Source organism: Clavibacter michiganensis (assembly GCF_002151125.1).
Classification (GTDB): domain Bacteria; phylum Actinomycetota; class Actinomycetes; order Actinomycetales; family Microbacteriaceae; genus Clavibacter; species Clavibacter michiganensis_C.
The window spans coordinates 331058-443666 of sequence record NZ_MDJZ01000017.1 but is presented as its reverse complement, the minus strand read 5'-3'; the positions used below and the strand labels follow the sequence as shown (position 1 = coordinate 443666).

The following is a 112609-nucleotide window of genomic DNA, read 5'->3' as shown; positions in this document are numbered from 1 at the left end:
GACACCGTCCTCGTCGCCAACCGCGGTGAGATCGCGTGCCGCGTGATCCGCACCGCGAAGGCCATGGGGATGCGCACGGTCGCGGTCTTCTCGGACGCCGACCGGGCCGCGCCGCACGTGCGCGAGGCCGACGAGGCCGTGCGGCTCGGGCCGGCGGCGCCGCGCGAGTCGTACCTGCGCATCGAGGCGATCATCGCGGCCGCGCGCGCGACGGGCGCCGGCCTCATCCACCCCGGCTACGGGTTCCTCAGCGAGAACCTCGAGTTCGCGTCGGCGTGCGAGGAGGCGGGGATCCGGTTCGTGGGGCCGACCGCCGACCAGATCCTCGCGTTCGGCGCCAAGCACACCGCGCGCGAGCTGGCCGAGGCCGCCGGCGTACCCCTGCTCGCCGGGACCGGGCTCCTGACGGACGCCGACGACGCCGTCGCGCAGGCCGAGCGCATCGGCCTGCCCGTGATGCTCAAGGCCACGGGCGGCGGGGGTGGCATCGGCATGCAGGCCTGCGCGACCCCGGACGAGGTGCGGGAGGCGTTCGGGCGGGTGACGCGGCTCGCGGAGTCGGCGTTCGGATCCACCGGCATCTTCCTCGAGCGGCTCGTGCGCCCGGCGCGGCACGTGGAGGTGCAGCTCGTGGGCGACGGCGAGGGGCGCGTGGCCGTGATCGGCGACCGCGACTGCTCGCTGCAGCGCCGCAACCAGAAGGTCATCGAGGAGGCGCCCGCGCCCGCGCTGCCCGACCGGGTGCGCGCGCAGCTGCACGACTCGGCTCGCGCCCTCGCGGAGTCGGTCTCGTACCGCAGCGCCGGCACGGTCGAGTTCGTCTACGACCCGGTGCGCGAGGAGGCCGCGTTCCTCGAGGTGAACACGCGCCTGCAGGTCGAGCACCCCGTGACCGAGGAGGTGCACGGCGTCGACCTCGTGGAGCTCATGCTGCGGCTCGCGCGCGACGGCGCCGCGGGCCTCCCCGACGACCTCTTCACGCGCGAGTGGACGCCGTCGGGCCACGCCGTCGAGGCCCGCGTCTACGCGGAGGACCCGGCCAAGGGATCCCTCCCGTCGAGCGGCCTCGTGACGCAGGCCGTGCTGGCGGAGGGCCCGGGGATCCGCGTCGACGGCTGGATCGAGACCGGCCTCGAGGTCTCCGCCTCCTACGACCCGCTGCTCGCGAAGGTCATCGCCACGGGCGAGACCCGCGACGACGCGCTCGACCTCCTCGGTGAGGCGCTCGACGGCTCGCGGATCGACGGGATCGTCACGAACATCGGCCTGCTGCGGGCGCTCACCGACGACCTCGAGCTGCGCACGGCCACGCACTCCACGTCGACGCTCGACGAGACGGACGACCCGGCGCCGCGCATCGACGTGATCTCCCCCGGCACCATGACCACCGTGCAGGACCTGCCGGGCCGGCTCGGGTACTGGCAGGTCGGCGTGCCGCCGAGCGGCCCGTTCGACCCGGTGTCGCTCGCGGAGGCGAACCTCGCGGTCGGGAACCCGGAGGGCGCGCCGGGCCTCGAGATCACGGCGGACGGGCCCGTGCTGCGCTTCTCGACCGCGTCCGTGGTCGCGGTGACGGGCGCGCCCGCGCCGGTCACGATCGACGGGTCGCCTGCGGCGATGTGGGAGCCGCTCGAGGTCGCGGCCGGGCAGACGCTCGCGATCGGCCGCGCCGACGGACCCGGCCTCCGCCTGTTCCTCGCCGTGCGCGGCGGGATCGACGTGCCCGCGTACCTGGGATCCGCGTCCACCTTCACGCTCGGCCGCTTCGGCGGGCACGCGGGCCGGGCGCTCCTCGCGGGCGACGTGCTGCGGCCCGGATCCCCCGACTCCGACGCCGACCACCCCGCGTTCCCCGCGGGCGCGCGCCTCGGGATCATCGGCGGCCCGACCCCCGCGCACCGCCGGCCCGCGCTCACGTCCACGTGGGAGGTCGGCGTCACCGAGGGCCCGCACGCGGCGCCCGACTTCTTCACGCGCGCCGACATCGACGTGCTCTACGCCACCGACTACGGCGTGCACCACAACTCGGCGCGCACCGGGATCCGGCTCATCGGCCCGCGGCCCGGCTGGGCGCGCGAGGACGGCGGCGAGGCGGGCCTGCACCCGTCGAACATCCACGACACCCCGTACGCGGTCGGCGCGATCGACTTCACGGGCGACACCCCGATCATCCTCGGGCCCGACGGCCCGTCCCTCGGCGGGTTCGTGTGCCCGGCGGTCGTGGCGAGCGGCGAGCTGTGGAAGCTCGGGCAGCTGCGCCCCGGCGACACCGTGCGGTTCGTGCCCGTGACGGAGGCGGCCGCCGCGTCGCTCGTGGACGCGCGCTCCTCGCTCCAGGTGATCCGCGCGGGCGGCGACGGCGACGACGGCGTGATCGGCAGGCTCGAGCCCACCGACGCGCGGCCGGGCGTCGCGTACCGCCGCGACGGCGACGACAACGTGCTCGTCGAGTACGGCGACATGACCCTCGACATCGCGCTGCGCATGCGGGTGCACGCGCTGATGACCCGGCTGCAGGAGCACATGCCGCCCGGCGTGCTCGAGGTGACGCCGGGGATCCGCTCGCTGCAGGTCCGCACCGACGCGCGCGTGCTCAAGGCCACGGCCGTCACGCGGCTGCTGCAGGAGCTGGAGGACGGGATCCCGCCCACCGGGCAGCTCGTCGTGCCGTCGCGGAAGGTGCGGCTGCCGCTCTCCTGGGACGACCCGGCGACGCGCCTCGCCATCGAGCGCTACATGGCCGGCGTCCGCGACGACGCGCCCTGGACGCCCTGGAACATCGAGTTCATCCGCCGGATCAACGGCCTCGACTCGGTCGACGACGTGTTCCGCACGGTGTTCGACGCGAGCTACCTCGTGCTCGGCCTCGGCGACGTGTACCTCGGCGCGCCCGTGGCCACGCCGCTGGATCCGCGCCACCGCCTGGTGACCACGAAGTACAACCCGGCGCGCACCTGGACGGCCGAGAACTCCGTCGGCATCGGCGGCGCGTACCTCTGCATCTACGGGATGGAGGGCCCGGGCGGGTACCAGTTCGTGGGCCGCACCGTGCAGATCTGGAACCGGTTCCGCCGCGGCGGCCTCTTCCAGGAGGATCCGTGGGCGCTGCGGTTCTTCGACCGCATCGAGTGGTACCCGGTCGGCGCCGAGGAGCTGCTGGAGCTGCGCGCCGAGACCGACGCCGGCCGCGGGCACTACGAGACGGAGGACGGCGAGTTCTCCATCGCCGACCACCACGCGTTCCTGGCCGCGAACGACGCGTCGATCCGCGACTTCCGCGCGACGCAGACGCGCGCGTTCGAGGAGGAGAAGGCGCGCTGGCGCCTGTCGGGCGAGTTCGACGTGCGCGACGAGCCGCCCGTCGTCGAGGCCGCGACCGTCGCCATCCCGCCGGGTGCCACGGCCGTCACGGCGCCGTTCACCTCCACCGTGTGGCGCGTGGACGTGCGCCCGGGCGACGACGTGTCCGCGGGTGACGCCGTGCTCGCGGTGGAGGCCATGAAGATGGAGTCCGTCGTGGGCGCGCCGGTCGCCGGCCGCGTGCTCGACGTCCACATCCGCCCCGGGGAGCAGGTCGCGCCCGGGCAGGTCCTCGCCGTGATCGGAGCCGCATCGTGATCCCCGTCCCCGCCCTCTCCCCCGCCGCCCGCGTGCGCGACGCCTACGCCCGCATCGCCGAGGTCGACCGGCCGGAGGTGTGGATCGCGCTGCGGCCCGAGGCGGAGGTGCTCGCCGAGGCCGAGGCGCAGGATCCGGCGCTGCCGCTCGCCGGCGTGCTCGTCGCCGTGAAGGACAACATCGACGTCGCCGGGCTCGACACCACCGCGGGCGCGCGCTCCTACGCGTACCGGCCGGAGCGCGACGCCACCGCGGTCGCTCGGCTGCGCGCGGCGGGCGCGATCGTGATCGGCAAGGCGAACCTGGACCAGTTCGCGACGGGCCTCGTCGGCACCCGCTCGCCGTTCGGCGCGGTGCGGAACGCGTGGGACCCGACGCGCATCTCGGGCGGCTCGTCGAGCGGATCCGCCACGGCGGTGGCCCTCGGCATCGTCGACATCGCGCTCGGCACCGACACCGCGGGATCCGGGCGCGTGCCGGCCGCGCTCGGCGGCATCGTCGGCGTGAAGCCCACGCGCGGCATCGTGCCGGCCACGGGCGTCGTGCCCGCCTGCCGCTCGCTCGACTGCGTGACCGTCTTCGGGCGGTCGCTGGAGCTGTCGCGCGCGGCGGTGGAGGTCATGTCGGGGCCCGACGGCGAGGATCCGCTCGCCCGCGACGACCTCGCCATCGCGGACCTGCCGACCCGCCCGCGCGTCGCCGTGCCGCTGCCCGCGCAGCTCGCCGGGCTCGACGAGGGCTGGGACGGGGCGTTCGCCGCCGCCGTCGACCGGTTCCGCCAGCTCGGCTGCGAGGTCGTGGAGGTGGACATCGCGCCGCTGCTGGAGGCCGCGACCCTGCTCTACGACGGCGCGTTCGTCGCCGAGCGGTACGCGGCGGTGGGCGCGCACATCGAGGCGCACCCGGATCTCGTGGGCGACGACCTCGATCCCACGGTCGCGGGCATCGTGCTCGCGGGCGCCCGGCCGAGCGCAGCCGACCTGTTCGCCGACCGGGAGCGCCTCGACCTGCTCGCGGCGGCCAGCCGGCGCGTGCTCGGCGACGCCGTCGCGCTGCTGACGCCGACGACCACCGGGCACCCGACGCTCGCGGAGGTCGCCCAGGATCCGGTCGGCGCCAACAGCCGCCTCGGCCGCTACACGAACTGCGCGAACCTGCTCGACCTCGCCTCGCTCGCGATCCCCGCGGGTGCCGTCGCCGGGCTGCCGTTCGGGGTGATGCTCACGGGCCCCGCGTTCACGGACCGCCGCCTGGCCGCGCTCGCGACCGCGTTCCTCGCGCCGACCGTCGACCTGCTCGTGGTGGGCGCGCACCTCCGCGGTGAGCCGCTCAACGGGCAGCTCGTGGCGGCGGGCGGATCCTTCCTCCGCGACGCCGCGACCGCACCCGCGTACCGGCTGTACGCGCTCGACACCGTGCCGCCGAAGCCGGGGCTCGTGCGCGTGGCGCCGGGCACGGAGGCGCCGGGCACGGACGGGCGGGGCGCGAGCATCGCCGGCGAGCTCTGGCGCCTCCCGACCGCGGGCTTCGCCACGTTCACCGCCGCGCTGCCCGCGCCCATGGCCATCGGCCGCGTGACGCTCGACGACGGATCCGAGGTCCGCGGCTTCCTCGTCGAGGGCTTCGCGGTGGAGGGCGCGACGGAGATCACCGGGCACGGCGGGTGGCGGGCCTACCGGAGCGCCGTGTGACGCGGGCCCCCGCCTGCGAGGATGGCCGGATGGCGAAGGACGACAAGCCCGGCCGCGTCGGGCGCCCCCGGGCCGTGCCCGACGCCGGGTCGACGCTGAGCCCGCGCGAGCAGATCCTCGACGCCGCCGCCGCGCTCTTCGCGGAGCACGGCCTGAGCGGCACGTCGACGCGCGCGATCGCCGAGCGGGTCGGGATCCGCCAGGCGTCCCTCTACTACCACTTCGCCGGCAAGGACGACCTGCTCGTCGAGCTGCTCACGCGCTCCGTGCGCCCCAGCCTCGACGTGGTCCGCGGGATCGAGGAGCTCGTGCCCGAGCGCGCGTCCGCGGCCGCCGCGCTGCACGCGCTCGTGATGGTCGACTTCCGCACGCTCGCCGACACCCCGCACAACATCGGCACGCTCTACCTGCTGCCCGAGGTGCAGGGCGAGCGGTACGACGGCTTCCGCCAGCAGCGGCGCGAGCTGCAGGAGGCCTACGGGCGCATCGGCACGGCCGCGGCGAGCGCCGAGGTGCGCGCGACGATCGGGCCGGAGGCGCTGGGGGCCGTGCTGATCCAGCTGGCCGAGCTCGTGATCCAGCTCCGCCGCCGCGGCGAGCCCGACGACGCCGACCGCGACGCCATCGCCGCCACGTGCCTGCGCGCGTGCGGGCTCGGGACCGCGGAGATCGCCGAGGCGCGTCGCGAGGCGGAGGAGCTGCGGGCCGTCACCGCCTGAGGCCGGGCGCGCGCTGCCGCCTGGCCGCGTCAGCCGATCCGCGCCAGCAGCTCGAGCGACCGCTCCAGCACGAGGGCCGTGGCGACCGGATCCGACGACGGCAGCGACGCGTCCGTGAAGAGGTGCGCGTCGCCGTCGTAGACGAACACCTCGGCGAGGTCCGGTCCGACGACCGCCGCCAGCTCGCGCGCGGCCTCGAGGTCGCCCTCGCTCGCGAAGAACGGATCCCGCGCCATGCCGTGCACCTGCACCGGCACGCCCGCGGGCCACGGGCCGTACGCCCAGTCGGCGGACAGCGACACGAACGACTCGTAGAGGAGCGCGCCGCGGGCACCCGGGCGGGTCTGCGCGAGGCGCTGCGCGATGGATCCGCCCCAGGAGGAGCCCGCGTACACGAGCTCGGCAGGCAGCCCGGCGAGCGCGCGGTCGGTGCGCTCGGCGACGACGTGGTCGGCGAGGCCCGCCATGAGCGCGAGGCCCGCCTCGATCGACTCGGGGAGCGCCCCGTCGAACAGGTCGGGCACGTGCACGACGTGCCCGCCGTCGCGGAGCGCGTCGGCGAACGCGTGCACGCCGGGGGTCGCGCCCTGCACGTGGTGGAACAGCACGATCTCGGCCATGGGCGCGCCTCTCGTCGTCCGCGCCGGGCGCGGGTCCGAGCGCTCCGTCGCGGGGCGCCCTGCGGCCACCCTAGGCAGGCGGGTCAGCGCGCGGAAGGGCGATCGTCGTCGCGGCCGGGCGCGAGGTGCGCCCCGAAGGACGCGCGCCGGGCCTCGTCGACGGCGTCGTCGAAGCGGAGGTCGGGGTCGCCGAGCTGGGCGATCACGGCGAGCGCGTGGATCCGCACCCGGGCGTCCGCCGCGCGCCGCGACCGATCGAGCACCGGCAGCGCGGCCCGGCCCACGCTCGCGAAGGCCCGCGCGAGGCTGGCCTGCGTGTCCCGGCCGCCGCGGCCGAGCTGCGACGCGAGCTGCTGGGAGAGCCAGCGGGCGCCGGCCGGGTCGCGGTCGCCGTCGACGAGGCCCGACGCCGTGCGCCAGGCCGTGCGCGCGACGTGGTCGTCCGGATCCCGCAGCAGCGCCGGCGTGATCGCGGGCAGCGCGCGCCGGTCGCCGATCTTGGAGAGCGTGTGCAGCGCCTGGCTGCGGGCCTGCGGGATGGGCGAGGCGAGCTCCGCGATGAGCGGCGGGATCGTGGCCTCCGGGTCGTGCCGGATGAGCGCCCACGTGAGCATCTCGCGCACGTTGAGGTCGGGCTCGACGCGGCAGCGGTGGATCAGCCCCTCGACGAGCGCGGGATCCGGCCGGGTGCCCGCGGTGAGCGCGGCCTGCAGCCGGGCCGACGCGTCGGGCGCGCGGAGGGCGGCGGCCAGGCGCGCGGCGATCTCGGCGTCGGCGGGGCGGCCGGGGCGCTCCGGCTCGGGCGTCCCGCCGTCGCGCGCGGCGTCCGTCACAGCACGTCCTCGACGCCGGCGAGCACCCGGTCCGGGTCCTCGAGCTGCATGTCGTGGTGGATCCCCGGCAGCCGCCGCACGTCCCACCCGGCGCCCTCCAGCTCGGCCGCGTACGCGTCCGGCAGCACGGCGGGCGCATCGTCGGAGAGGACGATCGTCGACGGCACGGCGGGCGCGCTCACCGCGAGCGGGTGGAAGGCGACGTCGCGGAACACGCCGACCGCCATGCCGCGGTCGAAGCGCCCCTGCGCGGCGGCGAGCGATGCGCGGACGGCGGCGGGGTAGGCCGCGCGCACGCGGGCGGCGGCGCGGGCCCGCGGGATCTGCGCGGCGGCGAGCCCCACGAGCGGCGCCGCCCAGAACAGGCGGCCGCGGATCCCCGTGGTCGGCAGCGCGAGCCGGAACCCGGGGTCGAGGTAGATCGCCCGGGCGGGCTCGAGGCGGGCGACGGCGCGCACCAGCACGGATCCGCCGAGCGAGTGCCCGACGACCGCGTCGAGCCCGCGCGGCAGGGACGCGGCGACGTCGTCGGCCATGTCCTCGACGCCGTAGCCGGACGCCCGGTCGCTCTCCCCGTGCCCCCGCAGGTCGACGGTCGTGACGGTGAACCGGCCGGTGGCGACGAGCCGGTCGACGACGGGCGCCCAGGTCGCGCCGTCCGCGCCGAGGCCGTGGACGAGGCCGACGTGGCGCGCGCCGGAACCGGTGGTGACGCGGTGCAGCTGCATGGGTCCAGTGTCCTCCGGAGGGAGGCCCGCCGCCGAGCGCGGGACGGCCCCGCATCCGTCACGGATGCGGGGCCGTCGGTCGAGCCTCCGAGCGGATGCGGCGCTACAGCGTCGCCGCCGCCGGGTCCCAGTCCTCGGCCAGCGGCGTCGGCTTCTCGACGGTCGACGCCACCATCACGACCTCGCGGCTCTCGGCCGCGTCGGAGATCGCGAGCAGCACGTCGAGCACGTGCGCCGCGACCTCGCCGGATGCGCGCACCGGGTCGCCGCCGCGGATGCTGCGCGCGAGGTCCAGCACGCCGGATCCCCGGCCGTACGTGGATCCCACCGCCGTCAGCGTCTCGGGCTCCTGCTGCCCGAAGCGCCACAGCTGGCTGTCGCCCTCGAAGGTGTTCGGATCGGGGAGCACGATGGTGCCCTCGCTGCCCGAGATCTCGACGAAGCCCATGCGCGGCAGCGCGTTCTGGAAGCTGAAGGTCGACTGCGCCGACTGCCCGCCCGCGAACGAGATGAGCGCCGCGTGGTGCGTCGGCACCTCCACCGGGAACTCGGTGCCCTGGCGGGGTCCGCTGCCGATGGTGCGCGTGGTGCGCGAGGTCGAGGAGACCGCGCTCACCGTCTCGGCCGCGCCGAACGCGTGCACGAGCGTGGTGACGTAGTACGGGCCCATGTCGAACAGGGGTCCGGCGCCGCGCGCGAACAGGAACTCGGGGTTCGGGTGCCAGGCGTCGGGGCCGGGAACGTGGAAGAGCGTCGTCGCCGTGAGCGGCTCGCCGATGTCGCCGCGGGCGATGGCGCGCATGGCCGACTGGATCCCCGCGCCGAGCACGGTGTCGGGCGCGCACGCGACCTGCACGCCGGCCGCGCGTGCCGCCTCGAGCAGGTCCTGGCCGGACGCGTGGTCGAGCGCCAGGGGCTTCTCGCTCCACACGTGCTTGCCGGCCGCGACGATCCGCCGGCCGACCTCCGCGTGGGTGGCGGGCAGCGTGAGGTTCACGACGATCTCGATCTCGTCCATGCGCAAGAGCTCGTCGACCGTGCCGTGGTGCGGCACGCCGTGCTCCTCGGCGCGTGCGCGGGCGCGGTCGAGGTCGATGTCGGCGACGAACAGGACCTCGAGGTCCGGCATCGCCGTCATGTTCTCCAGGTAGGTGCCCGAGATGACGCCCGCGCCGATGACGCCGACGCCGACGCGGCCGGTGCCGCCGGTCACTTGTCGTTCTCCGCGAGCCAGGCGAAGGACGCCGCGATGCCGTCGAAGACGTCCCCGGCGTAGTCGTCGAACTCGACGACGCGCAGCGCGTGCGGTGCGGCCGCGAGCACGGCGGCGACGTCGACGTCGCCCTGGCCGGCGGGCTCCTGCATCTTGAAGGCCTGCGCGAGCTCCGGGGGCACGACGAGCGCGGACTCGGCGCTCGGCAGCACCTTGGCGATGGCGTCGGAGATCTTGCCGTCCTTCACGTGCAGGAATTGCACGCGGTCGCCGAGCCGGCGGAGGAGGGCGGGGGTGTCCATGCCGCCGACGGTCGACCAGAAGGTGTCGAGCTCGAGGACGACGTCGGCGTTGAGGCGCTCCACGAAGAGCTCGTAGACGGGGCGTCCGTCGACCGTGTTCGCGAACTCCCACTGGTGGTTGTGGTAGCCGAAGGCGAGCCCGCGCGCGGCGGCCTGCACCTGCAGCTCGTTGACGCGGTCGGCGATCCGGTGCGCGTCGTCGGCGGTCTGCCAGCGCTCGGAGGGGATGAACGGGTCGATGACCGTCTGGATCCCGAGCTTCGCGGCGGCGTCGAAGGTGCGGGCGGCCTGGTCGTCGTCGCCGTCGATGACGGGCGCGTGGCCGGAGGGCGCGGTGACGCCGGACGCGGCGAACGCGGCGGCGAACTCGTCGGCGCGCTCGACGAACGCGTACGGCTCGACCAGCGTGTAGCCGATCTCGGCGACGCGGGCGACGGCGCCCTGCAGGTCGGCGGAGACGGCGTCGCGGACCGTGTAGAGCTGGACGGAGGGGGCGGACATGGTCGCTCCTTTCAGGAGGGTGACTGGTGGCCCACGGCCGCCGCACGCTCCCGCCGTCGCGTACGACGGCTGAGCCACGATGCCCGCAGGGTTCGACCGGCGCGAGACGCGCCGTGCCGTCAAACCTACCGTCGGTCGGGGTCCGGATCCCAGGGGGGCGGGCGACGGATCGTGGTCGATGTCGGACGCCGGTGCCAGGCTGGCGGCACCCGCTCGACGACGAGAGAAGGAGCACGCCATGAGGATCCGGCAGACGATCGTGGTGCTCGACGCACCGGACCTGGCCGCGGAGAGCGCCTTCTGGGCCGGCCTCCTCGACGGCGAGGTGCGCGTGGGCGGCGACTGGCACTACGTGTCCTTCGACGCCGACTGGCAGATCGGGATCCAGCCCGCGCCCGACTTCGTGCCGCCCGTCTGGCCGGGCGAGGGGCCGCGCCAGCAGCAGCAGATCCACCTCGACTTCTACGTCGACGACCTCGACGTGGAGCGCGAGCGCGTGCTCGCCCTCGGCGGCCGCCTGCTCCAGCCCGCCGAAGACCCGACGGCGCCCGACCGCTTCGACGTGTACGCGGATCCGGCGGGGCACCTGTTCTGCCTGTGCATCTCGAGCGAGGGCGCGGGGGCCTGAGGCGGAGCGCATCGGACTGGGCGGCCTGTCCGGCAGGCGTCACCCCGATGACGACCTCGACGGATCCGCAGCACCGGTGCCCTAGCGTGGATGCCTCGTGGATCGCGCCCGACGACCCGCTCATCGGCCGAGGAGGCACCGGATGGTGACGCCCTTCCGGCCCGGATCCCGCGCCGATCCCCGCCCCGCCACCACGGTCCGCGTCACCCGCCTCGTGCACCGGGGCCTCACCGTGCGGATCAGCACGCTCGGCAGCCCCGGCGACCGCGCCTTCGTGCTCGTCCCCGGCATCGGCGTGAGCTCCGACTACTTCGAGCGCCTCGCCCCGCGCCTCGACGCGCGGGGCACCGTGCACGCGCTCGACCTGCCGGGCTTCGCGGGCGTGCGGCACCCGGGCCGGGCGATCGGCATCCGCGAGTACGCCGACCTCGTCGGCGCCGCGATCGACGGGCTCGGCCTCGACGACCCCGTGCTCGTCGGCCACTCGATGGGCACGCAGGTGGTGGCGGACCTCGCGGCGCGGCGCCCGGGGATCAGCACGGTGGTGCTCATCAGCCCCGTCGTCGACCCGGCCGCGCGCCGGGTGCCCCGCGCGGCCCTCCGCTTCCTGCGCTCCTCGGTGCGCGAGCCGAGCCGGATCAAGGTGCTCGCCGTCCGCGCCTACCTCGTGTGCGGCGTGCGCTGGTTCCTCCGCGTGCTGCCGCGCATGATGCGGTACCCGATCGAGGCCCGCCTGCCGGACATCCGCGCGAGCACGCTCGTGATCCGCGGCGAGCACGACGCCGTCGCCCCGCGCGCGTGGGTGGAGGACATGGGACGCCTGCTCCCCCGGGCCCGGCTATGGGAGATCCCGGGCGCCGCGCACTCGGTGATGCACGCGCACGCCGACGAGGTCGCCCGCCTCTGCCTCGCGCACCTCGAGCGGCGGCCGGGCGACGGCTCCTCCACGGCGGACGCGTCGGCCGAGCTCCGCCGGTACCCGGAGGGCGAGGAGCACGACGACGACGAGCAGGCGGACTTCGCGCCCACGCTCGGCGACTCGATCCGCGGCCTCCGCGCGCAGCTCGCCGAGGGCATCGCGATCCGTCGCGACGACGACGCCGTGATCGGCCGCGCCAAGACCGCGCACGCCGAGGCCATGGCGGATGCGGCGGAGCGGGCTCGACGCCGCCGCGCTCGGGGGCGCAGCCGCTCCTCCCGTTAGCGCGGGGTCCGGCCCGCCTCCTCGCGGGCGCCGGTCGTGGTCGACCCTCCGCGCGTCGCCTGCTCCAGGGCCGCGAGCCGCGCCTCGATCCGCTCGGTCGCCCGCCGGGTCCGCACCGCGGAGACCGCGATCACGATGGCGAGCACGAGGCACGCGAGGGGGACCAGCAGGGACACGAGGCTGCCGAGCAGGAGCCCGGCCATCGGTCCTCCCGGCACGTCCGGCGCCCGGAAGCCCTCCAGCGTGGGGGCGTCGAAGGCCGTGAGGGCGATGAGGGCGAGTGCGGTGATGGGGTCCTCCAGGGCTGGGCGGGCGCGTCCGGGCGACGCTACCCGGGGCCGCGGGCGGGCGGAAGGGGTCGACGGGCGAGGCGCGTCCGTGCGAGTCGCGTCCGTGCGACGAGGCGCGCCCGACCGGGCGGCGGATCCGTCAGCCGCGCCCCCGCACGGCGCCGAACGCGTGCAGCCCCAGCTCGTCCGCGAGCCGCTGCGCGAGCCGCGCGCCGCGGACGCTCGTGCCCTGGTCGTCGAGGGGCGGGCTGAAGACGGTGGCGCCCATCCGGCCGGGAGCGGCGAGCACGATGGCGCCGGAGACGCTCGACTTCGCGGGCACGCCGACCCGCCGCATCCACCGGCCGGAGCCGTCGTAGACGCCGCACGTGGCCATGACCGAGACCGTGTCACGCGCGACCTGCCGGGGGACACGCGAGACCCCGTGAGCGGGTTACGCCCTCCGCACGCGAGCGTCGCACCCATCGCCGCCAGGATCTCCGCGCTCACCCGCACCGCGCACGCCCGGGCGTAGGCGGCGACGGCGTCGTCGGCCGAGACGTGCAGCGTGCCCTCCGAGCGCATCAGGTGGGCGAGCGCGTGGTTGCGGTCGCCGAGGAGCTGCTCGCACTCGGCGACCTCCTCGTCGACCTCGAGCTCCCGACCGGCGAAGGCGCTGAGGCCCGCGAGGATCCGCGCGGTGCGCTCCTCGAGGGAGGATCCGCGGACGAGGCTCGCCGTGAGGATCGCGCCCGCGTTCACCATCGGGTTCGGCGGCCGGCCGGTGCCGCTCTCCAGCTTGATCGCGTCGAACGCCTCGCCCGTCGGCTCGATGCCGACCTCGTCGAGCGCGTCGCCGTCGGTGTCGGCGAGCGCCAGCGCGAAGAGGAACGGCTTGACCGCCGACTGGATGGAGAAGGGGTGCGCGCTGTCGCCCGCGGCGTGCGTGCGGCCGTCGGGCGTGACGAGCGCGATGCCGGAGAGCGACGGATCCGCGTCCGCGAGCTGCGGGATGCTGTCGTCGACCCGGCCGCCGTCCTCGTCGGCGACTCCGGCGAGCAGCGCATCGAGGTCGAGCGCGTGGGCGGCGTCGTGGGCGGGATCGTGCGGGACGGATCCGGGAGCGGGCATGCCCCCACCCTGCCAGCGGGCGCGACGGGCGGTCGTGTCGCGGATCGCGTCGGCCGGCCGTACCGGCGTCATCACCGCGATGGAGGAGGAAGGCCCGGCCTCCGTGCACGGAGGGCCGGGCGAGTGCGGGCATCTCCCCCCGGAGACGCCCACTCCATGCGTGGACCGCCCACCCGAAGGGCTGATCCCGCTGGTTGACAACGTAGGCCAAACGCCGGATGCATGCATCTGCATCGACGTTCTGCGGCTAGTCCAGTCGGTCAGCCGATGGTGTCGCGCGGATCGCGGAGGAGCTGCGAGCGGCGGGCGGGGTGCCGACAGGGCCGGTCTCCCGGGGCGCCGCAGCCGGCGGGCGACATCGCGCAGGAGCCCGCGGGGCCCGTCAGTCCAGGGCCCACACCCACAGCTCGTCGCCCCAGAAGACGAGGAGGACGACCAGCGCGACCACGGCCAGCACGGCGCCGGCCGCGGAGACGTCCACCGATGCGCGGCGTCTCCCCGAGATCCACAGCAGCCGGGCCGCGACGACGGCCACCGGCACCATGACGAGGGGACCGAAGATGACCGCCATGACCGTCGTGCCTCCGACGACATGCGAGAGCCCCGGCGGCAGGAACGTGGAGACGTCGCCGCCCCGGACGCCGTAGGCCGCCTCCCCGTCGGTCGACGTCACGCCCGAGGCGGCCAGTCCGACCACGTGGAAGACGTTGCTCCCGAGCACGAGGACGGCCGCGGCGAGCAGGGCCGGACCCAGCCAGCGCGGCGCACCCGACGGCGCGGTCGACGGCTGCTCCGGACCTCGGCCGGCGGGAACGGATCGATCTGCCACACGCCGAGCGTCCCGCTGACGCGACGACGACGGAAGCCGTGCGCGAGCTGTCCGTCGGACGTTCATCGCGCCGACCCCTGGCGGGACCGGAGGCCGCCGGCGATGGGGCCGGGGCGGCTACCCGCCGCCACGGGCGCGCGCGCCGCTCTGCGCGGCGCAGCGGGACGGATCAGCGGAAGTCGCCCACCTGTCGCTCGACCGGGACCGTCCCCGGCACGATGACGTCGCCCGTGTGGGCGGTGGTGACCGTCTCGATCAGGACGATCTCCACCTCCTCGTCCGCGACCGGGTTGTGCTGCACGCCGCGGGGCACGACATGGAACTGGCCGGGACCCAGCACGACCTCCTGGTCGTCGGGCAGCTGGATGCGCAGGCGACCCGAGACGACGAGGAACATCTCGTCCTCGGCGTCGTGCGCGTGCCACGTCAGCTCACCGAGCAGCTTCGCGACCTTCACGTACTGGTCGTTCACCCGCCCGACGACCCGCGGGGTCCAGTGCGCGGTCACCTCGCGGAGCTCGGCGGCGATGTCGGTCACGGGAGGATGCGTCATGCCCCCATCCTCGGTGATGGACCGTCCGCGCGACGGCACCCGACCGGGACACCCGACCGCCCCGCCCGGCAGGTGATCCGCCGCCGTCCGCGGATCACCCGCCGTCCGCGGGCCGGAGCGACGACCAGACCTCGACGACGCCCTCGCCGTACTCGGCGTCCGCCTCGGCCTGCCGCGTGCCGTCGTCGTGGATGACCTGCACCGACGCGCGGCCCCGGTACTCGCCGAGCGAGAGCGGCCCGTCGGGGGTGCCCATCTGGCGCGCGTAGTCCTCGATGGCGCGGGCGACCGCCTCGGCGTTCCCGGGATCGCCCGGTGTCGGCTCGGGGAGGGGGGCCTCGGTGGACGGGGCCCGTGGATCGTAGGACTCGGGCGTGCGCGTGAGGGTGAACGTCGTCCCGTCCCACGTGCCGAAGACCTCGTAGTCGCCCCAGGTGCTGCCCGACTGGCTCTCCTCGTCGTCGACGTCCGCCCAGTCCCACCCCTCGATGGGCGGGCCGCCGCACGTGGGCGGGAGGGACTGGCCGACGCCGCCCAGGCACAGCTCCGCGCCCTGCCCGCTGTCGAGGACGAAGGTCCGCGCGGTCAACTCATCGGCCGGGCGCTCCGGGGCGGTGGGGGCGGAGATGGGAGCGGTGTCGGCGGATCCCGCGGCGCATCCGCCGAGCAGGGCGACGGCGACGATCAGCGGCGCGACCGCGGCGGGGGACCTCATGGGGTCAGCCTGCGGTCGGCCGAGGCCGGCCCGTACTCCCCACTTCGGGGCCCGGCGACGGATCACCCGGACGAGGCGCGAGCCGCCGCCGCGACCGCCGCCGCGACGAGCTCCCCGTCGGTCGCGTCGTGCGCGGCCTCGCCGCCGCCCGGGCCCACGCGCGTCGCGACCACGCGCCGCCGGGCCGAGAGGTGGATCGCGTCGACGCCCGCGCGCACGAGCCCGGGGATCGCGTCGACCGTCACGCCCCCGCCGGCCTGGATCTCGAGCCGCCCGTCCGCGCGCGCCACCAGCTCCGCGAGCGCCGGCACCCCGTCGCCCGCCCGCTCCGCGCCGCCGGACGTGAGCACGCGGCCGACCCCCGCGGCGAGGAGCGCGTCGAGGGCTTCGAGCCGGTCGTCGACGGCGTCGATCGCCCGGTGGAACGTGAGGACCGCGTCGCCGGTCGCATCGACGAGCCGCGCGAGGAGGTCCCAGTCGACCCGCCCGTCGTCGGTGAGCCCGCCCGAGACGATGCCCGCGGCCCCCGCGGCGAGCGCCGCCCGCACGTCGCGCAGCATGACCGCGCGCTCGTCGGCGTCGTGCACGAACCCGCCGGACCGCGGCCGCACGAGGACGTGGACGGGCACCCCGGTCGCCACCGCGCTCTCGACGAGCCCGATGCTCGGGGTCACGCCGCCCGTCGCGGCGAGCGCGGAGCACAGCTCGACGCGGTCGGCGCCCGCTGCCGCCGCGATGCGCGCGGAGGCGGCGTCCTGCACGGCGATCTCCACCGCGACGCGTCGGGCACGGGACGGGTCGAGGGGGCGCGGCATGGGCCCATGCAAGCACGGGCGCCCGGATCCGGCCGCGCCGCAGATGAAGAACATGTTTATGCAAGCGCGATTTAACACGGCGCGTGCCTGCGCGGGCCCCGGCGCTCGGAGCATGGGTGCCACCCGCCGCCCGCATCGCGACCCCCAGGAGACACCGTCATGGCCGACATCACCCGCCGCACCGCCATCGGGCTGGGAGGGGCCTTCGGCCTCACCGCGCTCCTCGCCGCCTGCGCCTCCGGATCCAGCGGCGGTGGCGGCCCCGCCACCGCCGACCTCCGCGTCTGGATGATGACCGACTCGGTCTCCCAGGACGCGCGCGACTGGCTGAAGAGGACGTTCGAGGAGCAGCACCCCGGATCCACGCTCACCATCGAGCTGCAGGTCTGGGACGGCATCGTCTCGAAGCTCCAGACCTCGCTCGCGAGCGCCGACTCCACCCCCGACATCATCGAGCTCGGCAACACGCAGGCCCCCACCTTCTGCGCGGTCGGGGCCCTCACCAGCCTCGAGGACATGAAGGAGGAGCTCGGCGGATCCAGCCTCACGCAGTCGCTCGTGGAGCTCGGCTCGCACGACGGGCAGATGTACGCGGCGCCCTTCTACGCGGGCAGCCGCCTGTTCTTCTACCGCAAGGACATGTTCCAGGAGGCGGGCGTCGCGATCCCCACGACCGTCGACGAGCTCACCGCCGCCGCCGCGACCCTCCAGGCCGCGCACGCGGACGACCCGTCGTTCTCGGGCCTGTACCTCCCCGGCATCTCGTGGCAGTCGGCGCTCGCGTGGCAGTTCACCGAGGGCGGCCGCCTCGCCGAGCAGGACGGCGACACCTGGAAGGGCTCGCTCTCCAGCCCCGAGAGCCAGAAGGCGTTCCAGGCGCTGCAGACGATCTGGGAGACGGGATCCACCGCGGGCGGCGTCACCGACAGCGAGGTCGCCGAGAAGCCGTGGGTGCCGTTCAACGCGGGCGAGACCGCGATGTTCTTCGGCTTCAACTGGCACCTGGCGAACATCGACCAGGCGCTCGTCGACGCCGGGAACGTCGGCTACTTCGGCTTCCCGTCGGCCGCGGGCGGCGACGCCGGGCACCCGTTCGCGGGCGGATCCAACGTCGCCATCTCCGGCCGCTCCAAGAACCAGGACCTCGCCAAGGAGGTCATGCGGCTGATCTTCTCCCAGCCGTTCCAGGAGTACTTCGCCACCCAGGGCGGCTGGGTCCCCGGCAACCTCGACTACGCCGCCGCGCTCGGCAGCGACGAGCTCGCCACCCTCACCACGGAGGCCGTGCGCAACTCGGTGGGCACGCCCGCCGCGCAGAACTGGGCGCTCGTCGAGGGCGCGCGCGTGATCGACGACTTCTACGTCGCGGTCGCGGCCGGCGGCGACACCGTCGCGCTCGCCTCCGCGGCGGACGCCAAGCTCACGAGCCTCCTCGGCCCGGCGTGATCCGCCCGTGAGCGCCGTCCTCAGCACGTCCACCTCCACGCCGTCGCCCGCGCCGGCGCTCGAGGCGCCGCGCAGCCCCCGGACCGAGCGCCGGCTCGCGTGGGTGCTCGTCCTGCCCGCCATGGCGATCGTCGCGGTCGGCCTCGGCTACCCGCTGGCGCGGCAGGTGATCATGTCGTTCCAGCGCTTCGGCCTCGCGCAGCAGTTCGGGCAGGCGCCCGAGCTGGTGTGGCTCGACAACTACGCGCAGGTGCTCGGGGATCCGGCCTTCTGGGCCTCGCTCGGCCGGTCGGTGGGCTTCTGCCTCGCGTGCGCGGCCGCCACGGTGGTGGTCGGCACGGCGGGCGCGATGCTCTTGACGCAGGTGCGCCGGTCGATCGCGGTGAGCGTGCAGATCGTCATGCTCGTGGCCTGGGCCATGCCCGTGCTCAGCTCGCTGCAGGTGTTCCAGCTGCTGTTCGACCCGCGCAGCGGCGTCGTCGGCTACGTGCTCGGCCGGCTCGGCGCCGAGGGGATGGTGGGCTACAACTGGCTCTCGGACCCCGTGACGTTCTTCGTCGTGGCGGGCCTCCTCATCACGTGGATGAGCGTGCCGCTCGTGGTCTTCATGGTCTACGCGTCGGTGACGCAGCTCGACGAGTCGATGATGGAGGCCGCGCAGCTCGACGGCGCCGACGGCCGCCAGCGCTTCGTGCACATCGTGGCGCCGTCCGTGGCCCCCGTGCTCCTGCTCGTGAGCCTGCTGCAGGTGATCTGGGACCTGCGGGTGTTCACGCAGATCCACATCCTGCAGCAGAGCAGCGGCATCACCGACCAGACGAACGTGCTCGGCACGTTCGTCTACCAGATCGGGCTCTCCGGCGGGAACTACGGCGTCGCCTCGGCCGCCGCCATGGTCATGCTCGCCGTCAGCCTGCTGCTCACCTGGCGCTACATCCGAGCGCTCCTGACCGAGGGGGACGGCCGATGACCGCGACCATCGCACGCACGACGACCGCCGCCGACGCCGCCACCGCGCCTCCCGCCGCGTCGGCCGCCGGGGCGCCGCCCGCCTCCCGCGCCCCCCGCGCGCGCCGCCGCCGCTCCCCCGGCCGCGTCGCGCTCGACATCGTGGCGATCGCGTTCGGCCTGGTCTGGCTGTTCCCCGTCTACTGGATGGTGGACGCGGCCTTCCTCACCTCCGAGCAGCTGTCGTCGCGCACGCCCACGTGGATCCCCCTCGGCGGCACGGTCGAGCACTTCGCGCGCGTGCTGGGCGACGGCCGCTTCTGGTCGGCGCTGCGGATGAGCACGCTCATCGCGCTCGTCGTCGTGGCCGGCTCGCTCGCGTTCGGCGTGGTCGCGGCGTTCGCGCTCAGCCGGTTCCGCTTCCGGGGGCGCACCTCGATGATCGTCGCCGTGCTCGTGATCCAGATGATCCCCGCGGAGGCGCTCTTCATCTCGCAGTACCGCATGCTCGACGGCTGGGGCCTGCTCAACTCGGTGCTCGGCCTGAGCATCCTGTACCTCGCCGCCAACGTGCCGTTCACGATCTGGGTGCTCAAGGGCTTCGTCGACGGGATCCCCGTGGAGCTCGAGGAGGCCGCCATGCTCGACGGCTGCAGCCGCGTCGGCGCGTTCCGCCGGGTGACGCTGCCGCTGCTCGGATCCGGCCTCGTCGCCTCCAGCATCTTCAGCTTCCTGGCCGCCTGGAACGAGTACACGCTCGCGCTCGTGACGCTCTCCGCCGACGACAGCCGCACGCTGCCGCTCTGGTTGCAGGGCTTCCGGGGCCAGATGCAGGAGACCGACTGGGGCGGCATCATGGCAGGATCGACGCTCATGGCGCTCCCCGTGGTGATCCTCTTCCTCATCGTGCAGAAGCGCATGGCGACGGGCCTCACCGCGGGCGCGGTCAAGTGACGGACCTCCCGCGGCTCGAGCTGCGGGTCGCCCGGCCGGTCATCGCGTTCGACATCGGCGGCACGGACGTCAAGATCGCCGTCGTCGACGCGCGCGGCGAGGTCGTCGAGACCCGCTCGATCCGCACGCCCACCCATGACGCCGACGCGCTGGTCGCCGCGCTCGCCTCGGCCGTCGCGGACGCCGCGCGCGACCACCCGCGGGCCGCGCCCGCCGCGATCGGCGTGCACGTGGCCGGCGTCGTCGACGACGACCGCGGCGTGGTCGTGCTCGCCGAGCACGTGGGACTCCGCGAGGTGCCCATGCGCGACCTGCTGGCCGACGCCACCGGGCTGCCGGTCGCGTTCGGCAACGACGCGCGCGGCGCCGGGGTCGCCGAGTTCGAGATGGGCGCGGCCCGCGGCGCCCGCGACGCCGTCGTGGTGTCGATCGGCACGGGGATCGGCGCGGCCGTCTTCGTCGACGGCCGGCTCTACACGGCGGGCGGCCGCGGCGCCGAGCTCGGGCACATGCGCACGACGCCCGTGGGATCCGACGCGGGCGTCCGCTGCGCGTGCGGCGGATCCGGCTGCCTCGAGACCGTCGCCTCGGCCCAGGGCGTGGCCCGCGCGTACGCCCGCGCGACCGGGAGCGCGAGCGCCGAGGGCGGGTCGGCGCGCGTGTTCCGGGCCGCGGCCGACGGGGATCCCGTCGCGCAGCGGGTCGTCGACGCGTGCATCGACGCGCTGGCGCTCGCCTTCGCGCAGCTGACGGCGATCCTCTCCCCCGAGGTCGTCGTGGTCGCCGGCGGGCTGTCCCGCGCGGGCGAGCAGCTCCTCGGGCCGCTGCGCGAGCGGCTCGACTCCCTCCTCACGTTCCAGCGCCGCCCGCTCGTGGTGGCCGCGCGCTTCGGCGGGCAGGCCGGCGTCATCGCGTCGGCGCTCATCGCCGGGCGCCTTCCGGAGGCGGCCGACGGCGACGCCGCCGTGCCCGCGTCCCTCGCGAGCGCGGCCGCCGCGCCGGTCGTCGGCGGATGACCGTCCCGCCGCCGACGGGTCCGCCGGGTCCGCCCGGACCACCCGCCGCGCGCCCGCCCGAGCGCCTGCTCGGCGGAGGCCGCCTGCCCCCGCCGCCGCCGCGGATCCGCCGCCAGGTCCCCGACAGCGAGATCGCCGGGGAGACCGCGTCGGCGCTGCTCTACATGATCGCCACGGGCTCGGCCACGAACCGCGCCGACCTCGCCCGCACCCTCGGGCTGCCCCCGTCGACGATCACGGGGAAGATCACGCAGCTGCTGCGCTCCGGCCTCGTCGAGGAGCGCGGATCCGGCGACCCGACGGGCGGCCGCCGCCCGCGCGTGCTGCACCTGCGCGACGACGCGGGCGTGATGCTCGCCGCCGACCTCGGACGCAGCCACGCCCGGCTCGCGCTCCTCAGCATGTCCGGCACCATCGTCGACGCGCGCACCATCCCCATCGACATCGGCGCCGGCCCGCTCGGCGTGCTCGCGCTGGTCGCCACGGCGCTGCGGGCGCTCGTCGCGGAGTCCGGGGACCCCGTCGTCCGCGGCGTCGGCATGTGCCTGCCGGGCCCGGTCGACACCGCGCGCGGCATGGTCGAGTCGCCCGCCTCGATGCCCGGCTGGCACCGCTTCGACGTCGTCGGCTGGCTCGCGGACGAGTTCGACGCCGTCGCCGTGGTCGACAACGACGCCAACATGATGGGCCTCGGCGAGCACGCCACCCTCGACCGCCGGGCCGCCGGATCCCGCGTGCGGGTGGGCAGCATGCTGTTCCTCAAGGCGGGCGCGTCCGTCGGCTGCGGCATCGTCATCAACGGCCACGTGTACCGCGGCGCCACCGCGCTGGCGGGCGACATCGCGCACGTGCGTGTCGCGGCGGCGGCGGGGATCCCGTGCAACTGCGGCAACAGCGGGTGCCTGGAGACGGTGGTCGGCGCCGCGGGCGTCGTCGCGGGGCTGCGCGCGGCGGGAGCCCCCGTGCGTGACCTGCCCGACGCCGTGCGGCTCGCCCACGACGGCGACGCGCGCGCGACCACGCAGCTGCGCCAGGCGGGGCGCACGGTCGGCGACACCCTCGCCGCGGTCGTCAACTTCTTCAACCCGGAGGTGGTGGTCATCGGCGGGATGCTGTCGACCGTCGAGCCGTTCGTCGCCGCCATCCGCTCGCAGCTCTACGAGAGCTGCCACCCGCTCGCGACGACGACGCTGCGGATCCAGCAGAGCGAGGCCGGCGTGGACGCGGGCGTGCTCGGCATCGGGCAGCTGTGCCTGCGGCGGGCGCTGGCGCGGCTGTACTGAGCCCCGCGTCCCGCGCCGTCAGATCGGGCGCGTCATCATGCGGGCGGAGAGATCGGGCGTCCCCGTCACCTCGTCGAACGGCACCATCGGCCGGACGATGCGGTGGTGGGGCAGCCGCGCGAGGTCCTGGTCGACGCCGCCGGGCGTGAGCGCCATCATCCAGTCGGCCGCCATCGCGTGCAGCTCGGGCTCGAGGTAGCCGATCTTCACGACCACGAGGTCGGCGGCCCTCGCGTCGATGCCGTTCCGCGTGAAGTCCGCCTCCAGGTGGTACGGCTTCCGCCGGGCCGTGAGGATCACGCGCAGGCCGCCCACGCGCACCACCGCCTCCACGTCGGCCGCGGGATCCCCCTCGGCGATGTGCTCGACCGTGCCGCGGATCTCGGCGGGCGGCGCCACCGTGTCGTCGACGAGCGCGCCCGCCCGCACGTCGACGCGCCCCCCGACGCCGGCCGCGACGCACGCGGCGACGGCACCCGGATCCGGGATCGACGCGTAGACCGCCTCGACCGCGCCCGACGCGATCTCCGGCCGCGCGAGCAGCGCGCGCAGGGTGCCCGTGGCGTCGCCCGCGCCGCCGGCCGTGGGGTTGTCGCCCGAGTCGCTCACGAAGAACGGCCGCGCGGCGCTCGCGACGGCCCGGTCGAGGCACTCGTCGAGCGTGCCGACGGGCGCCACGAAGGCGAAGTCGTCGCGCACGCGCCAGAGCTCGGCGGCCAGATCCTCGGCGGACGCCGCGACGACCTCCGCGTCGTCGCCGGTTACGACCACGGCCGCGTGGTTGCGCGGCTCGTCGGCCCACGCGTAGCCGATCCAGATCCCCGCGTCGATCACGCCGTCGCGCGCCGTGATCCCCGGGATCCGCCCGTACAGCCCCTTCGCCGGCTCGTCGCGCGTGCTGGTCTTCTCGCCCGGCAGCAGGATCGGCACGGGCACCCACGCGGTCGCCACCGGTTCCCGACGCCTCGGCCCCGTCAGCCGGTCGACGAGGTTCCGCACCGCGCGCTCCACGGTCTCGAGCGCGTCCTCGTGCGGCGCGAGGCGGTAGCAGGTGATGAGGTCGACCGAGCTCGCGAGCAGCGGCGTGACGTTCCCGTGCAGGTCCATGGTCGCCGAGACGATCGCGTCGGGGCCGACGAGCGTGCGGATCCGGCCGGCCAGCACGCCCTCGGGGTCGTCCGTGCCGATCACGCTCATCGCGCCGTGCACGTCGTAGAGCACGCCGTCGACCGGGCCGTCCTCGCGCAGCGTCCGCTCGAGCGCGCCGAGGAGGTCGTCGACGATCGCGCGGTGGTCGTCGGCCGGGACGGGGCCGCCGGGGATCGCGCGGAAGTGCGGCAGCGCCGTCCAGTCGGTGCGCTCACGGAGCGGGGATCCGGGCGCGAGGAACGGGTAGCGGGCGAGGTACGCGTCGCCCTCGGTGCGCACGAACTGGTCGACGCGGGTCACGGCGGGCGAGTACACGCTCGCCTCCAGCGACATGCCGAGCGAGACGATCCGGGGGCGGTGCGGCATGGGATCCCTTCCGTCCGGCGCGGGTCGGCGAGCGCCGCCCTCCTGCCGGGTCCTCCCACCATATGGACGGGGTCCCCGCGCCCCGGCGGCCGGCGGTTACGTCTCCGTTAAACCGGCGGCGAAGGAACGGCCGGCCCGGGGCGACGGCCCGCGCCGCACCTAGCGTGAGGGCACGGCCGACCGCCCGGCCGCCGGAACCGGAAGGCCGCCCATGCGCATCGGCGTCAGCTCCTACACGTTCGCCCCGGCCCTCGAGGCCGGCACCCTGACCGTCCCCGACGTGGTCGACCTCGTGGCCGACTCGGACGCCAGCCACCTGGAGATCTCGATCGCGGGCCTCGGCAGCGAGCTCGTCGACGATCCGGAGCTGGTCGCCGCGATCCGCGCCCGCGCCGACGAGCGCGGCGTCGAGCTCGCGAACTACGCGGTCGGCGCCGACTTCCTCGACCCCGACCTCGACGGGCAGGTCGCCCGGCTGCACGAGCACCTCCGGGTCGCGCACGAGCTCGGGATCCCGCTGCTCCGCCACGACGTGTTCGCGTGGTCCTGGCGCGAGGCCGACGACGACGCGTTCGAGCGCGCGTTCGCGACGATCGTGCCCGTCTGCCGCGACCTCGCCGACCACGCGGCGACGCTCGGCATCGCCACCACGGTCGAGAACCACGGCATGAGCATGAACGCGAGCGACCGGATCCTGCGCCTCGTCGAGGCCGTCGACCGTCCCGCCTTCCGCGTCACGCTCGACGTCGGCAACTCCCTGTGCGTCGACGAGGACCCGCTCACCGCCGTGCCGCGCCTCCTCCCCCACGCCGCCGTCGTCCACCTCAAGGACTTCGACGTGCGCGACGTGCCGCCGGACGACACGTGGATGACGACGCTCGGCGGGCGCGGGATCCGCGGCGCGGTCGTCGGATCCGGCGACCTCCCCATCGGCCCGCTCCTGGCGCTCGTCGCGGGCTCGGGCTTCGACGGCCCGGTCTCCATCGAGTTCGAGGGGCTCGAGGATCCGATGACCGGCTTCACGCAGGGCCTCGCCGCCGCGCAGCGCCTCGCCGCGGAGGTCTCCCGATGAGCGCGCCCGCCGCGGACGCGACGCCCGCCGCCCCCGTCCGCATCGGCGTCGTCGGCGCCGGCACCATCGCCGGCCTCCACCTCGCCGCGTATGCGCGGAACCCCGGCGTCGTCGTCGCGGGGATCTGCGACATCGACGGCGACCGCGCCGCGGCCCGCGCCGTCGAGCACGGCGCGACGCTCGTCGCCACCGACTTCCGCGCCTTCGTCGCCGACCCCGAGATCGACGCCGTGAGCGTCTGCACGCGCAACGACACCCACGCGGAGGTGGCGATCGCCGCGCTCGAGGCCGGGAAGAGCGTGCTGCTCGAGAAGCCCATGGCCGTCACGGTCGCGCAGGCCGAGGCCATCGTCGCGGCCGAGGCGGCGAGCGCCGGATCCGTGCAGGTCGGCTACGTGCGCCGCCACTCCTCGAACGCCGTCACCCTCAAGCGCTTCGTGGACGCGGGCGACCTCGGCCCGCTGTACTACGCGAAGGCCGTGTTCCTCCGCCAGGCGGGCGACCCCGGCGGCTGGTTCTCGAACCGCTCCGTCTCCGGCGGCGGCCCGCTCATCGACCTCGGCGTGCACTTCCTCGACATGGCCCTCTGGCTCATGGACTTCCCCGAGCCCGTCGCGGTGACGGGCTACACGTTCTCGCGGCTCGGCAGCCGCACGAACCTCCGCGGCCTCACGCGCTACCTCAGCGCGGACCAGACGCCGTCCGACGATCCCGTCGAGGACCTCGCGGGCGCCGTGGTGCGCTTCGCCTCCGGTGCGGTGCTCGCGATCGAGACCTCGTACTCGCTGCACGGCCGCGACAGCCAGTCGTTCGAGGTGTTCGGCGAGAAGGGCGGCGCGACGCTCGAGCCGGAGCTGCGGATCACGACGGAGCTGCACGACACGGCCGTGGAGATCACGCCGAACATCGACGCGCTGTCGTTCGACCTCGACGAGGGCTTCCAGGTCGAGATCGACACGTTCGTGCGGATGGTGCGCGGCGAGATCGCCCCCGTCGCGCCCGCCGCGCACGGGCTGCACCTCGCGCGGATCCTCGAGGCCGTCTACGCGTCAGCCGCGAGCGGCCGGGAGGTGCGGCTGGACTGACGGGGCGGGCGGCCGCGGTGCGGCACCGCGCCCGCGCCCCGCGCCCCGCGCCTCACGCCGGCTGCAGCAGCTCGCCCTCCTCGACGATCCGCCGCGACAGCACGCGGTACCCCTCCTTCTCGAAGAAGACGGTGATCCGGTCGTCCTCCGCGCTCATCACCGTGCCCGGGCCCCACTCGGCGTGGGTGACGGCGGACTGCGGCGAGTACGGGTCATCGGCGGAGGCCGTGGGAACCTCGGCGTCCGCGGCCGCCTCGCCCATCGCCGCGTCGTGCGCGTCGCCCGCCTCGAGCCGGTCGCACGCGTCGCAGTTCCCGCAGCGCTCCGGGGAGTCCTCGCCGAAGTAGCCGAGCAGGAACTGGCGGCGGCACTGCTGCGTCTCGGCGTAGCCGCGCATCATGTCGAGCCGTGACACCTCGATGCGCTCGCGCTCCTGCGCGACCCCCTTCGCGCGGGCGGCGGCCTCGCGGGGGTCCAGCTCCTCGCGCACGAACGCGCCGTCGCGGTCGGATCCGAGCACGCCCGCGTCCACGAGCAGGTTGAGGACGCCGCCGACCGTGCGCGCCGACATCCCGGCCCGCTCGGCGACCGCGGCCGGTCGCACGGGCCCGTCGACACCCGCCACCGCGACCGCCGCGTACACGTCGCGGAGGCTCGCCGGCCGGGGCGTGCGCGCCGCGAAGAAGCGGCGGAGGCCGAGGTCCTCGGCGCGGTAGTGCAGGATCCCCACGGCCGGCTCCCCGTCGCGACCCGCGCGCCCGACCTCCTGGTAGTACGCGTCGACCGACTCGGGCGGCGCCGCGTGGATCACGTACCGCACGGTCGGCTTGTCGATGCCCATGCCGAACGCGCTCGTCGCGACGACCACGTCCACGGCGTCCTCGTGGAACGCGGTCTGCACGCGCTCGCGCTCGGCCGCGGGCAGGCCCGCGTGGTACGCGTCGACGCGGAGGCCGGCCTCGCGGATCTCGTCCGCGTAGTCCTCGGCGTCCTTGCGCGTGGCCACGTAGACGAGGCCGGGCTGCGTCTGCTCGACCACGTGCGCGACGATCGCGCGCCGCTTCTCCGACTCCTCCGTGTGCCGCCGCACCTCGAGCCGGATGTTCGGCCGGTCGAACCCGCTGGACAGCACGAACGGGTCGCGCAGCCCGAGGCGCTCCTCGACCTCGGTGCGCACGGGCGTGGATCCGGTCGCCGTCATCGCGACGGTCGGCGGGTGCCCGAGCGCGTCGATCACGCCGCCGAGCCCCAGGTAGTCGGGCCGGAAGTCGTGGCCCCACGCCGCGACGCAGTGCGCCTCGTCGATCACCACGAGCGACACCCCGCGCGCCACCAGTCGCTCGACGACCTCGTCGCGCGCCAGCTGCTCGGGCGTGAGGAACACGATCCGCGCGCCCGGCTCCTCCACGGTCGCCCACGCCTCCTCGAGCGCCGCCCCGCGGATGGTGCTGTTGATCACGCGGGCCGGCGGCGCGGCGGGCGCGTCCTCGAGGTTCTGCACCTGGTCGGCCTGCAGCGCGATGAGCGGCGAGACGACGACGGTCAGGCCGTCCAGCAGCACGGTCGCCACCTGGTAGATCGCGGACTTGCCGTAGCCCGTGGGCATCACGACGAGCGCGTCGCGTCCGCGGACGAGCGGGCCGATCGTGCGCACCTGGCCGTCGTGCAGCTCGTCCCACCCGAACGACTCGCGGGCGACGCGCAGGGCGTCCTCGGGTTCGGGGCCGGGCGCGGGCTCGGGGACGATGGCCGGATCCTCGGCGGCGGGCCGCTCGTCGGCGGTGCGGTCGTGCGCGGTGCGGGTGCTCGTGCTCGTACGGGTCGCGCGGGTCGGGCCCGCCGCGGTGCGGTTCTGCTTCACCTCCCCACTGAACGCCGCGACCCGAGCAGTGACCAGCCGCGCGCATCCGCTCTCGGCGGACCGTCACGATCGCCGGCGGCCGGGCGCGCCGCGCGTGCGGGGTGGGCGCGCCCGGTGCCTGCGCCCCGCAGGCGCCGGGTCGCGGCCGGCTCAGTCCGCGTCGACCCGGGGGAACGGATCCGCGTACCCGGCCCACGCATCCGGCCCCGCGGCGAGCTCCTCCCCCGTCAGCACGGCCCGCCCGATCGCCCGCCGCAGCACGGCCGGCCGCAGCCCCACGCCGAAGAACGCGATCTCCGTGCCGTGCGGCGCCCCCTCCTGCCACGGGTCGATCCCGGTCGGCTGCAGCGTCAGCATGGATCCCACGCTCGACCATCCGCCCACCTCGCCCGGCCGCGACGCCAGCGACACGAAGCCCTTCGAGCGCAGCACGAGGCCCGCGCGGTCGGGCCGCAGCTCCTCCTCCACGGCCCGCGCGAGCCGCTCGGGGTGCAGCGGCCGCGGATCGCCCACGACGACGGATCCCACGGGTCCGTCCAGCCGGTCGATCTCCGCGGGCCGCGACGCGACGCCCGCGGCGGTGAGCTCCCGCATCCACCCCGCCGACGCCGCGAGGCCCGCCACGTCGCCCCAACGCGGCAAGCGGTCGAGGGCGAGCGGCCGGCGGGCGTCGAGCACGGCGGCGCGCGGGGCGAGCCGGCGCACGAGCGCGAGCAGGGAGCCGCGCGACTCGAGCGGCACGCGCGCCATGCCGGTCAGCACCACCACGGTGGCGTACTCCACGAGGTCGACGAGCGTCTCGGCCTCGTCGAACGCGTCGTCGATCCGGCCGAAGGCGATCGCCTGCAGCCGGTCGGCGGGCACGACCGAGACGACATGGCGGAGCCCGAAGCCGGATCCCGCCCCGCCGCACGCGCGCTGCAGCTCGTGCTCGCGGCGCAGCAGCAGGTCGAGCTGCATCCCGGTCGCGCGCGCGTCCGCGATCGCGGGGATCCCCACCACGGCCTCGACGCCCGGCCCGCGCCCGGCGAGGTCGTCGAGGAACCGCGCGATGGGCTCGACCGGATCCGCCTCCTCCGGCGGCAGCACGAGCAGCGTCGCCGCGACGTCCTCGACGGCGTCCCGCAGCACCTGGCGCAGGCCGGATCCCTCGCCCACCACGAGGACGACGCCCGACGGCGGCCGGGGGTACGCGGGCAGGGGCAGGTGGTCGCGAGCGGGCATGGCTGTAGTCTATTGAGAACTGTTCTCACGAAAGGACCACCGCCATGAAGGTGCGCAACTCGATCAAGGCCCTGAAGAAGCTCCCCGGCGCGCAGGTCGTGCGCCGCCGCGGCCGCGTCTTCGTCATCAACAAGCTGAACCCGCGGAACAAGGCGCGACAGGGCTGACCCACGGGACCGGCCGGCCCGTCCGCCGCCCCTCATCTGGGGCGCGGGCTCCGGCCGGCCCGTCGATGCGGTGGAGACCAGCCGAGCGCCGAGGGGGCCCGCCGCATGATCGTCGCCGTCATCATCGCCTGCGAGATCGGCTTCTGGGCCGTGCTCGCCGCCGGCCTCGCCGTCCGCTACGCGCTCCGCCGCCCGCGCCTCGGCGCCGTGCTGCTCGCGTGCGTGCCCCTCGTGGATCTCGTGCTCCTCGTCGCCGTCACCATCGACCTCCGCGGCGGAGCCACCGCCGACTGGACCCACGGCCTCGCCGCCGCCTACCTCGGCGGATCCGTCGCGTTCGGCCACTCGATGCTCCGCTGGCTCGACGTGCGCTTCGCCCACCGGTTCGCCGGGGGCCCCGCGCCCGTGCGCCCGCCCGCGTCGGGCCGCGCCAAGGTGCGCCACGAGTGGCGGCTCTGGATCCTCACGGTCCTCGCCTACGCGATCGCCTGCGCCCTGCTGCTCGCCGCCATCGCGTCCGTCGGCGACGCCGCGCGCACCGAGGCGCTCGGGGACTGGATCGGCCGGCTCACCGTCCTCCTCGGCATCTGCACGATCTGGGCGGTCGCGTGGACCATCTGGCCCGGCCCCGAGCCCGCGACCGACGCCGAGCCGGCCGCGGTCCCCTCCTCCTCGACGGCCGGCCGCTGAGTCGCGCGGGCGCCGACCGGCCCACCTGGCTCAGAGCGGGAAGCGCAGCCGCAGCAGGTGGGATCCGTCGGCGCGCTGCTCGGCCGTCAGGCTCCCGCCGAGCAGCTGCGCGCGCTCGCGCAGGCCGGTGAGCCCGTGGCGCCCGCTCGGCAGCTCGAGCAGCGGGAGGGTCGCCCGCCCGGCGTCGACCTCCACCACCACGTCGCCCGCGTCCAGGCGCCCGGTGATCCGCACGGCCGCGCCGGTCGCGTGCTTCCGCGCGTTGGTGAGCCCCTCCTGCACCGTGCGGTAGACGGCGCGCTGGGCGGCGGCGGGCAGGTCGGCGGGGAGGTCGAGGTCGGTCGTCGCGCGGATCCCGCTGGCCGCCACGAGCGCCGGCACGTCCTGGAGCGTCGGCTGCGGCGCGAGCTCCCGCCGCTCGCCGCCGGCCGCCCGGAGCACCTCGACCATGCCGCGCAGCTCCTCGAGCGTCACGGTGCTGAGCCCGCGGATGGTTCGCGCGGCCTCCCGGGAGCGCTCGTCGGCCGCGCCCACCTGCATCGCGCCGGCCTGCACGGCGATGAGGCTCACCTGGTGCGACACGACGTCGTGCATCTCCCGCGCCAGCACCGCGCGCTCCCGCGCGAGCGCGACCTCGGCGGCCTGCCGCTGCCCGAGCGACTGCGCGTCCCGGAGCTCCACGAGCTGCGCCGCCGCCGTCCGCCGCTCCCGCAGGAACGCGCCGAGCAGCGCCGGCCCGACCGTGTAGATGGTCGCGTCGACGAGCGGCTCGATCACGAATCCCGGGTCCTCCGGCGGCCAGAGCGGCGCCATGTAGGCGATGACGGATCCGCCCGCGGCCACCGCGACCTGCCACCGCGGTGCGCGCGAGACGCCGAGGTCGAAGAGGGCGACCATGAGCGGGACGTACGCGATGCCGACGGAGAAGGCGGGCAGCGCCGCCAGGACGCTCAGCCACGGCCAGCGGCGGCGGAGCAGGAGGCCGAGGCAGGCGGCGATCCCCGCGGCGACCTCACCCGACGACTGCGCGGCGGAGAGGAACCCGTAGGAGACCACCGTGGCGACCCCGGCGACGAGCAGGTCGACGAGGGCCGCGCGGATCCGGTCGGCGGCGGTCACCCGCATCGCCGCATCACGTCCGCGGCACGAGCCCGGCACGGTCGGCCACGACGGCCGCCTCCACGCGCGAGCCGACGCCCAGCGTCTGCACGATCGAGCTGACCGTCTCCTTCACCGTGCCGAGCGTCAGCCCGCACTCCGCGACGATCTCGGCGTTCGACAGGCCGCGCGCGAGCGCCGTCAGCACGGTGGTCTCGCGTTCGCCGAGCCGCGCGACGCGCGCCCGCTCGGCGTCCTCCTCGGGCGAGCGGAACAGGCGGCCGCGCCGGAGCCCGGGCGCGAGCACGATCCCGCCGGACGCGAGCGTGAGCACGTGGCGGGCGAGCTGCTCGGGATCCGTGTCCTTCAGCAGGAAGCCCGACGCCCCGCGGTGCAGGGCCTCGAGCACCTGGTCGTCGGTGTCGAACGTGGTGAGCATCGCGACCGCGGGCGGTCGCGGCTCCGCCATCAGCTCGGCGAGGATCGTGAGGCCGTCCGGCGCGGGCATCCGGATGTCGAGGAGCACCACGTCGGGCGCGTGCTCCCGCACGGTCGCGACGGCGGCGTCGCTCGAGACGGCCGCCCGGACGGCGATGCGCGGGCTCGCGCCGAGCACCATCGCGATGCCGGAGCGCACGAGCGCCTCGTCGTCGATCACCACGACGCTCACGACGGGACCCGTCGAGGAGGCGTCGACGCCGGCGTCCGATCCGTGGCTCACGCGTCCCGCCTCCCGCCGGTGGATCCGCCGCCGACGCCGGTCGCGGCGACGCGGTCCCCCGCATGGCCGAGGCTAGCGCCCCGTGCCGCGCGCCCGGCGGTCCGGGCCGCCCGGCGTCGCGCACGGGCCGCGTCCCGGGCCGCCCGCAGCGCGCCCACCAGCTGGCGGATCCGCAGGGTCGGTACGTACGCGGCCGTCAGCGCGCGCCCGATCGGCGCGAGGTCCGCCGCCGTGGGGCAGGCGAGCCACAGCGTCTCGTAGCGGGGGTCGAACTTGGCCTTGAAGCGCAGCAGCGAGGTGAAGCCGTAGGACAGCTCGAGCACCCGGCCGGTCGCCGTGAGCAGGCGCTGGACGACCCGGTCGACCGCGCCGCCGGGCCGCATCGTCCCGACGCCCGCGAGCGGCGTGCCGGACAGGCTGAGCGTCTCGAGCCCCTCCTCCTGGAAGGCGCGCGCGGCGGTCGCGATCAGGAACTCCATCACGCCCGGCATGGGGTCGGCACCGCGGCGCATCACGTCGAGCGTCCGGCCGACGAGGCGGCCGTCGCGGTGGACGGGCAGCCAGCTGGTGACGCCGTGCACGCGCCCGGCGGCGTCGACCGCGAGGAGCATCCGGACCTCGGGGTCGTCGAGCTCGCGGAGGCCGCCGAGCGTGAAGCCCATCTCGGGCAGCGCCTTCGCGTCGGCCCAGTCGCCGCTGAGCGCGTCGACCGCGCCGCGGAGCGCATCCGGGAGCCCGCGATAGGTGCCCCACAGCGCGTCGACGCCGTCGCGGGCCGCGCGGTTGGTCGCCGTGCGCAGGTCCTGCCGCCGCTTGCCCGAGGTGGAGAAGCCGGGGAGGTCGATCACGGCCTCCTCGGCGACCGGCGTGACGCTCCAGCCGAGCTCGGCGAACACCGGCAGGTGGCGGGAGTGGATGCTGTAGAACGCCGGCACGAGGCCGCGGGCGGAGCAGTGCCGGGCGAAGGCGCGGATCGTGGCGGGGGCGTCGTCCGCGGAGGCGAGCGGATCCGAGACCGTCAGGGCCACCCCGTGCGCGGCGCGGTAGGCGACGGCCCCGCGGGCGGCCGGGTCGTCGTCGTCGGCGGCGAACCAGTGGCTGCTGCCGGACCACGTGCCCATGAACCCCAGGGATCCGGCGTCGGAGCGCATCAGCTGCGCGAGGACCCGGTCGCGCCCGGCCGACCGCTCCTCGGCGACCGCGCGCTTGGCGAACGACCGGCGGCGCGCGACGAGCACGACGAGCGCCGCGGCGGGCACGATCCACGTCGTCAGCACGAGCACGGGCAGCTCGACGTCGCTCCAGGAGGAGACGGGGAAGGCGAACCAGTCCTCGGCGAGCGGGATGACCGTGTCGTACCAGGCGAGCAGGCCGGTCACGAGCAGCAGCGCGGCGATCCCGAGCACGAGCCCGAGCCGACGGCCGCGGAGCAGGAGCGCGACGGCGACGATGAGGACGCAGATCACCGCGACCGTGGGGCCGGGATCGAGGAGCGAGCCCATCGCGCTCAGCACCCCGACGGCGTCGCCGGAGACGGCGGCGATCCACCAGCTGAGCGTGACCGTGCCGAGCACGGTCGCGGCGACGACGCGGGCGCTGGACGCGGCCTGGTCCTGCCAGGCGGGGCGGGGCGACAGCGGCACGAGGATCCGGCCGAGGCCGAGCCCGATGACGAGCGCGACGCCGCGCGTGAGGTCGACCCCGTGGCCGCCCGCGAGGAGCCCCGCGAGGACGGCCGCGAGCACGGCAGCACGGAGCCCCTCGCGGTGGGCGGGCGCGAGTCCCCGGCTGGCGGCCGCCGCGACCGCGACGAGCACGACGGACGGCGCCCACAGGCGGTCGGCCGCGTCGACCTGCGAGTACCAGTCGCCGACCGCGACGCCCGCGGCGAGGAGCAGGGAGGCGACGGCGACGGGCGCGAGCGACCCGAGGGCCGCGACGAGCGCCGTGCGCAGGATCCCGATGCGGGTCTCCGACCAGGCCAGCACCATGACGGTGACGGCCACGCCGATCGCGGTGGCGGCCGGGTGCGCGAGCTCGCCGAGGCCGGCCATGAGGCCGATCCACGCGCTCCCGGCGGGGACCGCGAGGATCGCGAGCGGATGGCGGGCGACGGCGCGGCCGACGGCGCGCAGCGCACCGGACGCGACGGCGGCAGCGCCGGACGAGGTGGTCGGAGCCGCGCCGGCAGCCACCGCAGGCGGGCGGTCGACGGGGAGCGATCGGGAGGCGGGGGCGAGCGTCGGGTGCGTCACGTCCCCAGCGTGCGGAGCGCCCACGCGCCTCCGCATCGGCCGCGGGATCCGATGCCTCCGCCCTTCGGCTGCCCCCGTCCGCCGATCGGCTGGCGCGGAGGCGCCGGCGATGCCGCCGGAGACGAGAGGAGGCCCCCGGGTGATCCCGGGGGCCTCCTGCCTGCTGGTGCGCGAGGGGGGACTTGAACCCCCACGTCCTCACGGACACACGGACCTGAACCGTGCGCGTCTACCAATTCCGCCACTCGCGCCAACCGGACGACATTATCACGCCGCGGACCCGATCCCGCGCCGCCGCGGGGCGAGGCGGGCGCTTCCGCGGCCCTCTCGACGACGCCGCGAGCGCCCCACGCGCACCCGCCACCTGGCCGGTGTCCAGGGCAGCACCTCGCGAGTTGGCTAACATCGCACTATTCATCCGCGGAAGGACCGCGCGAGGACGGATCACACGTGGGAATCCTGGACAACTTCGAGAAGGGCCTCGAGCGCGCCGTCAACGGCGCCTTCGTGAAGACCTTCAAGTCCGGCCTGCAGCCCGTGGAGATCGCCGCGCAGCTGCGGCGCGAGCTCGACACCCACGCCGCCGTGGTCGATCGCGACCTCATCCTCGTGCCCAACTCCTTCACCCTCCGGGTCTCGCACGCCGACGCCGAGCGCATGGCGAGCATCGGCACCCCCCTCACCGACCAGCTGCGCCAGGCGGTCGAGAAGCACGCCTCCTCGCAGGGGTACCAGTTCGCCGGCGCCGTGCAGGTCGGCTTCCGCGAGGACGAGGCCATCTCCGAGGGCGTGCTCGAGATCGACAGCCGCACGGCCGAGGGCAGCGTCACGTGGATGCCCGTGGTCGACGTCGCCGGCACCCGCCACCCGGTCCCCGTGGGGCGCACGGTCATCGGCCGCGGCAGCGACGCCGACATCACCGTCGACGACCCGGGCACGTCCCGCCGCCACGTGGAGATCGCGTGGGACGGATCCCGCGCCCAGGTCCGCGACCTCGGCTCCACCAACGGCTCCGAGCTGAACGGCGCACCCGTCACGAAGGCGCCGCTCCCGCCGGAGTCCGTCATCCGCATCGGCCGCACCGCCATCACCTTCCGCGTCGTGCCGCAGGCCACCGAGGAGCGCGGCGGTCGCGGCGCCCCGGGACAGCGCCACGACGACGGGTTCTGGGGAGCGTCGTGACCGAGCTGACCCTCCTCGTCCTCCGCCTCGCGTTCCTCGCGGTGCTGTGGCTCTTCGTCTTCGGCATCGTCTACGCGCTGCGCTCCGACCTGTTCGGCCAGCGCGTCCGCAAGCTCCGCGAGGACACGGGCTCCGCCGGCGGATCCCCGTTCCCGCAGTCGCCGTACGCCGCGGCCGCCGCCGCCCCGCCCCGCGCCGCCCAGCCGGCCGTCCAGCCGCCGCCCATCTCGACGATGCCGTCCGGCGCCAACTCGGGCGCCGTGCCGTCCCGCGCGAAGGCCACCACCTCCACCGCCCGCCACCTCGTCATCACCTCGGGCGCGAAGGCCGGCACCGAGATCCCGCTGGGCACCGAGCCGCTCACCATCGGCCGCTCGAGCGAGTCGGGCCTCGTGATCCGCGACGACTACACGTCCACCCACCACGCGCGCCTGCTGCTCTGGAACGACGAGTGGATGATCCAGGACCTCGACTCGACCAACGGCACCTTCCTCGACGGCAAGCGCGTGAGCGTCCCGACGCAGGTGCCGCTCGACACGCCGATCCGCATCGGCGCGACCAGCTTCGAGCTCAGGCGGTAGCGGCGTGGCGACAGTGACGCAGGCCGCTGCCGTCTCCCACGTGGGCAAGGTCCGGTCGAACAACCAGGACTCGGGCTACGCGGGGCGGCACCTCTTCGTCGTCGCCGACGGCATGGGCGGGCACGCGGGCGGCGACGTCGCCTCCGCGGTCGCCCTGACGCGCATCGTCGAGGCCGACAAGCCGTACGCGTCCGCGCACGACGCCGAGTTCGCGCTCCAGGCCGGCCTCGTCGCCGCCAACCAGCTCCTCGCCGAGACCGTGTTCGAGCACTCCGAGCTCACCGGGATGGGCACCACCGTCAGCGCGCTCGCCCGCGTCGACCGCCATGTCGCCATCGCCCACATCGGCGACTCGCGCATCTACCTCTTCCGCCGCGGCGAGCTCAGCCAGATCTCCGCCGACCACACCTTCGTGCAGCGCCTCGTCGACAGCGGCCGCATCACGCCGGAGGAGGCGCTCGTCCACCCGCGCCGCTCCGTGCTGATGCGCGTGCTCGGCGACGTCGACGCGGCGCCCGAGGTCGACACCCAGGTCCTCGACACGCACACGGGCGACCGCTGGCTGCTCTGCTCGGACGGCCTCAGCAGCTACGTGACCGAGGAGAGGATCACCGAGATCCTCGCGACCGCGGGCACGCCGGAGACCGTCGCCGACGCGCTCGTGAAGGAGTCGCTCGACCACGGCGCCCCCGACAACGTCACCGTCGTCGTCGTCGACGTGCTCGACGAGGACGACGAGGCCGCGGCATCCCGTCCGGATCCCGAGCCGGTGCTCGTCGGATCCGCGTCGCAGCCCCTCGCGTTCGGCGACGAGCCCGCGAAGCGCGCCGTCCGCATCCCGTCGCTCCTGCTGCACCCGCTGCGCGCGTCCACAGCCGCACGCGACGCGCAGTTCGAGCCCGAGTCGGACCAGTACCTCGAGGCCCTCATCGCGGAGGACAAGCGCCGCGCGCTCCGCCGCCGCGTCACGTGGCTCGTCGGCGTCGCGCTGATCCTCGCGGGCCTCGTGCTCGCCTGCGTCCTCGGCTACCGCTGGACCCAGTCCCGCTACTACGTGGGCGAGGCCGACGGCACCGTCGCGGTCTACAACGGCGTGCAGCAGACCATCGGCCCGATCGAGCTCTCCCACGTCTACGCGCGCACCGAGGTGCAGGTCGACGACCTCCAGCCCTTCTACCGCCAGCAGGTCGAGCAGACCATCAACGCCGACTCGCTCGCGGGCGCCCAGGAGATCGTCAACCGGCTGCAGGAGGCCGCGGGTGGCTAGGGCGGGCGTGGCGGACGCCCCGGCGCGCGCCCGCGAGCGCGCTCCCAAGGTGCCGCGGATCCGCGTCCCCCGCCGGCTCCGCGACCTCGAGCTCGCGCTGGTCGTGCTGGCCTCCGTCATCAACGGCGGCGCCCTGTACCTCGTCCAGCTCGGCGTGCTCGGCGCGTTCGACCAGAGCTTCTTCATCCCCGCCACGGGCCTCGCGGTCCTCGTGCTCGGGATGCACGTGGCGCTGCGCTGGCTCGCGCCGGATGCGGACCCCTTCATCCTCCCCATCGCGACCGTGCTCAACGGCCTGGGGATCGCCGCCATCTACCGGCTCGACCTCGCCGGCGGCCTCTCGGGCTGGGAGAGCGTCGCCGTGCGGCAGATCGCCTGGTCCGGCCTCGCCATCGTGTGCGCGCTCGCGGTCATCGTGCTGCTGAAGAACCACCGCGTCCTGCAGCGCTACCGCTACATCGCCATGTTCGTCGGGCTGATCCTGCTGCTGCTGCCGATGCTCCCGGTCATCGGCCAGAACATCAACGGCGCCCGCGTCTGGATCCACATCGGCGGCTTCTCGTTCCAGCCCGGCGAGATCGCGAAGATCTGCCTGGCGATCTTCTTCGCCGGCTACCTCGTCACGGCGCGCGACAGCCTCTCCATGGTGGGCGTGAAGGTGCTCGGGATGCGCTTCCCGCGCGTCCGCGACCTCGGCCCGATCCTCCTGGTCTGGGCCGTGTCGATGAGCGTCCTCGTCTTCCAACGCGACCTCGGCACGTCGCTCCTCTACTTCGGCCTCTTCATCGTCATGACCTACGTGAGCACGGGCCGCATCGGCTGGGTGATCCTCGGCGCCGTCCTGTTCCTCGGCGGCGCGTACGGCGCGAGCACGCTCGGCTACGTCGGCGGCCGCGTCGACGCCTGGCTGAACCCGTTCGACCCCGCCGTGTACGGCGCGGACGGCGGCAGCTACCAGCTCGTCACGGGCCTGTTCGGCATGGCCGACGGAGGACTCTTCGGGCGCGGCCTCGGGGAGGGCATGCCCAACCTCACGCCGCTCGCCAACAGCGACTTCATCCTCGCGAGCCTCGGCGAGGAGCTCGGCCTCACGGGCGTCTTCGCGATCCTCGCCCTCTACCTGCTCCTCGTCTCCCGCGGCTTCCGCATCGGCTTCGCCGGGCAGGACGACTTCGGCAAGCTGCTCGGCATCGGGCTGTCGTTCGTCATCGCGCTGCAGGTGTTCATCGTCATCGGCGGCGTCACCCGCGTCATCCCGCTCACGGGCCTCACGACGCCGTTCATGGCGGCGGGCGGGTCCTCGCTGCTGGCCAACTGGATCATCGCGGCCCTGCTCCTCCGCCTGTCCGACACCGTCCGCAACCAGCCCCGATTGGTGGTCGAGTCGTGAACCGCGAGCTCAAGCGCGTCTCCGTGTTCGTCCTGGCCATGTTCGTGGCCCTGTTCGTCGCGGCGTCGGTCATCCAGGTGATCTCCGCGCCCACCCTGCAGGCGGATCCGCGCAACAGCCGCACCATCATCGCCAGCTACTCGGCCGAGCGCGGCTCGATCCTCGTCGACGGCACGCCCATCGCCTCCTCCGTCCCGGTCGACGACCGCTACAAGTTCCTCCGCACCTACGCGCAGCCCGACCTCTACAGCGCGGTCACCGGCTACTACACGCTCGGCCAGGGGTCCACCGGCCTCGAGGACTCGATGAACGACGTCCTCAGCGGCACGAGCGGCACCCAGTTCTTCGACAGCCTCACGCGCACGTTCACCGGGCAGGACCCCAAGGGCGCCTCGGTCGAGCTGACGATCGACCCGCAGGTGCAGCAGGCGGCGTACGACGCGCTCGGGTCGCTGCAGGGATCCGTCGTCGCGATCGAGCCGAAGACCGGCCGCATCCTCGCGATGGTCTCCAAGCCCGGGTACGACCCGAACGCGCTCGCCTCGCACGACCGCGAGGCGGTGCAGCAGAGCTACTCCTCCCTCCTGGCCGACCCGTCGAACCCCCTCATCAACCGGGCGGTGAACAGCCTCAACCCGCCCGGATCCACGTTCAAGCTCATCACCGCGGCCGCCGCCATCGAGTCCGGCCAGTACACGCCCGACTCGCTCCTGCCCAACCCCGCCACCTTCACGCTCCCGGGCACGGGCACGGTCATCACCAACGCCGGCGAGGGGGCGTGCGGACCCGAGCCGGAGGTCACGCTGGCGACGGCCCTGCGGCTCAGCTGCAACATCCCGTTCGCGCAGCTCGGCATCGCCCTCGGCTCGGAGCGCATCGCGCGCATGGCCGACGCGTTCGGCTACGGGCAGTCCATCGGCGTGCCCATGGCCAGCGCCAAGAGCGTGTTCTCCCCCGACCTCGACGACGCGCAGACGGCGCAGTCGGCGTTCGGCCAGCTCGACGTCCGCGCCACGCCGCTGCAGACGGCGATGGTCACGGCGGGCATCGCGAACGGCGGCGAGGTCATGGAGCCGAGCGTCGTGGACAGCGTCCTCAACCCCGACCTCAGCGAGCTGAGCGGCTTCTCGCCCAGCCGCTTCGCCGATCCGATCTCGAAGGAGACCGCCGACACCATGACGCGGATGATGATCGACAACGTCCAGAGCGGCGTCGCGACCAATGCGAGAATCAGTGGCGTCGACGTGGCCGGCAAGACGGGCACCGCCCAGAACGGCGCCGACGACCCCTACACCCTCTGGTTCACCGGCTTCGCACCGGCGGACGACCCGCAGGTGGCGGTCGCGGTCCTGGTCGAGGACGGCGGCGGACGAGGACGATCGGGCTCGGGGAACACCCTCGCCGCCCCCGTGGCGAAGAAAGTGATTGAGGCGGTGCTGGACAGATGAGACCCACGAGCGGACTGACCTTCGGAGGGCGTTACCAGCTCGGCGATCGCATCGCGATCGGCGGCATGGGCGAGGTGTGGGAGGCCACGGACCTCGTCATCGGGCGCAAGGTCGCCATCAAGATCCTGAAGGACGAGTACCTCGGCGACCCCGGGTTCCTCGAGCGCTTCCGCGCCGAGGCCCGCCACGCCGCGCTCGTCAACCACGAGGGCATCGCCAACGTCTTCGACTACGGCGAGGAGGACGGCAGCGCCTTCCTCGTGATGGAGCTGGTCCCGGGCGAGGCGCTCTCCACCATCCTCGAGCGGGAGCGCGTGCTGTCCACCGACAAGGTGCTCGACATCATCGGCCAGACGGCGCTGGCCCTCCACGCCGCGCACCAGGCCGGGCTCGTCCACCGCGACATCAAGCCGGGCAACCTCCTCATCACGCCCGACGGCCGCGTCAAGATCACCGACTTCGGCATCGCGCGCATCGCCGACCAGGTGCCGCTCACCGCCACGGGCCAGGTCATGGGCACCGTGCAGTACCTCTCGCCGGAGCAGGCGAGCGGCCACCCGGCGTCGCCGTCCACCGACGTCTACTCGATGGGCATCGTCGCGTACGAGTGCCTGGCCGGCCGCCGCCCCTTCACGGGCGAGTCGCAGGTCGCCATCGCCATGGCGCAGATCAACGAGCAGCCGCCCGAGCTCCCGGTCACCGTCGCCGAGCCCGTGCGCAACCTCGTCATGTCGTGCATCGCCAAGAAGCCGGCCGACCGACCGCAGAGCGCCGCGCACCTGGCGCGCGCCGCGCAGGCGCTCCGCCGGGGCGACGTGGCCACCGCCACCATCGCCGTCGCGGCCGTCGCCGGCGCCGCCGGGCTGGCGGATCCGGGCACGCCCACGCAGGCGACGCAGCTCATGCCGTCCGGCCGCCGGGCGGCCGACACGGGCGCGACGACCGTCCTCTCCTCCGCTCCTCGCGCCGGCGCCGCTGCTCCCCTCGTCTTCGACGACGAGGACGACGAGGAGCCCGAGGAGCCGCGTGCCCGCAAGCGCGCCATCTGGATCTTCGTCGTCGTCGCGCTCCTCGTGATCGGCGCGATCGTGGCCGGCGCCATCGCCCTCAACGGGAACCGCGCATCCGACGACGCGGCCCCGGCCCCCGTCGAGTCGAGCGAGTCGCCGTCGCCGAGCGCCAGCCCCTCGCCGACCCCCACCCCGTCCCCCACGGCGAGCACCGTCGAGGTGAACCGCGACGACTACCTCGGCCGCGACCAGGCGGCGGTCACGAGCGAGCTCGAGGCCCTCGGCCTCAAGGTCACCGTCGTCACCGGCAGCGCCGCGCCGTCCGGCGAGGAGGAGGGCCGCGTCACGGCCATCACCCCCACCGGCAGCGTGGCGAGGGGCGCCACCATCCAGATCACCGCCTACGGCGCGCCCACCCTGCCCACGGCGGCCCCGGGCACGCCCACCGTGACGCCGTCGACCGTGCGCGCCGGCCAGTCGGTGGACATCTCCTGGCCCGCCTACTCCTGCCCCGCGGGCCAGACGCTGAACGGGTACCAGGTCCAGGCGGACTCGGTCTCGGGCGGCGCCACCGGCACCTGGGGCGGCAGCACCAACCCGACCAACGCCCAGACCACCTCGGGCGAGATCAAGGCGGGCACGAGTCCCGGGACGTTCACCGTCAAGTACCTCGCCATCTGCGGCACCAACGAGTCGCCGTACAGCAGCACCGTCACGGTCACCGTCGAAGCGGCCCCGGGCGGCTCCGGCGGTGCGGGCGGCGGCGAAGGCGGCGGCAACGGCGGCGGCGGCACGGGCGGTGGCGACGGCGGCACGACCGGCATGGCGCCGACCCCCGCGCCGGGGCGCACGGACGAGCGCTCGCTCGTCTCCAGCTCCCACCGGAACCCCTGACCCGAGCTCGTCTCGGGGGCCGGCGGACGACGGGTCGGCGGCCCCCCGTGCGTGCCTCGGCGCTCGCCCGGATCCCCAGCACGGCCCCGGTAAGCTCATCCCCGTCCGAATCCCGATCCCGACGAGAGGCAGTCCGTGACCGACACGCGTGTGCTGGGCGGCCGCTACGAGGTCGGGGCGCTGCTGGGTCGCGGGGGCATGGCCGACGTGTTCGAGGGCGTCGACTCGCGCCTCGGCCGCCGCGTCGCCGTCAAGGTGCTGCGCCGGGGCCTCGCCGAGGATCCCGCCTTCCGCAGCCGCTTCCGCCAGGAGGCGCAGGCCGCCGCGCGCATGTCGCACCCCACCATCGTGCGGGTCTTCGACGCCGGCGAGGACGTCGTGACGGATCAGGACGGCGCATCGCACACCGTCCCCTTCATCGTCATGGAGCGGGTCGAGGGCCGGCTCCTCAAGGAGGTCATCGCCGACGGTCCGGTCGACCCGGACGAGGCCGTCCGCATCATGGGCCAGGTGCTCACCGCCCTCGAGTACTCGCACCGCGCCGGCGTCGTGCACCGCGACATCAAGCCGGGCAACGTCATGGTCACGGCGACCGGGCAGGTGAAGGTCATGGACTTCGGCATCGCCCGCGCCGTGTCCGACACGTCGGCCACCATCGCGCAGACCACCGCGATCCTCGGCACGGCGCGCTACTTCTCCCCCGAGCAGGCCAAGGGCGAGTCCGTGGACGCGCGCACCGACCTCTACTCCGCCGGCGTCGTCCTCTTCGAGATGCTCACCGGGCAGGCTCCGTTCCGCGCCGACACCGCCGTCGCCGTCGCCTACCAGCACGTGAGCGAGACGCCCGTCGCGCCGAGCACCGTCCAGGAGGCGGTCTCCCCCCAGCTCGACCAGGTGGTCCTGCATGCCATGGCGAAGGACCGCTACGCGCGCTTCCAGACCGCGGCCGACTTCCGCACCGATCTCGACCACGCCGCCGCGGGCACGCTCGCCCCCCGCGAGGCGCCGACCGACGACGTGGGCGCCACGCTCTTCGGCGCCCCGGCCGGCCCGTCCTCCTCCCAGCAGGCCCTCCGTCAGCTCGGCGTCGACGACGACCGCACCGTCCGCACGCAGAGCCGCCCGCCGGTCCCGTGGATCTGGGCCGGCGTCACCGTGGTCGTCGTGATCCTCATCGCCGTGGTCATCTGGGTCACGAGCCTCAGCTCCATCGGCCCGCCCGACATCAGCCCCACGGTCCCGGACGTCACGGGCTCCACGTACTCCAGCGCGGCCGCCGCGCTCGAGGAGGCCGACCTCGTTCCCCTCGAGCGCGAGGAGCCCAGCACCTCGGTCGCCGAGGGCATCGTGCTCCGCACCAATCCGGACGCGGGCGAGAACGTCGCCTCCAAGACCGAGATCGACGTGTTCGTCTCCTCCGGTCCGCCCGAGGTCCAGGTGCCGAACGTCATGAACCTCGACGAGGGCGCGGCCACGGCCAGCATCGAGTCGGCGGGGCTGACCGTGGGCGAGGTCGTCCGCCAGTCCTCACCGACGGTCCCGGACGGCGTGGTCATGCAGACGGAGCCGGCATCGAGCGAGCAGGTGGACCAGGGCTCCGCGGTCAAGCTCGTCCTGTCCAACGGACAGGTGGCCCTGCCCGACGTGCTCGGTCAGCCCCTGGCCGATGCGCAGAAGCTCCTCGAGGCGTCGGACCTGACCGTCACGACGCGACGCGACCCCTCGTGCGGCCGGGCCGACGGCTCCCCCGTCAGCCAGCAGTCGGTGCCCCCGGGGGATGTCGCGCAGCGCTCCACCGTCGGCCTCACCTACTGCACGGGTGCCGTCCGCAGCACTCCGACGCCCGCTCCGGGAGCCCCGGGCACGCCGAGCCCGGATCCCTCGCGCGGCTGACCCGCCTGCTCCGCCGTCAGCGCGACCGCGGAGCCGCCTGTGGTCATCCGCCCGCGGGCTCAGGCCACGTGGACGAGCGGCGAGAGCCGCGAGGACGTGTCGCGCGCGCCCGCGAGGCCGGCTCCCTCGAGCCAGTTGCCGAGCATGCGGTAGCCGCCTTCCGTGAGGACCGACTCCGGGTGGAACTGCACGCCCACGATGGGTGCCGCGGCGTGACGCAGGCCCATGATGACGCCGCCGTCGGTGCGGGACGTGACCACCAGGTCCGACGGGACCGTGCCGTCCACGACCGCGAGCGAGTGGTAGCGCGTGGCCGTGAACGGCTGCGGCACGCCGAGGTAGAACTTGCCGTCGTCGTGCGTGACCAGCGACGTCTTGCCGTGCATGAGCTCCTCGGCGTTCGTGACCGTGGCCCCGAACGCCTCCGCGATGGCCTGGTGCCCGAGGCACACGCCGAGCAGCGGCGTGCCGGACGCGAGGGCCGCCGTGACGGTCGGGATGGAGACGCCTGCCTCTGACGGCTTGCCCGGCCCGGGCGACACGAGCACCGCGTCGTACTCCGAGATGACGCCTGCCATGTCGGCGGCGGCGTGGTCGTCGTTGCGCATGACCACGGTCTCGGCGCCCAGCTGCTGGAGGTACCCGTTGAGCGTGTAGACGAAGCTGTCGTAGTTGTCGATGACGAGGACGCGGGTCACTGCTGCACCGTGACTTCCTGGGTGTTGACGATGGAGTCGACCCAGGGGAAGACCCAGGTGACGAGGGAGAAGAGGACGACGGCGAGCAGCAGGAGGACGATGAGCAGCCGGATCCACACGGGGCCGGGCAGGATGCGCCAGAAGGCCGCGTACACGCTCAGCCCGCCTTCGCGAACGACGTGCCGGCCAGTGCCGCGGGTGTGGCCGGATCCGAACGGGGCTGCCAGGACTCGAAGACGCTGTAGGCCACCACGCGCTCGGCGGCCGAGAAGAGCGGGTTGCAGCTCGTCATGGTGAGGATGCGGTCCCCGGGCTGCGCGTCCGGTGCCTGGGGCACCTCCTCGAGCACGTCGACTCCGGTGGGCTTCACGTACTCGAGTGTACGGAAGCGGTACGTGTACCAACCGTCCTGCGTCTCCACGACGATGGCGTCTCCCACCCGGAGGTCGGTGATCTGGTTGAAGGGCTTGCCGTACGTCGTGCGGTGCGCGGCCACGGCGAAGTTGCCCACCTCACCGGGCATCTGCGTCTCGCGGTAGTGCCCGACCTTGCCGTGGTTCAGGACGCTGCCGAGGCCGACGCCAGTCGCGACCGGCACCACGTAGTCGGACCCGAACCGGGGGACGTAGATGTTGCCGAAGTCGGTGGCGTCCGTCGTGGGCGCGGCGCTGATGACGGGATCTCCCGGGGAGGCGGGCGAGGCGGCCGGGTCGGGGGAGGCCGCCGGGTCCGGCGACTCCGCGGCGTCCGGAGAGCTCGTGGCCCAGCTCCGGCTGTTCTCCAGGGCCTGGTCGCGCTGCCCGTTGCTGACCACGATGTCGTTGAACCACAGCTGCCAACCCAGGAACAGCATGATGAGGACGCCGGCCGTCAGGAGCAGCTCGCCCAGGACGCCGACCGTGCCGAGCAGAGCGTCGCCCCGGCGTCCGCGGCGCCGCGCGGCGCGGCGGGAGGGGGCGGGATCCTGTGCGCTCATGTGCCGATTGTAGGTGGCCAGCATGGACGGACCGCCGCCACGGACGCCCCGTGGAGCCCGGCGTCCTCCCGGCCCGGTGGAGGAGGGTACGGCTAGAATCACCGCATGGCCCGCGACAAGACGACGAGACCCTCCCGCCAGGAACGCGTGCGCGACGAGGACGCCCCGAACCCCGTGTGGTTCAAGCCCATCATGTTCGGCTTCATGCTGGTCGGCCTCGCCTGGCTCATCGTCTACTACGTCAGCCTCAACGCCTTCCCCATCCCCGACCTCGGCGTCGGCAACATCCTCATCGGCTTCGGACTCATCCTGGTCGGCTTCCTCATGACCACCAGGTGGCGCTGACCTCAGCGCGATCACGAGAGCCCGTCACCGTCTCCTGGTGGCGGGCTCTTCTGCTCCCCGGCCGGCTCGCGCTGCTCGGCGGTTGTCCACAGCTCCCCTGTGCACAAGCCTCCACACATGTGGACAAGTGCGGGGCGTCCGCCGCAGTGCCTCGCCAGCGGCGCAGGTTACGAGCGGAAGCCCGCGAGCGCTGCGATCGGTCCGTCGAGGACCTGTCCGGTGACCGGATGCCACGCCCCGCCGTCGGGCCCTAATGACACGCGTGTAACTATCCCCACTGTGGACTGGCCTGTGGATAACCACTTCCGATCGCGGATCGCGGGGATCCTCCGGGCCAGGGCACGGCGAGGCCGTCGCCCCGAGGGGACGAACCGGGCACCCGGAGGTGGTCAGAGGGCGACGGGGAAGACGGCCGCTGCAACGAGGATCGCCGCCGCGAGACCCACGAGGGACCCGATCTGCGCGCCGCGCTGACGGGCGTCGCGCGTGCGGAGGAGCACGAGCGCCACGAGCGCGCCCGTGACGAGTCCGCCGACGTGCGCCTGCCACGAGACGCCCTGCACCACGAACCCGAGGAGAAGGTTGAGGATGATGACGCCGAGGAGGGGGCCGACGTTGCCGCCGAGCTTGCGCGCGAGCACGAAGTAACCGCCCATGAACCCGAAGATCGCGCCGGACGCGCCGACGACGGCCTGCAGGGGCTCACCCATGGCGGCGCCGATGACCTCGACGGCGAGGGATCCGCCGAGCGCGGAGATCACGAAGAGGGCGAGGTAGCGGGCGCGGCCGAGCATGGGCTCGAGGACGCGGCCGAAGACGAAGACCGACAGCATGTTCAGCAGGATGTGGAAGATGCTGTCGGGCGAGTGCGTGAAGGCGCTCGTGAGCATGCGCCAGGGCTCGTACGCCCCGGAGGCGACGCTGCCGTAGACGGGCGCGAACCACAGCGACGTGGTCACGTACGCACCGACGACGGGCAGCACCTGGAGGATCCAGACCACGCCGCACAGCGCCATGATCCCGTACGTCACGACGGGCGCGGAGCTCCGCGACATCCGCGTGACGAACGAGGCCCGGGAACGGGGAGCGGTGCGGCGCTGCTCCTTCATGTCCTCCGGGCAGATCACCCCGACGGCGGCCGGCGTCTGGCACTCGGGGCAGATGGTCCGCCCGCATCGCTGGCACAGCACGAAGCTCTGCCGGTCGGGGTGCCGGTAGCAGCGGTCGGCCGCCGTACGGGGTGAGTCGGTCATCAGACCTTCTCGACGGTGACGCTCTCGATCACGACGTCCTCACGGGGACGGTCGCGGCCGTCGGTCGGGACGGCGTTGAGCGTGTCGACGACCTTCTTGGATGCGTCGTCGGCGACCTCGCCGAAGATCGTGTGCTTGCCCTGCAGCCACGTGGTGGGAGCGGTCGTAATGAAGAACTGCGAGCCGTTCGTGCCGCGGCCGCCCTGGGTGCCGGCGTTGGCCATGGCCAGGATGTAGGGCTTCGAGAAGTCGAGGTCGCGGCTGATCTCGTCGTCGAACTGGTAGCCGGGGCCACCGGTGCCCTGGCCGAGCGGGTCGCCGCCCTGGAGCATGAAGTCCTTGATGATGCGGTGGAAGACGACGCCGTCGTAGAGCGGGTCGGTCGACTTCTTCCCGGTCTGGGGGTGCGTCCACTCCTTCGCGCCCGTGGCGAGGCCGACGAAGTTCTCGACGGTCTGGGGTGCGTGGGACCCGAAGAGGTTGAGGACGATGGTGCCGTGGTTGGTCGTCATGGTGGCGACGTGAGTGTGCGCAGACATGGAGCAATGGTCTCACGGCGGAGCTGGGACTCGGCGGACGCACAGGGTCCATCGTGTTTGCCCGCAGAGGCACCCGTGCCAGACTGGGATTCCTGGCGAAATCACACCGATGGAGGTCCCCTTGGGTCTGTCACGCAAGAACAAGAAGGAGTTGGCGAAGCTCCGCACCCACGCGGCCGCCGTCCTCAAGGAGCAGCGCGAGGTCCTCGACCGGGCCAACGTCGTCGTGGCCGAGGCCGCGCACACCGCCCGCAAGCTCTCCGACCAGCACGTCGTCCCCGCCGTCAAGCGCGGCGTCGACGACCACATCCGTCCCGGCTACGAGGCAGGCGCCGACCGCGTGCGCACCGCAGCCGACTCGGCGTACAAGGGCTTCACGCACACGGTCCTCCCTGCCGTCGCCGGTGCCGCCGGATCCGCGGTCGCCGCCACCGAGGGCATCCGCAACAGCAAGCAGGTGAAGGACGCCGTCAAGAAGGCCGGCAAGGTCTCCTCCAAGGCGCAGGAGTTCGGCAAGCACTACGTCGACAACGGCCGCTCGTACGTCGGCCGCTACGTGCCCCAGGTCGCGCCGGCGAAGAAGGGACTCGGCTTCGGCGGAGTCGCCCTCATCGCGCTCGGCGTCGTCGTGGTCGGCGGGGTCGGCTACGCGCTGTACCAGACGTTCCGCGCGGACGACGACCTGTGGATCGCCGACGACGAGCCCGAGGCCGTCGACACGACCGCCAAGGACCAGCCCGCGAGCTGATCGCCGCGCCGCATCCGACGAAGGCCCGGACACCGAGAGGTGTCCGGGCCTTCGTCATGCTGCCGCGTCCCCGCGAGCGCGGCTCGTCGGTCGTACCCACGGAGCGGACGGAAGCGGCTCGAGCACCAGTTCGGCGAGCACGTGGGGCCCGAGACCGGGCGAGATGTGGAGTCACGGGGAATCGAACCCCGGACCTCCTGCTTGCAAAGCAGGCGCTCTACCAATTGAGCTATGACCCCGATCGGCGAGCCTCGGATCGCCGTGCGACCTACCGACTCGATGCCCGCCATGCCCTCGGATCACGCGGATCCGGGGGTGTTGGTGGGGATACCAGGATTTGAACCTGGGACCTCTTCATTATCAGTGAAGCGCTCTAACCAACTGAGCTATATCCCCATCGGGCAGGTACACGTTACCGTACGCCTGCCCGTTTCTCCCAATCGGCTACGCGTTGGTGAAGCCGACGAGGACGCCGCCCGTGATCCGCACGCTCAGGTTGTAGAGCAGCGCGGCCACGGCACCGAGCACGGTGCCGACGACGATGTTGAGGACGGCCACGACGATGGCGAAGCCGAGCACCTGACCCAGGCCGAAGACGTCCTGCAGCGAGAAGTCGGCCGATCCGGAGACCTCCTGGAAGAGCTGGTCGACCGTCCCGAAGACGTTCGTGGTCTGGAGGACGACGTAGATGAGGAACGTGGCGACGACGGTGATGATGCCGAGCACCACGGAGAAGAGGAACGCGAGCTTCAGCGCCGACCAGAAGTCGACGTACACGAGCTTGAGACGCACCTGCTTGGTGGTGGTGGCTCGCGACGACTTCTTCGCGAGCTTCTCGGCGACACTACTCATCGGGTGTTCCCTTTCCAGCAGCGGTACCGTCGGACGCGTCGGGCGCAGCTTCGGGGACCACCAGGTTGCGTTCGGAGTTCTTGGCCAGTGAGATGATCCTGTCGTCGTCCGCGAACCGGGCGAACACGACACCCATGGTGTCTCTGCCCTTCGCCGGGACCTCGGCCACGACAGACCGTACCACCTTGCCGCTCGCGAGCACGACGAGGATCTCGTCCTCCTCGGCCACGATCAGGGCCCCAGCCAGGTCCCCTCGGGCGTCCTGCAGCTTGGCCACCTTGATGCCCATGCCGCCCCGGTTCTGCACGCGGTACTGATCCGCGGCGGTGCGCTTGGCGAAGCCGCCCTCGGTCACGACGAAGACGTAGCCCTGCTCGCCGACGACCGAGGCGCTGAGCAGCGTGTCGTCCCCGCGGAACGTCATGCCCTTCACGCCGGAGGTCGACCGGCCCATGGGACGGAGCGCGGAGTTGTCGGCGGAGAACCGCAGCGACATGCCCTTGCGCGAGACCAGCAGCAGGTCGTCGTCCTCGTCCACGAGCAGCGCCGACACGAGGGCGTCGCCGTCGCGGAGGTTGATCGCGATGATGCCGCCCGTGCGGTTCGTGTCGTACTCCGTCAGAGCGGTCTTCTTCATCAGGCCGTCGCGGGTGGCGAGCACGAGGTACTGCGCCACCTGGTAGTCGCGGATGTCGAGGACCTGCTGGATCTCCTCGTCCGGCTGCATCGCCAGCAGGTTCGCGACGTGCTGGCCCTTGGCGTCGCGGCCGGCCTCCTGCAGCTCGTACGCCTTCGCCCGGTAGACGCGCCCCTTGTCGGTGAGGAAGAGGAGCCAGTGGTGCGTGGTGGTGACGAAGAAGTGCTCGACCACGTCGTCCGCACGCAGCTGGGCGCCGCGGACTCCCTTTCCCCCGCGGTGCTGGCTGCGGTAGTTGTCGATGCGCGTGCGCTTGATGTACCCGCCCCGCGTGACCGTGACCACCATCTCCTCCTCGGGGATGAGGTCCTCCATGCTCATGTCGCCGTCGAAGCCGAGCATGATCTCCGTGCGCCGGTCGTCTCCGTACTTGTCGGTGATCTCCTGCAGCTCCGTGCTGATGATCTCTCGCTGCACGGACGGCGTCGCGAGGATGTGCTTGTACTCGGCGATGCGCTCCTCGAGCTCCGCGGCCTGCTGCTGGATCTTCTGGCGCTCGAGGGCTGCGAGCCGGCGCAGCTGCATCTCGAGGATGGCGTTGGCCTGCAGCTCGTCGATGTCGAGCAGCTTCATCAGCCCGCTGCGCGCGACCTCGACCGTCTCCGAACGGCGGATGAGCGCGATGACCTCGTCGAGGGCGTCCAACGCCTTGAGGTAGCCGCGCAGGATGTGCGCGCGCGCCTCGGCCTCGTTGAGGCGGTACTGCGTGCGCCGGACGATGACCTCGATCTGGTGGTCGACCCATGCCGAGATGAACCCGTCGAGCGCGAGCGTGCGCGGGATCCCGTCGACGATGGCGAGCATGTTCGCGCCGAAGTTCTCCTGCAGCTGCGTGTGCTTGTAGAGGTTGTTCAGCACGACCTTCGCGACCGCGTCGCGCTTCAGCACGATCACCAGGCGCTGGCCGGTGCGGCCGGAGGTCTCGTCGCGGATGTCGGCGACGCCGCCGAGCTTGCCGTCCTTCACGAGCTCGGCGATCTTGATCGCCAGGTTGTCGGGGTTGACCTGGTACGGCAGCTCGGTGACGACGAGGCACACCCGGCCCTGGATCTCCTCGACCGCGACGACCGCGCGCATCGTGATGGATCCGCGGCCCGTGCGGTACGCGTCGATGATGCCCTTGGTGCCGAGCACCTGGGCGCCCGTCGGGAAGTCGGGGCCCTTGATCCGCTCGAGGAGCGCCTCGAGCAGCTCCTCCCGGTCCGCGTCGGGGTGCGCGAGGAGCCACTGGGCGCCCGCCGCGACCTCGCGGAGGTTGTGCGGCGGGATGTTGGTGGCCATGCCGACCGCGATGCCGACGGATCCGTTGACCAGCAGGTTCGGGAAGCGCGACGGCAGGATCTGCGGCTCGAGCGTCCGGCCGTCGTAGTTGTCCTGGAAGTCGACCGTGTCCTCGGTGATGTCCCGGACCATCTCCATGGCGAGCGGCGCCATCTTGGTCTCGGTGTAGCGGGGTGCCGCCGCGCCGTCGTTGCCGGCGGAGCCGAAGTTGCCCTGTCCGAGCGCGAGCGGGTACCGCAGGCTCCACGGCTGCACGAGGCGCACGAGCGCGTCGTAGATGGAGGAGTCACCGTGCGGGTGGAACTGGCCCATGACCTCGCCGACCACGCGGGCCGACTTGAAGAAGGAGCGGTCGGGTCGGTAGCCGCCGTCGTACATGGCGTAGATGACGCGCCGGTGCACGGGCTTGAGCCCGTCCCGCACCTCGGGGAGCGCCCGCTGCACGATGACGCTCATCGCGTAGTCGAGGAACGAGCGCTGCATCTCGAGCTGGAGGTCGACCTGGGCGATCCGGTCGTGGCTGACGACGACGGTGGCGTCCGGGTCGACGATGGCGGGGAGCGAGTCGGAGGCGGCTGCGGCGGAGGACGCCGTCGTCACCCCCTCCTGGGGCAGGGCGTCGTCGCTCGACGGAGCCTGGCCATCGCCCGGGTTCGCTCCGGTGCCCTGCTCGTCATCGGGAGTGGTGTCGTCGGCCATGGAGGTCCTGTTCAGAGGTCGATGGTTCGTGGAGTCGGTTCCGGCGGGCGGCCCGCGTGCGCTGGGGCCGCCGCGCCGTCGATCAGATGTCGAGGAACCGGACGTCCTTGGCGTTGCGCTGGATGAAGTTCCGGCGGGACTCGACGTCCTCCCCCATCAGGGTGGAGAAGGTCTCGTCTGCGCCGGCGGCGTCGTCGAGGGTGACCTGCATGAGCGTCCGCGTCGCGGGGTCCATGGTGGTCTCCCACAGCTCCTTGTAGTCCATCTCGCCGAGGCCCTTGTAGCGCTGGATGCCGTTGTCCTTGGGGAGCTTCTTGCCGTTCTGCTGTCCGTGCACGAGCAGGGCGTCGCGCTCGGCGTCCGTGTACACGTACTGGTCCTCGGCGTTCGACCACTTGAGCCGGTACAGCGGCGGCTGCGCGAGGTACACGTAGCCGAGCTCGATGAGCGGGCGCATGTATCGGAACAGCAGCGTGAGCAGCAGCGTCGTGATGTGCTGGCCGTCGACGTCGGCGTCGGCCATCAGCACGATCTTGTGGTACCTGACCTTCTCGGCGTTGAAGTCCTCGCCGATGCCCGCACCGAAGGCGGTGATCATCGACTGCACCTCGTTGTTCTGCAGCGCGCGGTCGAGGCGGGCCTTCTCCACGTTGAGGATCTTGCCGCGCAGCGGAAGGATCGCCTGCGTCGTGGGGTTGCGCCCCTGCACCGCGGATCCACCGGCCGAGTCGCCCTCGACGAGGAACACCTCGCTGAGCGCCGGGTCCTTGCTCTGGCAGTCCTTGAGCTTGCCCGGCATGCCGCCCGACTCGAGCAGGCCCTTGCGCCGGGTCTGCTCGCGCGCCTTGCGGGCGGCCAGCCGTGCCTGGGACGCCTGCATCCCCTTGCGGATGATGTCCTTCGCCTGCGCCGGGTTCTTCTCGAGCCAGTCGCCGAGCTGCTGGCCGACGATGCGCTGCACGTAGGCCTTCGCCTCGGTGTTGCCCAGCTTCGTCTTCGTCTGTCCCTCGAACTGCGGCTCGCCGAGCTTGACGGAGACGACCGCGGTGAGGCCCTCGCGCACGTCGTCGCCCGTGAGGTTCTCGTCCTTCTCGCGGAGCAGCTTGTTCTCGCGCGCGTAGCGGTTGACGAGCGTGGTGAGCGCCGCGCGGAACCCCTCCTCGTGCGTGCCGCCCTCGTGCGTGTTGATGGTGTTCGCGTAGGTGTGCACGCTCTCCGTGTAGGAGGTGGTCCACTGCATCGCGACCTCGAGGCTGATCTTCCTGACCGTGTCCTCGGACTCGAAGGCGATGACGTCGGCGTTGACGACCTCGGTCTTCTTGGCCTTCACGAGGTGCTCGACGTAGTCGACGAGACCGCGCTCGTAGAGGAACTTCTCCGTGCGGTGCTCGGCGGGATCCCCGGCGCGCTCGTCGTGGAGCGTCAGGGCGAGGCCCTTGTTGAGGAACGCCATCTGCTGGAACCGAGCGCGGAGGGTGTCGTAGTCGAACTCGACGGTCTCGAAGATCTCGCGGCTCGGCCAGAAGGTGATCGTGGTGCCGGTCTCGACGGATCCCTCGCCCTTCTGGAGAGGTGCGTCCGGGACGCCGATGGTGAAGCTCTGGCGCCACACGGCGCCCTGGCGACGGACCTCGACGTCGAGGCGCTCGGACAGCGCGTTCACCACGGAGCTGCCGACGCCGTGCAGGCCTCCGGACACCGCGTATCCGCCGCCGCCGAACTTGCCGCCGGCGTGCAGCTTGGTGAGGACGAGCTCGACGGTGGAGATGCCCTCGACGGGGTGGATGTCCACGGGGATGCCGCGGCCGTCGTCGACGACGCGGATGCCGCCGTCCTTGCGCATCGTGATCTGGATGTCGCTGGCGAACCCGGCGAGGGCCTCGTCGACGGAGTTGTCGACGATCTCGCTCACGAGGTGGTGCAGACCACGCGGGCCGGTGGACCCGATGTACATGCCGGGTCGCTTGCGCACGGCCTCGAGGCCCTCGAGCACCTGGATCTCGTTGGCGCCGTAGTCGTTGCTCACCTGCTGGCGGGTGATGTGGTCGGAGTCGTTGTGCGTCTCCTCGATCTCCACCTCGTCGGGGGTGGAGTCGTCGGGGAGGTCCTGTGAGGCATCCGATGTCATGAAGTGGTGGCTCCTGCCGCGTCGACGCGCCCCTGTCCGACGGCGGTCGCGCATCGATCACGAGGTGATCCGGCGGCCGTCGTCCTCGGACTGCGGGCGACCATTCATTCTATCGCAGTAGTACGCTCCGCACCTCTCTATCCGGCCCGCTGCGGCGCGTTCGTGGCGGGGGTGACCTGATTCGCCTCCCTACCCGTAGGTATCGCGCGGACCCCGCCCTGGGATCGACCTGGGACCCTTTTTCCAGGACGGGGCGTTCGGCCCCTGGAAGCGGATCGACCGGATGCCCGCGTCGGGGAAGCGCTCGGCGATGCGCGTCGTGATCTCCACGCGCATCAGCCGGAGCTGCGTCGCCCACGCCGTCGACTCGCACTCCACCGTGAGGAGGCCGTCCTCGATGCCGACCGGGGAGGAGTGGACGGCGGTCTCCTCGCCGGCGATGGTCGTCCACGCCGCCATGAGCTCGGCCTGCGACAGGGAGGAGGTCCAGCCCATGCGCGAGGTGAGGGAGTCCATGACGTTCCCGAGGGAGTCGGGATCCCGTCCCGGCTGGAACGGCGAGCTGCCGGCCTTCTGCTCGCGGCGCTTGCGAGCGGACGGCGATCGCACGGATGCGTCGCCGAACACCCGGCGGAATCGACGGTAGACGGCGACCGCCTCGGACTCCGGCATCGGGCCGCCGTCGGGAGCGCGGGGGATCACGCCGCTCCCCCGTCCTCGTCGTCGGGCGCCGGAGCGGTGGCCGGAGCATCGACGATCTCGCCCGCCCGGATGTGCACGGCGTTCGCCGCCAGGTGCTCGGGCACGTCCTCGAACACGGCGGCCGTGATCAGCACCTGCTCGAAGCCCGTGACGGCCTCCGCGAGCCGCCCGCGCCGGGCCTGGTCGAGCTCGGCGAACACGTCGTCGAGGATCAGCACGGGGTCCCCCGTCTGCGATTCGCGCCGGAGCAGCTCGGCCGACGCCAGCTTCAGCGCGAGCGCGAACGACCACGACTCCCCATGGCTGGCGTAGCCCTTCGCCGGTAACCCGTTGAGCCGGAACAGCACGTCGTCGCGGTGCGGGCCGACCAGGGTCAGCCCCCGTTCGAGCTCGCGGGGACGCATCCGCGCGAGGGCGGCCGTGAAGACGGGCACCACGTCCTCGGTCCGGGTGAACCTCCCCCCGTCACGGGCGCCGGTCTCGTCCACGACGTCGTCCTCCCCCGGGTCGTCCGCGAGGATGCTCAGCTCGGGACGCGCGGACGGGCCGTGGTCGGATCCCGCCACCGCGAGGTAGGCACGCGCGAGCTCCGGCTGGAGGGCCTCGACCAATGCGCCGCGCGCCGCGATGATCTGCGAGCCGATGGAGACGAGACGCTCGTCCCAGATGTCCAGCGTGCCGAGCTGATCCGCCTTCATCCCCCGCGCACGGGCCGACTTGAGCAGGGTGTTCCGCTGCTTGAGCGCCCGGTCGTAGTCCGACAGGACGCCGGCGAGCCGGGGAGCGCGCAGCACGAGCAGCTGGTCGAGCAGACGACGGCGGCCCGACGGATCCCCGCGCACGAGCGCGAGGTCCTCCGGGGCGAACAGCACGCTCGAGAAGTACCGCGGCAGCTCGCGCGGCTTGGTGGGCGTGCTGTTGACCTGCGCGCGGTTGGCCGCCGATCGGTTGATCTGCACCTCGACCCGCAGCTCCCGGCCCGCGTGCTGCAGCAGCGCGCGGATCACGGCCGACTCCGCACCCTGCCGGATGAGGGCCTGGTCGGTGGAGACGCGGTGCGACCCGAGCGTGCTCAGGAAGCCCAGCGCCTCCACCAGGTTCGTCTTGCCCTGCCCGTTGCTGCCCACGAAGAGGGTCGCACCGGGAACGAGCTCGACGTCCGCGCGGGTGTAGTTGCGGAAGTCACCCAGGGAGAGGTGACGGACGATCATCCGGTGGTCAGGACTTCTTCTGCACCGAGTGGCCGCCGAACTGGTTGCGCAGCGCCGCGACGGCCTTCATGGCCGGGGAGTCCTCCTGGCGGGAGGAGAAGCGAGCGAAGATCGACGCGCTGATGGCGGGCATGGGCACGGCGTTGTCGAGCGCCTCCTCGATGGTCCAGCGGCCCTCGCCGGAGTCCTGCACGAAGCCCTCGATGTCCTCGAAGCCCGGGTCCTCCTTGAGCGCCTTGACCAGGAGCTCGAGCAGCCAGGAGCGCACGACCGTGCCGCGCTGCCACGCCTCGAACGTGCCCGTGACGTCCTTGATGATGTCCTTGCGCGCCGCGAGGAGCTCGTAGCCCTCCGCGAACGACTGCATCATCGCGTACTCGATGCCGTTGTGGACCATCTTCGCGTAGTGACCCGCGCCGGAGTCGCCGACGTGGACGAAGCCCTCCTCGCGCGGACCCTCGGGGCGCAGGGCGTCGAACACGGGCATGGCCCGCTGGACCTGCTCCTCGGGGCCACCGACCATGAGGCCGTAGCCGTTCTCGAGGCCCCAGACGCCGCCCGAGACGCCGGCGTCGACGAAGTCGATGCCCTTCTCCTTGAGCAGTCCGGCGTGCGCGAAGTCGTCCGTGAACTTGGAGTTGCCGCCGTCGATCACGAGGTCGCCCGGCTCGAGGATGCGGGCGAGGTCGCCCACGACGTTCTGCGTGACCTTGCCGGCCGGGACCATCACCCAGACGAGGCGCGGGGTGGGGAGCGCGGCGGCGAGGTCCGCGAGGGTGGCCACGTCGGAGACGTCGGGGTTCGTGTCGTATCCGGTCACCTCGATGCCGTTCGCCTCGAGGCGCGCGCGCATGCGGGCGCCCATCTTGCCGAGTCCGACGAGTCCGATGTGCATGTTCTCTCCTTGATCGCGGTCTAGCGCAGCAGCAGGTTCGGCTGCAGCAGGTACCGGTAGTTGTCAGCGCCGGCCTGGTCCTTGGAGGACTGGCTCGTGATGAGCACGGGGCCGGGCTTGTTGGGGTTGTCCGTCTTCGTGAACGAGAGGCGGACGAACTCGGAGTGGACGGCGCCGAGGCCGTCCAGCAGGAACTGGGGCTTCAACGACACCACGGTGTCGACGCCGGTGAGGAGGGCGTCGATGCTCTCCGATGCCTGCGCGTGCTCGGAGCCGATGGCCTCGAGGGTGAGCCCGTCGATCGTGAAAGTGAAGCGCAGCGCGGCCTCGCGCTCGAGCACGAGCTGCACGCGCCGGGTCGCCTCGATCAGGTCGGCGGTGTTGATGACCGCGTAGTTGTCGACCGTCTCGGGGAAGAGGCGCTTGACCGGCGGGAAGTTGCCGCGGATCAGCAGGGACGTGACGGTCTTCTTGTCGGCGCTGAACGCGATGAGCTGGCGATCGTCGGTGTCCGTGATCGCGACGGAGATGGTCCCGCTGTGGCCGAAGGTCTTGCCGATCTCCTGCAGCGTGCGGGCGGGCACCAGCGCGGTGCGGCTCGTGCCGTCGCCCGTGGAGTCGCCGCCGTCCCAGTCGATCTCCCGCACGGCCACGCGGTAGCGGTCGGTGGCGATGAGCCCGAGGCTCGTCTCCCCCACCTCCAGCTGGACGCCCGTGATGACGGGGGTGACGTCGTCCCGCGAGGCAGCCACCGCGACCTGGGACACCGCGGCGGCGAACTGCTCGGCAGGCAGCAGCCCGGACTGCTCGGAGATCTGGGGCAGCGTCGGGTACTCCTCGACGGGCATGCTCAGCAGCGTGAAGTGGGCGGATCCGCACGAGACCGTGATCTTGGAGTCCTCGGTCGTGAACCGCACCGGAGCGTTCGGCAGGCGGTTGGCGATGTCGGCGAGGAGGCGACCGGAGACGAGCACGCGCCCGGCCTCCTCGATGTCCGCCTGGATCTGCGTCCGTGCCGAGACCTCGTAGTCGAACGACGACAGCGTCAGTCCGTCCTCGGTCGCCTCGATGAGCACTCCGCTGAGGATCGGGAGGGTCGTGCGCTGCGGCAGGAGCTTCACGGCGAAGGACACCGCCTCGCTGAAGACGTCCCTGTTGACTTGGAACTTCACGTTGTGGACCCCTCGATGAGCGGAAGATTTGTCGCTCAATGCTAGCCGTGCCGCGAGGGACGCCGGCCCCCTCGGATCCCTCCACACCCTGAGGTTCTTGGGCGACATCCAATGAAGGGTTTAAGGATCAATAGTCTTAACCGCTGTGGAATCTGTGGACAACTCCCGGAGTCCCGGTCGTCGAGAGGGAACTACACGTCTGGAAGTTGTGGGACGGGTGTGGAGCGGCCTGGGGACTCGGCGGAACGACGACGACGCGACGGGGCCGGTTCCACAGGCGAGGTCCTCGGACCCACATCCGCTCCGGCGGTTCTCCACAGTTATCCACACTCTGTGCACACTGTGGGGAACGGCGCATGCGGCCGGATCGGAGGCCGTGCCCCCCTTCGTGGACGGCTGCGGACCGTCACCAGCGACCGCACCGCGGTCGAACGTCCGAGCGGGGAGGGCACCACGGCTCCCACGCACGCAGAAGGGGTCGGACCCCGTGGTCCGACCCCTTCTGCGTTCCCCGTCTCGTGCACGCGCGCTGGAGCGCGTGCCGGGAGCGTCACATCTTGCCGTAGCGGTGGTTCTGCTTGATGCGGCTCGTGAGCTCGGTCACCTGGTTGTAGATGGACCGCCGCTCCTTCATGAGCTCGGTGATCTTCTTGTTGGCGTACATGACGGTGGTGTGATCGCGGTTGCCGAACAGCTGGCCGATCTTGGGCAGGGACAGGTTCGTGAGCTCCCGACACAGGTACATCGCGATCTGCCGCGCGGTGGCGACCGCCTGCGAGCGGGACGAGCCGTACAGGTCGTCGACCGTCAGCTTGAAGTAGGCAGCGGTGTGGTTGATGATGTCGACCGGCGCGATGACGTTGTCCTCGTCGAGCGTGATCAGGTCCTTGAGCACCGTCTGCACGAGCGCGAGGTCCACGGGCGTCTTGTTCAGGCTCGCGAAGGCCGTGACCCGGATCAGCGTGCCCTCGAGCTCGCGGATGTTCGACGTGACCTTGGTGGCCATGTACTCGAGGATGTCGTCCGGCACCTGCAGCTTCTCGCTCTGGGCCTTCTTGCGGAGGATCGCGATGCGCGTCTCGAGGTCGGGCGCCTGGACGTCGGTGATGAGGCCCCACTCGAAGCGCGAGCGCATGCGGTCCTCGAAGCCCGTGAGGTGCTTCGGCGGGAGGTCGCTCGTGATGACCACCTGCTTGTTGTGGTCGTGCAGCGTGTTGAAGGTGTGGAAGAAGGCCTCCTGGGTGGAGTCCTTGCCCTGGAGGAACTGGATGTCGTCGATCAGCAGGATGTCGTTGTCGCGGTAGCGCGACTGGAACAGCGACGACCGGTTGTTCGCGATCGAGTTGATGAAGTCGTTGGTGAACTCCTCGGAGCTCACGTACCGCACCCGGATGCCCGGGTAGAGGCTGATGGCGTAGTGGCCGATCGCGTGCAGCAGGTGGGTCTTCCCCAGCCCCGAGTCGCCGTAGATGAACAGGGGGTTGTACGCCTTGGCCGGAGCCTCGGCCACGGCGACCGCGGCGGCGTGCGCGAAGCGGTTGGATCCGCCGATGACGAAGGTGTCGAAGCCGTACTTCGGGTTGAGGCGCGAGTCGCCACGTGAGGGCGATGCGGGGAGACCCGGGTTGTCCGTGGGCGCCGTGATCGTCGGGGTCTCGATGTACGGCTGCTCGGCGGCCGGCTCGGGATGCTGGGCGAAGGCGTCCTGCGCGATCTCCGGGTTGACCACGATGGCGAAGTTGCTGACGCCGGCCGCCTCGTCGAGCGAGCCGATCGCGTTGAGGAGGGGTACGCGGATGCGCTGCTCGAGCATCCCGCGGGTGAGGTCGTTGGGGACCTCGAGGTAGAGGGTGCCGGTCATGACGCCCTTCGGCTCCACCAGGCTGATGAACCCGTGCAGCTGCGGGGTGATCCGGTCGTCCGCCGTGAGGGCGGAGAGCACCTTCTGCCAGATCGCGTGCGTCGGGTCGGAGCGGTCGGACATGTTTCCCCATCTGCCGTCACCAGGCTCGGTCCCTCGGCTGGTGCCGGGGCCGCCACTCGGTGCGCGGACTGCTGTCGACGCTGGAAGGGCGTCGCGGTCATGCGTGCGGCGTCCGTCCCCGGAGGCTCCGAGGGTGCGGACCATCCGGGTACCGCGACCGCGGACAGCATAGTTACTCACAGGGTTATCCACCCTGTGTGCGAACGGGCCGTCAGCACCGCGCGGGCGATCCCCGACGCGTCGCGGCCACGCCACACGGTAGCCACTGTCGGAGATCAGGACAAATCGACCCTATCGATGGCGGCATGTCGATACGGGCGGATGGCCGGTCCGTGTGGATAATCACGATCCCGCCCGCGGGTTTGACCGCAGGCCGCCCGGCCCGTAGATTTAGGCAGTTGACCCAGCCCCTCGAGGCTGCCCCATCTTCCCAGCCGCACTCGTCGGCCCCGTGGACCAACCTGAGTGGAGACTCACCGTGAGCAAGCGCACCTTCCAGCCGAACAACCGCAAGAAGGCCAAGAAGCACGGCTTCCGCCTCCGCATGCGCACGCGTGCCGGCCGTGCCATCCTCGCCGCCCGCCGTGGCAAGGGACGCACCGAGCTCTCCGCGTAGCACGTGCTCGCTCGGCGGAACCGCGTGACGAGCGGTGCGGACTACCGCACCGTGGTCAGGCGGGGACGCCGGTCGACGACCGGCACGGCGGTCGTGTCCGTGCTGGTCGGTTCCGCGGATGATCCGACCCGCTTCGGGTTCATCGTCTCGAAGAAGGTCGGCAACGCCGTGACCCGCAACCTGGTCCGGCGCCGGTTGAAGGCGGTGTCCGCGGGCCTGCTCCCGACGCTGCCGTCCGGCCTGTCCGTCGTGATCCGCGTACTGCCAGGCATGGAGACGACTCCGTGGGTTACCCTGCAGGAGGAGATCGCGTCAGCCGTGACGCGGGTCGTGAGGACGATATGAAGAGGGCAGTGACCTCCGTCGTCCTGGCGCCGCGGAACGCCGCCATCGCCGTCATCAGCCTCTATCGGCGGGTGGTCTCCCCGCTCTACGGGGACGTGTGCAGGTACTACCCCTCCTGTTCCGCGTACGGCCTGGAGGCCGTGCAGGAGCACGGGCTCCTCCGTGGCGGATTCCTCGCGGCCTGGCGCGTATGCCGGTGCCATCCCTGGGCGGAAGGCGGCATCGACGACGTCCCCGCTCGTCGGGTCCAGCAGTACCGGCGCACGAGGCTCGGATTCGTCGTCGCACCCAGCCACGGAAAGGGCTAACGACAACCTCATGGACTTCCTCGGAACGATCCTGTGGCCGATCAAGTGGGTCATCGAACTCATCCTGGTCGGCTTCCACACGCTCTGGACCACCCTCGGACTCGACCCCGACAACGGCGCGACGTGGGTGCTCTCCATCGTGGGCCTGGTGCTCGTGGTGCGTGCGGCGCTCATCCCGATCTTCGTCCGCCAGATCAAGAACCAGCGCCGCATGATGGAGGTCGCGCCGCAGCTGAAGAAGATCCAGGACAAGTACAAGGGCAAGCGCGATCAGTTCTCGCGCGAGGCCATGTCCCGCGAGACCATGGCGCTGTACAAGGACACCGGCACGAATCCGTTGAGCAGCTGCCTCCCCCTGCTGCTGCAGATGCCGATCTTCTTCTCCCTGTACTCCGTCCTGCACCGCGCGGCGGTGGAGGAGCTGCCCGGCATCGGCCTGCTCAACGACCAGCTCTCGCGCTCGTTCGGGGAGTCCTCCTTCCTCGGGGCTCCCCTGCAGTCGGCCATCTCGACTGCGAACGGCAACATCACCGTCATCGTGATCGCCACCGTCATGGTCATCCTCATGAGCGCATCGCAGTTCATCACGCAGCTGCAGATCATGGCCAAGAACATGTCCGAGGAGACCAAGGCCAGCCCGATGTTCAAGCAGCAGCGCATCCTGCTGTACATCCTCCCCCTGGTTTTCGCCGTCTCCGGGATCGCGTTCCCGCTCGGCGTGATGTTCTACTGGCTCGTCTCGAACTTCTGGACCATGGGCCAGCAGTTCCTCGTCATCCGCAACATGCCGACTCCCGGCAGCGAGGCCGCACGCGCGCGTGAAGCGCGCCTGGCCCGCAAGGGCAAGCTCGTCGCACCTGAGGAGTCTGCCGAGTCGTCCACCATCGTCGTCGAGGAGCGGAAGCCGGCGCAGCGCCAGCAGCCCGTCGGGAAGAACCGCGCGAAGAAGCAGGCGGGGTCCAAGAGCCGATGAGCGAGGCGAGGGAGGTCTCGGACCAGGGCATCGCGCCCGCCTCAGTCGTCGAAGACGAGGGGTTGGCTACTGCCGTGGGCGTCGATGTGGAGGCCGTCGATGGGGTGGCCAAGGCTGGCGTCAGCGGAGTCGACGAGGGCGACATCGCCGCGGACTACATCGAGGAGCTCCTCGACATCTGCGACCTCGATGGCGACATCGACATCGATCAGCGCGGCGGCCGGGCGTACGTGTCCGTCGACGCGGCGGACTCCGAGGACCTGCGACTGCTCTCCAACCCGGAGACCGTCACGGCGCTGCAGGAGTTGACCCGACTCGCGGTGCAGAACAAGACCGGTGTCTTCAGTCGTCTGATCCTCGACGTGGGCGGGTCGCGGGATGCACGTCAGGTCGAGCTCGCGCAGCTCGTGGATCGGGCCATCGAGCGGATCTCGGCGGGCTCGGCAAGCGCATCGCTTCCGCCTATGTCCTCGTACGAGCGGAAGCTCGTGCACGACATCGTGGCCGAGCGCGGGTACACGTCCGAATCCGAGGGTGAGGGTCGCGACCGACACACGGTGATCACGAAGGCGTGATCCGCGTGCGATGACATGCGATGAGGCCCGGTCCTGTTGGACCGGGCCTCTCTCGTTCGTCGAATGCTCGAAGCGGTCTCGTCGGTCTTGGTAGTACGGACGTATCATTTCAACCGACCGTTCCTGGGGAGATGAGTCGCCGCCTCTCTGAGCAGCTACTCATCCGCGTAGGCAGCCGTCGAGCCTGATCCGAAGGGTACTTGTGCGCACCATCGAGTCGGCGACCGGGTACCTAGGCGATCGCGTGTCGTGCAGGGTGTCGTATTGGACGAGTGGCAGATGGCTCCCATGACGATGTGGGTTGAGCGGCCGATGCGGCGGTCATCTGATGTTTCACGTGAAACGCCGGGGCGGCCTGCCATACCGACCCTCTACCTTTCACATCACACGGGCACTCGAGTTCGGGCCGCGACGCGATGTCGTTCAAGCACGGTTTCACGTGGAACATGCTCGCGGACGCTGATGTCAGCAGCCGGGATCGGCGAGGAGCGTTCGGTCGTGTGATCGAGAACGGCGCGATTCGCGGCTAAGCTTGCGGACGCGCCTGCGCAGCTGATCTCACGACGCACTGGCTTGTTCTCATCGCATTGCACGACCGATCACAGGATGGATTCCGATGCCTCAGCACGCCATGATCGAGCGCGAGCCGGCGGTGGCTGAGACCCTCTTCGGAGACCGGATCCACGTGGCTCGCGAGTTCGCCTCGCAGCTCGGCGAGCGGGGGGAGGAGTTGGGACTCATCGGCCCCCTCGAACCTCCGCGCCTGTGGTCGCGCCACATCCTCAACTCCGTACTGGTCGCCCCTCTCCTTCGTCCCGGAATCGTCGGTGACATCGGCACGGGGGCGGGGTTGCCGGGTCTGGTCCTCGCCGTCGCTCGGCCGGAGGTCGACTTCGTGCTCATCGAACCCATGGAGCGACGGGTGGCATGGCTGGTGGAGCAGGTGGCGCATCTCGGGCTCGAGAATGTGACCGTCCGACGAGCGCGTGCCGAGGAGGTGGGGCAGGAGTTCACCCTGGACCAGGTGACGGCGCGGGCCGTGAGCGCGTTCGCGAAGCTGATCCCGCTGACGGTTCCGCTCGTACGCACCGGAGGCGAGTTGGTGCTCATGAAGGGCGCCAATGCAGAGCGTGAGGTCGAGGCTGCCGGCAAGGCGATCCGCAAGTTCCACCTCGAGGACGTGGAGGTGCTCACGCTGGGATCAGGGCAAGTCGATGAGGTCACCCGTGTCATTCGAGCGCGTCTCGCATGAGGGTCGAGACAACGGCGCAGGGAGAGGAAAGCCCGATCAGCCAGGTATTCTTTGTACATACCACGGGGCTGGCCCCCATGTTCCACGTGAAACATGACGCCGGACAGCACACCGACATGACCGGCGAACTCGGATCAGGAGCTGCTCATGGATGATGACCTGAGCCCCATCGCGCGTGAACTCTCTGAGACCAGCCGACGGAGGAAGGCGCTGGCGGGACTCGTCCTACCGAGGCCAGCCATCACGCGCGTCTTCACCATCGCCAACCAGAAGGGGGGCGTCGGCAAGACGACCTCCACGGTGAACCTGGCTGCCGCACTGGCGAAGTCCGGGTCCCGCACGCTGGTCATCGACCTGGATCCCCAAGGGAACGCGTCTACGGCGTTGGGTGCTGATCGCTCCAGTGACTTGACGAGCGTCTACGACGTGCTGGTGAATGGCTCTCCGATCGAGAACGCCGTGCAGGGCAGTCCGGAGTTCGAGACTCTCTTCTGCGTGCCAGCCACCATCCACCTCGCAGGTGCGGAGATCGAGCTCGTCAATCTCGAGCATCGAGAGCGCCGACTGCGACTGGCGCTGGACGCATTCCTGGCGTCCGAGCGTGGACGCGACTTCGACTACGTCCTCATCGACTGCCCGCCCTCGCTAGGGCTCCTGACCATCAACGCCTTCAGCGCCGCCAAGGAGGTCCTGATCCCGATCCAGTGCGAGTACTACGCCCTCGAGGGGCTCAGCCAGCTGCTCTCCAACATCGAGCTGATCTCGAAGCACCTGAACCCGGATCTCGCCATGTCGACCATCCTCCTGACCATGTACGACGGACGAACGAACCTCGCGCAGCAGGTGGCCGCCGAGGTCCGCGAGCACTTCCCCCAGCAGACGCTCACGACCCTCATTCCTCGCTCCGTCCGCATCAGCGAGGCGCCCAGCTACGGGCAGAGCGTCATCAGCTACGACCCCAACTCACCCGGCGCGCTGTCCTATCTGGAAGCTGCGGCCGAGATCGCATACCGAGGAGCCCCGAAGTAATGGCAACCAAGAGAACCGGCCTGGGTCGCGGCATCGGCGCCCTCATCCCCACGTCCGACGAGCGCAGCAGGCCCGTCGACGTCTTCTTCCCGGACAGCATCGGCGCGGGTGCGCCCAGCGGAGTGCAGAGCGGCTCCGACACGGCGCGGGCGACGAATGTCGAACCCGAGCTCGTCGCCGTCCCGGGCGCGAGGCTCGCGAACCTGGACCCCGCGGACATCACGCCGAACGCCCAGCAGCCGCGGACGGACTTCCGTCAGGACGAGCTCCAGGAGCTCATGGTGTCGATCCGGGAGTACGGGGTCCTCCAGCCCATCGTCGTACGCCCTCTGGGCGCTGACGTCGACGGTCGCGCCCGATACGAGCTCGTGATGGGGGAGCGGCGCCTGCGGGCCACCAAGGAGCTCGGGCTGGACAGCATCCCCGCCGTCATCAAGGACACGGCCGACGAGTCCATGCTCCGCGACGCGCTGCTCGAGAACCTGCACCGCTCGGAGCTGAACCCCCTCGAGGAGGCGAGCGCCTATCAGCAGCTGCTGGCTGACTTCGCCATCACGCAGGACGAGCTCGCCCAACGGCTGGGACGCTCACGGCCTCAGATCACCAACACGATCCGACTGCTGCGACTGCCCGAGGACGTGCAGCACCGTGTGGCCGCTGGCGTCCTCTCGGCCGGGCACGCGCGTGCGATCCTGTCGTCGGGAGACGAGGACGCGATGCGTCATCTCGCCGAGAAGATCGTCAACGAGGATCTCTCCGTGCGCGCGGCCGAGGCCGCCGCACAGCGTGGCCAGAGGTCCGCGAAGCCGCGCAAGAGCGCGAGCAGCGCACGGAACGCCCACCTGGACGAGACCGCGCAACGCATCGGGGATCACCTGAACACGAGCGTGCGGGTCACGATGTCGGCGCAGAAGGGGCAGATCGTGATCGACTTCGCGACCGTGGGGGACCTCACCCGCATCGCCCAGGAGATGGGCGTGCCGGACGCCGACGCGAGCTGAAGGCGCGTTGAGGGCGCACGGAGCGGTCTGCTCGCGCGGTACGCGCTGGTGGGGTCTCAGCGACCGCTTGCAGCGGAGAGCGCCGCTTCCGCGAGCCGACGGTAGAGATCGCCCACCTCGACGCCCGCCGCCGCGAGCCCCTGGGGAAGCAACGAGGTCTCGGTGAGACCGGGGATGACGTTGACCTCCAGGAACCACGGCTCGCCGGCGGCATCGATGATGAGGTCGACGCGTGACATCTGCCCGATGCCCAGGGCTCGGTGGATCCCCACCGCCGTCTCCGCGACCGCTGATGTCGCTCCGGCGGAGATGCGGGCGGGAGTGTAGAAGCGGGTCAGGCCCGCGTTGTATCGCGCTTCATAGCCGTACACACCCGACGTCGGGACGATCTCCGTGGCGGGGAGTGCCGTCGGACCGTCCCCGGTGTCGAGGACGCCGATGGCGACCTCAGTGCCCTCGACCAGCTGCTCGATGAGGGCGACGTCGCCGTAGGTGTAGGCGTCGACCATCGCGCGGGGGAGGGCATCGGCGTCGTGCACGATCGTGACGCCCTGCGCCGAGCCGCCGCGCGCGGGCTTGACGGCATAGGGGGCGGGGATCGCCTCGGTCACCAGACGGAGCACGGCAGCCGCCCCGAGCTCGCGGAACGTGTCCTTCGGCAGGGTCACGGATCGCGGCGTCCGGAACCCGGCCGACTCGGCCAGCGCCTTCGCCGTGGGCTTGTCCCAGGCCAGCCGCGCGGATCGCGCGGACGAGCCGACGTACGGGACGCCGGCGAGCTCCAGGAGACCGAGGAGCGCACCGTCCTCGCCGCTCGCCCCGTGCAGCACGGGCCAGACGACGGTCGGCGGCGTGTCCCGCAGGAAGTCGAGGAGCGTGGCGTCCGGATCCCGCAGGGAGGCCTGGACGCCGGCACCGCGCAGCGCATCCGCGACTCGACGACCGCTGCGGAGCGACACGTCGCGCTCATGGGAGATGCCGCCGGCCAGGACGACGACGGAGAGGGGCTCGTGTGCGGTCATGATGCTCGATCCGGTTGCGGTCGGTGTCCGTGGACGCGGTGGCGGAGGGTCAGTCGATGTCGGGCGGCGGTGTGACGACCGAGGTCGTGGGACGCGAGGAGAGCGCGCCCGTGCCCGAGAACGTGGTGAGCAGGTCCATCTCGTCGTCGATCACGCCCGCCATGCGTCGGATGCCCTCACGGATCCGGTCGGGCGTCGGGTAGCAGAACGACAGGCGGATGGCATCCCGGCCGCGCCCGTCGGCGTAGAACGCGGTACCCGGCGTGTAGGCGACGAGCGCCGTGACGGCGCGGGGGAGCATCTGCTTGGAGTCGAGCTGCTCGGGGAGCTTCAGCCAGACGTAGAAGCCGCCGTTGGGGACTGTCCAGGACAGGCTGGGCAGGTGCTCCTGGAGGGCGGAGAGCGTGGCGTCGCGGCGTTCGCGGTACACGCCGCGGAAGGTGTCGATCTGGCCCTTCCAGTCGGAGGCGTGCAGGTACTCGGAGATGATCAGCTGGCTGAAGGAGCTGGGGGAGAGGACCGCCGACTCCTGGGCGAGGATGAGCTTCTCGCGGATCGCGTGCGGGGCGAGCGCCCAGCCGACCCGGAAGCCCGGTGCGAGCGTCTTGGAGAACGAGCCGAGGTAGATGACGCCCTCGTCGTCGAGGCTGCGCATGGCGTCCGGCGCGGGCCGGTCGAACCAGAGCAGGCCGTAGGGGTTGTCCTCGAGCACGAGGATGTCGTTCGACCGGCAGATCTCCAGGATCTCCGGGCGTCGGGCGGCCGACATGGTGACGCCCGCCGGGTTGTGGAAGTTGGGGACCGTGTAGAGGAACTTGATGGTGCGGCCCTCGCCGCGGATCCGCGCGATGGCCTCGCGCAGCGCCTCAGGGACGAGGCCGTCGTCGTCCATCACGACGTGCTCGACGACGGCCTGGTAGCTGCGGAAGACGCCGATGGCGCCGACGTAGCTGGGGGCTTCGGCGAGGATCACGTCGCCCGGGTCGATGAAGAGCTTGGTGACGAGGTCGAGGGCCTGCTGCGAGCCCGTGGTGGTGACGATGTCGTCGACGCTGCCGCGGATCCCCTCAAGCGCCATGATCTCGAGGATGTCCTCGCGGAGCTCGGGCGTGCCCTGGCCGCCGCCGTATTGCAGCGCGACCGGGCCGCGTTCGCGCATGACCTTCTCCATCGCCGTGACGATGAGCTCCTGGGGGAGGGCGGAGACGAACGGCATGCCGCCGGCGAGCGAGACGACCTCGGGGCGGGAGGCCACGGCGAAGAGGGCGCGGACCTCGGAGGCGCTCAGGCCGGAGGTCCTCTCCGCGTAGTGGGGGAACCAGGGGTCGAGGTTGGTGCCCGCGGATTCGCGGGGGCTGCCTGCAGGTGTCACGTCACGTCTCTCACTGTCCGATTGCCGACCAGCCTAACGGGCGGCGGCCGGGATCCCCGTGGGTCACCGTCAGCCGGGCCGGCGGTGACGGCGGGACGACGGAGGGCCCGGCACCTCGCGGTGCCGGGCCCTCCGGTGGTGCTCGTCGCACGAACGGCGCGAGCGGGTGCTACTTGAGGAACTCGGCGAACTCCTGCTCGAGGGCCGGCTTCGGCTTGGCGCCGATGACGGTCTTGACGACCTCGCCCTTCTGGAAGACCTTCATGGCCGGGATCGAGGTGATCTTGTACTTCATGGCGATCTCGGGGTTGTCGTCCACGTCGATCTTGACGAGCTCGATGCCGGGGTTCTCGGCCGCGATCTGGTCGAGGACGGGGGAGACGGCCTTGCAGGGGCCGCACCAGGGCGCCCAGAAGTCGACGATGATGGTCTTCTCGGCGTCGAGGACGTCGGCCTGGAAGCTGGCGTCGGTGACGTCGCGGGAGTGGGACATGAGTGCTCCTTCGTGTGGTTCGGTGGCCCGGGCGGATCCCGGGGCCTTCGCTGTCGGTGGGGCGCTGCGTCGCGCCCGTTTCTACTGGTGCTCGGCGCCGACGAGCTCGCCGTCAGGATCCACCGCGCTGCCGGCCGCCGGAGCGCCGTGACCCGCGGGGCCGTCCGGCCCGTCGGAAGCGGCGTCGAGCAGGGTGTCGGGCAGTGACGCGAGGAAGTGCTCGGCGTCGAGCGCCGCGACCGTGCCCGACGCGGCGGCCGTGACGGCCTGGCGGTAGGTGGGGTCGATGACGTCGCCGGCGGCGAAGACGCCCGGCAGGTTGGTTCGCGAGGAGCGGCCCTCGACGGCGATGGTGCCCTCGGTGGTGAGCTCCAGCTGCTGGTGGAAGAGGTGCGTACGCGGGTCGTTCCCGATGGCGATGAAGAGGCCCTCGAGCGCGAGCGGCCGCTGCTCGCCCGTGACGGTGTCCTCGAGCACGACGCCCTCGACCTTCTCGCCGCCCGTGATGTCGACCACCTGCGCGTTCCAGACGAACTCGATCTTGGGGTTCTCGAACGCGCGGTCCTGCATGATCTTGGAGGCGCGCAGCGTGTCCTTGCGGTGGATCACGTACACCTTCTCCGCGAAGCGCGTGAGGAAGGTCGCCTCCTCCATGGCGCTGTCGCCGCCGCCGACGACCGCGATGGTCTTCTGGCGGAAGAAGAACCCGTCGCACGTGGCGCACCACGAGACGCCGTGGCCGCTGAAGCGGTCCTCCGCGGGGAGGCCGAGCTTGCGGTACGCGGATCCGGTCGCGGCGATGACCGCGAGGGACTCGTGCACGTCGCCGTTGCCGAGCGTGACGCGCTTGACGTCGCCCGTGAGCTCGACGGACGTGACGTCGTCGAGGACGACCTCGGTGCCGAAGCGCTCGGCCTGCGCCTGCATCGCCATCATGAGGTCGGGGCCCTGGATGCCGTCGGTGAAGCCGGGGTAGTTCTCGACCTCGGTGGTGTTCATCAGCTCGCCGCCGGCCTCGACCGAGCTCGCGATGAGGAGGGGCGTGAGGTTGGCGCGCGCGGCGTAGATGGCGGCGGTGTACCCGGCCGGACCCGAACCGATGATGATGATCTGACGCACGACGGCTTCTCCTCCACTGCTCGGCGGGGCGCCTTCCCGGCACCCGCTCACCTCTGCAACAGACCCACGGTAGCGGCTATTCCTCCACCTCCACCGGGCGGGGGCGCGGGCCCGGAGACGTGTCCGCGCGGGGCAGGACGCCCTCGGCGCGGCGGGTCAGCGGCGGCGGATGCGGCGCAGCACGGGGCCCGCGAGCTGCTGCAGCTCCGACGAGTGCATGGCGGCCAGGGCGGCGAGGTAGACGGCCGTCATGACGGCGGCGAGCGGGATCCCGACGAGGAGCGCCTGCCCCTTCGACGCGACGCCGATCCCCTCGAACGCGCCGCCCGAGACGAGGGCGAGCAGCCCGATGCCGACGAGCGCGGTCGGCACCGCGGCGACGGCGAAGCGCACGGCGCTGCGGAGGATCCGACGACCGTCGATGCGGCCGATGCGCCGGCGGAGGAGGACGGCGGCGAGCACGGCCTGCCCGGTGACGGTGACGGTCTGCAGCACCGCGAGCCCGACGCCGATCAGCTCGACGGGCTGCTGCGAGATGACGAGCGCGCCGGCGATGAACAGCACGACCTGCGCGCACTGGATGAGGAACGGCGTGCGCGTGTCCGAGAGCGCGTAGAACGCGCGCTGCAGCACGAACAGGGTGCTGAACGCGGGGAGCCCCAGGATGAAGGCGATGAGGACGACGCCGTAGCCGCGCACCTCGCCGATGTCGCCCGAGACCATCACGCGCGCCACGGGTCCCGCCAGCACGGCGATGAGGGCCGTCGAGAGGACGGTCATCAGGGCGACGAGCCGGACGGCGGAGGAGAGGTCGGCCCGCATGCTGTCGTGGTCGCCCTCGCCCGCGTGCGTGCTCATGCGCGTGAAGTACGCGGTGGCGATGGAGACCGCGAAGATCGAGTGCGGGAGCATGAAGAACAGCCACGCGTTGAGCAGGATGGTGCTCGACGGGCTGTCCGAGGTGGCCGCGATGTTCGCCACGTTCGACTGCGCGATGCCGGCCAGCTGCGTGACGACGAGCATGCCGAAGGTCCATCCGGCGAGGCGGCCGGCCGTGCCGAGGCCGACGCCGCGCCAGGCGAAGTCGAAGCGGAACCGCAGTCCGACGCGGCGCCAGAACACGAAGAGGATGAGCGCCTGGGCGACGACGCCGAGGGTCGCGGATCCGGCCAGCACGATGATCTTGTCGAGGCTCCAGTCGTCGACGGGGCGGCTGCCGGATCCGAACATCGCCTGGAAGACGAGGAGGCCGGCGATGGCGACGACGTTGTTGAGGACGGGTGCCCACGTGAACGGGCCGAAGGACCCGCGCGCGTTCAGCACCTCGCCGAGCACGGCGTAGAGCCCGTAGAAGAGGATCTGCGGCAGGCACCAGTAGGCGAAGGCGACGACGAGCGCGAAGACGTCGGGCGGCAGCGTCGCCGCGTAGAGGCGCGAGATCACGGGGGCGCCGACGGTCGCGAGGATCGTGACGCCGCCGAGCACGACGATCGCGATGGTCACGAGCTTGTTGATGTAGCCGGCGCCGCCGTCCGCGTGCTTCGCCGCCCGCACGACCTGCGGGACGAGCACGGCGTTGAGGACGCCGCCCGCGATGATCACGTAGATGTTGTTCGGGAGCTGGTTCGCGTTCGAGAAGGCGTTGGAGCTGCCGAGGGTCGCGCCGATGGTCTGCAGCAGCACGATGGCCTTGACGAAGCCGAGGATGCGCGAGACGAAGGTGCCGGAGGCGAGGAGCGCGGACGCGCGCCCGATGCCGCCGCGGGGAGCGGGGGCGGCGGTCACGCGGCGCCCCAAGTGGCTGCAGGCGGCGCGATCCGGTCAGTCATCGATCTCCTCGGGCAGGCCGGCGAGCTGCCGGGCGCGGGCGCGGCGGCGCTTGCGGATGCTGCGGAACAGGCCGAAGCCGAACAGGAGGGCGACGGCCGCGACGAACAGCGTCGTCACGACGGCCTCGAACCCGGCGCGGATGAAGAGCTCGACGGGCGCGCTCTCGCCGATCTGGACGGAGCCGTCCTCGGTCGTGAGCCGCGCGGTGACGACGACGTCGCCGTTCGAGATGGAGGTGATGGGAGGCCGTGCCGACGCGCTGCCGTGCGCGGGGACGGTCACGAGCGCGGAGTCGTCGACGCGGATCCGGCCGCTCCCCGCGATGATCGACAGCCGCACGGTGACGGCCTGGTCGAGCTCGTTGCTGACGTTGATGAGGAGGCTCGTCGTGTCGCTGATGACGGTGTTCTGACGGGTGGTGATGGCGACCGACCCCAGCAGTCCGTCGGCCTGGGCCGTGTAACCGTCCTGGACGGTCAGCTGCCCATCCGGGTCGTCGCGCCAGCGGTTGGCGAGGGTGGCGAGCAGCAGCATCCGCTGCTGCCCCGTGACGAGCTCGGGGCGCTCGACCGCCCTGGCGAACGCGGCGACCTGCGCCTCGAGCGACATCGCGTCCGCCACGCGCTGGACGCGTGCCGGGTCCTCCGGGTGGTCCACGACCTGGAGGGACGTGGGTGCGCTGCCGAGAGCCGTGCCCACCTCGGCGGTGTCGCTGTAGGGGAGGGCCTGGATCGCGTCGAGCAGCTGCCCGAGGCGCCCGCCGGAGGCCGCCCATCCGCGCTCCAGGCCCGCGACCACGACGTGGCCGTCGGCAGCGCGCGCGTCGGCCGCGAGCGTCGCCGAGAGCTGGGCCAGCGCGATCCCGAACGCCTCGTCCGTCTCGGCGGAGAGCGCGCGGTCGACGAGGGCGGAGACGCGCGCGTCCGTCACGAGCACGGTCATGTCGCCGACGTTCCCGGTCGCACCGACGGGCGCCGAGCTCGTGGACTGCACGTCGCCGCTCGCGAGGACCGCGGTGGTGGTGCCGCTCGCGGCCAGGACCCCGAGGTTGTTCGACGTGACGGTGCCGGCGGCGGGCCAGGAGACGCCGGAGATCGTGTAGTCCCAGGCGGTCAGGTCGGCGAGGCTCGGGACGGGTGCGAGCGCCGGCGTGGTGGGCGCCGGGCTCGGCTCGGGCTCGGAGGGGTCGACCGTCTCGGCGGGGGACGCCGTGGCGGCCCCGGCCACGGCGGATCCGTCGCGCGTGCCGCTCGCGGCGGGGGACTCCGTGGCCGAGGGGGTCTCGGATGGCGTCGGGCTCGGGGCGGGGCTCGAGCCCGGCGCCGCGAACCGGCTCGCCTGCACGGCGTAGGTGGAGTCCGTGGGCGTCAGGAGGGTCGCGGCACCCGCCTGCGCCTGCACGGCGACGTCGGCGTCGGCCCATGCCAGCTCGAAGGTCTGGTTCGGCATCTCGCGGAGGCGCTGCAGCCACTCGACGGCGGATGCGGGGGCGTCGGCCCCGAGGATCCGGATGGACGCGATGATCCTCGGATCGATGCCCACCGCGACGGGCCGGCCGTCGACCGCGTCGAGCTGGCGCGTGAGCGTGCCCGTCGGCGCCGTGTAGGTCGCCAGGGCCTCGGCGTCTACGAAGTCCGAGGCGCTCGGCGGGACGGTGAGCGGCATGACGGCCGCGACCGGGACGGGAGCCGGATCTGTGCCCGGACTCCACACGACCGCCCCGCGACCGGTCGCCACGTCGGCGCCGCCGGCCTCGAGCTCCGCCGTGAGCCCGCGCGGCCCGAAGCCGCCGCGGCTGCCCTGCAGCGCCACGGTCGCCGACGGCACCGTCAGGGACACGTCGACCGTGCCGCCCGCGGGCACCTCCGGGGTGTCCGCGCGGCCGATGCGCGGGCCGGTGCGCGTGTTCGCGTCCGTGGACGCCGTGTCGAGCCACCCGTCGAGCTTCGCGCGGGTGTCGAGGACGGTGCGGTTGAGGTCGAGGTCGATGCGCCCGGCCGGCACCGCGGACTCCGTCGCGTTGACCACCGAGAAGGTGACCGCGAGGTCCTCGCCGGGGGCGAGCCTCCCCTCGGCCGAGGGCGTGACGGTGAGCGTCACGCCCTCTGTGGCCGCGTGCGCCGGGGTCGACGGACCCGCGGCCGTCCCGGCGGCGAGCGTCCCGGCGGCGACCGTGACGCACACGAGGGTGGAGATCGTGCGTCGGGCGGATCGCCGGATCAGCCGGAGGGCTCTGTCCGTGCGGGTGTGGCCGGCGTCGTCTCGAGGCGCGGCGTGCATCTGGCGATTCTAAAGCGCCGGCCCCGCGCGACCCGTGTGCGCTCGCCGTGGACGCCGGATGCGGGTGGCTGTCCCGCCGTAGACTGTCCGACCATGCACAGCGTCGCACAGGCCCTCGAGCGTCTCCGCGAGCTGGCCGCATCGCCCCCGGTCGCCGTGCTCGCGCGCGCCTTCCACGAGGCCGGCCACGAGCTCGCCCTCGTCGGCGGACCGGTGCGCGACGCCTTCCTCGGCCGGGCCGCCACCGACCTCGACCTCACCACCGACGCGCGGCCCGACCGCATCCTCGAGATCGTGAAGCCCGTCGCCGACGCCCACTGGGACATCGGCCGCGCGTTCGGCACGATCGGCGCGCGCGTGAGAGGGGAGCAGGTCGAGATCACGACCTACCGCACCGACCAGTACGACGGCGTCTCCCGGAAGCCCGAGGTCGAGTTCGGCTCCTCGCTGGAGGAGGACCTCGTCCGCCGCGACTTCACCGTGAACGCGCTCGCCGTGCGCCTGCCGCAGGTCGTGCTCGTGGACCCGTCGGGCGGCATCGACGACCTCCTGTCCCAGGTGCTCCGCACGCCCGTCGCGCCCGAGGTCTCGTTCGGCGACGATCCGCTCCGCATGATGCGGGCGGTCCGCTTCGCGTCCCAGCTCGGCTTCCGCCTAGAGGACGCCGCGCTCGCCGCCATCCGCGACATGGCCCCGCGGATCCTCGACATCTCGGTCGAGCGCGTCAGCGACGAGCTCTCCAAGCTGCTGCGCACCCCCGAGCCGCGCGCGGGTCTCGACCTGCTCGTGGAGGGCGGCCTCGCGGAGCACGTGCTGCCCGAGCTCCCCGCGATGAAGCTCGAGGCCGACGAGCACCACCGCCACAAGGACGTCTACCAGCACTCCCTGCAGGTGCTCGACCAGGCCATCGACCACGAGCGCTCCCGCCACCCGGGCGAGGCGCCGGATCTCGTCCTCCGCCTGGCGGCGCTCCTGCACGACATCGGCAAGCCGTCCACCCGCCGGCTCGAGCCCGGCGGGGTCGTCACCTTCCACCACCACGACGTGGTCGGATCCAAGATGGCCAAGCGCCGCCTCCGCGCCCTCCGGTTCGACAACGACACGATCGCGTCGGTCGCCCGCCTCATCGAGCTGCACCTCCGCTTCTTCGGCTACACGGAGGGCGGCTGGACCGACTCCGCCGTGCGCCGCTACGTCCGCGACGCCGGCCCCGAGCTCGAGCGCCTGCACATGCTCACGCGCGCCGACGTCACCACGCAGAACCGCCGCAAGGCCGACCGCCTCGGCTTCGCCTACGACGACCTCGAGGCCCGCATCGCGGAGCTCGCCGAGCAGGAGGAGATGGCGGCCGTGCGGCCCGACCTCGACGGCGAGGCGATCATGCGGGTCCTCGACGTGCCGCCGGGCCCGGTGGTGGGCCGCGCCTACCGCTTCCTCCTCGAGCTGCGCCTGGACGAGGGGCCGCTCCCGGAGGACGAGGCCGAGCGCCGCCTCGTCGCGTGGTGGGCCGCCGAGCGGGCCTGATCCGCATCACGGCGCCACGCGGCCTGGTGCGACCCCTCCCCATCCGGTAGTCTTGCGAGGTTGTCCGCCCGGCAACGGGATTCCCCTGCCCCGCGCGGACAGATGCACATACCCTCCTGTCGCAGATCGTCTGCGACCGTTCAAGTCCGAAGGAGGTGGGTTAGTGACGCATCAGTACGAACTCATGGTGATCCTGGATCCCGAGATCGATGAGCGCACCGTCGCTCCCAGTCTCGACAAGTTCCTCAACGTCATCCGCACCAGCGGTGGCACCGTCGACAACGTCGACGTCTGGGGCCGTCGTCGACTGGCGTACGAGATCAACAAGAAGAACGAGGGCATCTACGCCGTCGTGCAGCTCACCGCCACGAGCGAGGCCACGCAGGAGCTCGACCGCCAGCTGGGTCTCTCCGAGGCCGTCATGCGCACCAAGGTGCTGCGTGCCGAGGAGGCCATGGCCATGGTCGCCTCCGCCGCGAAGCTCGCCGACGAGAAGGCCGCCCGCAAGGCAGCCGCCACGTCCAAGGCCGCGGACGCCGCACCTCCGGCTCCCGCCACGGACGCCGCTCCGGCGACGCCCGGCAAGCCGGCAGCGCAGGCTGCTTCCAGCGAGAAGACCGGGGAGTAGTCGATGGCCGGCGAAACCATCATCACGGTCGTGGGCAACCTCACCAGTGATCCGGAGCTGCGGTACACGCAGAACGGGCTGGCGGTAGCCAACTTCACCATCGCATCCACGCCGAGGTCCTTCGACCGCGCGAGCAACGACTGGAAGGACGGCGACGCCCTCTTCCTCCGTGCCAGCGTGTGGCGCGAGTTCGCCGAGCACGTGGCGTCCTCGCTCACGAAGGGCTCGCGCGTCGTCGCGACCGGCCGGCTCAAGCAGCGGTCGTACGAGACGAAGGAGGGCGAGAAGCGCACCTCCATCGAGCTCGAGGTCGACGAGATCGGCCCCTCGCTCCGCTACGCGACCGCGCAGGTCACGCGCGCGGCCGGCGGTGGCGGCAACTCCGGCGGAGGCAACTCCGGTGGCGGTGGCCGCGGCCAGTTCGGCGGCGGGCAGCCCCAGCAGCAGCAGGTGGCCGAGGAGCCGTGGGGCACCCCCGCGAGCTCCGGTGGCAACTCCGGCGGCGGCGACGGCGGTTGGTCCAACCCCGGCAACTTCAACGACGAGACGCCCTTCTAGGGCTCGTCGCACTACGTACGAAAGACAGGAAGAATCATGGCTGGAAAGAGCAGCGGCGACCGCCGCAAGCCTCTCCGCGGAGCCAAGGGCGGCAAGAACGCCGCCCCGGCGAAGTCCATCCGCGTCGGCGTCATCGACTACAAGGATGTCGCCACCCTCCGCAAGTTCATCTCCGAGCGGGGAAAGATCCGCGCTCGTCGCATCACCGGTGTCTCGGTGCAGGAGCAGCGCCTCATCGCGCGCGCAGTCAAGAACGCGCGTGAGATGGCACTTCTCCCCTACGCCGGCTCCGGCCGTTAAGGGGTAATGGAATGTCGAAAGTGATCCTCACGACCGAGGTCTCCGGCCTCGGTTCCCCCGGAGACGTCGTCGAGGTCAAGAACGGGTTCTCCCGCAACTACCTCGTGCCCCAGGGCTTCGCGGTCATCTGGAGCCGCGGCGGCGAGAAGCAGATCGAGCAGATCAAGGCCGCGCGTGCCGCTCGCGAGCACGCGACCATCGAGGAGGCGCAGGACCTCAAGAGCCGCCTCGAGGCCAAGATCGTCAAGCTGACCGTCAAGGCCGGCCAGGGCGGGCGCCTCTTCGGCTCCGTCAAGACGTCCGACATCGCCAAGGCGGTCGAGGAGTCGGGCATCGGCCAGGTCGACAAGCGCAAGATCGAGATCCCCAACGCCATCAAGGCCACGGGCAACCACGAGGCCACGATCCGGCTCCGTGACGACATCGTCGCCACGATCAGCCTGCAGGTCGTCGCCGCGAAGTAACGCAGCACGAGATCGATGGCGGTGGGCTCTTGGAGCCCACCGCCATCGGCGGTTAACCGGCCGGTCAGAGGGCACCGGATCCCCAGGCCCATCCACAGGCCCGGCCCTAGCAGACGAACTCTCAAGCCCTGGTGCAGACTAGTTTTCCCACATCGGGTGTGGAACTTCTAGGCCCTGGTCAGAACTGCATTCCGTCCTGAAATATGCCGGTAGTGCACAGGCCCATCCCCAGGTACTCCACACGATCCCCGGCGTTTCGCCCACTTTGTCCACACCCTCGTCCACAGGCGCATTTGGTGCCGTGGGGGGTCGATCCATATCGTGGGGCAGCGCCCGTCGAACGGGTCGCGAGAGGACCCGTGAGCGGTCCGGTCGACCCCGTCCCGGGCGGTGTCGGAGGTCCGAGCTAGAACGGTCGTGCGGGCGCATCCGCCCAGCCGTCCGAGGGGAGCCGCACGTGTCCATCGCCCATCTGGGTCTCGCCGGCGAACGCGACGAGCGCGACAAGCGCGCCGGCCACGAGCGCACGCCGCCGCACGACCTCCTCGCCGAGCAGAGCGCCATCGGCGGCATGCTCCTCAGCAAGGACGCCGTCGCCGACGCGGTCGAGCAGGTGCGGGCGATCGACTTCTACATCCCCAAGCACGAGATCATCTTCGACGCGATCCTGTCGCTGTACTCCCACGGCGAGCCGACGGACGTCATCGCGGTCACCGACGAGCTCACGAAGCTCGGCGAGCTCAGCAGGGCCGGCGGCGCCGACTACCTCCATACGCTCACGAGCGTGGTGCCCACGGCGGCCAACGCGGGCTTCTACGCGTCCATCGTCGCGGAGAAGGCGGTGCTGCGGCGCCTGGTCGAGGCCGGCACCCGCATCGTGCAGATGGGCTACGCCAGCGAGGGCGAGGTCGTGGACCTCGTGAACAACGCGCAGGCCGAGATCTACGGCGTCACGGGCGGCGTCGAGGCCGAGGACTACGTGCCGCTGACGGACGCGGTCACCGTCGCCATCGACGAGATCGAGGCGGCCAAGGGCAAGGACGGCCAGATGACCGGCGTGCCCACGGGCTTCGCCGACCTCGACGCGCTCACGAACGGCCTGCACCCCGGCCAGCTCATCATCGTCGCGGCGCGCCCCGCGCTCGGCAAGTCGACCCTGGCGCTCGACTTCGCCCGGGCCGCGAGCATCAAGTACGACATGCCCTCCATCTTCTTCAGCCTCGAGATGGGGCGCAGCGAGATCGCGATGCGCCTGCTCTCCGCCGAGGCCTCCGTGCCCCTGCAGAGCATGCGCAAGGGCACCGTTGACGCGCGGGACTGGACCACCATCGCGCAGACCCGCGGCCGCATCAACGACGCACCGCTCTACATCGACGACAGCCCGAACATGACGCTCGTCGAGATCCGCGCCAAGTGCCGCCGGCTCAAGCAGAAGGTCGGGCTGAAGCTGGTCGTCATCGACTACCTGCAGCTCATGACGAGCGGCAAGAAGGTCGAGTCGCGCCAGCAGGAGGTCTCCGAGTTCTCGCGTGCGCTCAAGCTCATGGCGAAGGAGCTGCAGGTTCCCGTCATCGCGCTGTCGCAGCTGAACCGAGGGCCGGAGCAGCGCGCCGACAAGATGCCGGCCATCTCCGACCTCCGTGAGTCCGGATCGCTCGAGCAGGACGCCGACATGGTCATCCTCCTGCACCGCGAGAGCGCCTACGAGAAGGACAACCCGCGCGCGGGCGAGGCCGACTTCATCGTCGCCAAGCACCGCAACGGCCCGACCGGCACCATCACGGTCGGGTTCCACGGGCACTTCTCGCGCTTCGCGGACATGCCGGCGGGCGGGTAGCTCCTTCCGCGGCTGGTGTCGGCGTCCGGGCCGTCCGCCGCGATCCGGAACGGCGCGGGGAGCTCGTGGGCGACGGCGGACGCGCGCGCCGAGCAGGGGCTCAGGGTGCGAAGTAGAGGTGGGCGTGCGCGGCGCAGCCCGGATTGAAGGCGGCGCCGCAGCTCGGGCAGGCATCGGCCGCGAGGTACTCGGGCACGCTCATGGTCGCGCGGCAGACGCCGCAGAGCGCGGCGGGCAGGTGGTGCTCGGCGCGCGGGATCACCTCGAGCGGGTGGTCGGCGACGGCGGCGTGGCAGAGGTGGCACGGGTACCAGGCGTCGCAGCAGGGGGCGCGGAGGGCGACGACGTCGAGGGCGGATCCGTAGTGGACGCAGCGGGTCTGGGCGTCGATGGCGGGGCCGAGCACGACGATGGCCGAGGCATGCGCGCCCCCGTCCCGGCCGACGGCCCCGGAGGAGATGGCCGACGCGTCGGTGCCGACGGACGCGTCCACGAGGTCGTGACCGGTCATGGAGGTCACGCTCGTACGGCTCGGATCAGCGCTCGACCTGTCGTGACCGGCTGAGGGGGTCACGACCGGCTCCGCGGGATCACACGTCCGCCGTCATGCGTCCGGCAGCGCCGTCGCGGCGTCGACGAGGGTGAGCTCGGGGCTGTCGCGCTCGATGGCCTTGAGGCGCCACGGGGTGGTGATCAGGGCGATGTGGGTGCCGTCCGAGCGGACGAGGACCTCGACGCCGATCGTCTTCGCGAGGGCCGGTGCGGATGCCGCGTCGGTGATGCGCGCCACCTGGTACTCGAGCGGCTCCATCCGCAGAGGTGCGCGGAACTCGTTCGTCATGCGCTCGACGACGACCTCGAACTGCATGGGGCCGACCGCGCCGAGGACCGGTGCCTGGTCGCCGCGGAGGTCGGAGCGCATCACCTGGATGACGCCCTCGTGGTCGAGCTGCTCGATGCCCTTGCGGAACTGCTTGTGCGTGCTCGTGTCCTTGGAGCGCACCACGCGGAAGAGCTCGGGCGCGAACTGCGGGAGGCGCGGGAAGGTCACGGGCGCGCCGTCGAAGAGCGTGTCGCCGACGCGGATGTTGGAGGCGTTGACGAGGCCCACGACGTCGCCCGGGTAGGCGTCGTCGACGGTGGAGCGCTCGCGGCCGAAGAGCTGCTGCGCGTACTTCGTGACGAAGGGGCGGCCGGTCTGGGCGTGCGTGACGGTCATGCCGCGGTGGAAGACGCCCGAGCAGATCCGCATGAACGCGAGGCGGTCGCGGTGCGCGGTGTTCATGCCCGACTGCACCTTGAAGACGAAGCCGGAGAAGTCCTCCTCGACGGGGCGCGTGCGGTCCTTGTCGTCGGGGCGCGGCTGCGCGGCGGGCGCGATGGCGTCGAGAGCGTCGAGGATGTGGGTCACCCCGAAGTTGAGCACCGCGGCCGCGAAGAGCACGGGCGTGGTGCGGCGGGCGAGGAACGACTCCTCGTCGTGGTCCTGGCCCTCCTCGTGCAGCAGCTCGCTCTCCTCGACCGCGTCCGTCCATGCGGATCCGGCCGCGGCCAGGGCCTCCTCGGGCGACATGCGGGTCTCGGGGGCGATGCTCGCGCCGCCGGCCGTGCGCGTGAAGTGCACGCACTCGCCGGTGGAGCGGTCGACGACGCCGAAGAAGGCGCCGGACTCGCCGACCGGCCAGGTGAGCGGGGTGGGCAGGAGGCCCGTCCGCTCCTTGATCTCGTCCATGAGGTCGAGCGGCTCGCGGCCGGGGCGGTCCCACTTGTTGATGACGGTGATGATCGGGATGCGGCGCTGCCGGCACACCTCGAACAGCTTCATGGTCTGGGTCTCGAGGCCGCGGGAGGCGTCGACGAGCATGATCGCGGCGTCCACCGCGGAGAGCACGCGGTAGGTGTCCTCGGAGAAGTCGGCGTGGCCGGGGGTGTCGACGACGTTCATCACGGTGTCGCGGTGGGTGAACTGGATCGCGGCGGAGCTCACGGAGATGCCGCGCTCCTTCTCCATGTCCATCCAGTCGGAGACCGTGGACTTGCGGCCCTGCTTGCCGTGCACGGCGCCCGCGGATCCGATGGCGTGCGCGTGCAGCAGCAGCGCCTCGGTGAGCGTGGACTTGCCCGCGTCGGGGTGGGAGATGACGGCGAAGGTGCGACGACGCGACGCCTCGCGGAGCACGGGGGAGGCGGACGCCGAGGCGGGCGCGCGGGGAGGGGTGATGGTCGACACCTCCCCATGGTACGAGGCCGTCACGTGAGGGTCCGCGCCGGGCAGGGCCCGCGGGCCGCGCCGGTCAGCGCGCGCGGAGCCGGTCGAGGAACTCGTCGGCCATGGCGAGGTGCTCCGCGAGGCGGCGGCGGCGCTCCTCGGCGTCCACGACGAACGCGGCGAGGTCCGCACGGAGCGACGCGGTGTCGTCGTCCGGCCCGGCGGCGTCGAGGGCGTCCGAGACCTCGAGCAGGCGCATCATCTCCTCCAGGGAGAAGCCGAGCGGCTTCATCCGGCGGATGAGGAGGAGCCGTTCCAGGTCCTCGTCCGTGTAGAGGCGGAAGCCGCCGTCGGAACGGCCGGACGGGCGCAGGAGCCCGGTCTCGTCGTAGTGGCGGAGCGTGCGGTGCGAGAGGCCGGTGCGCTCGGCGAGCTCGCCGATCTGCATGGTCGCGGGGCCGACAGGGCGCGTCATGCGTGCCTCCAGACGGGCTCTCCCGGGTCAGGAGAGGGTGGGCGGGGTGCGGCCGGGTGACCGCATCCGGTCATTCTCCCGGATCGGGGGCGTCGGGGCACCGCCCCCGTCCGGGCGGCGTCGGCGCGGCGGCGGGTCGGCGCGGAGGCCCCCGAGCCGTCTCCCGCGGCCCGGCCGGACGACCGCTCGTAGGATCGGGCTCATGAGGATCGCGTTCGTCTCGCTGCACACGTCGCCGATCCAGACGCCCAGCACCGGCGACGCCGGCGGGCTCAACGTCTACCTCCTGGAGCTCGCGCGGAGCCTGGGGCGGCAGGGGCACGAGGTGCGGCTGATCACGCGGGCCGCGGATCCGGCGGACCCCGAGGTGCGGGACGTCGCGCCGGGCGTGGAGCTGGTGTCGCTGCGCGCGGGGCCGGCCGGCCCGCTCGCGAAGGAGGAGCTGCCCGGGATCACGGGGGCGTTCGCGGACGCGCTCGCCGCGCTGCCGCCGGCCGACGTCGTGCACGCCCACTACTGGCTGTCGGCCGTGGCGGCGCTGCCGGTCGCGCGCGCCTGGGGCGTGCCGCACGTGCTGACGCTGCACTCGGTGTCCGCGGGCAAGAACCGGCGGCTGGTGGCGGGGGACACCCCGGAGCCGGCGGCCCGGCTCGCGGACGAGGGGCGGCTCGTGCGCGCGTCGGACCTCGTGGTCGCGTCCGCGGAGTCGGAGAAGCGGCTGCTCGTGGAGGAGTACGACGCGGATCCCGCCGCCGTGCACGTCGTGGCGCCGGGCGTGGAGGGGGCGTTCCTGCGGGAGCCGTCGGGCCGCGACGGCGGCGGGCGGGCGCGGATCGTGCTGCTCGGGCGGATCCAGCCGCTCAAGGGGCAGGACGTCGCGCTCCGGGCCCTCGCCCTGCTGGAGCCCGCGACACGGCCCCTGCTCGTGATCGCCGGCGGCGTCTCGCCCGGCCGGGACGCGTACGCCGCGAGCCTGCACGCGCTCGTGCATTCGCTCGGCCTCGAGGACGACGTCGTCTTCGCGGGCGCGCTCGACCGGGCCGCGACCGCGCGGACGCTCGCCGGGGCGCACCTCGCGCTCATGCCGTCGGCGGCGGAGACCTACGGGCTCGTGGCGCTCGAGGCGGCCGCGTGCGGCACGCCCGTCGTCGCGTCGCGGACGGAGGGGCTCGTCGACTCGGTGCGGGAGGGCGTGAGCGGCGTGTTCGTGCCGTCGCGGGATCCCGCGGACTGGGCCCGGGCGATCCGCGACCTGCTCGCCGACCGGCCCGCCCTCGCGCGGCTCTCGGCGTCGGCGCGGGCGCATGCGGCACGACGCACGTGGGACGTCGCGGCGGAGGACGTCGCGGGGGAGTACCGCGCGCTCCAGCGGCGGATGGCGGTCGCGGGGAGCTGACGCGCGCGCGGCTCAGCCGATCCACGCCCGTCCGCGCGCGACGTCCTCCGCGGCGCGCTCGAGCCACGTCGCGGCGTCGGCGCGGGCGGCGTCGACGGATCCGGCCAGGTCGGCGAGCGAGCGCACGGCGGCGAACCCGTCGGTGGGCGCCGCGACGGAGCCGGCCACGAGGATCGCCGCGATCTCGTGCTCCCGCGCGAGGTCGAGCACGCGCGAGGCGACCTTGCCCGTCCGCGACTGCGCGTCGAAGCGGCCCTCGCCGGTGATCACGACGTCGGCGCCCGCGACGAGCTCCGCCAGCCCGATCGCGTGGGCCACGCCCGCGGATCCGGATCCCGCGACCGCGCCCCACGCGAGGAGGCCCGCCGCGGTGCCCCCGGCCGCGCCCGCGCCCGGGGTGGCCGGATCCACGCCGAGGAGGCCGGCGAGGTGCGCGAGGCCGGCGTCGAGCGCGTGCACGTCCGCCGGCGTCGCGCCCTTCTGCGGGCCGTAGACGGCGGCGGCGCCCGCGGGTCCGGTGAGGGGCGCGTCGACGTCGCCGAGGATCAGGGCGCCGCCGGGCGGGAGCGTCCGGAGCGTCGTGAGGTCGAGCGTCGCGATGCCCGCGAGGGCGCCGCCCCCGTCGTCCGCCGCGGATCCGTCGCCGCGGAGGGCCCGCGCACCGAGCTCCTGGAGCGCGCCCACGCCCCCGTCGGTCGACGAGCTGCCGCCGAGCGCGAGCAGCAGGCGCGGGACGCCGGCGTCGAGGGCCGCGCGGATCGCCTGGCCGAACCCGCGGGTGTGGGCGCCGAGCGGGCGGAGCGGATCCAGCAGCGTGATCCCGCTCGTCGACGCGATCTCGACGACGCCCGTGCCGTCGGGCAGCAGGAGCCAGTGCGCGTCGACCGGCCGGTCGTCGGGCCCGGTGACGCCGACGGGGACGCGGCGTGCGCCCGGGACCGCCGCCGCGAGCACGTCGAGCGTGCCCTGCCCGCCGTCGGCCATGGGCGCGATCACCACGTCGTCGCCGGGCCGCGCGCGCAGCCAGCCGCGGCGGAGGGCCCGTGCGGCGTCGACGGCGGTGGCGGATCCGGTCAGCGAGTCGGGGGACACGACGACGCGCAGCGGGCGGGGAGCGGCGGTGCTCATGGCGCCAGTCTGCCGGACGGGGCGTGAGCGGTCCGGTCGGCCGCGTCCGCCGGGCCGGGTCCGGTCACGTCGGCCCGGGCCGTGCGACGTCCCGCCCCGCAGCAGCGGACCGGATCAGTCCGGCGCGACGCCCGCCCGGTGCGCGAGCAGCGCCGCGCCGACCAGCCCGGCGTCGTTGCCCCGGCTCGCCGCGATGATCTCCGTGTCGAGGTGCAGGAAGCCCTCGAAGCGCGCGAACTCGTGCGCCGCCGCGCCGCCCACCACGATGAGGTCGGGCGACATGATCGACTCGAGGTGCCGGTAGTACCGCTCCAGCCGCGCGGCCCACTCCTCGAAGGTCAGCCCCTCGCGCCGCACCGCGGAGAACGCGGCCTGCATCTCGTAGTCGCCGCCGTCGATGTGGACGTGGCCCAGCTCGCTGTTCGGGATCAGCGTGCCGTCGTGCAGCAGCGCCGTGCCTATGCCGGTGCCGAGGGTGGTGAGGATCACGAGGCCGCCGCGGCCCTGCAGCACGCCGTACTCGAGCTCCGCCACCCCGGCGGCGTCGGCGTCGTTCACGGTGAGCACGTCGATCCCGCTGCGCTCGCGGATCGCGGTGCGCGCGTCCATGCCGAGCCAGCGGTCGGAGATGTGGGCGGAGGAGCGGACGATGCCGTGCCGCACGATGCCCGGGACGCCGACGCCCACCGGCAGGTCCTCCTCGGGCGTGAGCTCCAGCACGATCTCCGCGATCACGTCCGCGATGTCCTCGGGCTCGCCGCCGACGGGCTTCGCGACGGTCATGCGCTCGGTGAGTCGGATCCCCGTGGCGACGTCGACGATGCCGGCCTTGAGCGTCGTGCCGCCGATGTCGATGCCGAGAGCGAGCCGGTCGCGGCGGGCGAGGGCGGCCTTGGCGCCCTCGGGGGCGGCGACGACGGCGCGGTCGACGGGGATGAAGCCGCCGGCCGCCGGGCCGCCAGAACGCGTCGGGCCGCCGTCGTGCGTCCGCCCGTCGACGGAGGCGGGCCGCGGCGCGGTCTCGGGCTGGGGCACGGCGGGGCCTCTCGGTTGCGGGTCGCGGTCTGCGGATCCGGTTGCGGTCAGGGGCGCGGGGCGGGTGCGGCGCGCGGTCGGGCGGTGGGGCTGCGGCGCGAGGCGGCCGTGGACGGGCGGACCCGGGTCGCGCATCATCGCTGACGACGTCCCGGCTGCCGCGTCCTAGAACGCCCGGTTCGCGTAGACGATCCCGCAGGCCACGCCCACGGCGCAGACCAACGCGAGCCCGACGACCGCACCGGCCGCCGCGGCGGCCAGACGGGGGAGGGGACTCGTCACCCACCGAGCCTAGGCCAGCTCGACGGGGCCGTCGTCGCGGGGCTCCGGCCGAGCATCCGCCCAGGAACCCACCGAGTAGGCTGGCCCGGATGGAGAGAGAGGCTGCCGTGTCCGAGGACGAGCTGACGTTCCGGGCGGCGTACTGGCCCGTGCTCCTCCTGCGCGCACTGCCCGCCCTGGCGCTCGCCGTGTTCATCACCTTCTCCAGCGACCACTCGCCGGCCCTCGGCCTCGTGGCGTTCGGCGTCTTCGCGATCCTCTCCGGCGCCATCACGGCCGGCCTCGGCGCGCGCGCCCTCCGCGGGCCCGCCGCCCGGCTGCGGACGGGCTCCGTCGTGCAGGGCGCGCTCACCGTCGTCGCCGGCGTCGCGGCGCTGCTCGCCCGCGACGGGGGCGTCCTCGTCCTGCTGTACGTCGTCAGCGTCTGGGCCGCGATCACCGGCTTCCTGGAGCTCGTCGCCGGCCTGCGCTCGCGCGGTCGCGCGCCCGGCGCCTCCGACGCGATCACCACCGGCGCGCTCACCGTCGTGCTCGCCGTCGCCTTCCTCCTGGTGCCGCCGGACCTCGTCGTCCAGTACGGCGGGGTCGAGCAGCGCGAGGGACAGCTCACCGCGCCCGTCGTGGCCGTCGGCCTCCTGGGCGCCTACGCGGCGATCGTCGGGGTCTTCCTGGTCATCGCCGCACTGAGCATGAAATGGGGCACCTCAACGCCCACCGCGACCTCCGCGGCGGACGCCCCCCGGACCACCGAGAGCGCGAGCTGACCGTGACTTCCAACATCCGCAAGGACCGCATGCGCCCCGCCGAGCTGCTCGGCATCGCGGGCGCCCTCGCCGCGTTCGTGGGCGTCATCGTCGCGCTCAGCACTCGACCCGCCGACGGCCAGGGCTGGACGGTCGTGATCGTCTTCACGGGCGTCGCGTTCATCGGCGCGCTCGTGATGCTCGCCATGCTCGCGCTGTCGTTCAAGCCGAACCGCGACGAGCTGCAGGACATGGACGAGCAGGACCACCCGGACCGGCCCACGCGGCACTGACCCGGCCGCGCTCGTCGCGAGCGGCGCCGCTTCCCGTGACCGGCCGCGGCCGGCCCGGAGCATGCGCCCCGAGGCCGACCTCGTCCCGCCTCAGAGGATGTGGTCGACCAGCTGCGACGCCAGCCCCGCGTACCCGGTGGGCGTGAGCTCGAGCAGCCGCGCCTTCGCCTGATCCCCGATGTCGAGCCCGGTCACGAACGCGCGCATCTCGTCGCGTCCCACGCGCTTGCCACGCGTGAGCTCCTTGAGCACGGCGTACGGGTCGCTGATGGAGCTGCGCCCCGCCACGATCTCCGCGCGGATGACCGTCTGGATGGCCTCGCCGAGGATCTCCCAGTTCGCGTCGAGGTCGGAGGCGAGCAGCGCCCGGTCGACGTCGATCTCGAGCAGGCCGCGTCCGATGTTGTCGAGCGCCAGCAGCGAGTGGCCGAGCGCCACGCCGACGTTGCGCTGCGTCGTGGAGTCGGTGAGGTCGCGCTGCAGGCGCGACGTGACGAGCGTGGACGCGAGCGAGTCGAGCAGCGCGTCCGACAGCTCGAGGTTGGCCTCGGCGTTCTCGAACCGGATGGGGTTGATCTTGTGCGGCATGGTGGACGACCCGGTGGCGCCGGCCTGCGGGATCTGCCGGAAGTAGCCCATGGAGATGTAGGTCCACACGTCGGTGCAGAGGTTGTGCAGCACCCGGTTGACGTGCGCGATGCGCGTGTAGAGCTCGGCCTGCCAGTCGTGCGACTCGATCTGGGTCGTGAGCGGGTTCCACACGAGGCCCAGCCCCGTGACGAACGCGCGCGACTCGGCGGGCCAGTCGACGTCCGCGTCGGCGGCGAGGTGCGCGGCGAACGTGCCGGTGGCGCCGCTGAACTTGCCGAGCACCTCGACGTCCTCCACGTCGGCCCGCAGGCGCTCGAGCCGATGCACGAACACCGCGAGCTCCTTGCCGAGGGTGGTGGGGGTCGCCGGCTGCCCGTGCGTGCGGGACAGCATGGCGTCGTCGCGGAAGAGGAGGGCGCGCTCGCGCAGCGCGCCGATGACGGAGACGAGCTTCGGCAGCCAGACCTCGCGCACCGCCCGGTCGATGACGAGCGCGTAGGAGAGGTTGTTGATGTCCTCGCTCGTGCAGGCGAAGTGCGTGAGCTCGGCGGCGTGCCCGAGGCCGAGCTCCTCCAGGCGGTCGCGCACGAAGTACTCGACGGCCTTCACGTCGTGGCGGGTGACGGCCTCGACGCGGGCGAGCGCGTCGATCTGCTCCTGCCCGAAGCCCGCGACGACCTCGCGCAGCGCCGCCTTCTGCGCGTCCGTGAAGGGCGAGGAGGAGAGGAGCGACCGGTCGGTGAGGTGGATGAGCCACTCGATCTCGACGTGGACGCGCGCCCGGTTGAGCCCCGCCTCCGAGAGGTGCTCGCCGAGCTCGGTGACGACGGGGGCGTAGCGGCCGTCGAGGGGGCTCAGCACCTGCGGGGGCAACGGGCTCATGCGGGGGGATCTCCTAGCTGGGGGGACGGATGCCGGGCTCGACCTGCGCGAGGAGGGCCCGGGCGGCTCGGTCTATCATCCCAAGAACCCGATCGAACATCGCCGCGTCCGTGTAGTACGGGTCGGGCACGTCCCGCAGGTGCGCCTGTGGAGGGTCGAACGACAGCAGCAGGTGGATCTTCGCCCGGTCCGCCTCCGTCCGGGCCCACTGGCGCAGCGTCCGCTCCTGGCCGCGGTCGAACACGACCACCAGGTCGAGGTCGGGCAGGGTGTCCGGGTCGAACTGCTTGGCGCGGTGCGCGGATCCCGACAGGCCGCGCCGCTCGAGCGCGGCCAGTGTGCGCGCGTCGGCCTGCTCGCCCACGTGCCAGTCGCCCGTGCCCGCGCTCGTCACGGAGACGCGATCCGCGTGGCCGGCCCGCTGCACCAGGTCGCGGAAGACGACCTCCGCCATCGGGGAGCGGCAGATGTTGCCGGTGCAGACGAAGGCGATCCGGAAGACGGGTGGCGCCGTCGTGACCGGAGAGTCGGGGGCTCCCATGCGCTCATTCTGTCGGCTGCGATCCCTCCCCACATCCCCGGTCCCGTCCCCGTCCCCCGGATGCGGCGCCCGGCGGGGCTCCTCTCGCGCGTCGCGGCACGATGCGGGTCGACCGGGAGAGGACGGGGACGCGATGCAGGAGCAGGCGGGCGCAGGCGGTGCGGGTGGCGGCGATCCGCGCGGAGGGGCGGGGCCGGGCGGCGGCACGCCCGGGCAGCTGCGGGCCGAGGCGCGGACGCGGGCGCACGCGCTCGCCGTCCTCGCCGACGCCGTGGCGGAGACGCACCGGGACATCGGGGCGTACCGCGACGACCCCTCGTGGTCCGGTCGCGCGCACGACGCCTTCACGCGCGCGCTCGACGACCTCGCGGGTCGGGTGGCGCTCGCCGGGACCCTGCTCCACGACGCGCAGCGCACGGCGGGATCCGCACCCGGCTGCCCGGGTTCGCACTCGTGACCGACGGCGCATCCCCCAGCCTCGCCGTCACCGTGGGGGGCGGCACGGCTGTCGAGACGGACGACCTCACGCGCATCGCCGCGCGGCTCGACGAGGCGGGCGGACGGCTGGACGAGCACGCCCGCGCGCTCGCCCTGCCGCCCCTCGTGGCGACCGTCACGGGCGAGCACGACGCGGGCCTCGACGCGCCCCGCGGCATCCTGGCGTCCGCCGCCCACGACGCCCGCGCGCTCGCCGTCGACCTGCGCCGCGCCGCCGCCGAGTACGCGGACGGGGAGCGCGACGTCGACCGCTGCGTGCGATCCGCGTCGGGCGGGGCTGCCACGGACGGCGGATGGGGAGAGGGCGGCGTGCCCGGCGCGATCCTCCGGCCGGTGACGGACGTGCTCCGGCTGCTGGGTCTGGCCAGCATCCTCGCCGTCCATCCGGAGGGGCCCGGCCGGATCATGCTGCCCGCCGTGACCCGGGACGCCGTCTCGGACGTCGCGGCCTCGGCCACGCGCTTCCTGTCGAGCCTCCCGGCCGGCGACGACGGCGTGCGGGAGACGACCGCGGGCATCCTCGCCGCGCTGGGCGCCGTCGGCCTCCTGCGCGACGCGCCGGCCGCCGTCCGCGTCGGCACCGACGCGCTGCGGTCGGCGCCGACCAGCCTGGGCGAGCTGGCCGACCGCATCCCCGACCCGGTGCCGGGCCAGGCCCAGATGCGCGTGGAGGAGTACCGAGGCGCGGACGGGAGCCGACGCTTCGTGGCCTACCTCGGCGGCATGGTGACCCTGGATCCCCGCACCGGGCGCGAGGACTTCGGACCCGCCTCGGCGGCCGCCGCGCTCGCGACGGAGGGCGGGTCCGCCGTCCACGCCGCCGAGACGGCACTGCGCGAGGCCGGAGCGACCGCCGACGACGAGGTGTACGTCGTCGGCTACTCGATGGGCGGGATCCTCGCGCGATCGGTGGGCGACGCACCGGGCTTCCACGTCACCCACGAGCTCACGTTCGGCTCCCCGGTCGGGCAGCTGCCGCTGCGCCGGGGGATCGACGGCGTGGCGGTCGAGCACACCGACGACCCCGTGCCCGCCCTCGGGGGCGTGCGTCCGTCCGATGGCGACGCGGGCGACGACGTCGTGGTGCGCACGCCCGCGTTCGGGCCGACGGCGCCTGCGGCTCCCCTCGATGCGCACGAGCTCGGCACGTACCGGGCGACGGCGGACGAGATGGACGCCTCGCGCTCACCGCTCCTGGCCCGGGCGCGCGACGAGCTCCACGGCTTCCTCGACGGCGCGACGCCGATCGCATCCCACCTCTACCGGGCGGAGCGGGGGCACCTCGCCCCGTCGCGCGCGTCGGGCGGTGGGATGTGACGCGCGGGTCAGCCCCTCGCGGTCACCGGTCGGAGCACGAGCCCCACGAGCCAGCTGAACAGCGCCATGAGCAGGGCCCCCAGGACGCCCCACCAGAAGCCCTCGACCGTGAGGCCGAAGCCGAGCGCGTCGGAGATCGCGCCCACCAGGAGGAACAGCAGGCCGTTGACGATGAGCGCGATGAGACCCAGCGTGAGGATGTAGAGGGGGAACGCCACGATCCGGATGGCCGTGCCGATCACGCCGTTCACGACGCCGAAGATCGCGCCGAGCAGCAGGTAGGTGAGCACGGTGGCCGTGGTGTCGCCCGGTTCGTAGGCGGTCACGATGGTGCCGGAGACGATGAGCGTGGTGAGCCAGAGCGCGACGGCGTTGACGACCACGCGGACGAGGAATCGGGGCATGCTGCGATCCTCGCAGACGCCACCCCGGCTGGCCATGGGCGCGGCGGCGACCCGACCGTAGAATCGCCCGGTGACCCCCGAACCCGCGCAGACGGCGCCGCCCACCGCCCCCGCGATCCCCGCGCCCGCGACCGCGCCCGCCCCCGCCTCGGCCGACGCGAGCCTCGACGCCGCTGCCCCCGTGCGTCTCCGTCCCGCCATCGCAGCCATGATCGCCTACCGCCAGGGCAAGCCCGCCGGCGAGGACGACTTCAAGCTCTCGAGCAACGAGAACCCCTTCGACCCGCTGCCCTCGGTGCTCGCGCGCATCGACCAGGTGCGCGACGTGAACCGCTATCCCGACGCCGGCGCGACCCTGCTGCGCACGGCGCTCGCCGAGCGCTTCGGCGTCACGGTCGACCACGTGCACGCGGGGGCCGGATCCGTGGCGATCCTCTCGCAGCTCATCACGGCAGCCGCGGGTCCGGGCGACGAGGTCCTCCACGCCTGGCGCTCCTTCGAGGCCTACCCCACGCTCATCACGGTCGCCGGGGCCACGGGCGTCCCCGTCCCGAACCTGCCGGACCACTCGCACGACGTCGACGGCATGATCCGGGCCCTCACGGACCGCACGCGCGTCGTCATCGTCTGCACGCCGAACAACCCCACGGGCACGCTGGTGAGCCAGGCCGACCTCGAGCGCCTGCTCGCGGCCGTCCCTCGCGACGTGCTCGTGCTCCTCGACGAGGCCTACGGCGAGTTCGTCGACCCGGAGCATGCCCTCGACGGCATGCGCCTGCTGGCCGACCACCCGAACCTCGTCGTCCTCCGCACCTTCTCGAAGGCCTACGGCCTCGCGGGGCTGCGCATCGGCTACGCCGTGGGCCACCCGCGCATCCTCGACGCCGCCCGCTCCGCCGCCATCCCGCTCTCGGTCACGGGCCACGCCCAGCACGCGGCGCTCGCGTCGCTCGAGCACGAGGACGAGCTCCTGGACCGGGTGGCCGTGCTCGCGCGGGACCGCGACGAGGCCTGGCGCGCGCTCACCGAGCAGGGCTGGGCGGTCCCACGACCGCACGGCAACTTCGTCTGGTTGGCGACGGGCGCCGAGACGGCGGAGGTGGAGGCGCAGCTCGCGGCCGTCGGGCTCGTGGTGCGGGCGTTCGGGTCCGAGGGGATCCGCGTCACGATCGGCGAGCCCGCCTCTGTCCGGAAGCTACTGAACGCGTCGGCGGGAATTGTCCGGGGCCTGCCGGAGGGCCACCCGGCGCGCCGGTAGGTTGGGATGATGCCGGAAAGCGATGTGACGGTCCAGCTCCTGACCCCCGCGGGCGAGCTCGCACCGAGCGACTCCGCCGAGGAGTTCCTCCCGTACTTCGAGCGACTCACGGAGGACGACCACAGCGGCTTCCTCCGCGACATGCGCCTCACGCGGGCGTTCGACCTCGAGGCCACCAACCTCCAGCGCCAGGGACACCTCGGCCTCTGGGCGCCGAGCACCGGGCAGGAGGCGGCGCAGGTCGGATCCGGTCGGGCCACCCGCCCGCAGGACCACGTGTTCCCCGCCTACCGCGAGCACGGCGTCGCGCTCATCCGCGGCGTCGACCCGGTCGACATCGTGCGCCTCATGCGCGGCGTCACGCACGGCGGCTGGGATCCGGCCGCGGCCAACTTCCACCTCTACACGCTGGTCATCGGCTCGCAGGCGCTGCACGCCACGGGCTACGCCATGGGCGTCGCGTTCGACGGCGACGTCGCGACCGGCGATCCCGATCGCGACACCGCGGTCATCGCCTACTACGGCGACGGCGCCACCAGCCAGGGCGACGTGAGCGAGGCGTTCGTCTTCGCCGCGAGCTTCCAGACCCCGCAGGTCTTCTTCCTCCAGAACAACCACTGGGCGATCTCGGTCCCCGTCTCGACGCAGTCGCGCACGCCCCTCTACCTCCGCTCGCGCGGCTTCGGCGTGCCCAGCACGCAGGTGGACGGCAACGACGTGTTCGCGAGCTACGCCGTGACGGCCAAGCACCTCGACGACGCGCGGAACGGCGGCGGCCCCTCCTTCATCGAGGCGCTCACCTACCGCGTCGGCGCGCACACCTCGAGCGACGACCCCACGAAGTACCGCACCGACGACGAGCTGCAGGGCTGGGTCGCGAAGGACCCGATCGCCCGGCTCGAGGCGTACCTCCGGAAGCAGGGCGCGCCGCAGTCGCTCTTCGACGGCATCGACGAGGAGGCCAAGGACCTCGCCGCCGACGTCCGCCGCCGCACCATCGAGCTGACGAGCCCCGCGCTGCCCGGCATCTTCGACCACGTCTACTCGGATCCGCATCCCGTCACGACGGAGCAGCGCGAGTGGCTCGAGCGCTACGAGGCCTCCCTGGGAGGGAACCGATGACCGACACCATCGACCGCGCGGCCACCCCCGCCGGATCCGACGACGCCGCGACGACGAGGACGGGCGCCCCCGCCGGCATCGAGAGCATGCCCATGGCGAAGGCCCTCAACGCCGGTCTCCGGAAGGCCCTGGAGGACGACGACAAGGTGCTCCTCATGGGCGAGGACATCGGCCCGCTCGGCGGCGTCTTCCGCATCACGGAGCACCTGCAGCGCGACTTCGGCGACCGCCGCGTCATCGACACCCCGCTCGCCGAGTCCGGCATCGTCGGCACGGCCATCGGCCTCGCGATGCGCGGCTACCGCCCCGTGTGCGAGATCCAGTTCGACGGCTTCATCTACCCGGCCTTCGACCAGATCACGAGCCAGCTCGCCAAGATCACCAACCGGCACGAGGGCGCCGTGCGCATGCCCGTCGTGATCCGCGTGCCCTACGGCGGCCACATCGGCGCCATCGAGCACCACCAGGAGAGCCCCGAGGCGTACTTCGCGCACACCCCTGGCCTCCGCGTCGTCAGCCCGAGCACGCCGCACGACGCCTACTGGATGATCCAGGAGGCCATCCGGAGCGACGACCCGGTCATGTTCTTCGAGCCCAAGGCGCGCTACCGGCCGAAGGGCGAGGTCGACCTCTCGGCGCCCGGCATCGGCCTGCACGAGAGCCGCGTCGTCCGCTCCGGCACCGACGTGACGCTCGTCGGTCACGGCGCCATGGTCGCGATGCTGCTGCAGGCGGCCGAGCTCGCCGCCGAGGAGGGCACGAGCGTCGAGGTCGTCGACCTGCGCTCGCTGTCGCCCGTCGACTACGGCCCCATCCTCGAGTCGGTGCAGCGCACCGGCCGGCTCGTCGTCGCGCAGGAGGCGCCCGGCCACGTGTCGGTCGGCTCGGAGATCGCGGCCACCGTCACGGAGCGCGCGTTCTACTCGCTCGAGGCGCCGGTGATCCGCGTCTCCGGCTTCGACGCCCCGTTCCCGCCCGCGAAGCTCGAGACGCTGTACCTCCCGGATGCCGACCGCATCCTCGAGGCCGTCGACCGCTCGCTCGCCTACTAGACGCCCCGCCGCCTGAGCGGCACGGAGAAGAGGACCGCACGATGGCTGATTCCGAGTTCACCCTGCCCGACGTGGGCGAGGGCCTCATCGACGCCGAGATCGTCTCGTGGCGCGTGCAGCCGGGCGACCAGGTGGCGCTCAACCAGGTGATCGTCGAGATCGAGACCGCGAAGTCGCTCGTGGAGCTGCCGAGCCCGTTCGAGGGCACCGTCTCGGGGCTGCTCGTGCAGGAGGGTCAGACGGTCGAGGTGGGCACGCCCATCATCGCGATCGCGCAGGGCTCGCCGAGCCTGTCCGCGCCCGCCGAGACGCCCGCCCAGATGGCGCTGCCCGGCGAGACGGTGATCGAGGACGACACGGCCATCGAGAACCGCGAGCCCGTCGCGCCGCCCGCGCCCGCCGCCGAGGAGACGTCCGGCGCCGTCCTCGTGGGCTACGGCACGGTCGGCAAGGTCGCCAGCCGCCGTCGCCGCGCGGAGCCGGGCGACGCCGCTCACGCCGCCCGTCCGGGCGCGCAGGCCGGAGCCCCGGCGGCCCGCGCCCCCCGCCCCGCCTCCGTCCCGGCCGCATCCGCCGCGCCGATCATCGCGAAGCCCCCCATCCGCAAGCTCGCGAAGGACCTCGAGGTCGACCTGGCGGAGGTCGAGGCCACCGGGCTCGTCGGCGAGATCACGCGCGAGGACGTCATCCGCACCGCGCAGCAGGCGAGCGTGTTCAAGAACATCGAGACGCCCGAGTGGCCGGACTCGCGCGAGGAGCGGATCCCCGTCAAGGGCGTCCGCAAGGTCATCGCGGCGGCCATGGTGCAGAGCGCGTTCCAGGCGCCGCACGTGAGCCTGTTCGTCGACGTCGACGCGACCCGCACGATGGAGTTCGTCAAGCGCCTCAAGGCGTCCACCGACTTCGCGGGCGTGAAGGTCTCGCCGTTGCTCATCATGGCGAAGGCGATGATCTGGGCCGTCCGCCGGAACCCCACGGTCAACTCCTCGTGGACCGACCAGGAGATCATCGTCCGCCACTACGTGAACCTCGGCGTCGCCGCCGCGACCCCCCGCGGCCTCGTGGTGCCGAACGTCAAGGAGGCGCAGGCGATGTCGCTGCTGGAGCTCGCCCGCGCGCTCGAGCAGCTGACGCTCACGGCCCGCGACGGCAAGACGAGCCCGGCCGACATGAGCCAGGGCACCATCACCATCACCAACATCGGCGTCTTCGGCATGGACACCGGCACGCCGATCCTCAACCCGGGCGAGGTCGCGATCGTCGCGCTCGGCACGATCAAGCAGAAGCCGTGGGTCGTCGACGGCGAGGTGCGCCCGCGCTACGTCACGACCATCGGCGCGAGCTTCGACCACCGCGTGGTGGACGGCGATGTCGCGAGCCGCTTCCTGGCGGACGTCGCGAGCATCATCGAGGAGCCGGCGCTGCTCCTCGAGTGAGGCGCGTGCCGCGACTCCACAGCGGGGGCGTCGTGGTCCTGATACCGGTTATCAATACCGTATCGTCGGATCCATGAACCGTCGCCCCCTCACCGCCCTGCTCGCCGTCTCGCTCCTCGCCGTCCCGCTCGCGGGCTGCGCCTCCGGATCCGGCTCCTCCTCCGACGACGCGTCGGCATCCTCGACCGCGGGCGGCACGCTCGAGGTCGTCGCCTCGACCGACGTCTACGGCGACATCGCCAAGCAGATCGGCGGCGACGACGTGAAGGTGACGTCGATCATCGACAGCCCCGACAAGGACCCGCACGAGTACCAGGCCACCTCGCGCGATCAGCTGGCGCTCTCCACGGCCGACGTCGTGATCCAGAACGGCGGCGGCTACGACGACTTCGTCGACACGATGATCGACGCCCTCCCGGGCGGGCAGACCCCGGTCCTCCTCAACGCGGCCGACATCTCCGGCTACGATCAGGAGCCCGCCGAGGGCGAGTTCAACGAGCACGTCTGGTACGACGTGCCCACGATGAAGAAGCTCGCCGAGCAGATCGAGCAGGCGTTCTCCACGGCCGACGCCGACGGCTCCGCGACGTTCGAGGCCAACGAGCAGGCCTTCACCGCGAAGCTCGACGGCATCGCGTCGGCCGAGGCGGACGCGAAGGCGTCGGCCACCGGCAAGGGCGTCGCCATCACCGAGCCCGTGCCGCTCTACCTCACGACCGCCATGGGCCTCGAGAACCGCACGCCGGACGAGTTCAGCGAGGCGATCGAGGAGGGCACCGACGTGCCCGCCGACGTGCTGAAGGAGACCCTCGCGCTCTTCTCGGAGAAGCAGGTCGCCGCGCTCGTCTACAACGCGCAGACCACGGGCGCCACGACCGACCAGGTGGTCGCCGCCGCGAACGCCGCCGGCGTCCCGGTCGTGCCCGTCACGGAGACCCTGCCCGCCGACCTGCCCGCGGGCAGCGGGTACGTTGAGTGGATGACCGCCAACGTCGACGCCGTGGCCTCCGCGATCCGGGGATCGTGACCGGCGCACCCGTCCTGAGCCTGCGGGACGCGACGCTCGCGTTCGGCGCTCGCACCCTGTGGAGCGGACTCGACCTCGACGTGGCGCCCGGCGAGTTCGTCGCGGTGCTCGGCCCGAACGGATCCGGCAAGACCAGCTTCCTGAAGTCCGTCCTCGGCGCCCAGCGCCTCACGTCGGGGGAGATGCGCTTCCTCGACGAGCCGGTGCGCCGCGGTGCGCGGCGCATCGGCTACATCCCGCAGCAGAAGCTCATCACCGCGGCCACGCCCGTGCGGGCGCGCGACCTCGTCGGCTTCGGCGTCACCGGCCACCGCTGGGGGCTGCCGGTCGGCCGGCGGGCCGAGCGGGCCCGGGTCGACGAGCTGCTCGCCGCGGTCGGCGCCACCGCCTACGCGGACGCCCCGGTCGCCACGCTCTCCGGCGGCGAGCAGCAGCGGCTGCGCGTGGCCCAGGCCCTGGCGTCGGATCCGCGGCTCCTCCTCTGCGACGAGCCGCTCCTCAGCCTCGACCTCGGCCACCAGCGCGTGGTCAGCGAGCTCATCGACCGGCACCGCCGGGAGACCGACGCCGCGGTCGTGTTCGTCACCCACGACGTCAACCCCGTGCTCGACATGGTCGACCGCGTGCTCTACCTCGTGGGCGGGCGCTTCCGCATCGGGACGCCCGACGAGGTCCTCGACTCCGAGGTGCTGAGCTCGCTCTACGGCACGCCCGTCGACGTGGTGCGGGTGCGCGGCCGCGTCGTCGTGGTCGGCGCCACCGACGACCCGCACGGCCACCACTCGCATGACGACGAGGAGCACGACGAGCACGGCGACCACGGGCCGCACGGCGTGCACGGCGCCAGTGCCTCCTCGTCCTCCTCCTCCTCCGACGGGAGGGCCGCGTGATCCACCTGCTCGCCGACGCGGGCGACGTCTGGTCGCGCCTGTTCGACTTCTCCGACTACGGCGCGCTCGTCGCGCTGCTGCGGAACAGCATCATCGCGGGCGCCGTGCTCGGCGTCGTCGGCGGCCTCATCGGGGTCTTCGTCATGACGCGCGACCTCGCGTTCGCCGTCCACGGCGTGAGCGAGCTGTCGTTCGCGGGAGCGGCGGCGGCGCTGCTGCTCGGGGTCAACGTGGTCGGCGGTTCACTGGTCGGCTCGCTCATCGCCGCGATCGCCATCGGCGTGCTCGGCACCCGGGCGAAGGACCGCAACTCGATCATCGCGGTGATCATGCCGTTCGGCCTGGGGCTCGGCATCCTCTTCCTCGCGCTCTACGACGGCCGCGCGAGCAACAAGTTCGGCCTGCTCACCGGGCAGATCGTGTCGGTCGACAACCCGCAGCTCGGCTACCTCGTCGCCATCAGCGCCGTGGTCATCGTCGGCCTCGCGGTCGTCTGGCGGCCGCTGATGTTCGCGAGCGTCGACCCTGACGTGGCCGCCGCCCGCGGCGTCCCGGTGCGGACGCTGTCCATCGTGTTCATGATCCTGCTCGGGCTCGGCACCGCGGTCTCCATCCAGATCGTCGGCGCGCTGCTCGTGCTCTCGCTGCTGGTCACGCCCGCGGCCGCCGCGATGCGCGTCTCGTCGACGCCGCGCGTGGTCGTGTCGCTCAGCGTGCTGTTCGCGCTCACGAGCATCGTGGGCGGCATCATGCTCGCGCTCGGCAGCAGCATCCCCATCAGCCCGTACGTCACGACCATCTCGTTCACGATCTACCTGGTCTGCCGCGGCGTCGACGCCCTCCGGGCGCGCAGCGGCACGTCGGGCGGGACGCGTACCCTGGCGGGGCGGGGAGGATCGCCCGCCGGGAGGGCACGGGCATGAAGCGGAACACGTGGCAGCGGGAGGCCGTGCGCCAGGCGCTCGACGCCTCCACCGAGTTCGTGAGCGCCCAGCGGCTGCACGCGCGGCTGCACGACGCGGGATCCCCCATCGGCCTGGCCACGGTCTACCGCGCGCTCGGCGACCTCGCCGCCGAGGGCGACGCCGACTCGCTGCAGTCGCCCGACGGCGAGGCGCTGTACCGCACGTGCGCCACGGGCGGCCACCACCACCACCTCATCTGCCGCGTCTGCGGGAAGACCGTCGAGATCGCGGCCGACGAGGTCGAGTCCTGGGCGCACGACGTCGCGGCGCGCAACGGCTTCACCGCGCCGAGCCACGTGGTCGACGTGTTCGGCCTCTGCGCCGAGTGCACGCGCCGGGCGGCCGAGGCGGCGGCCGAGGTCGCGGTCAGCCCGTCGGGCACCCCCGCATCCGCATGATTCCGGGCCCTCGGCTTGCGGCCGGGCGTGTCGTCGCGTAGCCTCGATCCTTGGCCGAGCGGCTCATCCGCTCGCATGTACGCCGATCCCCCTCCTCACCGAGATCCGGGGTCCCGGCGTGCCGACAAGAAATCTTGGGTAGGGCGGTCTCGCCCTACGGTACCTACGGAGGAAACCATGGCAGCAACCTGCCAGGTGACCGGCGCCGTCCCCGGCTTCGGACACAACATCTCGCACTCGCACCGGCGCACCAAGCGCCGCTTCGACCCCAACGTGCAGAAGAAGACGTACTACGTCCCCTCGCTGCGTCGCAACGTCAAGCTCACGCTCTCCGCGAAGGGCATCAAGGTCATCGACGCCCGCGGCATCGAGTCCGTCGTCAAGGACCTCCTCGGTCGTGGGGTGAAGATCTAATGGCCAAGCAGCAGGACGTCCGTCCGATCATCAAGCTCCGCTCGACGGCAGGCACCGGGTACACGTACGTGACCCGCAAGAACCGCCGCAACAACCCCGACCGCCTCGTGCTGAAGAAGTACGACCCGGTCGTCCGCAAGCACGTCGACTTCCGCGAGGAGCGCTAACCATGGCCAAGAAGAGCAAGATCGCCCGCAACGAGCAGCGCAAGGTCATCGTCGAGCGGTACGCCGCGAAGCGCCTCGAGCTGAAGAAGGCCCTCGTGGACCCGAACGGCACCGACGAGAGCCGCGAGGCGGCCCGCGCCGGCATCCAGCGCCTCCCGCGCGACGCCTCGCCCGTCCGCGTGCGCCAGCGCGACGGCATCGACGGTCGCCCCCGCGGCAACCTGTCGAAGTTCGGCATCTCCCGCGTGCGCTTCCGGGACATGGCCCACCGCGGCGAGCTTCCGGGCATCACGAAGTCCAGCTGGTAGGTTCCAAGCGGCCGTACGGCCGAACGGACCGCTGATGGCCTCGATCGGCTCGAGCGGTCCGCTGACGTAGACAGACACCATCCACCACACGGCCGCTCGCGAAGAACGGCACCAGGTCCGAGGAGGACACACATGGCTGACAAGTCACTCAACCGCACCGAGCTCGTTGCCGCCGTCGCCGCGGAGTCGGGCCAGAGCCAGGCCGCCGTCAACGGCGTCCTGGACGCGCTCTTCTCCACCGTCGCGACCAACGTCGCCGACGGCGTGAAGGTCACGATCCCGGGCTGGGTCGCGTTCGAGCAGACGGCTCGCGCCGCGCGCACGGGCCGCAACCCGCAGACGGGCGAGCCCCTCGAGATCAAGGCGTCCAAGGGCGTCAAGGTCTCCGCCGGCAGCAAGCTCAAGGCTGCCGTCAAGTAGTCCTCCTCACCACACGCCCAGCGGGGGCGCCGACTCCGGTCGGCGTCCCCGCTGTCGCGTCCCCGGGGCACGCCGATCGCCGCTTTCGTGCCGATGCCGGCGGCCAGCCGGCCGTCAGGACACGCGAGCTAGGCTGATCCCCTCATGCCCAGACTCCTCCGCGTCGCGGGGCCCTCCGCCCTCCTCCTCGTCGCGTTCCTCTCGCTGCTGGCCGCGCTCGCCATCGGCGGAGGCGCCGCCCCGCAGCTGCTCGAGGACGCGGGCCCCGTGGTCCGCTACGGCCTGCCCGCCGCGAAGATGATGGTCAACATCTCGGCGGCGACGGCGATCGGCGCGCTGCTGCTCGCCGCGTTCGCCCTCTCGCGCCAGCGCGCCGAGTACGGCCGCGCGCTCGACATCGCCGCCGCGGGTGCGGCCCTCTGGACGGTCGCCTCCGCGATCACCGCCTTCTTCACCTTCCTCAGCGTCTCCGGCACCCCCTTCTCCTTCAGCTCGGAGTTCGGGACGAGCCTCGGTCTGGTTCTGACGCAGATCTCCGTGGGCCAGGCATGGCTCGCGACCACGCTCATCGCCGCGACCGTCACGGTGCTGTGCTTCGCGGTGCGGAACCACACCGCCATCGCCTTCGTGCTCGTGATCGCCGTGGGCGGCCTCGTGCCCATGGCGCAGCAGGGTCACGCGGGCGGCACCGAGGGTCACGACGCGGCGGTCAACGCGCTCGGCCTCCACCTCGTCTTCGCCGCAGTGTGGCTGGGCGGCCTGCTCACGATGGTGCTGCTGCGCTCGAAGCTCGACGGCGACCGGCTCGTGCCGGTGCTGCGCCGGTACTCGGCGGTCGCGCTCGTGTGCTTCGTCGTGGTGGCGGCGTCCGGGTACGTGAGCGCGGAGATCCGGGTCGGGTCGCTCGACCGGCTGCTGACCGCCTACGGGCTGCTGGTTCTCATCAAGGTCGCCGCGCTGCTGGCGCTCGGCCTGTTCGGCGCCGCGTACCGGCGCGTGCTCATCGGGCGGCTCGAGGAGCGCGGATCGTCGGCCCGCGGCCCGTTCTGGTGGCTCGTCACGGCGGAGCTCGCCTTCATGGGCGTCGCGTCGGGCGTGGCCGCGGCGCTCGCCCGCACGGCGCCGCCCGTGAGCCAGGTCGTCGCGACGCAGCTGCCGGATCCGACGCCCGCGCAGATCCTCACCGGCGAGCCCCTGCCGCCCGAGCTGACGCCCATGCGCTACCTCACCGAGTGGAACTTCGACCTGCTCTGGATCCTGCTCTGCGCCTTCGGGGTCTTCTTCTACCTCGCCGGCGTGCACCGCCTCCGCAAGCGCGGCGACGCCTGGCCGCTGCACCGCTCGATCCTCTGGGTCGCGGGCATGGTCGGCCTCTTCTACATCACCAACGGCGGCGTGAACGTCTACCAGAAGTACCTCTTCAGCTCGCACATGCTGGCGCACATGGTGCTCGCCATGGTGATCCCGCTGCTGCTCGTACCGGGCGCACCGGTGACGCTGGCGATGCGCGCGATCCGCAAGCGGCAGGACGGCAGCCGCGGCGGACGCGAGTGGATCCTCATGGCCGTGCACTCGAGGTTCGCCGGCTTCGTCGGCCACCCGATCGTGGCTGCCGTGCTCTTCGCCGGATCGCTCCTCGTCTTCTACTACTCGCCGCTGTTCAGCTGGGCCACGACCGACCACATCGGGCACCAGTGGATGATCGTGCACTTCCTCATCGTCGGGTACCTCTTCACGCAGAACCTCATCGGCGTGGATCCCATGCCGGTGCGCCTCGCCTACCCCATGCGCCTGCTGCTGCTGCTCGCGACGATGGCGTTCCACGCGTTCTTCGGCCTCTCGCTCATGACCGGCACCGGGCTGCTGCTCGCGGACTGGTTCGGCGCGATGGGGCGGCCGTGGGGCGATTCGGCGCTGGCCGACCAGCAGGCCGGCGGCGGCATCGCGTGGAGCATCGGCGAGATCCCCACGGTGATCCTCGCGATCGTCACGGCCGTCATGTGGAGCAAGAGCGACAAGCGAGACTCCGTGCGGTACGACCGCAAGGCCGACCGCGACGGCGATGCCGAGCTCGAGGCGTACAACCGGAACCTCGAGGCGCTGCAGGCGGCCGAGCGGCGCTGACACCCCCGTGCGACCGGTGGCGCGGGTCAGTCGCGCGCGCTCCCGCGGCGACGGCGGGCGGCCATGAGCACGGCGATACCCGCCGTCAGCTCCCACGCGGTGACCGTGTAGACCGAGCCGCGCTCCCAGATCCCGTCGATGTCGGACCCGCCGAGGGTCTGGAGCAGGACGAGCGCGATGAGGCCGACGACGCCCAGGGCCACGCTGGTGACGCGGAAGGCGCGTGCGGCTCCGATGCGGCCGGATCCGAAGCCCGCCACGATCGAGGCGGCATTGCCCGCGATGATGGCCATCCCCGCGCCGACCACGTGCATCCAGCCGATGCCGCTCGCGGCGCTCGACGCGCTGCCGTGGATGAGGCCGACCACGGTGATCCCGACGGCGTGCATCGCGGCGAGGGCGAGGAAGGCGCGGCGGGGGCCGGCGCGGAGGGCGCGGGTCGCGATCACGGCGGCGAGCAGGTAGAGCACGCCCTGCAGGATGAAGCCCGCGTTCATCACCGCGTGCAGCGGCGAGTCGATGGCGCGGCCCTGGAAGACGGCGACGTCGGGGACGCCGAGGTCGCTGATGTAGTTGGCGGAGTAGCTGTAACCGGGGAAGGCGGAAGCGGCGATCGCCTCGGTGCCGACGTAGACGACGGCGGCGGCGATCCAGGCGACGCCGGCGGCCGGGGGGACAGCGGGGGTGCGGGTGCTCATGGGTCTCCTCCCGGCGCGCGCAGGTGGTGGCGCGCGATCCCTCGATGATGGCGGACGACCGTGGCGTCCACCGCATCCGTGAAATCCATTGACACGGCAAAGCAGTTTGCGTTACAAAGTAGCGAGGGCGGGAGCCCGGCGGGCGAGGGTCGTCCGCGGAGAGGCGGAGATGGACACGACGATGCACCAGGACGCGGTCGACGACGACGGGCCCGCGCCCGACCCGCGCGAGATGCACGCGCTCATGGAGGACCAGCGGCGGGTCGCGGTCGACGCGCAGACCTCGTTCGTCTGGGTGATGGAGGTCTGCTGGGGCGTCGCGTGGATCCTCGGCTACACGGCCCTCTGGCTCATCGACGGATCGGACGCGGTGAGCCTGCCGCTGCCGGTCGCCGTCGGGATCTTCGCGGGGCTCATCCTCGCATCCAGCGTCGTGAGCATCGTGCTCGGGATCCGCGGCTCCTCCGGCCTCGCCACCACCGGGGAGACGCGCTGGCAGGGACGCGTGTACGGGATCAGCTGGTCGGTGGCCATGACCTCGGTCTACGTGCTCGGCGTCGGGCTGGCGTTCAACGGCGCGAGCAGCGCGATGATGGCGATCTTCTACCCGTCGGGCTTCTCGTTCGTCGCCGGGCTCATGCTGCTGTCGACCGCGGCGCTGTTCCACTCGCGCTCGTCGCTGCTGCTCGGGTCGATCCTCGTGGTGGCCGCGCTCGCGGCGCCCTTCTTCGGCTACCCCGGCAACTACCTCGCGATGGCGGTGCTCGGCGGCGGGTCGTACCTCGTGACGGGGATCGCGCTGGCCGTGATGAGCGCCCGCGCCCGGGGCTCGCTGCGAGCCCGCCTTGGCTGACCTCGACCCCGTGATCCACGCGCAGGCGCGGCTGCGGATCGTGGCCGCGCTCGCGACGCTGGACGCGGGGGAGTCGCTGTCCTTCCCGCGGCTGCAGGAGATCCTCGACATGACGGCCGGCAACCTGTCGACGCACCTCCGGAAGCTCGAGGACCCCGGCTACGTGGAGGTGCGGAAGACGCACGAGGGCCGCCAGCCGGTGACGTACCTGGCGCTCACGACGGTCGGGCGCCGCGCCTTCGAGGACTACCGGCGGGCGCTCACGGCGATGCTCGACACGTAGGCACGGGGCTCCGCGGTGCCGGGGCTCCGCGGCCCGTGATGCCGCGGCCGGGGACGACGAGGGCGCGCCGCGCTGCGTGCGCGACGGGCCCTCTGCCGTGGAGACGATGCCGGGTCAGGACGTGGCGGTCTCCAGCAGCGGGACGAGCTGGTCGAGCGCGTACCCGGTGGCGAGCGTGGTGCCGATCGAGTAGGCCGACGAGACGTCGCCGTCGAGGACGATGGAGTGGCCGGCGGCGACCGCGGGGATCGCCTGCCACAGCGGGTCGTCGGTGATGACGGACTTGTCGATGAAGATGGGGAACGCCACGATCACGTCGGAGTCGAGCAGGTCGAGCTGCTCGGAGGAGATGTCGACCGAGAACCCGCCGGCGTTCGCGGGGATCCCCGCGATGGTCGGGCTCTGCGCGAAGCCGAGCCGCTCGAGGAACGCGACCCGCTCGCTGCCCTCGACGTAGGCGCCCCAGCCCTCGCTGGTCTTCGTGGCGGCCGTGACCGTCTTGCCCTCCCAGTCGGGGTGCGCGGCCTCGACCTGGTCGAAGCGCTGGTCGACGGCCTCGAGGAGGGCGTCGCCCTGGTCCTCGCGGCCGAGGGCCTCGGCGACCATGTCGACCTGGTCCTCCATGTCGGTGAGGTAGCTGTCGGCGCCCTCGGGCACGCCGATGGTGGGGGCGATCTGCGAGAGGCGGTCGTAGCGGTCCTGGTCGCCGGAGCTCTTCGTGTCCAGGATGAGGTCCGGCTTCAGCGCCGCGATCGCCTCGTAGGAGGGCTCGAGCGTCTCGATGAGCTGCGGCTCCTCCGTGTAGAGGCCCTGCGCCCACGGGCCCACGCCGTCCGCGTCGGCGCCGAAGCCGAGCCAGTCCGACGCGCCGACGGGCTGCACGCCGAGCGCGAGCGCGGTCTCCGCGTCGCCCCAGCCGAGGGCGACGACGCGCTTCGGCTCGCTCGGCACGGTCACCTCGCCGAACTTGGTGTCGACGGTGGCCGGGAAGGCGCCGGTCGCGGATCCGGACGCGGGCGGGGCGGAGGCGCCCGGGTCGGAGGAGGCGGTGCATCCGGTGAGGGCGAGCGTCGCGACCGCGAGGGCGACGACGGCGGAGCCGGTGGTGGGGAACCTCATGGTGCGGGGCCTCTCGGGTGTGGGGTGACGGTCCGGTGTGGATCCCGTCAGGCAAGGGCAGCCTAACCTAAGGGCACGGTAGGCTGGCCGCGCCATGTCGCTCCGGGTCCTCGCGCGCGCCTCCGCCCCCGACGCCCCCGAGGGCCGGGCGCGGAGCGGGCTCTCGCGCTCGGCGGGCCTCCTACTCGCGCTCGGCGTGCTCGTGCTGGCGTGCCTCGCGAGCGTCGCCGTGGGCTCGCGCGACATCCCGCTCGGCGCCGTCGTCGACGCGCTCGCCGGACGCCCGCGCGACCCGGCCGAGCTCGTGGTGATCCTCGACCTCCGGATCCCGCGCACCCTCGTCGGCCTCGCCGCGGGCCTCGCGCTCGGGGTCGCGGGCGCGCTCATCCAGGCCGTCACGCGGAACCCGCTGGCGGATCCCGGGATCCTCGGCGTGACGGCCGGCTCGGCGTTCGCCGTGGCCATAGCGACCGGCGTGCTCGGCGTGACCGCCGTCAGCGGTTACCTCTGGTTCGCCTTCGCCGGGGCGCTCGTGGCGGCCGTGGTGGTCTACGTCGTGGGATCCGCGGGGCGCGGCGGCGGGGATCCCGTGCGCCTCACGCTCGCCGGCGTCGCCCTCGGTGCCGTGCTCGCGGGGATCACCTCGGGGATGCTGCTGGCCGACCCGCAGGGCTTCACCGCGATGCGCGCGTGGGAGTCGGGCTCGCTGCAGGACCGCGGCTGGGACGCGCTCCTGCCGGTCGCGCCCTTCCTCGGGGCGGGCGTGCTGCTGGCCGCCGTCATCGCCCGGAGCCTCGACGCGGTCGCGCTCGGCGACGACCTGGCGCGGTCCCTCGGGGCGAACGTGGTGGTCGTGCGGGCGGTGGCCGTCGTCGCCGTGACGCTGCTCGCGGGCGGCGCGACCGCGATGGCCGGGCCGATCGCGTTCGTCGGGCTGATGATCCCGCACATCGCGCGCTGGATCGTGGGGCCCGACCAGCGCTGGATCCTCGCGTACACGATCGTGCTCGCGCCTGTGCTGCTGCTCGCCGCCGACATCGTGGGCCGCATCGTGCTGCGGCCGGCCGAGCTGCCCGCGGGCATCGTGACGGCCGTGCTGGGCGCGCCCGTGCTGATCCTGCTCGTGCGCCGGCAGAGGGCGTCGGGGCTGTGAGCGCGCCCGCCCGCGCCGGCCGCCGACCCGCCGCCCGAATCCCCGGCGCCCGCATCCCCGGGACCGTGCGCCTGCCCGTCGTCGGCATCCGGCTGCAGCGCCGCGAGGTGCTCGTGGGCGCCGCGCTCGCCGTCGCGATCGTCGCGCTCGCGCTCGTGGCGCTCGGCACGGGCGACTTCCCGCTCACGGTCCCCGAGGTGATCCGCGCCATCGCGCTGCCCGACGGCTCCTTCGCCACCACGATCGTCGTCGAGTGGCGGCTGCCGCGCGTGCTGGCCGCGCTCGCATTCGGCGCCGCGCTCGGGGTCGCGGGCGCCGTCTTCCAGTCGCTCACGCGCAACCCGCTCGGATCGCCCGACATCATCGGGTTCTCGACGGGCTCCTACACGGGCGCGCTCATCGTGACGACGCTGGCGGGCGCGTCGTTCCTGCCCACGGCGGTCGGGGCGCTCGCGGGCGGGCTCGGCACGGCGCTCGTCGTCTACCTGCTCGCGTACCGCGGCGGCGTGCAGGGGTTCCGGCTGATCATCACGGGCATCGCGGTCACGGCCGTCCTGCACGGGGTCAACACGTTCCTGCTGCTGAAGGCCGGCACCGAGGTCGCGATGGCCGCGTCGATCTGGGGTGCCGGATCCCTCGCGCTCGTCGGCTGGGACCGCGCGCTGCCCGCGTTCGTCGCCCTCCTCGTGCTCGCGCCGGCGATCCTGCTGCTGTCCGCGCCGTTGCGGCAGCTCGAGCTCGGCGACGACGCCGCGCGCGCCCACGGCGTGCGCGCCGAGCCGACGCGCCTCGCCCTGCTGATCCTCGGGGTCGCCCTCACCGCGATCGTGACCGCCGCCGCCGGGCCCATCGCGTTCGTCGCGCTCGCGGCCCCGCAGATCGCCCGCCGGCTGACCCGCAGCGCCGGCCTGCCGCTCGTGCCGGCCGCGCTCACGGGCGGCCTGCTGCTGCTCGCCGCCGACTCCGCCGCCCAGCACGCGCTGCCGGGGACGGTGCCCGTGGGGATCGTCACGGTCGTCGTCGGCGGCGCCTACCTGATCGCGCTGCTGATCCGCGAGGCGGCGCGTCGTGCCTGACGCCGCCCGCCCCGACCCGATGGGAGGTCCACCCGTGGACGAGACCGCCACCGCCGCGCCGGCCGCCGCCGCACCGCCGCCCGCCCCGCCTGCCGCGCCCGCGGCCCCGCGCCTGCGCGCCGAGGGCGTCACCCTCTCCTACGACCGGCGCGTGATCTCCGAGGGGCTCGACGTCGCCGTGCCCGACCGCTCGTTCACCGTGATCGTCGGCCCGAACGCGTGCGGCAAGTCGACGCTGCTCCGCGCGCTCGCGCGCCTGCTCGCGCCCACCGCGGGCGGCGTGCTCCTCGACGACCGACCGCTCACGTCGTACCGGGCCAAGGAGGTCGCGCGGATCGTGGGCCTCCTCCCGCAGAGCGCCATCGCGCCCGACGGGATCACGGTGGCCGACCTCGTGTCGCGCGGCCGGTTCCCGCACCAGAACCTCATCCGCCAGTGGACGCCCACCGACGAGGACGCCGTGCAGCAGGCGATGGCCGCGACGGGGATCGCCGATCTCGCGGCCCGCCACGTCGACGAGCTCTCCGGCGGCCAGCGCCAGCGCGTGTGGGTCGCGATGGCGCTCGCCCAGCAGACGCCCGTGCTGCTGCTCGACGAGCCGACGACGTTCCTCGACATCGCCCACCAGATCGAGCTGCTCGACCTCCTCGCCGACCTGCACCGCGACGGCAGCACCATCGTCGCCGTGCTGCACGACCTCAACCACGCCGCGCGCTACGCCGACCACCTCATCGTGATGAAGGACGGCCGCGTGATCTCCTCGGGCGCCCCGCGCGACATCGTCACCGCGGAGCTCGTCGAGGACGTCTTCGGCCTGCCCTGCCTCGTGATCGACGATCCCGTCTCGCACACGCCGCTCATCGTCCCGCGCGGCGGCCGCTGGTCCTGAGCGCGGCCGCCCGGCGGCGCGCGATCAGGCCGCGGCCGCCGGCTGCGCGATCGACACCATCCAGTCGATCCCGTAGCGGTCGGTGCACATCCCGAACCGGTCGCCCCACGGAGCGACCTCGAGGGGGAGGACCACCGTGCCGTCGGCGGTCAGCGCGTCCCACCAGCCGCGCAGCACGGGCTCGTCGTCGCCGGAGAGGGAGAGCGTGATGGCGGATCCGCTCGGCACGCCCATCGACGCCGGGGTGTCCGACGCCATCAGCACGAAGCCCGCGGCGGAGTCCAGCCGGCCGTGCATGACCTTGTCGGCCTCGGCCGGATCGGGTGCCATGCCGCCCTCGCCGAAGGTCGTCGTCTCGACCTCGCCGCCGAAGATCCCCCGGTAGAAGCGGAGCGCGTCGGCCGCCTGGTCGCGGAAGGACAGGTACGGGGTCATGATCGCGGACATGGGGGCGCTCCTCGGGTGACGGATCCCCGCGGTCGCACGGACCCTGATGGATCCCGATCCTGGCCCTGCCGCCCCGGCATCGCACCGTGACACCGCGTGAGGGTGGCCGCGAGCGGACAGCGACTCGCGGCTAGAGCCCCTGGATCCGCACGCCCGACGTCTCGTCCACGCTCACGCGCCAGCTCACGCTGAACGGCACGTCCTCGTCGAGGTCCTTCACGCTGCCGTCGTAGAGCGACCGGACGGGCACCTGGATGTGCGCGGTGCCGACGGTCGGCGGCACCACCCAGTCGAGGTCGGCGGGGTCGTCGCTCGCGGGCTGCAGGGTGATCTCCGGCAGGGCCGTCATGCTCCACACGGGCGGCGCGGTGATCCGGTCGCGGATGGTCTTCCCGAACGGGCAGCCGGACGGGTACAGCACCGCCTGCGTCGTGCACTCGGTGAGGTACGCGTCGACCTCGGACTGCACGGAGGCGACGAGGTCGTCGGTCGGCTCGGCGTCGACGCGGGCGGGCACGACGCTGCCCGGCTCGGTGACGGCGACCTCGGCGTCCTCGGCCTGGAGGTACTGGGACGCGTGGTCGAGCGCGAGGGACGCCGGCGCGAGCACGAGGTACGTGGATCCCGCGCCCTCGGAGGCCTCGCCGCCCGGCGTCGCGGAGACGGCCAGCCCGTTGGCCGTGAACGTGGACGCGTGCCGCAGCTCGAGGTCGACGGAGGCGACCGGGCTCGTCGCGAACTCCCACCGGGCGAAGAGGCCGAGGGCGGCCGGGGTCTCGCGCACGCGGAACTCGGTGGATCCCGGCCCCGACGGCAGCGTGTAGGAGTACGTGACCGCGCGCTCGCCGCCGCCCGCCGGCTCGTCCGACACGAGCTCCACGTCCGTGAGGCCGGGGAGCGCGCGGGCGTCGAGGAGGGCGCGGCTGCCCGCGTCCGGGAGCGTGACGCCGGGCGTGGAGAGCGCGTCGCGGCTGTCCTCGCGAGCGAGGGCGTCGAGGTAGGAGCGGACGAACCCGTGGGCGCTGAAGGTGCCCTGGTTGAGCGCGCCGACGGTGCCGAGGAACGCGCCGACCAGGAGGGCCGCGAGCAGCGACCACACGACGACGGCCCGACGCAGCTCGCCGCGCGCGTCGACGGCGGGGCTCGGCATGCGGATCATCCTACGGGCGGGGCATCGACGTCTCCCGGGCCGGGCGCCGGGGTAGATTCGAGTGCGCATCACGCGGCGCCCGCCGCCGCCGTACGCGCACCCTCCCGTCCCCGACCCGCCAGGAGCCCCGCGTGAGCACGGTCCCCCTCTCCCCGGAGCAGGCCGCGGTCTTCCAGGCCATCGAGGGGACGCGCGACCACATCTTCGTCACGGGCCGCGCCGGCACCGGCAAGTCGACCCTCCTCACGCACCTGTCGTGGAACACCGAGAAGCAGATCGTCATCTGCGCGCCCACGGGCGTCGCCGCGCTCAACGTCGGCGGCCAGACCATCCACTCGCTGTTCAAGCTGCCCATCGGCGTCATCGCCGACGAGGAGATCGAGCAGACCGGCGAGCTGCGGAAGCTCCTCAACACCATCGACACGCTCGTCATCGACGAGGTCTCCATGGTCAACGCGGATCTGGTCGACGCCATCGACCGCAGCCTCCGCCAGGCGCGGCACAAGAAGGACGTGCCGTTCGGCGGCGTGCAGGTCGTGCTGTTCGGGGATCCCTACCAGCTGGCCCCCGTGCCCGGCGACGGCGACGAGCGCGCCTACTTCGCCGACCGCTACCGCTCCATGTGGTTCTTCGACGCGAAGGTGTGGGAGGAGGCGCAGCTGCGGATCTACGAGCTCACCGAGATCCACCGGCAGCACGAGGAGGCGTTCAAGGAGATGCTGAACGCCGTGCGCCACGGGCGGGTCACGGCCGAGATCGCGGGCGTCCTCAACGCCGCGGGCGCGCGGCCGGCGCCCACCGACGGCGCCATCACGCTCGCCACGCGCAACGACACCGTGAACCGGATCAACGCGGAGGCCCTCAAGCGCCTGCCGGGCAAGTCGCTCACCGCCACCGCGGACGTCACGGGCGACTTCGGCGGACGCACCTACCCGGCCGACGAGAAGCTCGATCTCAAGATCGGCGCGCAGGTGATGTTCCTCCGCAACGACGTCGACCAGCGCTGGGTGAACGGATCCGTCGGCGTCGTCACGCGCATCGACACGAACGTGTACGTGGAGCTCGACGGCGTCGTGCACGAGGTCGAGCCGGTCACGTGGGAGAAGCACAAGTACTCGTACTCGCCCACCACCAAGCAGCTGCGGCGCGACGTGGTGGCCGACTTCACGCAGTTCCCGCTGCGGCTCGCGTGGGCGGTCACCATCCACAAGTCGCAGGGCAAGACCTACGACCGGGCGATCGTCGACCTCGGCGCGCGCGTGTTCAGCCCGGGGCAGACGTACGTGGCGCTCAGCCGGATCACCGACATCGGCGGCCTGTACCTCACGCGGCCGCTGCGGCCGGGCGACATCATCGTCGACGAGAACGTGCGGCGGTTCATGAGCGAGGCGACGCGGATCCGCGTGACACCGGCGGTCGCGCCCGCGAGCTGACGCGACCCTCCCGCGGGCCGCCCGCCCGGCTTCAGTGGCCGGAGTGCTCCCCCTGGATGCCGTCGAGGTCGACGGTGCTGTGCTGGCCGTGCGGCACGGCGAACTCGCCGGCGCGCGTGAGCGAGAGGGCGGGCGTGACGAGCCCGGCGACGACGAAGGCGCCGACGAGCACGCCCACGAGGTAGCGGCCGCCGGTGGGCTCGGGCGCCGCGGCGGTCCGGGCGGCGGGGGCGACGGACGCGGTCGCCGCCGCCGGGATGGCGGACCCGTCGGAGGGGCGGGCGGCGCCGGATCCGACGAGCGCGGCCTCCGCGGGGAACGTCGCCTCGACGGCCGTGCACACGGCCTGGGCGTCGGACTCGGCGCGGGATCGGAGGTGGCGCCCGACGACCGCGGCGACCACGAGGTCGAGCAGGGTGGCGGCGAGCATGGGGATCGCGGGCAGGTCGCTCGTGATGCCGGGGGCGGACATGACGACCGCGGCCGTCACGAGGAGGGCCCAGCCGGCGACCGGGACCAGCGCGCCGACGACGGCCCAGCCCGGCGCGGGCAGGCGGTCGGAGCGGAGGACCGCGACGGCCCAGGCGCCCTCGGCGAGGCCGATGAGGAGGAGGGCCACCATGGCCGCGGGCGGGGATCCCGCGCCGACGGCCAGGTGGATGAGCGCGGCGCCCAGGGCGGCGAGGGCCAGCCAGTGGCGGATGAGCAGTGACACGTGCTGGTCCCTTCGTCGTCCCGGGCGCCGCGGGTGATGCGGTGCTGCGTGCTGTGGTGCGGTGATGCGATCGTGCGGTGATGCGGACGCGCCCGCTGCAGCGGCGCGGCGGTGGTGCTGCCTAGGCGGCGCGGGCGGCGCGGTTGCGGACGCCCTTCTCGGCGCCGAGGCCGACGATCAGCAGCACGACGGCGCTGCCGAGGTGCAGGAAGTGGTCCGCGGTGTTGAGCGCGAGGATGTTGAAGTCGGTGTTCACGAGGAAGAAGCCGACGACGCCGAGCGCGAGGTACGCGAATCCGATGGTGGAGTTCACGGCCTTGGCCGACGCGACGCTGGACAGGCC

At 72.8% G+C, this 112609-nt stretch carries 108 protein-coding genes, 3 tRNA genes and 4 pseudogenes (2 of these 115 cut by a window edge); 61 read left to right on the top strand and 54 right to left on the bottom strand.

Annotation, left to right across the window (positions count from 1 at the left end; genetic code table 11):
• The 3 genes in view from uca to BFL37_RS14110 are tightly spaced (at most 29 nt apart) and all read left to right on the top strand, a layout consistent with a single transcriptional unit that may run on beyond the window.
• On the top strand, nt 1-3618 hold the 3' portion of the coding sequence (gene uca, locus BFL37_RS14120) for an urea carboxylase (RefSeq protein WP_241534092.1). 48 nt of this gene lie to the left of the window's left edge; only the last 3618 of its 3666 coding nucleotides appear in the window; the start codon falls outside the window, past its left edge; its stop codon occupies nt 3616-3618.
• Nucleotides 3615-5309 carry an allophanate hydrolase gene (locus tag BFL37_RS14115; RefSeq protein WP_241534091.1) on the top strand — a complete coding sequence of 565 codons (1695 nt, stop codon included), beginning with the start codon at nt 3615-3617 and terminating at the stop codon, nt 5307-5309. Before uca ends, BFL37_RS14115 begins: the two co-directional genes overlap by 4 nt.
• Nucleotides 5310-5338: 29 nt before the next feature.
• Entirely contained in the window at nt 5339-6028 is a 690-nt protein-coding gene (locus tag BFL37_RS14110; protein WP_086515697.1) for a TetR/AcrR family transcriptional regulator, read from the top strand.
• Nucleotides 6029-6057: 29 nt separating this feature from the next.
• Here the strand turns inward: BFL37_RS14110 and BFL37_RS14105 are convergent, their stop codons facing one another.
• The 5 genes from BFL37_RS14105 to BFL37_RS14085 form a co-directional block, all read right to left on the bottom strand.
• Nucleotides 6058-6648, bottom strand: coding sequence for a dienelactone hydrolase family protein (locus BFL37_RS14105; protein WP_086515696.1), 591 nt, complete (start codon nt 6646-6648; stop codon nt 6058-6060).
• A gap of 83 nt (nt 6649-6731) precedes the next feature.
• The gene (locus BFL37_RS14100) at nt 6732-7481 is read right to left on the bottom strand and encodes a HEAT repeat domain-containing protein (protein WP_241534090.1); all 750 of its coding nucleotides are present in this window, start codon (nt 7479-7481) and stop codon (nt 6732-6734) included.
• Nucleotides 7478-8209 carry an alpha/beta hydrolase gene (locus BFL37_RS14095; protein ID WP_086515695.1) on the bottom strand — a complete coding sequence of 244 codons (732 nt, stop codon included), beginning with the start codon at nt 8207-8209 and terminating at the stop codon, nt 7478-7480. The genes BFL37_RS14100 and BFL37_RS14095 overlap by 4 nt, the downstream gene beginning before the upstream one ends.
• Nucleotides 8210-8312: 103 nt before the next feature.
• The gene (locus BFL37_RS14090) at nt 8313-9422 is read right to left on the bottom strand and encodes a Gfo/Idh/MocA family protein (RefSeq protein WP_086515694.1); all 1110 of its coding nucleotides are present in this window, start codon (nt 9420-9422) and stop codon (nt 8313-8315) included.
• Nucleotides 9419-10225, bottom strand: a complete 807-nt coding sequence (locus BFL37_RS14085) for a sugar phosphate isomerase/epimerase family protein (RefSeq protein ID WP_086515693.1) — start codon at nt 10223-10225, stop codon at nt 9419-9421. Before BFL37_RS14085 ends, BFL37_RS14090 begins: the two co-directional genes overlap by 4 nt.
• Nucleotides 10226-10463: 238 nt before the next feature.
• Between BFL37_RS14085 and BFL37_RS14080 the strand changes: the two genes are divergently transcribed.
• Complete coding sequence (locus BFL37_RS14080) at nt 10464-10853, top strand: VOC family protein (RefSeq protein ID WP_086515692.1); 390 nt, start codon at nt 10464-10466, stop codon at nt 10851-10853.
• A 142-nt stretch (nt 10854-10995) separates the two neighbouring features.
• Nucleotides 10996-12057 (top strand): alpha/beta fold hydrolase, encoded by a 1062-nt coding sequence (locus BFL37_RS14075; RefSeq protein WP_086515691.1) that lies wholly within the window; start codon nt 10996-10998, stop codon nt 12055-12057.
• Here BFL37_RS14075 and BFL37_RS14070 read toward each other — a convergent pair.
• The 6 genes and pseudogenes from BFL37_RS14070 to BFL37_RS14045 all read right to left on the bottom strand — a co-directional run bounded on the left by BFL37_RS14070 (nt 12054) and on the right by BFL37_RS14045 (nt 16369).
• Nucleotides 12054-12260, bottom strand: coding sequence for a hypothetical protein (locus tag BFL37_RS14070; protein WP_086515690.1), 207 nt, complete (start codon nt 12258-12260; stop codon nt 12054-12056). The genes BFL37_RS14075 and BFL37_RS14070 overlap by 4 nt on opposite strands.
• Nucleotides 12261-12486: 226 nt before the next feature.
• A pseudogene (gene glsA, locus BFL37_RS14065) lies at nt 12487-13457 on the bottom strand (glutaminase A).
• Between the two features lie 382 nt (nt 13458-13839).
• On the bottom strand, nt 13840-14286 hold the full coding sequence (locus BFL37_RS14060; RefSeq protein WP_086515689.1) for a hypothetical protein: 447 nt from the start codon (nt 14284-14286) through the stop codon (nt 13840-13842).
• A 169-nt stretch (nt 14287-14455) separates the two neighbouring features.
• Nucleotides 14456-14839 (bottom strand): cupin domain-containing protein, encoded by a 384-nt coding sequence (locus tag BFL37_RS14055; protein ID WP_086515688.1) that lies wholly within the window; start codon nt 14837-14839, stop codon nt 14456-14458.
• A gap of 94 nt (nt 14840-14933) precedes the next feature.
• The gene (locus BFL37_RS14050) at nt 14934-15554 is read right to left on the bottom strand and encodes a hypothetical protein (protein ID WP_086515687.1); all 621 of its coding nucleotides are present in this window, start codon (nt 15552-15554) and stop codon (nt 14934-14936) included.
• Between the two features lie 62 nt (nt 15555-15616).
• Nucleotides 15617-16369, bottom strand: a complete 753-nt coding sequence (locus tag BFL37_RS14045) for a copper homeostasis protein CutC (protein WP_086515686.1) — start codon at nt 16367-16369, stop codon at nt 15617-15619.
• A gap of 159 nt (nt 16370-16528) precedes the next feature.
• On the opposite strand from BFL37_RS14045, the gene BFL37_RS14040 reads away from it, so the two are divergent.
• Genes BFL37_RS14040 through BFL37_RS14020 form a run of 5 tightly spaced genes read left to right on the top strand, consistent with a single transcriptional unit; the run spans nt 16529 to nt 22016 of the window.
• On the top strand, nt 16529-17815 hold the full coding sequence (locus BFL37_RS14040; RefSeq protein ID WP_086515685.1) for an extracellular solute-binding protein: 1287 nt from the start codon (nt 16529-16531) through the stop codon (nt 17813-17815).
• 7 nt (nt 17816-17822) lie between these two features.
• Complete coding sequence (locus tag BFL37_RS14035; RefSeq protein ID WP_241534089.1) at nt 17823-18785, top strand: carbohydrate ABC transporter permease; 963 nt, start codon at nt 17823-17825, stop codon at nt 18783-18785.
• Complete coding sequence (locus BFL37_RS14030) at nt 18782-19717, top strand: carbohydrate ABC transporter permease (RefSeq protein WP_086515684.1); 936 nt, start codon at nt 18782-18784, stop codon at nt 19715-19717. The genes BFL37_RS14035 and BFL37_RS14030 overlap by 4 nt, the downstream gene beginning before the upstream one ends.
• A complete protein-coding gene (locus BFL37_RS14025; protein WP_206601279.1) occupies nt 19714-20733 on the top strand; it encodes an ROK family protein in 1020 nt (339 codons plus the stop codon). Before BFL37_RS14030 ends, BFL37_RS14025 begins: the two co-directional genes overlap by 4 nt.
• On the top strand, nt 20730-22016 hold the full coding sequence (locus tag BFL37_RS14020; protein WP_086515683.1) for an ROK family transcriptional regulator: 1287 nt from the start codon (nt 20730-20732) through the stop codon (nt 22014-22016). The genes BFL37_RS14025 and BFL37_RS14020 overlap by 4 nt, the downstream gene beginning before the upstream one ends.
• Nucleotides 22017-22034: 18 nt before the next feature.
• Here BFL37_RS14020 and BFL37_RS14015 read toward each other — a convergent pair whose 3' ends face one another.
• The gene (locus BFL37_RS14015; RefSeq protein WP_086515682.1) at nt 22035-23531 is read right to left on the bottom strand and encodes a M81 family metallopeptidase; all 1497 of its coding nucleotides are present in this window, start codon (nt 23529-23531) and stop codon (nt 22035-22037) included.
• 211 nt (nt 23532-23742) lie between these two features.
• Here BFL37_RS14015 and BFL37_RS14010 point away from each other — a divergent pair, with 211 nt between their 5' ends.
• Together BFL37_RS14010 and BFL37_RS14005 are read left to right on the top strand one after the other, a co-directional pair.
• On the top strand, nt 23743-24603 hold the full coding sequence (locus BFL37_RS14010; protein ID WP_086515681.1) for a sugar phosphate isomerase/epimerase family protein: 861 nt from the start codon (nt 23743-23745) through the stop codon (nt 24601-24603).
• Complete coding sequence (locus BFL37_RS14005; protein ID WP_086515680.1) at nt 24600-25688, top strand: Gfo/Idh/MocA family protein; 1089 nt, start codon at nt 24600-24602, stop codon at nt 25686-25688. Before BFL37_RS14010 ends, BFL37_RS14005 begins: the two co-directional genes overlap by 4 nt.
• Before the next feature lie 52 nt (nt 25689-25740).
• Here BFL37_RS14005 and BFL37_RS14000 read toward each other — a convergent pair whose 3' ends face one another.
• Nucleotides 25741-27549, bottom strand: a complete 1809-nt coding sequence (locus BFL37_RS14000) for a RecQ family ATP-dependent DNA helicase (RefSeq protein ID WP_086515679.1) — start codon at nt 27547-27549, stop codon at nt 25741-25743.
• A 150-nt stretch (nt 27550-27699) separates the two neighbouring features.
• Nucleotides 27700-28773 (bottom strand): GTP-binding protein, encoded by a 1074-nt coding sequence (locus BFL37_RS13995; protein WP_086515678.1) that lies wholly within the window; start codon nt 28771-28773, stop codon nt 27700-27702.
• Nucleotides 28774-28817: 44 nt separating this feature from the next.
• On the opposite strand from BFL37_RS13995, the gene ykgO reads away from it, so the two are divergent.
• Nucleotides 28818-28940, top strand: coding sequence for a type B 50S ribosomal protein L36 (gene ykgO, locus BFL37_RS13990; RefSeq protein ID WP_086515677.1), 123 nt, complete (start codon nt 28818-28820; stop codon nt 28938-28940).
• Nucleotides 28941-29045: 105 nt separating this feature from the next.
• Nucleotides 29046-29630 (top strand): hypothetical protein, encoded by a 585-nt coding sequence (locus BFL37_RS13985; RefSeq protein WP_086515676.1) that lies wholly within the window; start codon nt 29046-29048, stop codon nt 29628-29630.
• A 30-nt stretch (nt 29631-29660) separates the two neighbouring features.
• On the opposite strand, the gene BFL37_RS13980 is transcribed toward BFL37_RS13985, so the two are convergent.
• The 4 genes from BFL37_RS13980 to BFL37_RS13965 form a co-directional block, all read right to left on the bottom strand.
• Nucleotides 29661-30755 (bottom strand): sensor histidine kinase, encoded by a 1095-nt coding sequence (locus tag BFL37_RS13980; RefSeq protein WP_086515675.1) that lies wholly within the window; start codon nt 30753-30755, stop codon nt 29661-29663.
• A 7-nt stretch (nt 30756-30762) separates the two neighbouring features.
• A complete protein-coding gene (locus BFL37_RS13975) occupies nt 30763-31449 on the bottom strand; it encodes a response regulator (RefSeq protein ID WP_086515674.1) in 687 nt (228 codons plus the stop codon).
• Nucleotides 31446-33704 (bottom strand): bifunctional lysylphosphatidylglycerol flippase/synthetase MprF, encoded by a 2259-nt coding sequence (locus BFL37_RS13970; RefSeq protein WP_086515673.1) that lies wholly within the window; start codon nt 33702-33704, stop codon nt 31446-31448. The genes BFL37_RS13975 and BFL37_RS13970 overlap by 4 nt, the downstream gene beginning before the upstream one ends.
• A gap of 164 nt (nt 33705-33868) precedes the next feature.
• Nucleotides 33869-33955, bottom strand: a tRNA-Leu gene (locus BFL37_RS13965).
• 199 nt (nt 33956-34154) lie between these two features.
• Between BFL37_RS13965 and BFL37_RS13960 the strand changes: the two genes are divergently transcribed.
• The 7 genes from BFL37_RS13960 (at nt 34155) to pknB (ending at nt 43369) form a co-directional block, all read left to right on the top strand.
• The gene (locus tag BFL37_RS13960) at nt 34155-34886 is read left to right on the top strand and encodes an FhaA domain-containing protein (RefSeq protein ID WP_086515672.1); all 732 of its coding nucleotides are present in this window, start codon (nt 34155-34157) and stop codon (nt 34884-34886) included.
• A complete protein-coding gene (locus BFL37_RS13955) occupies nt 34883-35467 on the top strand; it encodes an FHA domain-containing protein FhaB/FipA (protein WP_086515671.1) in 585 nt (194 codons plus the stop codon). The genes BFL37_RS13960 and BFL37_RS13955 overlap by 4 nt, the downstream gene beginning before the upstream one ends.
• Nucleotides 35468-35471: 4 nt before the next feature.
• Entirely contained in the window at nt 35472-36734 is a 1263-nt protein-coding gene (locus BFL37_RS13950) for a PP2C family protein-serine/threonine phosphatase (RefSeq protein WP_086515670.1), read from the top strand.
• 7 nt (nt 36735-36741) lie between these two features.
• Nucleotides 36742-38124: an FtsW/RodA/SpoVE family cell cycle protein gene (locus BFL37_RS13945; protein WP_086515669.1), complete on the top strand. Its 1383-nt coding sequence runs from the start codon at nt 36742-36744 to the stop codon at nt 38122-38124.
• Complete coding sequence (locus tag BFL37_RS13940) at nt 38121-39572, top strand: peptidoglycan D,D-transpeptidase FtsI family protein (RefSeq protein WP_086515668.1); 1452 nt, start codon at nt 38121-38123, stop codon at nt 39570-39572. Before BFL37_RS13945 ends, BFL37_RS13940 begins: the two co-directional genes overlap by 4 nt.
• Nucleotides 39569-41476, top strand: a complete 1908-nt coding sequence (locus tag BFL37_RS13935; RefSeq protein WP_086515667.1) for a protein kinase domain-containing protein — start codon at nt 39569-39571, stop codon at nt 41474-41476. Before BFL37_RS13940 ends, BFL37_RS13935 begins: the two co-directional genes overlap by 4 nt.
• Before the next feature lie 135 nt (nt 41477-41611).
• Nucleotides 41612-43369, top strand: coding sequence for a Stk1 family PASTA domain-containing Ser/Thr kinase (pknB, locus tag BFL37_RS13930; RefSeq protein ID WP_086515666.1), 1758 nt, complete (start codon nt 41612-41614; stop codon nt 43367-43369).
• A 59-nt stretch (nt 43370-43428) separates the two neighbouring features.
• Here the strand turns inward: pknB and BFL37_RS13925 are convergent, their stop codons facing one another.
• Genes BFL37_RS13925 through BFL37_RS13920 form a run of 3 tightly spaced genes read right to left on the bottom strand, consistent with a single transcriptional unit; the run spans nt 43429 to nt 45043 of the window.
• Complete coding sequence (locus BFL37_RS13925) at nt 43429-44067, bottom strand: anthranilate synthase component II (protein WP_086515665.1); 639 nt, start codon at nt 44065-44067, stop codon at nt 43429-43431.
• Nucleotides 44064-44222: a hypothetical protein gene (locus BFL37_RS14620; RefSeq protein ID WP_172403823.1), complete on the bottom strand. Its 159-nt coding sequence runs from the start codon at nt 44220-44222 to the stop codon at nt 44064-44066. The genes BFL37_RS13925 and BFL37_RS14620 overlap by 4 nt, the downstream gene beginning before the upstream one ends.
• A 2-nt stretch (nt 44223-44224) precedes the next feature.
• Complete coding sequence (locus BFL37_RS13920; protein WP_086515664.1) at nt 44225-45043, bottom strand: class E sortase; 819 nt, start codon at nt 45041-45043, stop codon at nt 44225-44227.
• A 105-nt stretch (nt 45044-45148) separates the two neighbouring features.
• Here BFL37_RS13920 and BFL37_RS13915 point away from each other — a divergent pair, with 105 nt between their 5' ends.
• Nucleotides 45149-45388: a cell division protein CrgA gene (locus BFL37_RS13915; protein WP_015488825.1), complete on the top strand. Its 240-nt coding sequence runs from the start codon at nt 45149-45151 to the stop codon at nt 45386-45388.
• A gap of 389 nt (nt 45389-45777) precedes the next feature.
• Here the strand turns inward: BFL37_RS13915 and BFL37_RS13910 are convergent, their stop codons facing one another.
• Nucleotides 45778-46641 carry a rhomboid family intramembrane serine protease gene (locus tag BFL37_RS13910; RefSeq protein WP_086515663.1) on the bottom strand — a complete coding sequence of 288 codons (864 nt, stop codon included), beginning with the start codon at nt 46639-46641 and terminating at the stop codon, nt 45778-45780.
• Nucleotides 46641-47180: a peptidylprolyl isomerase gene (locus BFL37_RS13905; RefSeq protein WP_086515662.1), complete on the bottom strand. Its 540-nt coding sequence runs from the start codon at nt 47178-47180 to the stop codon at nt 46641-46643. The genes BFL37_RS13910 and BFL37_RS13905 overlap by 1 nt, the downstream gene beginning before the upstream one ends.
• 121 nt (nt 47181-47301) lie before the next feature.
• Here BFL37_RS13905 and BFL37_RS13900 point away from each other — a divergent pair, with 121 nt between their 5' ends.
• Nucleotides 47302-47928 (top strand): hypothetical protein, encoded by a 627-nt coding sequence (locus BFL37_RS13900; protein WP_241534088.1) that lies wholly within the window; start codon nt 47302-47304, stop codon nt 47926-47928.
• Nucleotides 47929-48094: 166 nt separating this feature from the next.
• Here the strand turns inward: BFL37_RS13900 and BFL37_RS13895 are convergent.
• From BFL37_RS13895 to dnaA, 10 genes are all read right to left on the bottom strand, one after another.
• A tRNA-Ala gene (locus BFL37_RS13895) sits at nt 48095-48167 on the bottom strand.
• Nucleotides 48168-48247: 80 nt separating this feature from the next.
• A tRNA-Ile gene (locus tag BFL37_RS13890) sits at nt 48248-48324 on the bottom strand.
• 48 nt (nt 48325-48372) lie between these two features.
• On the bottom strand, nt 48373-48780 hold the full coding sequence (locus tag BFL37_RS13885) for a DUF3566 domain-containing protein (RefSeq protein WP_011931227.1): 408 nt from the start codon (nt 48778-48780) through the stop codon (nt 48373-48375).
• Nucleotides 48773-51457, bottom strand: coding sequence for a DNA gyrase subunit A (gene gyrA, locus BFL37_RS13880; RefSeq protein WP_086515660.1), 2685 nt, complete (start codon nt 51455-51457; stop codon nt 48773-48775). Before gyrA ends, BFL37_RS13885 begins: the two co-directional genes overlap by 8 nt.
• 82 nt (nt 51458-51539) lie before the next feature.
• Nucleotides 51540-53585 carry a DNA topoisomerase (ATP-hydrolyzing) subunit B gene (gene gyrB / locus BFL37_RS13875; protein WP_143331613.1) on the bottom strand — a complete coding sequence of 682 codons (2046 nt, stop codon included), beginning with the start codon at nt 53583-53585 and terminating at the stop codon, nt 51540-51542.
• 189 nt (nt 53586-53774) lie between these two features.
• Complete coding sequence (locus tag BFL37_RS13870; RefSeq protein ID WP_012297501.1) at nt 53775-54287, bottom strand: DUF721 domain-containing protein; 513 nt, start codon at nt 54285-54287, stop codon at nt 53775-53777.
• Nucleotides 54284-55498, bottom strand: coding sequence for a DNA replication/repair protein RecF (gene recF / locus BFL37_RS13865; protein WP_086515659.1), 1215 nt, complete (start codon nt 55496-55498; stop codon nt 54284-54286). Before recF ends, BFL37_RS13870 begins: the two co-directional genes overlap by 4 nt.
• Nucleotides 55499-55505: 7 nt before the next feature.
• Nucleotides 55506-56393 (bottom strand): phosphogluconate dehydrogenase (NAD(+)-dependent, decarboxylating), encoded by an 888-nt coding sequence (gene gnd / locus BFL37_RS13860; protein ID WP_086515658.1) that lies wholly within the window; start codon nt 56391-56393, stop codon nt 55506-55508.
• Nucleotides 56394-56413: 20 nt separating this feature from the next.
• Entirely contained in the window at nt 56414-57565 is a 1152-nt protein-coding gene (dnaN, locus tag BFL37_RS13855; RefSeq protein WP_086515657.1) for a DNA polymerase III subunit beta, read from the bottom strand.
• Nucleotides 57566-58115: 550 nt separating this feature from the next.
• Nucleotides 58116-59549 (bottom strand): chromosomal replication initiator protein DnaA, encoded by a 1434-nt coding sequence (gene dnaA / locus BFL37_RS13850; protein WP_053773242.1) that lies wholly within the window; start codon nt 59547-59549, stop codon nt 58116-58118.
• A 478-nt stretch (nt 59550-60027) separates the two neighbouring features.
• On the opposite strand from dnaA, the gene rpmH reads away from it, so the two are divergent.
• From rpmH to BFL37_RS13810, 8 genes are all read left to right on the top strand, one after another.
• On the top strand, nt 60028-60165 hold the full coding sequence (gene rpmH / locus BFL37_RS13845) for a 50S ribosomal protein L34 (RefSeq protein ID WP_012039665.1): 138 nt from the start codon (nt 60028-60030) through the stop codon (nt 60163-60165).
• Nucleotides 60166-60168: 3 nt separating this feature from the next.
• Entirely contained in the window at nt 60169-60510 is a 342-nt protein-coding gene (gene rnpA, locus BFL37_RS13840) for a ribonuclease P protein component (protein WP_086515656.1), read from the top strand.
• Nucleotides 60507-60818, top strand: a complete 312-nt coding sequence (yidD, locus tag BFL37_RS13835) for a membrane protein insertion efficiency factor YidD (protein ID WP_086515655.1) — start codon at nt 60507-60509, stop codon at nt 60816-60818. The genes rnpA and yidD overlap by 4 nt, the downstream gene beginning before the upstream one ends.
• A 10-nt stretch (nt 60819-60828) precedes the next feature.
• Nucleotides 60829-61791, top strand: a complete 963-nt coding sequence (yidC, locus tag BFL37_RS13830; protein WP_086515654.1) for a membrane protein insertase YidC — start codon at nt 60829-60831, stop codon at nt 61789-61791.
• Nucleotides 61788-62366 carry a protein jag gene (locus BFL37_RS13825; protein ID WP_143331612.1) on the top strand — a complete coding sequence of 193 codons (579 nt, stop codon included), beginning with the start codon at nt 61788-61790 and terminating at the stop codon, nt 62364-62366. The genes yidC and BFL37_RS13825 overlap by 4 nt, the downstream gene beginning before the upstream one ends.
• 616 nt (nt 62367-62982) lie before the next feature.
• Nucleotides 62983-63618 carry a 16S rRNA (guanine(527)-N(7))-methyltransferase RsmG gene (rsmG, locus tag BFL37_RS13820; protein WP_086515653.1) on the top strand — a complete coding sequence of 212 codons (636 nt, stop codon included), beginning with the start codon at nt 62983-62985 and terminating at the stop codon, nt 63616-63618.
• Between the two features lie 147 nt (nt 63619-63765).
• On the top strand, nt 63766-64647 hold the full coding sequence (locus BFL37_RS13815) for a ParA family protein (RefSeq protein ID WP_086515652.1): 882 nt from the start codon (nt 63766-63768) through the stop codon (nt 64645-64647).
• Complete coding sequence (locus BFL37_RS13810; protein ID WP_086515651.1) at nt 64647-65648, top strand: ParB/RepB/Spo0J family partition protein; 1002 nt, start codon at nt 64647-64649, stop codon at nt 65646-65648. Before BFL37_RS13815 ends, BFL37_RS13810 begins: the two co-directional genes overlap by 1 nt.
• 56 nt (nt 65649-65704) lie before the next feature.
• Here the strand turns inward: BFL37_RS13810 and BFL37_RS13805 are convergent, their stop codons facing one another.
• The 6 genes from BFL37_RS13805 to BFL37_RS13780 all read right to left on the bottom strand — a co-directional run bounded on the left by BFL37_RS13805 (nt 65705) and on the right by BFL37_RS13780 (nt 73764).
• Nucleotides 65705-66670 (bottom strand): D-alanine--D-alanine ligase family protein, encoded by a 966-nt coding sequence (locus tag BFL37_RS13805; RefSeq protein WP_086515650.1) that lies wholly within the window; start codon nt 66668-66670, stop codon nt 65705-65707.
• Between the two features lie 49 nt (nt 66671-66719).
• Complete coding sequence (locus tag BFL37_RS13800; RefSeq protein WP_086515649.1) at nt 66720-68042, bottom strand: PLP-dependent aminotransferase family protein; 1323 nt, start codon at nt 68040-68042, stop codon at nt 66720-66722.
• A 169-nt stretch (nt 68043-68211) separates the two neighbouring features.
• Nucleotides 68212-68535: a thioredoxin gene (gene trxA, locus BFL37_RS13795; protein WP_086515648.1), complete on the bottom strand. Its 324-nt coding sequence runs from the start codon at nt 68533-68535 to the stop codon at nt 68212-68214.
• 81 nt (nt 68536-68616) lie between these two features.
• Nucleotides 68617-69654 (bottom strand): thioredoxin-disulfide reductase, encoded by a 1038-nt coding sequence (trxB, locus tag BFL37_RS13790; protein ID WP_086515647.1) that lies wholly within the window; start codon nt 69652-69654, stop codon nt 68617-68619.
• Between the two features lie 156 nt (nt 69655-69810).
• The gene (gene murJ / locus BFL37_RS13785; protein WP_086515646.1) at nt 69811-71439 is read right to left on the bottom strand and encodes a murein biosynthesis integral membrane protein MurJ; all 1629 of its coding nucleotides are present in this window, start codon (nt 71437-71439) and stop codon (nt 69811-69813) included.
• A 36-nt stretch (nt 71440-71475) separates the two neighbouring features.
• Complete coding sequence (locus tag BFL37_RS13780; protein ID WP_086515645.1) at nt 71476-73764, bottom strand: DUF6049 family protein; 2289 nt, start codon at nt 73762-73764, stop codon at nt 71476-71478.
• 93 nt (nt 73765-73857) lie between these two features.
• Here BFL37_RS13780 and BFL37_RS13775 point away from each other — a divergent pair, with 93 nt between their 5' ends.
• The 6 genes and pseudogenes from BFL37_RS13775 (at nt 73858) to dnaB (ending at nt 79075) form a co-directional block, all read left to right on the top strand.
• The gene (locus tag BFL37_RS13775; RefSeq protein WP_086515644.1) at nt 73858-75288 is read left to right on the top strand and encodes a CCA tRNA nucleotidyltransferase; all 1431 of its coding nucleotides are present in this window, start codon (nt 73858-73860) and stop codon (nt 75286-75288) included.
• 184 nt (nt 75289-75472) lie between these two features.
• A pseudogene (gene rpsF / locus BFL37_RS13770) lies at nt 75473-75817 on the top strand (30S ribosomal protein S6); the annotation flags it as partial.
• Nucleotides 75818-75919: 102 nt separating this feature from the next.
• Complete coding sequence (locus BFL37_RS13765) at nt 75920-76474, top strand: single-stranded DNA-binding protein (RefSeq protein WP_086515642.1); 555 nt, start codon at nt 75920-75922, stop codon at nt 76472-76474.
• A gap of 36 nt (nt 76475-76510) precedes the next feature.
• Nucleotides 76511-76774, top strand: coding sequence for a 30S ribosomal protein S18 (gene rpsR, locus BFL37_RS13760; RefSeq protein ID WP_012039648.1), 264 nt, complete (start codon nt 76511-76513; stop codon nt 76772-76774).
• Between the two features lie 11 nt (nt 76775-76785).
• Nucleotides 76786-77238: a 50S ribosomal protein L9 gene (gene rplI, locus BFL37_RS13755; protein WP_012039647.1), complete on the top strand. Its 453-nt coding sequence runs from the start codon at nt 76786-76788 to the stop codon at nt 77236-77238.
• A 457-nt stretch (nt 77239-77695) separates the two neighbouring features.
• Nucleotides 77696-79075, top strand: coding sequence for a replicative DNA helicase (dnaB, locus tag BFL37_RS13750; RefSeq protein WP_012039646.1), 1380 nt, complete (start codon nt 77696-77698; stop codon nt 79073-79075).
• Between the two features lie 100 nt (nt 79076-79175).
• On the opposite strand, the gene BFL37_RS13745 is transcribed toward dnaB, so the two are convergent.
• The 3 genes from BFL37_RS13745 to BFL37_RS13735 all read right to left on the bottom strand — a co-directional run bounded on the left by BFL37_RS13745 (nt 79176) and on the right by BFL37_RS13735 (nt 81759).
• Complete coding sequence (locus BFL37_RS13745) at nt 79176-79586, bottom strand: CHY zinc finger protein (protein WP_346962708.1); 411 nt, start codon at nt 79584-79586, stop codon at nt 79176-79178.
• 93 nt (nt 79587-79679) lie between these two features.
• The gene (locus tag BFL37_RS13740; protein WP_086515641.1) at nt 79680-81305 is read right to left on the bottom strand and encodes a peptide chain release factor 3; all 1626 of its coding nucleotides are present in this window, start codon (nt 81303-81305) and stop codon (nt 79680-79682) included.
• A gap of 64 nt (nt 81306-81369) precedes the next feature.
• Entirely contained in the window at nt 81370-81759 is a 390-nt protein-coding gene (locus BFL37_RS13735) for a MerR family transcriptional regulator (protein WP_086515640.1), read from the bottom strand.
• 202 nt (nt 81760-81961) lie between these two features.
• Between BFL37_RS13735 and BFL37_RS13730 the strand changes: the two genes are divergently transcribed.
• Nucleotides 81962-83155, top strand: coding sequence for a glycosyltransferase (locus BFL37_RS13730; RefSeq protein ID WP_086515639.1), 1194 nt, complete (start codon nt 81962-81964; stop codon nt 83153-83155).
• 12 nt (nt 83156-83167) lie between these two features.
• Here BFL37_RS13730 and BFL37_RS13725 read toward each other — a convergent pair whose 3' ends face one another.
• Nucleotides 83168-84283 (bottom strand): glycerate kinase, encoded by a 1116-nt coding sequence (locus BFL37_RS13725; protein WP_086515638.1) that lies wholly within the window; start codon nt 84281-84283, stop codon nt 83168-83170.
• Nucleotides 84284-84397: 114 nt separating this feature from the next.
• Nucleotides 84398-85318: a polyphosphate--glucose phosphotransferase gene (gene ppgK / locus BFL37_RS13720; RefSeq protein WP_086515744.1), complete on the bottom strand. Its 921-nt coding sequence runs from the start codon at nt 85316-85318 to the stop codon at nt 84398-84400.
• Between the two features lie 371 nt (nt 85319-85689).
• Here ppgK and BFL37_RS13715 point away from each other — a divergent pair, with 371 nt between their 5' ends.
• Complete coding sequence (locus tag BFL37_RS13715; RefSeq protein ID WP_241534087.1) at nt 85690-86364, top strand: DUF308 domain-containing protein; 675 nt, start codon at nt 85690-85692, stop codon at nt 86362-86364.
• Between the two features lie 2 nt (nt 86365-86366).
• Nucleotides 86367-86636, top strand: coding sequence for a hypothetical protein (locus BFL37_RS13710; protein ID WP_086515743.1), 270 nt, complete (start codon nt 86367-86369; stop codon nt 86634-86636).
• Nucleotides 86637-86726: 90 nt separating this feature from the next.
• Here the strand turns inward: BFL37_RS13710 and purB are convergent, their stop codons facing one another.
• On the bottom strand, nt 86727-88109 hold the full coding sequence (gene purB / locus BFL37_RS13705; RefSeq protein WP_086515636.1) for an adenylosuccinate lyase: 1383 nt from the start codon (nt 88107-88109) through the stop codon (nt 86727-86729).
• Between the two features lie 13 nt (nt 88110-88122).
• Entirely contained in the window at nt 88123-88650 is a 528-nt protein-coding gene (locus tag BFL37_RS13700; RefSeq protein ID WP_086515635.1) for a low molecular weight protein-tyrosine-phosphatase, read from the bottom strand.
• A gap of 133 nt (nt 88651-88783) precedes the next feature.
• Between BFL37_RS13700 and BFL37_RS13695 the strand changes: the two genes are divergently transcribed.
• Together BFL37_RS13695 and BFL37_RS13690 are read left to right on the top strand one after the other, a co-directional pair.
• Entirely contained in the window at nt 88784-89107 is a 324-nt protein-coding gene (locus BFL37_RS13695) for a hypothetical protein (protein ID WP_086515634.1), read from the top strand.
• Entirely contained in the window at nt 89104-90465 is a 1362-nt protein-coding gene (locus BFL37_RS13690) for a hypothetical protein (protein WP_086515633.1), read from the top strand. The genes BFL37_RS13695 and BFL37_RS13690 overlap by 4 nt, the downstream gene beginning before the upstream one ends.
• 8 nt (nt 90466-90473) lie before the next feature.
• On the opposite strand, the gene BFL37_RS13685 is transcribed toward BFL37_RS13690, so the two are convergent.
• Nucleotides 90474-90869, bottom strand: a complete 396-nt coding sequence (locus tag BFL37_RS13685; RefSeq protein ID WP_086515632.1) for a phage holin family protein — start codon at nt 90867-90869, stop codon at nt 90474-90476.
• 181 nt (nt 90870-91050) lie between these two features.
• Here BFL37_RS13685 and BFL37_RS13680 point away from each other — a divergent pair, with 181 nt between their 5' ends.
• The 11 genes and pseudogenes from BFL37_RS13680 to rpsN form a co-directional block, all read left to right on the top strand.
• Nucleotides 91051-92127, top strand: coding sequence for a pyridoxal phosphate-dependent aminotransferase (locus BFL37_RS13680; protein ID WP_172403828.1), 1077 nt, complete (start codon nt 91051-91053; stop codon nt 92125-92127).
• A gap of 9 nt (nt 92128-92136) precedes the next feature.
• Nucleotides 92137-93249 carry a thiamine pyrophosphate-dependent dehydrogenase E1 component subunit alpha gene (locus tag BFL37_RS13675; protein WP_086515741.1) on the top strand — a complete coding sequence of 371 codons (1113 nt, stop codon included), beginning with the start codon at nt 92137-92139 and terminating at the stop codon, nt 93247-93249.
• A gap of 86 nt (nt 93250-93335) precedes the next feature.
• On the top strand, nt 93336-94301 hold the full coding sequence (locus BFL37_RS13670; protein ID WP_086515740.1) for an alpha-ketoacid dehydrogenase subunit beta: 966 nt from the start codon (nt 93336-93338) through the stop codon (nt 94299-94301).
• 41 nt (nt 94302-94342) lie between these two features.
• Nucleotides 94343-95737, top strand: a complete 1395-nt coding sequence (locus BFL37_RS13665; protein WP_086515631.1) for a dihydrolipoamide acetyltransferase family protein — start codon at nt 94343-94345, stop codon at nt 95735-95737.
• A gap of 73 nt (nt 95738-95810) precedes the next feature.
• Nucleotides 95811-96764, top strand: a complete 954-nt coding sequence (locus BFL37_RS13660) for a metal ABC transporter substrate-binding protein (protein ID WP_086515630.1) — start codon at nt 95811-95813, stop codon at nt 96762-96764.
• The gene (locus BFL37_RS13655) at nt 96761-97654 is read left to right on the top strand and encodes a metal ABC transporter ATP-binding protein (RefSeq protein ID WP_086515629.1); all 894 of its coding nucleotides are present in this window, start codon (nt 96761-96763) and stop codon (nt 97652-97654) included. Before BFL37_RS13660 ends, BFL37_RS13655 begins: the two co-directional genes overlap by 4 nt.
• Nucleotides 97651-98577, top strand: coding sequence for a metal ABC transporter permease (locus tag BFL37_RS13650; RefSeq protein ID WP_086515628.1), 927 nt, complete (start codon nt 97651-97653; stop codon nt 98575-98577). Before BFL37_RS13655 ends, BFL37_RS13650 begins: the two co-directional genes overlap by 4 nt.
• On the top strand, nt 98574-99017 hold the full coding sequence (locus tag BFL37_RS13645; protein WP_086515627.1) for a Fur family transcriptional regulator: 444 nt from the start codon (nt 98574-98576) through the stop codon (nt 99015-99017). The genes BFL37_RS13650 and BFL37_RS13645 overlap by 4 nt, the downstream gene beginning before the upstream one ends.
• A gap of 177 nt (nt 99018-99194) precedes the next feature.
• Nucleotides 99195-99431: a 50S ribosomal protein L28 gene (gene rpmB, locus BFL37_RS13640; RefSeq protein WP_015491494.1), complete on the top strand. Its 237-nt coding sequence runs from the start codon at nt 99195-99197 to the stop codon at nt 99429-99431.
• The gene (gene rpmG, locus BFL37_RS13635) at nt 99431-99598 is read left to right on the top strand and encodes a 50S ribosomal protein L33 (protein ID WP_011187086.1); all 168 of its coding nucleotides are present in this window, start codon (nt 99431-99433) and stop codon (nt 99596-99598) included. Before rpmB ends, rpmG begins: the two co-directional genes overlap by 1 nt.
• Before the next feature lie 2 nt (nt 99599-99600).
• Nucleotides 99601-99891 (top strand): annotated as a pseudogene (gene rpsN, locus BFL37_RS13630) (30S ribosomal protein S14); the annotation flags it as partial.
• Here the strand turns inward: rpsN and BFL37_RS14900 are convergent.
• A pseudogene (locus BFL37_RS14900) lies at nt 99802-99987 on the bottom strand (hypothetical protein); the annotation flags it as partial. The pseudogenes rpsN and BFL37_RS14900 sit on opposite strands and share 90 nt — an antisense overlap.
• Before the next feature lie 51 nt (nt 99988-100038).
• On the opposite strand from BFL37_RS14900, the gene BFL37_RS13625 reads away from it, so the two are divergent.
• Both BFL37_RS13625 and BFL37_RS13620 read left to right on the top strand, forming a co-directional pair.
• The gene (locus tag BFL37_RS13625; protein WP_012039622.1) at nt 100039-100326 is read left to right on the top strand and encodes an HU family DNA-binding protein; all 288 of its coding nucleotides are present in this window, start codon (nt 100039-100041) and stop codon (nt 100324-100326) included.
• A gap of 144 nt (nt 100327-100470) precedes the next feature.
• The gene (locus BFL37_RS13620; protein ID WP_086515626.1) at nt 100471-102450 is read left to right on the top strand and encodes a cytochrome c oxidase assembly protein; all 1980 of its coding nucleotides are present in this window, start codon (nt 100471-100473) and stop codon (nt 102448-102450) included.
• Between the two features lie 26 nt (nt 102451-102476).
• Here the strand turns inward: BFL37_RS13620 and BFL37_RS13615 are convergent, their stop codons facing one another.
• Nucleotides 102477-103148: a DUF998 domain-containing protein gene (locus BFL37_RS13615; protein ID WP_086515625.1), complete on the bottom strand. Its 672-nt coding sequence runs from the start codon at nt 103146-103148 to the stop codon at nt 102477-102479.
• Nucleotides 103149-103317: 169 nt separating this feature from the next.
• Here BFL37_RS13615 and BFL37_RS13610 point away from each other — a divergent pair, with 169 nt between their 5' ends.
• Complete coding sequence (locus BFL37_RS13610; protein WP_086515624.1) at nt 103318-104001, top strand: hypothetical protein; 684 nt, start codon at nt 103318-103320, stop codon at nt 103999-104001.
• The gene (locus tag BFL37_RS13605; protein ID WP_086515623.1) at nt 103994-104284 is read left to right on the top strand and encodes a transcriptional regulator; all 291 of its coding nucleotides are present in this window, start codon (nt 103994-103996) and stop codon (nt 104282-104284) included. The genes BFL37_RS13610 and BFL37_RS13605 overlap by 8 nt, the downstream gene beginning before the upstream one ends.
• Before the next feature lie 114 nt (nt 104285-104398).
• Here the strand turns inward: BFL37_RS13605 and BFL37_RS13600 are convergent, their stop codons facing one another.
• A complete protein-coding gene (locus BFL37_RS13600) occupies nt 104399-105403 on the bottom strand; it encodes an iron-siderophore ABC transporter substrate-binding protein (RefSeq protein ID WP_086515622.1) in 1005 nt (334 codons plus the stop codon).
• 94 nt (nt 105404-105497) lie between these two features.
• Here BFL37_RS13600 and BFL37_RS13595 point away from each other — a divergent pair, with 94 nt between their 5' ends.
• The 3 genes from BFL37_RS13595 to BFL37_RS13585 are packed head-to-tail and all read left to right on the top strand — an operon-like array spanning nt 105498 to nt 108521.
• Nucleotides 105498-106556 (top strand): FecCD family ABC transporter permease, encoded by a 1059-nt coding sequence (locus BFL37_RS13595; protein ID WP_086515621.1) that lies wholly within the window; start codon nt 105498-105500, stop codon nt 106554-106556.
• Nucleotides 106553-107632: a FecCD family ABC transporter permease gene (locus tag BFL37_RS13590; protein ID WP_086515620.1), complete on the top strand. Its 1080-nt coding sequence runs from the start codon at nt 106553-106555 to the stop codon at nt 107630-107632. Before BFL37_RS13595 ends, BFL37_RS13590 begins: the two co-directional genes overlap by 4 nt.
• A 19-nt stretch (nt 107633-107651) precedes the next feature.
• A complete protein-coding gene (locus tag BFL37_RS13585) occupies nt 107652-108521 on the top strand; it encodes an ABC transporter ATP-binding protein (RefSeq protein WP_086515619.1) in 870 nt (289 codons plus the stop codon).
• A gap of 24 nt (nt 108522-108545) precedes the next feature.
• Here BFL37_RS13585 and BFL37_RS13580 read toward each other — a convergent pair whose 3' ends face one another.
• On the bottom strand, nt 108546-108968 hold the full coding sequence (locus BFL37_RS13580) for a VOC family protein (protein WP_086515618.1): 423 nt from the start codon (nt 108966-108968) through the stop codon (nt 108546-108548).
• A 130-nt stretch (nt 108969-109098) separates the two neighbouring features.
• Nucleotides 109099-110118 carry a hypothetical protein gene (locus tag BFL37_RS13575; RefSeq protein WP_086515617.1) on the bottom strand — a complete coding sequence of 340 codons (1020 nt, stop codon included), beginning with the start codon at nt 110116-110118 and terminating at the stop codon, nt 109099-109101.
• Nucleotides 110119-110249: 131 nt separating this feature from the next.
• Between BFL37_RS13575 and BFL37_RS13570 the strand changes: the two genes are divergently transcribed.
• Nucleotides 110250-111551 carry an ATP-dependent DNA helicase gene (locus BFL37_RS13570; RefSeq protein ID WP_086515616.1) on the top strand — a complete coding sequence of 434 codons (1302 nt, stop codon included), beginning with the start codon at nt 110250-110252 and terminating at the stop codon, nt 111549-111551.
• A 31-nt stretch (nt 111552-111582) separates the two neighbouring features.
• Here the strand turns inward: BFL37_RS13570 and BFL37_RS13565 are convergent, their stop codons facing one another.
• Together BFL37_RS13565 and BFL37_RS13560 are read right to left on the bottom strand one after the other, a co-directional pair.
• Nucleotides 111583-112266 carry a hypothetical protein gene (locus tag BFL37_RS13565; RefSeq protein ID WP_086515615.1) on the bottom strand — a complete coding sequence of 228 codons (684 nt, stop codon included), beginning with the start codon at nt 112264-112266 and terminating at the stop codon, nt 111583-111585.
• Between the two features lie 121 nt (nt 112267-112387).
• Nucleotides 112388-112609 carry the 3' portion of a DUF4383 domain-containing protein gene (locus tag BFL37_RS13560; protein WP_086515614.1) on the bottom strand. Its footprint extends 198 nt past the window's final position, so 222 of the gene's 420 nt are visible here — the last part of the coding sequence; the start codon falls outside the window, past its right edge — the gene reads right to left on this strand; it ends in the stop codon at nt 112388-112390.

Bases quoted from the DNA above. Each gene is read 5' to 3' on its own strand.
- gnd (WP_086515658.1), bottom strand. From the start codon at position 56,393: ATGCACATCGGACTCGTCGGACTCGGCAAGATGGGCGCCCGCATGCGC.
- BFL37_RS14080 (WP_086515692.1), top strand. From the start codon at position 10,464: ATGAGGATCCGGCAGACGATCGTGGTGCTCGACGCACCGGACCTGGCC.
- BFL37_RS14095 (WP_086515695.1), bottom strand. From the start codon at position 8,209: ATGCAGCTGCACCGCGTCACCACCGGTTCCGGCGCGCGCCACGTCGGC.
- rsmG (WP_086515653.1), top strand. From the start codon at position 62,983: ATGCCTCAGCACGCCATGATCGAGCGCGAGCCGGCGGTGGCTGAGACC.
- BFL37_RS13910 (WP_086515663.1), bottom strand. From the start codon at position 46,641: ATGACCGACTCACCCCGTACGGCGGCCGACCGCTGCTACCGGCACCCC.
- rplI (WP_012039647.1), top strand. From the start codon at position 76,786: ATGTCGAAAGTGATCCTCACGACCGAGGTCTCCGGCCTCGGTTCCCCC.
- BFL37_RS13780 (WP_086515645.1), bottom strand. From the start codon at position 73,764: ATGCACGCCGCGCCTCGAGACGACGCCGGCCACACCCGCACGGACAGA.
- BFL37_RS13665 (WP_086515631.1), top strand. From the start codon at position 94,343: ATGGCTGATTCCGAGTTCACCCTGCCCGACGTGGGCGAGGGCCTCATC.
- BFL37_RS13700 (WP_086515635.1), bottom strand. From the start codon at position 88,650: ATGGGAGCCCCCGACTCTCCGGTCACGACGGCGCCACCCGTCTTCCGG.
- BFL37_RS14075 (WP_086515691.1), top strand. From the start codon at position 10,996: ATGGTGACGCCCTTCCGGCCCGGATCCCGCGCCGATCCCCGCCCCGCC.
- BFL37_RS13575 (WP_086515617.1), bottom strand. From the start codon at position 110,118: ATGCCGAGCCCCGCCGTCGACGCGCGCGGCGAGCTGCGTCGGGCCGTC.
- BFL37_RS14030 (WP_086515684.1), top strand. From the start codon at position 18,782: ATGACCGCGACCATCGCACGCACGACGACCGCCGCCGACGCCGCCACC.
- BFL37_RS13725 (WP_086515638.1), bottom strand. From the start codon at position 84,283: ATGAGCACCGCCGCTCCCCGCCCGCTGCGCGTCGTCGTGTCCCCCGAC.
- yidC (WP_086515654.1), top strand. From the start codon at position 60,829: ATGGACTTCCTCGGAACGATCCTGTGGCCGATCAAGTGGGTCATCGAA.
- trxA (WP_086515648.1), bottom strand. From the start codon at position 68,535: ATGTCCCACTCCCGCGACGTCACCGACGCCAGCTTCCAGGCCGACGTC.
- BFL37_RS14045 (WP_086515686.1), bottom strand. From the start codon at position 16,369: ATGCCGCGCCCCCTCGACCCGTCCCGTGCCCGACGCGTCGCGGTGGAG.
- BFL37_RS13920 (WP_086515664.1), bottom strand. From the start codon at position 45,043: ATGAGCGCACAGGATCCCGCCCCCTCCCGCCGCGCCGCGCGGCGCCGC.
- recF (WP_086515659.1), bottom strand. From the start codon at position 55,498: ATGATCGTCCGTCACCTCTCCCTGGGTGACTTCCGCAACTACACCCGC.
- BFL37_RS13670 (WP_086515740.1), top strand. From the start codon at position 93,336: ATGCCCATGGCGAAGGCCCTCAACGCCGGTCTCCGGAAGGCCCTGGAG.
- BFL37_RS13985 (WP_086515676.1), top strand. From the start codon at position 29,046: ATGATCGTCGCCGTCATCATCGCCTGCGAGATCGGCTTCTGGGCCGTG.
- BFL37_RS13610 (WP_086515624.1), top strand. From the start codon at position 103,318: ATGGACACGACGATGCACCAGGACGCGGTCGACGACGACGGGCCCGCG.
- rpmG (WP_011187086.1), top strand. From the start codon at position 99,431: ATGGCCAAGCAGCAGGACGTCCGTCCGATCATCAAGCTCCGCTCGACG.
- BFL37_RS14020 (WP_086515683.1), top strand. From the start codon at position 20,730: ATGACCGTCCCGCCGCCGACGGGTCCGCCGGGTCCGCCCGGACCACCC.
- BFL37_RS13745 (WP_346962708.1), bottom strand. From the start codon at position 79,586: ATGACCGGTCACGACCTCGTGGACGCGTCCGTCGGCACCGACGCGTCG.
- BFL37_RS13660 (WP_086515630.1), top strand. From the start codon at position 95,811: ATGAACCGTCGCCCCCTCACCGCCCTGCTCGCCGTCTCGCTCCTCGCC.
- BFL37_RS13995 (WP_086515678.1), bottom strand. From the start codon at position 28,773: ATGCCCGCTCGCGACCACCTGCCCCTGCCCGCGTACCCCCGGCCGCCG.
- BFL37_RS13805 (WP_086515650.1), bottom strand. From the start codon at position 66,670: ATGACCGCACACGAGCCCCTCTCCGTCGTCGTCCTGGCCGGCGGCATC.
- BFL37_RS13615 (WP_086515625.1), bottom strand. From the start codon at position 103,148: ATGAGCACCCGCACCCCCGCTGTCCCCCCGGCCGCCGGCGTCGCCTGG.
- BFL37_RS14105 (WP_086515696.1), bottom strand. From the start codon at position 6,648: ATGGCCGAGATCGTGCTGTTCCACCACGTGCAGGGCGCGACCCCCGGC.
- BFL37_RS14015 (WP_086515682.1), bottom strand. From the start codon at position 23,531: ATGCCGCACCGCCCCCGGATCGTCTCGCTCGGCATGTCGCTGGAGGCG.
- purB (WP_086515636.1), bottom strand. From the start codon at position 88,109: ATGAGCCCGTTGCCCCCGCAGGTGCTGAGCCCCCTCGACGGCCGCTAC.
- dnaA (WP_053773242.1), bottom strand. From the start codon at position 59,549: ATGTCCGACCGCTCCGACCCGACGCACGCGATCTGGCAGAAGGTGCTC.
- gyrB (WP_143331613.1), bottom strand. From the start codon at position 53,585: ATGACATCGGATGCCTCACAGGACCTCCCCGACGACTCCACCCCCGAC.
- rpmB (WP_015491494.1), top strand. From the start codon at position 99,195: ATGGCAGCAACCTGCCAGGTGACCGGCGCCGTCCCCGGCTTCGGACAC.
- BFL37_RS14040 (WP_086515685.1), top strand. From the start codon at position 16,529: ATGGCCGACATCACCCGCCGCACCGCCATCGGGCTGGGAGGGGCCTTC.
- BFL37_RS13810 (WP_086515651.1), top strand. From the start codon at position 64,647: ATGGCAACCAAGAGAACCGGCCTGGGTCGCGGCATCGGCGCCCTCATC.
- BFL37_RS13730 (WP_086515639.1), top strand. From the start codon at position 81,962: ATGAGGATCGCGTTCGTCTCGCTGCACACGTCGCCGATCCAGACGCCC.
- BFL37_RS14010 (WP_086515681.1), top strand. From the start codon at position 23,743: ATGCGCATCGGCGTCAGCTCCTACACGTTCGCCCCGGCCCTCGAGGCC.
- yidD (WP_086515655.1), top strand. From the start codon at position 60,507: ATGAAGAGGGCAGTGACCTCCGTCGTCCTGGCGCCGCGGAACGCCGCC.
- BFL37_RS13980 (WP_086515675.1), bottom strand. From the start codon at position 30,755: ATGCGGGTGACCGCCGCCGACCGGATCCGCGCGGCCCTCGTCGACCTG.
- BFL37_RS13620 (WP_086515626.1), top strand. From the start codon at position 100,471: ATGCCCAGACTCCTCCGCGTCGCGGGGCCCTCCGCCCTCCTCCTCGTC.
- BFL37_RS13645 (WP_086515627.1), top strand. From the start codon at position 98,574: ATGAAGCGGAACACGTGGCAGCGGGAGGCCGTGCGCCAGGCGCTCGAC.
- BFL37_RS14070 (WP_086515690.1), bottom strand. From the start codon at position 12,260: ATGGCCGGGCTCCTGCTCGGCAGCCTCGTGTCCCTGCTGGTCCCCCTC.
- BFL37_RS13585 (WP_086515619.1), top strand. From the start codon at position 107,652: ATGGGAGGTCCACCCGTGGACGAGACCGCCACCGCCGCGCCGGCCGCC.
- BFL37_RS13915 (WP_015488825.1), top strand. From the start codon at position 45,149: ATGGCCCGCGACAAGACGACGAGACCCTCCCGCCAGGAACGCGTGCGC.
- BFL37_RS13715 (WP_241534087.1), top strand. From the start codon at position 85,690: ATGGAGAGAGAGGCTGCCGTGTCCGAGGACGAGCTGACGTTCCGGGCG.
- BFL37_RS13815 (WP_086515652.1), top strand. From the start codon at position 63,766: ATGGATGATGACCTGAGCCCCATCGCGCGTGAACTCTCTGAGACCAGC.
- BFL37_RS14050 (WP_086515687.1), bottom strand. From the start codon at position 15,554: ATGAGGTCCCCCGCCGCGGTCGCGCCGCTGATCGTCGCCGTCGCCCTG.
- rpsR (WP_012039648.1), top strand. From the start codon at position 76,511: ATGGCTGGAAAGAGCAGCGGCGACCGCCGCAAGCCTCTCCGCGGAGCC.
- BFL37_RS13905 (WP_086515662.1), bottom strand. From the start codon at position 47,180: ATGTCTGCGCACACTCACGTCGCCACCATGACGACCAACCACGGCACC.
- BFL37_RS13675 (WP_086515741.1), top strand. From the start codon at position 92,137: ATGCCGGAAAGCGATGTGACGGTCCAGCTCCTGACCCCCGCGGGCGAG.
- BFL37_RS13580 (WP_086515618.1), bottom strand. From the start codon at position 108,968: ATGTCCGCGATCATGACCCCGTACCTGTCCTTCCGCGACCAGGCGGCC.
- BFL37_RS13685 (WP_086515632.1), bottom strand. From the start codon at position 90,869: ATGCCCCGATTCCTCGTCCGCGTGGTCGTCAACGCCGTCGCGCTCTGG.
- ykgO (WP_086515677.1), top strand. From the start codon at position 28,818: ATGAAGGTGCGCAACTCGATCAAGGCCCTGAAGAAGCTCCCCGGCGCG.
- BFL37_RS13765 (WP_086515642.1), top strand. From the start codon at position 75,920: ATGGCCGGCGAAACCATCATCACGGTCGTGGGCAACCTCACCAGTGAT.
- BFL37_RS13625 (WP_012039622.1), top strand. From the start codon at position 100,039: ATGGCTGACAAGTCACTCAACCGCACCGAGCTCGTTGCCGCCGTCGCC.
- BFL37_RS13600 (WP_086515622.1), bottom strand. From the start codon at position 105,403: ATGAGGTTCCCCACCACCGGCTCCGCCGTCGTCGCCCTCGCGGTCGCG.
- BFL37_RS14110 (WP_086515697.1), top strand. From the start codon at position 5,339: ATGGCGAAGGACGACAAGCCCGGCCGCGTCGGGCGCCCCCGGGCCGTG.
- gyrA (WP_086515660.1), bottom strand. From the start codon at position 51,457: ATGGCCGACGACACCACTCCCGATGACGAGCAGGGCACCGGAGCGAAC.
- BFL37_RS13695 (WP_086515634.1), top strand. From the start codon at position 88,784: ATGCAGGAGCAGGCGGGCGCAGGCGGTGCGGGTGGCGGCGATCCGCGC.
- BFL37_RS13735 (WP_086515640.1), bottom strand. From the start codon at position 81,759: ATGACGCGCCCTGTCGGCCCCGCGACCATGCAGATCGGCGAGCTCGCC.
- BFL37_RS13775 (WP_086515644.1), top strand. From the start codon at position 73,858: ATGCACAGCGTCGCACAGGCCCTCGAGCGTCTCCGCGAGCTGGCCGCA.
- BFL37_RS13885 (WP_011931227.1), bottom strand. From the start codon at position 48,780: ATGAGTAGTGTCGCCGAGAAGCTCGCGAAGAAGTCGTCGCGAGCCACC.
- BFL37_RS13935 (WP_086515667.1), top strand. From the start codon at position 39,569: ATGAGACCCACGAGCGGACTGACCTTCGGAGGGCGTTACCAGCTCGGC.
- BFL37_RS14055 (WP_086515688.1), bottom strand. From the start codon at position 14,839: ATGACGCATCCTCCCGTGACCGACATCGCCGCCGAGCTCCGCGAGGTG.
- BFL37_RS14085 (WP_086515693.1), bottom strand. From the start codon at position 10,225: ATGTCCGCCCCCTCCGTCCAGCTCTACACGGTCCGCGACGCCGTCTCC.
- BFL37_RS13825 (WP_143331612.1), top strand. From the start codon at position 61,788: ATGAGCGAGGCGAGGGAGGTCTCGGACCAGGGCATCGCGCCCGCCTCA.
- BFL37_RS13595 (WP_086515621.1), top strand. From the start codon at position 105,498: ATGTCGCTCCGGGTCCTCGCGCGCGCCTCCGCCCCCGACGCCCCCGAG.
- BFL37_RS14005 (WP_086515680.1), top strand. From the start codon at position 24,600: ATGAGCGCGCCCGCCGCGGACGCGACGCCCGCCGCCCCCGTCCGCATC.